The sequence below is a fragment of the Pseudomonas vancouverensis genome (assembly GCF_004348895.1).
GTDB classification, from domain to species: Bacteria; Pseudomonadota; Gammaproteobacteria; order Pseudomonadales; family Pseudomonadaceae; genus Aquipseudomonas; species Aquipseudomonas vancouverensis.
This window is the reverse complement of the sequence record NZ_RRZK01000007.1, coordinates 229,840-342,150: the sequence shown is the minus strand read 5'-3', so window position 1 is coordinate 342,150 and position 112,311 is coordinate 229,840. Positions and strand designations below refer to the sequence as shown.

Annotated in this window: 106 protein-coding genes and 1 pseudogene (1 of these 107 only partly in view); 57 read left to right on the top strand and 50 right to left on the bottom strand. The window is 60.2% G+C overall.

From position 1 onward, the window contains the following. The first annotated feature begins 115 nt into the window (after positions 1-115). Both argE and argA read left to right on the top strand, forming a co-directional pair. Entirely contained in the window at positions 116-1,285 is a 1,170-nt protein-coding gene (argE, locus tag EIY72_RS05975) for an acetylornithine deacetylase (RefSeq protein ID WP_093228858.1), read from the top strand. Between the two features lie 266 nt (positions 1,286-1,551). Then, positions 1,552-2,850, top strand: a complete 1,299-nt coding sequence (gene argA / locus EIY72_RS05970; protein ID WP_093228862.1) for an amino-acid N-acetyltransferase — start codon at positions 1,552-1,554, stop codon at positions 2,848-2,850. Positions 2,851-2,949: 99 nt separating this feature from the next. On the opposite strand, the gene tauA is transcribed toward argA, so the two are convergent. After that, a complete protein-coding gene (tauA, locus tag EIY72_RS05965; protein WP_093228865.1) occupies positions 2,950-3,939 on the bottom strand; it encodes a taurine ABC transporter substrate-binding protein in 990 nt (329 codons plus the stop codon). Between the two features lie 365 nt (positions 3,940-4,304). On the opposite strand from tauA, the gene EIY72_RS05960 reads away from it, so the two are divergent. The 9 genes from EIY72_RS05960 (at position 4,305) to EIY72_RS05920 (ending at position 13,337) form a co-directional block, all read left to right on the top strand. Then, positions 4,305-5,636: an OprD family porin gene (locus tag EIY72_RS05960; protein ID WP_093228868.1), complete on the top strand. Its 1,332-nt coding sequence runs from the start codon at positions 4,305-4,307 to the stop codon at positions 5,634-5,636. A gap of 411 nt (positions 5,637-6,047) precedes the next feature. Then, complete coding sequence (locus EIY72_RS05955; protein ID WP_093228871.1) at positions 6,048-7,409, top strand: OprD family porin; 1,362 nt, start codon at positions 6,048-6,050, stop codon at positions 7,407-7,409. A 287-nt stretch (positions 7,410-7,696) separates the two neighbouring features. Continuing rightward, the gene (locus EIY72_RS05950; protein ID WP_093228874.1) at positions 7,697-8,335 is read left to right on the top strand and encodes a peroxiredoxin; all 639 of its coding nucleotides are present in this window, start codon (positions 7,697-7,699) and stop codon (positions 8,333-8,335) included. A gap of 333 nt (positions 8,336-8,668) precedes the next feature. Next, positions 8,669-9,262: an NADPH-dependent FMN reductase gene (gene ssuE / locus EIY72_RS05945; protein ID WP_093228877.1), complete on the top strand. Its 594-nt coding sequence runs from the start codon at positions 8,669-8,671 to the stop codon at positions 9,260-9,262. Positions 9,263-9,353: 91 nt separating this feature from the next. After that, on the top strand, positions 9,354-10,319 hold the full coding sequence (locus EIY72_RS05940) for a sulfonate ABC transporter substrate-binding protein (RefSeq protein ID WP_093228880.1): 966 nt from the start codon (positions 9,354-9,356) through the stop codon (positions 10,317-10,319). Positions 10,320-10,344: 25 nt separating this feature from the next. Next, complete coding sequence (ssuD, locus tag EIY72_RS05935; protein WP_093228883.1) at positions 10,345-11,493, top strand: FMNH2-dependent alkanesulfonate monooxygenase; 1,149 nt, start codon at positions 10,345-10,347, stop codon at positions 11,491-11,493. A gap of 9 nt (positions 11,494-11,502) precedes the next feature. Then, positions 11,503-12,285, top strand: coding sequence for an aliphatic sulfonate ABC transporter permease SsuC (ssuC, locus tag EIY72_RS05930; protein ID WP_093228886.1), 783 nt, complete (start codon positions 11,503-11,505; stop codon positions 12,283-12,285). Next, positions 12,282-13,088, top strand: coding sequence for an aliphatic sulfonates ABC transporter ATP-binding protein (gene ssuB / locus EIY72_RS05925; protein ID WP_093228889.1), 807 nt, complete (start codon positions 12,282-12,284; stop codon positions 13,086-13,088). Before ssuC ends, ssuB begins: the two co-directional genes overlap by 4 nt. Before the next feature lie 33 nt (positions 13,089-13,121). Further along, positions 13,122-13,337, top strand: a complete 216-nt coding sequence (locus EIY72_RS05920) for a TOBE domain-containing protein (RefSeq protein WP_007967989.1) — start codon at positions 13,122-13,124, stop codon at positions 13,335-13,337. Positions 13,338-13,456: 119 nt separating this feature from the next. Here EIY72_RS05920 and EIY72_RS05915 read toward each other — a convergent pair whose 3' ends face one another. Together EIY72_RS05915 and EIY72_RS05910 are read right to left on the bottom strand one after the other, a co-directional pair. Continuing rightward, positions 13,457-14,095 carry a TetR/AcrR family transcriptional regulator gene (locus EIY72_RS05915; RefSeq protein ID WP_093228892.1) on the bottom strand — a complete coding sequence of 213 codons (639 nt, stop codon included), beginning with the start codon at positions 14,093-14,095 and terminating at the stop codon, positions 13,457-13,459. A 263-nt stretch (positions 14,096-14,358) separates the two neighbouring features. Further along, positions 14,359-15,735, bottom strand: a complete 1,377-nt coding sequence (locus EIY72_RS05910; RefSeq protein ID WP_093228895.1) for a glutamine synthetase family protein — start codon at positions 15,733-15,735, stop codon at positions 14,359-14,361. Positions 15,736-16,403: 668 nt separating this feature from the next. Here EIY72_RS05910 and EIY72_RS05900 point away from each other — a divergent pair. From EIY72_RS05900 to EIY72_RS05870, 7 genes are all read left to right on the top strand, one after another. Next, a complete protein-coding gene (locus EIY72_RS05900) occupies positions 16,404-17,762 on the top strand; it encodes a glutamine synthetase family protein (RefSeq protein WP_093228898.1) in 1,359 nt (452 codons plus the stop codon). A 59-nt stretch (positions 17,763-17,821) separates the two neighbouring features. Beyond that, positions 17,822-19,186 (top strand): aspartate aminotransferase family protein, encoded by a 1,365-nt coding sequence (locus EIY72_RS05895; protein ID WP_093228901.1) that lies wholly within the window; start codon positions 17,822-17,824, stop codon positions 19,184-19,186. A 187-nt stretch (positions 19,187-19,373) separates the two neighbouring features. Beyond that, positions 19,374-20,486 carry a polyamine ABC transporter substrate-binding protein gene (locus tag EIY72_RS05890; protein ID WP_093228904.1) on the top strand — a complete coding sequence of 371 codons (1,113 nt, stop codon included), beginning with the start codon at positions 19,374-19,376 and terminating at the stop codon, positions 20,484-20,486. 186 nt (positions 20,487-20,672) lie between these two features. Next, a complete protein-coding gene (locus EIY72_RS05885; RefSeq protein WP_093228907.1) occupies positions 20,673-21,770 on the top strand; it encodes a polyamine ABC transporter substrate-binding protein in 1,098 nt (365 codons plus the stop codon). A 76-nt stretch (positions 21,771-21,846) separates the two neighbouring features. Then, on the top strand, positions 21,847-22,989 hold the full coding sequence (locus EIY72_RS05880) for an ABC transporter ATP-binding protein (RefSeq protein WP_093228910.1): 1,143 nt from the start codon (positions 21,847-21,849) through the stop codon (positions 22,987-22,989). A gap of 35 nt (positions 22,990-23,024) precedes the next feature. Continuing rightward, positions 23,025-23,906 carry an ABC transporter permease subunit gene (locus EIY72_RS05875; protein ID WP_231985616.1) on the top strand — a complete coding sequence of 294 codons (882 nt, stop codon included), beginning with the start codon at positions 23,025-23,027 and terminating at the stop codon, positions 23,904-23,906. Continuing rightward, the gene (locus EIY72_RS05870) at positions 23,903-24,793 is read left to right on the top strand and encodes an ABC transporter permease subunit (protein ID WP_093228916.1); all 891 of its coding nucleotides are present in this window, start codon (positions 23,903-23,905) and stop codon (positions 24,791-24,793) included. Before EIY72_RS05875 ends, EIY72_RS05870 begins: the two co-directional genes overlap by 4 nt. A gap of 163 nt (positions 24,794-24,956) precedes the next feature. On the opposite strand, the gene EIY72_RS05865 is transcribed toward EIY72_RS05870, so the two are convergent. Next, entirely contained in the window at positions 24,957-25,598 is a 642-nt protein-coding gene (locus tag EIY72_RS05865) for an HD domain-containing protein (protein ID WP_093228919.1), read from the bottom strand. A 334-nt stretch (positions 25,599-25,932) separates the two neighbouring features. On the opposite strand from EIY72_RS05865, the gene EIY72_RS05855 reads away from it, so the two are divergent. Continuing rightward, positions 25,933-26,898 (top strand): GlxA family transcriptional regulator, encoded by a 966-nt coding sequence (locus EIY72_RS05855; RefSeq protein WP_093228923.1) that lies wholly within the window; start codon positions 25,933-25,935, stop codon positions 26,896-26,898. A gap of 73 nt (positions 26,899-26,971) precedes the next feature. Here EIY72_RS05855 and EIY72_RS05850 read toward each other — a convergent pair whose 3' ends face one another. After that, positions 26,972-29,383 carry a penicillin acylase family protein gene (locus EIY72_RS05850; protein ID WP_093228926.1) on the bottom strand — a complete coding sequence of 804 codons (2,412 nt, stop codon included), beginning with the start codon at positions 29,381-29,383 and terminating at the stop codon, positions 26,972-26,974. A gap of 106 nt (positions 29,384-29,489) precedes the next feature. Continuing rightward, the gene (locus EIY72_RS05845; RefSeq protein WP_093228929.1) at positions 29,490-30,071 is read right to left on the bottom strand and encodes a DUF6436 domain-containing protein; all 582 of its coding nucleotides are present in this window, start codon (positions 30,069-30,071) and stop codon (positions 29,490-29,492) included. Between the two features lie 97 nt (positions 30,072-30,168). Between EIY72_RS05845 and bipL the strand changes: the two genes are divergently transcribed. Then, positions 30,169-31,116 (top strand): phospholipase BipL, encoded by a 948-nt coding sequence (bipL, locus tag EIY72_RS05840; RefSeq protein WP_093228932.1) that lies wholly within the window; start codon positions 30,169-30,171, stop codon positions 31,114-31,116. Between the two features lie 130 nt (positions 31,117-31,246). On the opposite strand, the gene EIY72_RS05835 is transcribed toward bipL, so the two are convergent. Further along, a complete protein-coding gene (locus EIY72_RS05835; RefSeq protein ID WP_093228935.1) occupies positions 31,247-31,999 on the bottom strand; it encodes a DUF2059 domain-containing protein in 753 nt (250 codons plus the stop codon). A 108-nt stretch (positions 32,000-32,107) separates the two neighbouring features. Between EIY72_RS05835 and EIY72_RS05830 the strand changes: the two genes are divergently transcribed. Next, positions 32,108-32,740: a 2OG-Fe(II) oxygenase gene (locus EIY72_RS05830; protein ID WP_093228938.1), complete on the top strand. Its 633-nt coding sequence runs from the start codon at positions 32,108-32,110 to the stop codon at positions 32,738-32,740. Positions 32,741-32,742: 2 nt separating this feature from the next. Further along, positions 32,743-33,228 carry a 2-thiouracil desulfurase family protein gene (locus EIY72_RS05825; RefSeq protein WP_093228941.1) on the top strand — a complete coding sequence of 162 codons (486 nt, stop codon included), beginning with the start codon at positions 32,743-32,745 and terminating at the stop codon, positions 33,226-33,228. Positions 33,229-33,395: 167 nt separating this feature from the next. On the opposite strand, the gene EIY72_RS05820 is transcribed toward EIY72_RS05825, so the two are convergent. Next, on the bottom strand, positions 33,396-33,995 hold the full coding sequence (locus tag EIY72_RS05820; protein ID WP_093228943.1) for a transporter substrate-binding domain-containing protein: 600 nt from the start codon (positions 33,993-33,995) through the stop codon (positions 33,396-33,398). Positions 33,996-34,130: 135 nt separating this feature from the next. Between EIY72_RS05820 and EIY72_RS05815 the strand changes: the two genes are divergently transcribed. After that, a complete protein-coding gene (locus tag EIY72_RS05815) occupies positions 34,131-34,556 on the top strand; it encodes a DUF4399 domain-containing protein (RefSeq protein WP_093228946.1) in 426 nt (141 codons plus the stop codon). 62 nt (positions 34,557-34,618) lie between these two features. Here the strand turns inward: EIY72_RS05815 and serA are convergent, their stop codons facing one another. Then, positions 34,619-35,848: a phosphoglycerate dehydrogenase gene (serA, locus tag EIY72_RS05810; RefSeq protein WP_093228949.1), complete on the bottom strand. Its 1,230-nt coding sequence runs from the start codon at positions 35,846-35,848 to the stop codon at positions 34,619-34,621. Positions 35,849-36,054: 206 nt separating this feature from the next. On the opposite strand from serA, the gene EIY72_RS05800 reads away from it, so the two are divergent. The 4 genes from EIY72_RS05800 (at position 36,055) to EIY72_RS05785 (ending at position 40,300) form a co-directional block, all read left to right on the top strand. Further along, complete coding sequence (locus tag EIY72_RS05800) at positions 36,055-37,449, top strand: FAD-binding oxidoreductase (protein ID WP_093228951.1); 1,395 nt, start codon at positions 36,055-36,057, stop codon at positions 37,447-37,449. Positions 37,450-37,488: 39 nt separating this feature from the next. Continuing rightward, complete coding sequence (locus EIY72_RS05795) at positions 37,489-38,154, top strand: fumarylacetoacetate hydrolase family protein (protein WP_093228954.1); 666 nt, start codon at positions 37,489-37,491, stop codon at positions 38,152-38,154. 188 nt (positions 38,155-38,342) lie between these two features. Further along, positions 38,343-39,266, top strand: coding sequence for an SdiA-regulated domain-containing protein (locus tag EIY72_RS05790; RefSeq protein WP_093228957.1), 924 nt, complete (start codon positions 38,343-38,345; stop codon positions 39,264-39,266). A gap of 116 nt (positions 39,267-39,382) precedes the next feature. After that, a complete protein-coding gene (locus EIY72_RS05785; RefSeq protein ID WP_093228960.1) occupies positions 39,383-40,300 on the top strand; it encodes an SdiA-regulated domain-containing protein in 918 nt (305 codons plus the stop codon). Between the two features lie 82 nt (positions 40,301-40,382). On the opposite strand, the gene rpiA is transcribed toward EIY72_RS05785, so the two are convergent. Beyond that, the gene (rpiA, locus tag EIY72_RS05780; protein ID WP_093228963.1) at positions 40,383-41,057 is read right to left on the bottom strand and encodes a ribose-5-phosphate isomerase RpiA; all 675 of its coding nucleotides are present in this window, start codon (positions 41,055-41,057) and stop codon (positions 40,383-40,385) included. A 319-nt stretch (positions 41,058-41,376) separates the two neighbouring features. Here rpiA and ilvA point away from each other — a divergent pair, with 319 nt between their 5' ends. Together ilvA and EIY72_RS05770 are read left to right on the top strand one after the other, a co-directional pair. Beyond that, a complete protein-coding gene (ilvA, locus tag EIY72_RS05775) occupies positions 41,377-42,891 on the top strand; it encodes a threonine ammonia-lyase, biosynthetic (RefSeq protein WP_093228966.1) in 1,515 nt (504 codons plus the stop codon). 39 nt (positions 42,892-42,930) lie between these two features. Further along, positions 42,931-43,356: a DUF2269 domain-containing protein gene (locus EIY72_RS05770; protein ID WP_093228969.1), complete on the top strand. Its 426-nt coding sequence runs from the start codon at positions 42,931-42,933 to the stop codon at positions 43,354-43,356. A 102-nt stretch (positions 43,357-43,458) separates the two neighbouring features. On the opposite strand, the gene EIY72_RS05765 is transcribed toward EIY72_RS05770, so the two are convergent. After that, positions 43,459-44,115, bottom strand: coding sequence for a histidinol-phosphatase (locus tag EIY72_RS05765; RefSeq protein WP_093228972.1), 657 nt, complete (start codon positions 44,113-44,115; stop codon positions 43,459-43,461). Between the two features lie 143 nt (positions 44,116-44,258). Between EIY72_RS05765 and EIY72_RS05760 the strand changes: the two genes are divergently transcribed. After that, entirely contained in the window at positions 44,259-44,738 is a 480-nt protein-coding gene (locus EIY72_RS05760) for an RNA pyrophosphohydrolase (RefSeq protein ID WP_003229203.1), read from the top strand. A 22-nt stretch (positions 44,739-44,760) separates the two neighbouring features. Next, a complete protein-coding gene (gene ptsP / locus EIY72_RS05755) occupies positions 44,761-47,040 on the top strand; it encodes a phosphoenolpyruvate--protein phosphotransferase (RefSeq protein ID WP_093228975.1) in 2,280 nt (759 codons plus the stop codon). 113 nt (positions 47,041-47,153) lie between these two features. Here the strand turns inward: ptsP and EIY72_RS05750 are convergent, their stop codons facing one another. Beyond that, entirely contained in the window at positions 47,154-47,900 is a 747-nt protein-coding gene (locus tag EIY72_RS05750) for an NRDE family protein (RefSeq protein WP_093228978.1), read from the bottom strand. Between the two features lie 120 nt (positions 47,901-48,020). Between EIY72_RS05750 and EIY72_RS05745 the strand changes: the two genes are divergently transcribed. From EIY72_RS05745 to EIY72_RS05735, 3 genes are all read left to right on the top strand, one after another. Further along, positions 48,021-48,803, top strand: a complete 783-nt coding sequence (locus EIY72_RS05745) for a sulfite exporter TauE/SafE family protein (protein ID WP_093228981.1) — start codon at positions 48,021-48,023, stop codon at positions 48,801-48,803. A gap of 97 nt (positions 48,804-48,900) precedes the next feature. Then, on the top strand, positions 48,901-49,713 hold the full coding sequence (gene lgt, locus EIY72_RS05740) for a prolipoprotein diacylglyceryl transferase (protein ID WP_093228984.1): 813 nt from the start codon (positions 48,901-48,903) through the stop codon (positions 49,711-49,713). 58 nt (positions 49,714-49,771) lie between these two features. Continuing rightward, positions 49,772-50,743 (top strand): thymidylate synthase, encoded by a 972-nt coding sequence (locus tag EIY72_RS05735; protein WP_093228987.1) that lies wholly within the window; start codon positions 49,772-49,774, stop codon positions 50,741-50,743. Between the two features lie 125 nt (positions 50,744-50,868). Here EIY72_RS05735 and cadR read toward each other — a convergent pair whose 3' ends face one another. Further along, on the bottom strand, positions 50,869-51,318 hold the full coding sequence (cadR, locus tag EIY72_RS05730) for a Cd(II)/Pb(II)-responsive transcriptional regulator (protein ID WP_093228990.1): 450 nt from the start codon (positions 51,316-51,318) through the stop codon (positions 50,869-50,871). An 84-nt stretch (positions 51,319-51,402) separates the two neighbouring features. On the opposite strand from cadR, the gene EIY72_RS05725 reads away from it, so the two are divergent. The 7 genes from EIY72_RS05725 (at position 51,403) to EIY72_RS05695 (ending at position 60,499) form a co-directional block, all read left to right on the top strand. After that, positions 51,403-53,664, top strand: a complete 2,262-nt coding sequence (locus tag EIY72_RS05725; protein WP_093228993.1) for a heavy metal translocating P-type ATPase — start codon at positions 51,403-51,405, stop codon at positions 53,662-53,664. 16 nt (positions 53,665-53,680) lie between these two features. After that, the gene (locus EIY72_RS05720; protein ID WP_093228996.1) at positions 53,681-54,544 is read left to right on the top strand and encodes a LysR family transcriptional regulator; all 864 of its coding nucleotides are present in this window, start codon (positions 53,681-53,683) and stop codon (positions 54,542-54,544) included. Between the two features lie 224 nt (positions 54,545-54,768). Further along, positions 54,769-55,845 carry a putative 2-aminoethylphosphonate ABC transporter ATP-binding protein gene (locus EIY72_RS05715; protein WP_093228999.1) on the top strand — a complete coding sequence of 359 codons (1,077 nt, stop codon included), beginning with the start codon at positions 54,769-54,771 and terminating at the stop codon, positions 55,843-55,845. Further along, a complete protein-coding gene (locus EIY72_RS05710; protein WP_093229002.1) occupies positions 55,845-57,569 on the top strand; it encodes a putative 2-aminoethylphosphonate ABC transporter permease subunit in 1,725 nt (574 codons plus the stop codon). Before EIY72_RS05715 ends, EIY72_RS05710 begins: the two co-directional genes overlap by 1 nt. A gap of 47 nt (positions 57,570-57,616) precedes the next feature. Then, the gene (locus tag EIY72_RS05705; protein WP_093229005.1) at positions 57,617-58,642 is read left to right on the top strand and encodes a putative 2-aminoethylphosphonate ABC transporter substrate-binding protein; all 1,026 of its coding nucleotides are present in this window, start codon (positions 57,617-57,619) and stop codon (positions 58,640-58,642) included. A 166-nt stretch (positions 58,643-58,808) separates the two neighbouring features. Then, a complete protein-coding gene (locus tag EIY72_RS05700) occupies positions 58,809-59,942 on the top strand; it encodes a TIGR03364 family FAD-dependent oxidoreductase (protein ID WP_093229008.1) in 1,134 nt (377 codons plus the stop codon). Then, on the top strand, positions 59,942-60,499 hold the full coding sequence (locus EIY72_RS05695) for a phosphonate degradation HD-domain oxygenase (protein ID WP_093229011.1): 558 nt from the start codon (positions 59,942-59,944) through the stop codon (positions 60,497-60,499). The genes EIY72_RS05700 and EIY72_RS05695 overlap by 1 nt, the downstream gene beginning before the upstream one ends. A gap of 120 nt (positions 60,500-60,619) precedes the next feature. On the opposite strand, the gene EIY72_RS05690 is transcribed toward EIY72_RS05695, so the two are convergent. Together EIY72_RS05690 and EIY72_RS05685 are read right to left on the bottom strand one after the other, a co-directional pair. Further along, a complete protein-coding gene (locus EIY72_RS05690) occupies positions 60,620-61,996 on the bottom strand; it encodes a GTPase/DUF3482 domain-containing protein (RefSeq protein WP_093229014.1) in 1,377 nt (458 codons plus the stop codon). Continuing rightward, a complete protein-coding gene (locus tag EIY72_RS05685; protein WP_093229017.1) occupies positions 61,989-63,353 on the bottom strand; it encodes a DUF2868 domain-containing protein in 1,365 nt (454 codons plus the stop codon). Before EIY72_RS05685 ends, EIY72_RS05690 begins: the two co-directional genes overlap by 8 nt. Before the next feature lie 85 nt (positions 63,354-63,438). Between EIY72_RS05685 and EIY72_RS05680 the strand changes: the two genes are divergently transcribed. After that, the gene (locus EIY72_RS05680) at positions 63,439-63,951 is read left to right on the top strand and encodes a dihydrofolate reductase (RefSeq protein WP_093229021.1); all 513 of its coding nucleotides are present in this window, start codon (positions 63,439-63,441) and stop codon (positions 63,949-63,951) included. 150 nt (positions 63,952-64,101) lie between these two features. Here the strand turns inward: EIY72_RS05680 and EIY72_RS05675 are convergent, their stop codons facing one another. Next, the gene (locus tag EIY72_RS05675; RefSeq protein ID WP_093229024.1) at positions 64,102-65,493 is read right to left on the bottom strand and encodes an L-cystine transporter; all 1,392 of its coding nucleotides are present in this window, start codon (positions 65,491-65,493) and stop codon (positions 64,102-64,104) included. Between the two features lie 240 nt (positions 65,494-65,733). On the opposite strand from EIY72_RS05675, the gene EIY72_RS05670 reads away from it, so the two are divergent. Continuing rightward, on the top strand, positions 65,734-66,789 hold the full coding sequence (locus tag EIY72_RS05670; RefSeq protein ID WP_093229027.1) for an HAD family hydrolase: 1,056 nt from the start codon (positions 65,734-65,736) through the stop codon (positions 66,787-66,789). Positions 66,790-66,986: 197 nt separating this feature from the next. Here EIY72_RS05670 and ilvD read toward each other — a convergent pair whose 3' ends face one another. The 5 genes and pseudogenes from ilvD to EIY72_RS05645 form a co-directional block, all read right to left on the bottom strand. Continuing rightward, positions 66,987-68,828 carry a dihydroxy-acid dehydratase gene (gene ilvD, locus EIY72_RS05665; protein ID WP_093229029.1) on the bottom strand — a complete coding sequence of 614 codons (1,842 nt, stop codon included), beginning with the start codon at positions 68,826-68,828 and terminating at the stop codon, positions 66,987-66,989. Positions 68,829-69,119: 291 nt separating this feature from the next. Next, positions 69,120-70,343 carry a multidrug effflux MFS transporter gene (locus tag EIY72_RS05660; protein WP_093229032.1) on the bottom strand — a complete coding sequence of 408 codons (1,224 nt, stop codon included), beginning with the start codon at positions 70,341-70,343 and terminating at the stop codon, positions 69,120-69,122. After that, positions 70,333-71,313, bottom strand: coding sequence for a diiron oxygenase (locus EIY72_RS05655; protein WP_093229034.1), 981 nt, complete (start codon positions 71,311-71,313; stop codon positions 70,333-70,335). Before EIY72_RS05655 ends, EIY72_RS05660 begins: the two co-directional genes overlap by 11 nt. A gap of 5 nt (positions 71,314-71,318) precedes the next feature. Then, a pseudogene (locus tag EIY72_RS05650) lies at positions 71,319-72,390 on the bottom strand (SagB family peptide dehydrogenase). Between the two features lie 414 nt (positions 72,391-72,804). Further along, complete coding sequence (locus EIY72_RS05645) at positions 72,805-74,001, bottom strand: class I SAM-dependent rRNA methyltransferase (protein WP_093229038.1); 1,197 nt, start codon at positions 73,999-74,001, stop codon at positions 72,805-72,807. A gap of 175 nt (positions 74,002-74,176) precedes the next feature. Between EIY72_RS05645 and EIY72_RS05640 the strand changes: the two genes are divergently transcribed. Beyond that, positions 74,177-75,046 (top strand): HDOD domain-containing protein, encoded by an 870-nt coding sequence (locus EIY72_RS05640; protein WP_093229040.1) that lies wholly within the window; start codon positions 74,177-74,179, stop codon positions 75,044-75,046. A gap of 42 nt (positions 75,047-75,088) precedes the next feature. Further along, entirely contained in the window at positions 75,089-75,901 is an 813-nt protein-coding gene (gene mutM / locus EIY72_RS05635) for a bifunctional DNA-formamidopyrimidine glycosylase/DNA-(apurinic or apyrimidinic site) lyase (RefSeq protein ID WP_093229043.1), read from the top strand. A 128-nt stretch (positions 75,902-76,029) separates the two neighbouring features. On the opposite strand, the gene EIY72_RS05630 is transcribed toward mutM, so the two are convergent. From EIY72_RS05630 to EIY72_RS05610, 5 genes are all read right to left on the bottom strand, one after another. Next, the gene (locus tag EIY72_RS05630; protein WP_003195146.1) at positions 76,030-76,281 is read right to left on the bottom strand and encodes a YfhL family 4Fe-4S dicluster ferredoxin; all 252 of its coding nucleotides are present in this window, start codon (positions 76,279-76,281) and stop codon (positions 76,030-76,032) included. Between the two features lie 178 nt (positions 76,282-76,459). Further along, positions 76,460-76,939: a pantetheine-phosphate adenylyltransferase gene (gene coaD, locus EIY72_RS05625; protein ID WP_007975368.1), complete on the bottom strand. Its 480-nt coding sequence runs from the start codon at positions 76,937-76,939 to the stop codon at positions 76,460-76,462. A gap of 115 nt (positions 76,940-77,054) precedes the next feature. Next, on the bottom strand, positions 77,055-78,650 hold the full coding sequence (locus tag EIY72_RS05620; protein WP_093229045.1) for a GMC family oxidoreductase: 1,596 nt from the start codon (positions 78,648-78,650) through the stop codon (positions 77,055-77,057). Between the two features lie 151 nt (positions 78,651-78,801). Then, the gene (locus tag EIY72_RS05615) at positions 78,802-79,347 is read right to left on the bottom strand and encodes a twin-arginine translocation pathway signal protein (RefSeq protein ID WP_093229048.1); all 546 of its coding nucleotides are present in this window, start codon (positions 79,345-79,347) and stop codon (positions 78,802-78,804) included. Positions 79,348-79,375: 28 nt separating this feature from the next. Next, the gene (locus EIY72_RS05610; RefSeq protein ID WP_093229051.1) at positions 79,376-80,806 is read right to left on the bottom strand and encodes a coniferyl aldehyde dehydrogenase; all 1,431 of its coding nucleotides are present in this window, start codon (positions 80,804-80,806) and stop codon (positions 79,376-79,378) included. A gap of 145 nt (positions 80,807-80,951) precedes the next feature. On the opposite strand from EIY72_RS05610, the gene EIY72_RS05605 reads away from it, so the two are divergent. Together EIY72_RS05605 and EIY72_RS05600 are read left to right on the top strand one after the other, a co-directional pair. After that, a complete protein-coding gene (locus EIY72_RS05605; protein ID WP_093229054.1) occupies positions 80,952-81,620 on the top strand; it encodes a TetR/AcrR family transcriptional regulator in 669 nt (222 codons plus the stop codon). A 50-nt stretch (positions 81,621-81,670) separates the two neighbouring features. Next, a complete protein-coding gene (locus EIY72_RS05600) occupies positions 81,671-82,525 on the top strand; it encodes a sulfurtransferase (protein ID WP_093229057.1) in 855 nt (284 codons plus the stop codon). A gap of 119 nt (positions 82,526-82,644) precedes the next feature. Here the strand turns inward: EIY72_RS05600 and EIY72_RS05590 are convergent, their stop codons facing one another. The 6 genes from EIY72_RS05590 to EIY72_RS05565 form a co-directional block, all read right to left on the bottom strand. Continuing rightward, a complete protein-coding gene (locus EIY72_RS05590; protein ID WP_093229060.1) occupies positions 82,645-83,484 on the bottom strand; it encodes an AraC family transcriptional regulator in 840 nt (279 codons plus the stop codon). Positions 83,485-83,487: 3 nt separating this feature from the next. Further along, on the bottom strand, positions 83,488-84,486 hold the full coding sequence (locus EIY72_RS05585) for a hydrolase (protein ID WP_093229063.1): 999 nt from the start codon (positions 84,484-84,486) through the stop codon (positions 83,488-83,490). 153 nt (positions 84,487-84,639) lie between these two features. Further along, complete coding sequence (locus tag EIY72_RS05580) at positions 84,640-85,926, bottom strand: M16 family metallopeptidase (protein WP_093229066.1); 1,287 nt, start codon at positions 85,924-85,926, stop codon at positions 84,640-84,642. Between the two features lie 142 nt (positions 85,927-86,068). Next, positions 86,069-86,677 carry a 16S rRNA (guanine(966)-N(2))-methyltransferase RsmD gene (gene rsmD / locus EIY72_RS05575; protein WP_093229069.1) on the bottom strand — a complete coding sequence of 203 codons (609 nt, stop codon included), beginning with the start codon at positions 86,675-86,677 and terminating at the stop codon, positions 86,069-86,071. After that, positions 86,677-88,164: a M16 family metallopeptidase gene (locus EIY72_RS05570; protein WP_093229072.1), complete on the bottom strand. Its 1,488-nt coding sequence runs from the start codon at positions 88,162-88,164 to the stop codon at positions 86,677-86,679. The genes rsmD and EIY72_RS05570 overlap by 1 nt, the downstream gene beginning before the upstream one ends. Beyond that, positions 88,157-89,512 carry a M16 family metallopeptidase gene (locus EIY72_RS05565; RefSeq protein ID WP_093229075.1) on the bottom strand — a complete coding sequence of 452 codons (1,356 nt, stop codon included), beginning with the start codon at positions 89,510-89,512 and terminating at the stop codon, positions 88,157-88,159. Before EIY72_RS05565 ends, EIY72_RS05570 begins: the two co-directional genes overlap by 8 nt. A 344-nt stretch (positions 89,513-89,856) precedes the next feature. On the opposite strand from EIY72_RS05565, the gene ftsY reads away from it, so the two are divergent. From ftsY to rpoH, 4 genes are all read left to right on the top strand, one after another. Then, positions 89,857-91,329: a signal recognition particle-docking protein FtsY gene (gene ftsY, locus EIY72_RS05555; protein ID WP_093229078.1), complete on the top strand. Its 1,473-nt coding sequence runs from the start codon at positions 89,857-89,859 to the stop codon at positions 91,327-91,329. Next, positions 91,326-91,997, top strand: coding sequence for a cell division ATP-binding protein FtsE (ftsE, locus tag EIY72_RS05550; protein WP_003229148.1), 672 nt, complete (start codon positions 91,326-91,328; stop codon positions 91,995-91,997). Before ftsY ends, ftsE begins: the two co-directional genes overlap by 4 nt. Then, complete coding sequence (gene ftsX / locus EIY72_RS05545; RefSeq protein ID WP_093229081.1) at positions 91,994-93,016, top strand: permease-like cell division protein FtsX; 1,023 nt, start codon at positions 91,994-91,996, stop codon at positions 93,014-93,016. Before ftsE ends, ftsX begins: the two co-directional genes overlap by 4 nt. 120 nt (positions 93,017-93,136) lie before the next feature. Beyond that, the gene (rpoH, locus tag EIY72_RS05540) at positions 93,137-93,991 is read left to right on the top strand and encodes an RNA polymerase sigma factor RpoH (protein ID WP_007975386.1); all 855 of its coding nucleotides are present in this window, start codon (positions 93,137-93,139) and stop codon (positions 93,989-93,991) included. Positions 93,992-94,102: 111 nt separating this feature from the next. Here rpoH and mtgA read toward each other — a convergent pair whose 3' ends face one another. Beyond that, the gene (gene mtgA, locus EIY72_RS05535) at positions 94,103-94,825 is read right to left on the bottom strand and encodes a monofunctional biosynthetic peptidoglycan transglycosylase (protein WP_093229084.1); all 723 of its coding nucleotides are present in this window, start codon (positions 94,823-94,825) and stop codon (positions 94,103-94,105) included. 74 nt (positions 94,826-94,899) lie between these two features. Here mtgA and EIY72_RS05530 point away from each other — a divergent pair, with 74 nt between their 5' ends. The 4 genes from EIY72_RS05530 (at position 94,900) to trmB (ending at position 97,142) form a co-directional block, all read left to right on the top strand. Next, positions 94,900-95,280 carry a DUF423 domain-containing protein gene (locus tag EIY72_RS05530; protein WP_093229087.1) on the top strand — a complete coding sequence of 127 codons (381 nt, stop codon included), beginning with the start codon at positions 94,900-94,902 and terminating at the stop codon, positions 95,278-95,280. A gap of 71 nt (positions 95,281-95,351) precedes the next feature. After that, the gene (thiS, locus tag EIY72_RS05525) at positions 95,352-95,552 is read left to right on the top strand and encodes a sulfur carrier protein ThiS (protein ID WP_007953386.1); all 201 of its coding nucleotides are present in this window, start codon (positions 95,352-95,354) and stop codon (positions 95,550-95,552) included. Positions 95,553-95,612: 60 nt separating this feature from the next. Continuing rightward, the gene (locus tag EIY72_RS05520) at positions 95,613-96,407 is read left to right on the top strand and encodes a thiazole synthase (RefSeq protein ID WP_093229090.1); all 795 of its coding nucleotides are present in this window, start codon (positions 95,613-95,615) and stop codon (positions 96,405-96,407) included. Positions 96,408-96,416: 9 nt separating this feature from the next. After that, on the top strand, positions 96,417-97,142 hold the full coding sequence (trmB, locus tag EIY72_RS05515; RefSeq protein ID WP_093229094.1) for a tRNA (guanosine(46)-N7)-methyltransferase TrmB: 726 nt from the start codon (positions 96,417-96,419) through the stop codon (positions 97,140-97,142). Positions 97,143-97,259: 117 nt separating this feature from the next. Here the strand turns inward: trmB and EIY72_RS05510 are convergent, their stop codons facing one another. The 9 genes from EIY72_RS05510 to EIY72_RS05470 all read right to left on the bottom strand — a co-directional run bounded on the left by EIY72_RS05510 (position 97,260) and on the right by EIY72_RS05470 (position 103,953). Further along, entirely contained in the window at positions 97,260-97,583 is a 324-nt protein-coding gene (locus EIY72_RS05510) for a DUF3392 domain-containing protein (protein ID WP_007975393.1), read from the bottom strand. Between the two features lie 9 nt (positions 97,584-97,592). After that, entirely contained in the window at positions 97,593-98,798 is a 1,206-nt protein-coding gene (gene hemW, locus EIY72_RS05505) for a radical SAM family heme chaperone HemW (RefSeq protein ID WP_093229096.1), read from the bottom strand. Continuing rightward, positions 98,795-99,391, bottom strand: a complete 597-nt coding sequence (gene rdgB, locus EIY72_RS05500) for an RdgB/HAM1 family non-canonical purine NTP pyrophosphatase (protein WP_093229099.1) — start codon at positions 99,389-99,391, stop codon at positions 98,795-98,797. Before rdgB ends, hemW begins: the two co-directional genes overlap by 4 nt. Then, positions 99,388-99,822, bottom strand: a complete 435-nt coding sequence (locus EIY72_RS05495) for a DUF4426 domain-containing protein (RefSeq protein ID WP_093229101.1) — start codon at positions 99,820-99,822, stop codon at positions 99,388-99,390. Before EIY72_RS05495 ends, rdgB begins: the two co-directional genes overlap by 4 nt. A 25-nt stretch (positions 99,823-99,847) precedes the next feature. Continuing rightward, positions 99,848-100,468 (bottom strand): methionine biosynthesis protein MetW, encoded by a 621-nt coding sequence (gene metW, locus EIY72_RS05490; protein ID WP_093229104.1) that lies wholly within the window; start codon positions 100,466-100,468, stop codon positions 99,848-99,850. A 7-nt stretch (positions 100,469-100,475) separates the two neighbouring features. Further along, positions 100,476-101,615 carry a homoserine O-succinyltransferase MetX gene (gene metX / locus EIY72_RS05485; protein ID WP_093229107.1) on the bottom strand — a complete coding sequence of 380 codons (1,140 nt, stop codon included), beginning with the start codon at positions 101,613-101,615 and terminating at the stop codon, positions 100,476-100,478. 196 nt (positions 101,616-101,811) lie between these two features. Next, entirely contained in the window at positions 101,812-102,402 is a 591-nt protein-coding gene (locus tag EIY72_RS05480; RefSeq protein WP_093229110.1) for a YggT family protein, read from the bottom strand. A 10-nt stretch (positions 102,403-102,412) separates the two neighbouring features. Beyond that, positions 102,413-103,231: a pyrroline-5-carboxylate reductase gene (gene proC / locus EIY72_RS05475; RefSeq protein ID WP_093229113.1), complete on the bottom strand. Its 819-nt coding sequence runs from the start codon at positions 103,229-103,231 to the stop codon at positions 102,413-102,415. 35 nt (positions 103,232-103,266) lie between these two features. After that, positions 103,267-103,953, bottom strand: coding sequence for a YggS family pyridoxal phosphate-dependent enzyme (locus EIY72_RS05470; protein ID WP_093229117.1), 687 nt, complete (start codon positions 103,951-103,953; stop codon positions 103,267-103,269). Between the two features lie 56 nt (positions 103,954-104,009). Between EIY72_RS05470 and EIY72_RS05465 the strand changes: the two genes are divergently transcribed. Then, positions 104,010-105,044: a type IV pilus twitching motility protein PilT gene (locus tag EIY72_RS05465; protein WP_093229120.1), complete on the top strand. Its 1,035-nt coding sequence runs from the start codon at positions 104,010-104,012 to the stop codon at positions 105,042-105,044. A 52-nt stretch (positions 105,045-105,096) separates the two neighbouring features. Here the strand turns inward: EIY72_RS05465 and EIY72_RS05460 are convergent, their stop codons facing one another. Continuing rightward, positions 105,097-105,717, bottom strand: a complete 621-nt coding sequence (locus EIY72_RS05460; protein WP_093229123.1) for a C40 family peptidase — start codon at positions 105,715-105,717, stop codon at positions 105,097-105,099. Positions 105,718-105,968: 251 nt separating this feature from the next. Between EIY72_RS05460 and EIY72_RS05455 the strand changes: the two genes are divergently transcribed. Then, the gene (locus EIY72_RS05455) at positions 105,969-106,400 is read left to right on the top strand and encodes an NINE protein (protein WP_093229126.1); all 432 of its coding nucleotides are present in this window, start codon (positions 105,969-105,971) and stop codon (positions 106,398-106,400) included. 96 nt (positions 106,401-106,496) lie between these two features. Here EIY72_RS05455 and EIY72_RS05450 read toward each other — a convergent pair whose 3' ends face one another. The 7 genes from EIY72_RS05450 to gshB form a co-directional block, all read right to left on the bottom strand. Next, positions 106,497-107,768 carry a dihydroorotase gene (locus tag EIY72_RS05450; protein ID WP_093229129.1) on the bottom strand — a complete coding sequence of 424 codons (1,272 nt, stop codon included), beginning with the start codon at positions 107,766-107,768 and terminating at the stop codon, positions 106,497-106,499. Then, positions 107,765-108,769, bottom strand: coding sequence for an aspartate carbamoyltransferase catalytic subunit (locus EIY72_RS05445; RefSeq protein WP_093229132.1), 1,005 nt, complete (start codon positions 108,767-108,769; stop codon positions 107,765-107,767). Before EIY72_RS05445 ends, EIY72_RS05450 begins: the two co-directional genes overlap by 4 nt. A gap of 28 nt (positions 108,770-108,797) precedes the next feature. Continuing rightward, complete coding sequence (pyrR, locus tag EIY72_RS05440; protein WP_093229135.1) at positions 108,798-109,301, bottom strand: bifunctional pyr operon transcriptional regulator/uracil phosphoribosyltransferase PyrR; 504 nt, start codon at positions 109,299-109,301, stop codon at positions 108,798-108,800. Between the two features lie 107 nt (positions 109,302-109,408). Further along, positions 109,409-109,846 carry a Holliday junction resolvase RuvX gene (gene ruvX, locus EIY72_RS05435; protein ID WP_093229138.1) on the bottom strand — a complete coding sequence of 146 codons (438 nt, stop codon included), beginning with the start codon at positions 109,844-109,846 and terminating at the stop codon, positions 109,409-109,411. After that, positions 109,846-110,418 (bottom strand): YqgE/AlgH family protein, encoded by a 573-nt coding sequence (locus EIY72_RS05430; protein WP_093229141.1) that lies wholly within the window; start codon positions 110,416-110,418, stop codon positions 109,846-109,848. The genes ruvX and EIY72_RS05430 overlap by 1 nt, the downstream gene beginning before the upstream one ends. 216 nt (positions 110,419-110,634) lie before the next feature. Next, positions 110,635-111,534 carry an energy transducer TonB gene (locus EIY72_RS05425; RefSeq protein WP_093229143.1) on the bottom strand — a complete coding sequence of 300 codons (900 nt, stop codon included), beginning with the start codon at positions 111,532-111,534 and terminating at the stop codon, positions 110,635-110,637. A gap of 77 nt (positions 111,535-111,611) precedes the next feature. Continuing rightward, positions 111,612-112,311, bottom strand: partial view of a glutathione synthase gene (gshB, locus tag EIY72_RS05420; RefSeq protein ID WP_093229146.1) — the 3' portion only. Its footprint extends 254 nt past the window's final position; the window shows 700 of its 954 coding nt (coding positions 255-954); its start codon lies beyond the right edge, outside the window; it ends in the stop codon at positions 111,612-111,614.

Here is a 112,311-nt window from a genome sequence, read left to right as displayed (position 1 = left end):
TGGCTGCCAAGGTCGTGCAGTGTACAGCACTGGCCAAACCTACGCGCCGCAACGGTTTATTCCTGTCACTGGATGGCTCTATGATGGACCTCAATCCGGGAGTTGGGAGTCAGCGATGCCATTGCCGTCCATGAAAGAACAATTCGCCGCGCTGATTGCTGCACCGTCCGTCAGTTGTACCCAGGCCAGCCTCGATCAGACCAACCGCCCGGTGATCGACCTGTTGGCCACCTGGCTCGGTGAGCTGGGTTTTGCCTGTGATATTCAGCAAGTCAGCCCCGGCAAGTTCAATTTGCTCGCCAGCTTCGGCTCCGGTCCCGGTGGCCTGGTGCTGGCCGGGCACAGCGACACCGTGCCCTTCGATGGCGCGTTGTGGCAGACCGACCCGCTGAAACTGACCGAGGTCGATGGCCGTTGGGTTGGCCTGGGCAGTTGCGACATGAAGGGCTTTTTCGCCCTGGCCATCGAAGCGCTCAAGCCACTGCTCGATCAACCGTTCAAACAGCCCTTGCTGATCCTTGCCACCTGCGATGAAGAAAGCTCAATGTCCGGTGCCCGGGCATTGGCCGAAGCGGGGCGGCCGTTGGGGCGTGCAGCAGTGATCGGCGAGCCGACCGGGCTCAAGCCGATCCGCATGCACAAAGGCATCATGATGGAACGCATCGACATCCTCGGGCAGAGCGGCCACTCCTCGGATCCGCGCCTGGGCCACAGCGCACTGGAAGCCATGCACGATGCCATCGGTGAACTGCGTGGCCTGCGCCTGTTGTGGCAGCGCGAGTTTCGCAACCCGCAATTCGGCGTGCCGACGCCGACGATGAACTTCGGTTGCATCCATGGCGGCGACAACCCCAACCGGATCTGCGGGCAGTGCTCGCTGGAGTTCGATTTGCGACCCTTGCCGGGCATGGACCCGCAAGCGCTGCGCGAGGCGATCCTGCAGAAGCTCAACCCGATTGCCGAACGGCATCAAGTGAAGATCGACTACGCGCCGTTGTTTCCCGCCGTGCCGCCTTTTGAGCAGGCCGAGGACGCGGAGCTGGTGCGGATCGCTGAAAAGCTCACCGGGCATAGCGCCGAAGCAGTGGCGTTCGGCACCGAAGCGCCTTATCTTCAACGCCTTGGCTGTGAAACACTGGTGCTCGGCCCGGGTGATATCGCCTGTGCCCATCAACCGGGGGAATACCTCGAAATGTCACGTTTGCAGCCTACGGTGCATCTATTAAGGCAACTGATCGAACACTATTGCCTGAAACCGGCCCAATCCTCGGGGTCATTGGCTTGAACACGGTCAATGTGGGAGCGAGCTTGCTCGCGATAGCGGTCGACCAGCCGCCCTTGATGCCGACTGCAATGTCCTCATCGCGAACAAGCTTGCTCCCACAGGATCTGTGTTTTGGCCGATTAACCGTATAAATTGCCGATATCCCAACCCGTATTCATGAGGAGAGCGCGCGTGTCGCCAAGCCTGTTCCGACGATAACCATCAGCCCGCTGTGCGTTTTCCGCTTCGCCCATTTTTTGGCTGCTATTTATTACAGGCCCAGGTTCATGCCCGAATACGTTAACTGGCTTCGTCACGCTTCGCCCTACATCAACGCCCACCGCGATTGCACCTTTGTCGTCATGCTGCCCGGCGACGGCGTTGAGCATCCCAACTTCGGCAATATCGTCCACGACCTGGTGCTGCTGCACAGCCTCGGCGTGCGTCTGGTACTGGTCCACGGCTCCCGTCCGCAGATCGAAGCACGCCTTGCGGCGCGCGGCCTGACCCCGCATTACCACCACGGCATGCGCATCACCGATGCGGCGACCCTGGAGTGTGTAATCGATGCGGTCGGCCAGCTGCGCATCGCCATCGAAGCGCGCCTGTCCATGGACATGGCGTCTTCGCCGATGCAGGGCTCGCGCCTGCGAGTAGCCAGCGGCAACCTGGTGACAGCGCGGCCGATCGGCGTGCTCGAAGGTGTCGACTATCACCACACCGGCGAAGTGCGCCGGGTCGATCGCAAGGGCATCAACCGTCTGCTGGACGAGCGCTCCATCGTGCTGTTGTCGCCGCTGGGGTATTCGCCGACCGGCGAGATTTTCAACCTGGCCTGTGAAGACGTCGCCACCCGCGCCGCCATCGATCTGGGTGCGGACAAGCTGTTGCTGTTCGGCGCCGACCTGGGCTTGATCGACGCGAACGGGCATCTGGTGCGCGAGCTGCGTCCACAGCAAGTGCCGGCGCATTTGCAGCGCCTGGGCAGCAACTATCAGGCCGAGCTGCTCGATGCCGCGGCCGAAGCTTGTCGGGGCGGAGTAGCCCGCAGCCATATCGTCAGCTACGCCGAAGACGGCGCGCTGCTGACCGAGCTGTTCACCCGTGACGGTGGCGGTACGCTGGTGGCCCAGGAGCAATTCGAAGTGGTGCGCGAAGCGGCCATTGAAGACGTCGGTGGTTTGCTCGACTTGATCAGCCCGCTGGAGGAGCAGGGGATTCTGGTGCGGCGTTCCCGCGAAGTGCTGGAGCGTGAGATCGAGCAGTTCAGCGTGGTTGAGCGCGAGGGGATGATCATTGCCTGTGCGGCGCTGTATCAGATTGCCGATTCGGACGCCGGCGAGCTGGCGTGTCTGGCGGTGAACCCTGAGTACCGCCATGGCGGCCGTGGCGATGAGTTGCTGGAGCGCATCGAGACTCGTGCCCGGGCGCAGGGTTTGAAAACCTTGTTCGTCCTCACCACCCGCACCGCTCACTGGTTCCGTGAGCGGGGCTTCGAACCGAGCAGCGTCGAACGCCTGCCATCGGCGCGCGCCTCGCTGTACAACTATCAGCGTAATTCGAAGATTTTCGAAAAGACCCTGTAACCGTGTCGCCAGGCTCACTCCCACATTGATCTGTGTCCTGCACAAGTCCCTGTGGGAGCGAGCTTGCTCGCGATGGGCAGCGAAGCAGCCCCAGCCTTTTTACTCCGCAACAAACTTCGCGCTGACATACGGCGAATAATCCGCCAGCACCGTCTCCACTTTCCCCTGTTCTTTCAGAAACTTCGCCGTCTCGCCAATCGCCTTGGCTGTGCCGCCTTCCAGCAGCGCTGTGGACTGTTGCGCTTTGGCGTCCGGGAAGGCTGAACCTGCCAGCAATTCCGGCACATCGGCCGCGTTGGCACCAGTCAGTTTGGCGATTTTCTGCACCGGCACGGAATCAGCAGTCCAGGCGTTTTTATGTGCCGCATAGTCGGCAAATGAGTCCAGCGTGACCTTGGCGAATTTCGCAATCACCTCTGGATGTTTCTCTGCGTAATCCTTGCGCGCCACCCACACCTCAAAGGTCGGTGCACCCCATTGGCCGACTTCTGCGGCGTCGGTCAAGGTCTTGCCACTCTTACGAATTTCCCCCAGGGCCGGCGACCAGACAAATGCGCCGTCGATGTCGCCGCGTTTCCAGGCGGCGGCGATTTCCGCTGGCTGCAGGTTGACCACTTTGACTTTCGAGGCGTCCAGCCCCCAGTGCTTGAGCGCCCCCAGCAGGCTGTAGTGAGAGGTCGAAACGAAGGGCGTCGCGATGGTCTTGCCGATCAGATCTTGCGGTTTTTCGATGCCGCTGCCGTTGCGCACCACCAGCGCTTCGGCGGCGTTGATCTGGGCCGAGACGATGAACGCGACGATCGGCAGATTGCGCGAAGCCGCCGCTGCCAACGGGGACGAGCCGAGGTTGCCGATCTGCACGTCGCCAGACGCGATGGCCGTCACCACTTCCGGGCCGCTGTTGAAGCGTCGCCAGTCGATCGGCTGACCGATGGTTTTTTCATAAAGGCCATCGGCCTGGGGGACTTTGCTGGGGTCGATTCCGGTTTGATAACCGACGGTAAGACCGGCCGCATGAGCGCTAAAAGAAATTGCTAGCGATACACAAACTGTAACAATTGGTCCGGATAGTGCGCGTTTGATCGTCATGCGGTCGCCTCTTTTAGAAGATTTTGTTTCTGAATTACGTCAAAAACTAAACGATCTAAAAAAGTGACAATAAATACCATTTAGGAATTAGCTTATGAGCCACACCGCCTATTCTGGGGGTGGCTGGGGAATGGGGAGCTAAATTCCTAAACGGTATTAGAAAGGAACCAGTCAGTTCTTTTCAGGTTTATGACGAACTCATGACCTTGCATGGACCAAAAAACCTGTGATTAGACGATAGTCGTAGACACACAAAGTTACGATTGACTTGTGAGTCACGGTCTGGCGCTAATCGCGCATCTTAGGATTCCGGGCAGCGATTCGGGACCAGGAACACAAGAATTAGAATCCAGAGGAGCTTCACAATGAACAAGTCCACCTTGGCTTTGGCCGTGGCCGTAGGGGTTTTGGCGCAGCAGGCAGGCGCCGCCGGTTTTCTGGAAGACAGCAAGGCGTCCGTCAGCTCTCGCACCATGTATTACAACCAGGACAACCGTGAAGGTGGAGCGGACCAGAAAGAAACCGCCGAAGGTCTGAAATTCGATTACATCTCCGGTTTCACCCAAGGCACTGTCGGCTTCGGTATCGATGCCCAGGCGCTGGTCGGTATCCACCTCGATGGCGGCAAGGGGCACCACCCGGATTCCAACACATTCTTCCCTAGCGACAGCGACGGTTCGGCTGTGGACGAGTGGAGCCGCGCAGCGGCCAACGTGAAGGCGCGTTTCTCGAAGACTGAGGCTCACCTCGGTGGTGCTCTGGCTCCTCAGCTGCCGATCCTCCTGTCGAACGACAGCCGTCTGCTGCCTCAGACCTTCGACGGTGGCACCATCACCTCGAAGGAAATCGACAACGTGACCATCAACGCCGGTCAGCTCGAGCACTCGGCAGGTCGTGCCTCGTCCAACTCCACCGGCCTGGCCGTGGCTGGCGGTACCCAGGACAGCAACAAGTTCCTCTACGGTGGTGCTGATTGGAAGGTCACCAAAGACCTGACCCTGCAGTACTACTACGCGAACCTGGAAGACTACTACAAGCAGAACTTCCTCGGCCTGGTGCACGTGTTCCAGATCGCCCCGAATCAATCCTTCAAGACTGACATCCGCTATTTCGACAGCAGCTCCGACGGCAAGAACGGCGACGTGGGCTACCGCTTCAACAACAACAACGGTTTCGCCAAGAACCCGGGCGAGGTCGACAACAAGACCTGGAGCGCCATGTTCACCTACACCCTGGGTGGCAACGCATTCCTGCTCGGCCATCAGCGTGTCAACGATGACGGTGGTTTCGTCATGTTGAACCAAGGCAACGTGGTTGACAGCCGTGGCCGTCCGGAAGGGAACGGTGGTACCAGCTTCTACCTGTTCACCGACTCCATGATCAACAGCTTCATCCGTGCCGGTGAGAACACCACCTTCGGTCAGTACAGCTACGACTTCGCCGGCCTGGGTGTACCTGGTCTGAAAGCATCGATTGCCTACCTGCATGGCGATGACATCAAGGCGACGACTGGCAACGGTCCTGATTCGTCCGAGTGGGAACGCGACATGCGTATCGACTACACCATTCAGCAGGGCACCCTCAAAGGCCTGGGCGTAACGCTGCGTAATGGTGTTTACCGTGGTAGTGAAGTCAGCAACAGCCCTGACATTGACCAGACTCGTCTGATCTTCAACTACACCTACAGCTTCCTGTAACAGCGACAAGAAAAAGCCCCGGCTATTGTCGGGGCTTTTTTTGCGTTGTTTTTTTATATTCCATTAATAAAGTTAGTCATGTTTTTTTATTCTTTTTGGTTTTGAGTTGGTCCCTCTAAAGTAGCCCTCCGACCTTGATGGGGAGTGTCGGGCTCTATCGCGGTCATCCCTCGATATAACGGTGAGGTTCAGGAATCGGCCTTCGCGCCGATACCTCGGGTCTGGCGTGTGAAGATATATTCCATAGCGATATGAAAAATCGTATCGCCATTCTTTTTGGCTTTATGAACAGGTATTCTGCGGCCCCGCCGAAAGACCGGGTCAGACGGTATGCAGCGAATTAGCGTTTGGGATCCCGGGCGAACGATCCAGGACCGGAAACACAAGAATTAGAAAAGAGAGGAGCGATACATGAACAAGTCCACCTTGGCCATGGCTGTGGCCGTTGGGGTATTGGCGCAGCAGGCAGGCGCCGCAGGTTTTGTCGAAGACAGCAAGGCTACTTTGGGTCTGCGTAACTTCTACATCAACACCGATAACCGTGATGGTGCCGGTGCAAACAAAAACGAAGAATGGGGCCAAGGCTTCGATCTGCGTTTCACGTCGGGTTACACCCAAGGCACCGTTGGTTTCGGTGTCGACGCAATCGGTCTGCTGGGTGTGAAGCTGGACTCCACCAAGGCTAAATCCGGCAACGCAACTGGCGTATCCGACGGCGGTACTGTTTTCCCTACGGATGGCAATGACGGTGCGGCGGATTCGTTCGGCAGCATCGGTCTGACTGCCAAGGCCAAGATCTCCCAGACTGAGTTGAAGCTGGGTACGCTGCAGCCAAAACTGCCGGTCATCGTGACCAACGACGGTCGTCTGCTGCCGCAAACCTGGCAGGGTGGCCAGATCAGCTCCAGCGACATCAAGGACCTGACCCTGATTGGCGGTCAGATCGAGCAGGCCAAGGGTCGTAACTCCAGCAACAACGAAAACCTGTCGATCAACGGTTCCAATGGCAGCGGTAACAGCAACGCCACTGGTAACAATGCTCGCAGCAACAAGTTTTACTACGCCGGTGGTGACTACAAGCTCACCAAGGACCTGACGGCTCAGTACTACTACGGCAACCTGGAAGACTTCTACAAGCAACACTTCCTGGGCCTGGTACACAACTGGGCTATCGGTCCGGGCGTGTTGAAGTCGGACTTCCGTTACTTCAACAGCTCCGATGACGGCGCCAATGGTCACGACCCTGCCTATTTCAGCAGTGGCAACTACAGCGGTTCGGCCAGCGGACGCGGTAAGGTCGACAACAACCTGTACAGCGGCCTGTTCCTGTACACCGTGGCGGGTCACACCTTCGGTGGTGGTTATCAGGTCAGCAACGGCGACAGCGACTTCCCTTGGCTGAACCAGGGTGACGGTTCGTCGAACTACACCATCACTGACATGCAGATCCAGAAGTTCGGCCGTGCCGGCGAGCGCACCTGGCAGGCACGATACGCCTATGACTTCGCCAAGGTTGGCGTACCTGGCCTGACCGCTGGCCTGGTGTACTTGCACGGCGACAACATTGACACCGTCAACGCCAAAGGTGGCGAAGCTGCCAATGGCGCTTCCGAGTGGGAGCGTGACCTGAGCGTGGCCTATGTTGTGCAGGAAGGCCCATTGAAGAACCTGGGTCTGGCGTGGAAAAACGCTACCTGGCGCACCGACCTGCCGAACACCCGTTCGCAGGACGAAAACCGCGTCATCCTCAGCTACTCGATCCCGCTGCTGTAACAGCGCTCGCGTAACTGCATAAAAAAAGCCCCGCTCGGCGTCGCGCCGAGCGGGGCTTTTGCATTCAAGGTGGACTCACCCCCGTAACTCCACCTTGATTCCCTCTTTACAGCATCTCAAGGCCTTCTCGAACCTCGAGGTCGATCTTCGGCGCGTTGAACGGGGGCGTCCAGTGAACAGATCTTTAATATTTCTTAATGATCTAAATAAATCGATATTTATTCTTTTTAATAGATAAAAAACACAGGCACAGTTGAGCTCATCAAGCACTCACAAGGAGCAGCACCATGAGCCTCAGACTTGGCGATATCGCCCCCGACTTCGAACAGAACTCCAGCGCTGGCACCATTCGTTTTCATCAGTGGCTGGGCGATAGCTGGGGCGTGCTGTTTTCCCATCCGGCAGACTTCACGCCGGTGTGCACCACCGAGCTGGGCCTGACCGCCAGGCTCAAGGATGAGTTTGCCCAGCGCGGGGTCAAGGCCATTGCGTTGTCTGTCGACCCGGTTGAATCGCACCATCGCTGGATCGAGGACATCAACGAAACCCAGAACACCCAGGTCAACTTTCCCATTATCGATGACGCCGACCGCAAGGTTTCCGACCTTTACGACCTGATCCATCCCAACGCCAACGACACCCTGACCGTGCGTTCGCTGTTCGTGATCGACCCGAACAAGAAGGTTCGTTTGACCATCACCTACCCGGCGAGCACCGGGCGCAATTTCAACGAGATCCTGCGGGTGATCGACTCGCTGCAACTGACCGACAACTACAAGGTCGCCACCCCGGCCAACTGGCAGGACGGTGACGAGGTGGTGATCGTGCCGTCGCTCAAGGATGAAGAGGAAATCAAACAGCGTTTTCCCAAGGGCTATCGCGCGGTGAAGCCTTATCTGCGCCTGACACCGCAGCCGAACAGGTAAATCTTCAGCATTGTTGGCGCAATTGATGCCGCCATCGCGAGCAAGCTCGCTCCCACAGGGTACGCATTCAACAGTGGGAGCGAGCCTGGCCGGGCGGCGTTCCGACGATGGCGGCGCCCCGGTCAGCACGGCATTCAGAACCACGATGCAGGGAATTTCAGGCCGTTTCGACGGCCTTTTTTTTCGTCTGGAATAAACGGATCTGCATATCTCTTAAACGCATAACCAAATGAATAAATATGATTTATGGATATATGAATCAGCTGTTAAGGTCTCTCCATCGAAGCGAGATCGCACACTGCGAATCGCCCTGACGTGAAAGGAATCGTCCGAATGTTGGTCGTCTCACTCGGTGGCAGCCCCAGCCAACGCTCCCGTTCCGGGGTGTTGCTGGATCGCTCCCGACGCTGGTTACAAGAGCAGGGCGTGGAGGTGGTGAGTTACCAGGTACGGGACTTCCCGGCCGAAGACTTGCTGCACGCACGCTTCGACAGCCCGAAGGTGATCGACCTGCTGCAACAGATTGAAAACGCCGACGGCTTGCTGATTGCCACCCCGGTGTACAAGGCGTCGATCGCCGGCGCGCTGAAAGTGATTTTGGACCTGCTGCCTGAGCGCGCGCTGAACCACAAAGTGGTTCTGCCGATGGCCACCGGCGGCAGCATCGCCCACATGCTGGTGGTCGATTACGCCCTCAAACCGGTGCTGTCGGCGTTGAAGGCCCAGGAGATGCTGCAAGGGATTTTCGCTGTCGACAGCCAGATCGCCTACGGCGAAGGCAGTGCCCAGGCGCAATTGGCGCCGGAGCTGGAGCAACGTTTGCAGGAGGCGCTGGAGCAATTTCACAGCGCCATGGCGCGACGGCCCAAGCCGCTCGACCCACAGCTGTTGAATGATCGTTTGTTGAGTGCTCGCTGGAGCATTTAAGCCCCACCCACACTTTTGAAGTACTGGCCTTACTCGCCCGCCAACGGGCAAGCAGGTGCAGCCACAACCCCACTGCAAAAAGGAGAGCGCCATGCGCCCTGTCATTTTGCGTCGCGGTCTGGTCGCTCTGTTTGCTGCGGCTGTCACCTTCGGCGCCATTACTCAAGCTCAGGCCGAGACACTACGAATCGGCTATCAGAAATACGGCACCCTGGTGCTGCTCAAAGCCAAAGGCACCCTGGAAAAACGCCTCGCTGCCCAAGGCGTGGATGTGCAATGGACTGAATTCCCCGGTGGCCCGCAACTGCTCGAAGGCCTGAACGTCGGCTCCATCGATTTTGGCGTCACCGGCGAAACCCCGCCAGTGTTTGCCCAGGCCGCCGGTGCCGACCTGCTCTATGTGGCCTATGAGCCGCCTGCACCCAACAGCGAAGCGATCCTGGTGCCGAAGGATTCGGCGATCAAATCGGTAGCGGATCTCAAAGGCAAGAAAGTCGTCCTGAACAAAGGCTCCAACGTGCACTACCTGCTGGTGCGTGCGCTGGAAGATGCCGGCCTCAAGTACAGCGATATCCAGACCGTGTTCCTGCCACCCGCCGATGCCCGCGCCGCGTTCGAGCGTGGCAGCGTTGACGCCTGGGTGATCTGGGACCCGTACCAGGCAGCCGCCGAGCAGCAGTTGCAGGCACGTACCCTGCGCGATGGCCGGGGCATCGTCGACAACCATCAGTTCTACCTGGCGACCAAGCCCTACGCACAGAAGAACCCCGAGGTGATCAAGACCCTGGTGGAAGAAGTGCGCGCTGTGGGTGAGTGGTCCAAGGCCAACCCGCAGGAGGTGACGGCGCAGGTTTCCCCGCTGCTCGGCCTGCCGGCGGACATCACCCTGACTTCGGTGAAACGCCAGGGCTACGGTGCGCTGTTCCTCACGCCTGAAGTAGTCGCCGCGCAACAGAAAATCGCCGACACCTTCTACCAGCTCAAGCTGATTCCCAAGCCACTCAGTATCAAAGACGTGATCTGGACGCCACCGGCAGCTGTTGCCACGGCCCAATAACCTGATTCCCCAAGGAGACCACTCCATGAGCCTCAATATCTTCTGGTTCCTGCCTACCCACGGCGACGGCCATTACCTTGGCACCGCTGAAGGCGCTCGCGCCGTTGACCACGGTTACCTGCAACAAGTCGCGCAAGCGGCCGATCGCCTGGGCTTTGGCGGGGTGCTGATTCCCACCGGGCGTTCCTGCGAAGACTCGTGGCTGGTGGCAGCCTCGCTGATTCCGGTGACCCAGCGCTTGAAGTTTCTGGTCGCCCTGCGCCCCGGGATCATTTCCCCGACGGTGGCCGCACGTCAGGCTGCGACCCTCGATCGCCTGTCCGGCGGTCGTGCGCTGTTCAATCTGGTCACCGGTGGCGATCCGGAAGAGTTGGCCGGCGACGGTCTGTTCCTCAGTCACGAAGAACGTTATCAGGCGTCGGTTGAGTTCACGCGCATCTGGCGTCGGGTGCTGGAAGGCGAAACCGTTGACTACGACGGCCAGCACATCAGCGTCAAAGGCGCCAAGCTGCTCTATCCGCCGATCCAGCAACCGCGTCCGCCGCTGTACTTCGGTGGCTCGTCGGAAGCGGCACAGGACCTGGCAGCCGAGCAGGTGGAAATGGTCCTGACCTGGGGTGAGCCACCGGCCGCCGTCGCCGAGAAAATCGAGCAGGTGCGCGCCAAAGCCGCCAAGCTCGGGCGTACCGTGCGCTTCGGCATCCGTCTGCACGTGATCGTGCGCGAAACCAACGATGAGGCCTGGAAGGCCGCCGATCGCCTGATTTCGCATCTGGACGACGACACCATCGCCCGAGCCCAGGCTTCGCTGGCACGTTTCGATTCGGTGGGTCAGCAACGCATGGCCGCGCTGCATGGCGGTAACCGTGACAACCTCGAAGTCAGCCCGAACCTGTGGGCCGGTGTCGGCCTGGTGCGCGGTGGTGCCGGTACCGCACTGGTCGGCGATGGTCCGACCGTGGCTGCCCGCGTGAAGGAGTACGCGGACCTGGGCATCGACACCTTCATCTTCTCCGGGTACCCGCATCTGGAAGAATCGTACCGGGTCGCCGAACTGCTGTTCCCGCACCTGGATATCGAGCGTCCGGAATTGCCGAAAAGCGCCGGTTACGTCAGCCCGTTCGGGGAGATGGTCGCCAACGACATCCTGCCCAAAGCCGCGTCCCAGAGCTGAGGCGCGGCCATGAAGAAAATCATCCACAGCCTCGCGCCCTGGGCGTTGCCGGTGTTGTTGCTGGCGGTGTGGCAGTTGTCGGTGTCGGCGGGCTGGTTGTCGACACGGATCCTGCCGGCACCCGTCGCCGTCGTTGAGGCCGGCGTCAGTCTGGTGCGCAGCGGCGAAATCTGGACGCACCTGGCAATCAGCGGCTGGCGTGCTGCGCTGGGCTTCACCATCGGTGGCAGCATCGGCCTGGCACTGGGATTCATCACCGGCCTGTCGAAATGGGGCGAGCGCCTGCTCGACAGTTCGGTGCAGATGATCCGCAACGTGCCGCACCTGGCGCTGATTCCGCTGGTGATCCTCTGGTTCGGCATCGATGAGTCGGCGAAGATTTTCCTGGTGGCGCTGGGCACCCTGTTCCCGATCTACCTCAACACCTACCACGGCATTCGCAACGTCGATCCGGCGCTGGTGGAGATGTCGCGCAGTTATGGCTTGTCCGGTTTCAGCCTGTTCTGGCAGGTGATCCTGCCCGGGGCACTGCCTTCGATTCTGGTTGGTGTGCGTTTCGCCCTGGGCTTCATGTGGTTGACGCTGATAGTGGCGGAAACCATTTCCGCCAGCTCGGGCATCGGCTACCTGGCGATGAATGCCCGGGAGTTCCTGCAGACTGACGTGGTGGTGCTGGCGATTCTGCTCTACGCGGTACTCGGCAAACTGGCCGATCTCGCCGCCCGTGGGTTGGAGCGTGTGTGGTTGCGCTGGCACCCGGCCTATCAGGTTGCCAAGGGAGGTGCGGCATGATCGCTGAACAACCTCCACGCCTGCTGCGCGGCATTCCGCTGGCAGTGCGCAAGCTGCAAAAGACCTTCGGTGTGCGGCAGGTGCTGCGCGAGATCGACCTGCACATCCCGGCAGGCCAGTTTGTCGCTGTGGTCGGTCGCAGTGGCTGCGGCAAAAGCACCTTGCTGCGCTTGCTCGCCGGTCTCGATCAACCCACCGGCGGCGAGTTGCTCGCCGGTGCCGCGCCGCTCAGTGACGCGCGGGAAGACACGCGGTTGATGTTCCAGGAAGCGCGTTTGCTGCCATGGAAAAAGATCATCGACAACGTCGGCCTGGGTCTCAAGGGCAACTGGCGGCCGCAAGCGCTGCAGGCGTTGGAAGCCGTAGGTCTGGCGGATCGCGCCAACGAGTGGCCGGCGGCCTTGTCCGGTGGGCAGAAGCAGCGTGTGGCGCTGGCCCGAGCGTTGATCCATCAACCGCGTCTGCTGTTGCTCGATGAGCCCCTGGGCGCGCTGGATGCCCTGACCCGCATTGAGATGCAGCAACTGATCGAACGGCTCTGGCAGCAGCATGGTTTTACCGTGTTGCTGGTGACCCACGACGTCAGCGAAGCGGTGGCGATTGCCGATCGGGTGATCCTGATCGAAGACGGCGAAGTCGGCCTCGACCTGCACGTGGAACTGCCGCGCCCTCGGGTGCGTGGTTCGCATCGACTGGCGGCACTGGAAACCGAAGTCCTCAATCGCGTGCTGGCGCTGCCCGGGCAGCCGCCGGAACCGGAACCTGTTTCACCCTTGCCCACGCAATTGCGCTGGGCTCAATAACTCAAGTCTTATCCCACGACAGGAATCAACATCATGACTATCAAGGCCATCAACGTACGCAACCAGTTCAAGGGCTCCATCAAGGAAATCGTGCTCGGTGACGTACTCTCGGAAATCGACGTGCAGACCGCGTCCGGCATCGTCACTTCAGTGATCACCACCCGCTCGGTGAAAGAGCTGGAACTGGCGGTGGGCAGCGAAGTGATCGCCTTTGTGAAATCCACCGAGGTGTCGATCGCCAAGTTGTAAGGCGCATGCGTCAACAACAACCCCGAAGGGTTTGAGCCCTTCGGGGTTTTTAATGTGTGTGAATCAGCGAGATTGGCGGTGCGGCCTGCTCGCGAAGAGGCCCGTGAAGCCCTGGAGAATCAGGCAGGGACAGCGCGCTTGGGCAAATACGGCGGCAAATACAGCCCTACATAAGCATCAAACACCCGCATGCCTTCCTCGGCCATGCGCGGGGTGATCTGCCCATGCTGCTGCACCGAGCGCGCATAGACACGATCGCCGAGTTCCATGGCCAGGGCGAACACATCGACATCGCCGGGTAGCGTCGGCAGTTCGAAATGATGGTCAAACAGCTTGTGCATCAGGTCCCCCAGCTCGATGTCGTGCTGGCGGTCGGCTTGGGTCACTTCGGTCAAACCGTGCTGGGCCAGAATCAGCTGGCGCGCGGCGGCATCTGCGCTGTAGATGTCGAGCATGCGTTGCTCGACCAGGCGCGACAGGTCACGCCAGCTGTTGAGGGCCGCGTGGTCAATCGGCGCTTGCAGGCAGGCGCGAAAGGCCGAGTGAATGTCGGCGGTCAGGGCTTCGAGCAGAGCCGGGACGCTGGCGAAGAAGTGATAGACGGAGGAGGGCGGGATCTGCGCGCGCTCGGCGACGCTGTAGATCGACAGGCTGGCCACGCCCTCGGTCGCCAGCAGCGTGCGGGCGGCATCGAGAATCGAGTCGATCCGGGCCTGGCTGCGTGCGCGGGGTTTGCGGGGGGTGGCTGCGCGTGTCATCGAAGTCTCCTGCGGGGCAGCGGGCATTGTACGCAGAGCCGGCAGATGATCCATATACCCTGTGGCGAGCGAGCTTGCTCGCGCTGGGTCGCGAAGCGGCCCCAAAACCGGTCAATGCGCTGCCTGACAGAACCACTTTGCAGAATAAGGGGAGTCCTTCGGACTCCAGCGGGAGCAAGCTCCCTCGCCTCAGGGTTTTATGCTGGCCATAAAAAACGCCGCAGGCTTTGAGGCCGGCGGCGTTGTTTTTTAACTACAACCGCTTACACGGTATGCAGGTACCAGTTGTACTCGAGGTCGGAGATGGAGTGTTCGAACTCCTCCAGCTCGCTCTCTTTACAGGCCACGAAGATATCGATGTATTTCGGATCGATGTACTTGGCCATGATTTCGCTGTCGTCCAGCTCGCGCAGTGCATCACGCAGGTTGTTCGGCAGGCTTTGCTCGTTCTGCTCGTAGCTGTTGCCTTCCACCGGGGCGCCTGGCTCGACCTTGTTGGTCAGGCCATGGTGAATACCGGCCAGGACCGAAGCCATCAGCAGGTACGGGTTGGCGTCGGCACCGGCGACACGGTGCTCGATACGCACGGCGTCCGCGGCACCGGTTGGTACGCGTACGGCTACGGTGCGGTTGTCCAGGCCCCAGCTCGGCGAGTTCGGCACGTAGAACTGTGCGCCGAAACGACGGTAGGAGTTGACGTTCGGGCAGAGGAAAGCCATTTGCGCAGGCAGGGTCTCGAGCACACCGCCGATCGCGTGACGCAGTGCGGCGTTCTGCTCGGGATCCTCGCTGGCGAAGATGTTGTTGCCTTGCTTGTCGAGAATCGAAATGTGTACGTGCAGACCGTTACCTGCCTGGCCTGGGTAAGGCTTGGCCATGAAGGTGGTGTCCATCTCATGGTCGTAGGCAATGTTCTTGATCAGGCGCTTGAGCAGGACCGCGTAATCGCAGGCCTTGATCGCGTCGTTGACGTGGTGCAGGTTCACTTCGAACTGAGCAGGGGCACTTTCCTTGACGATGGCGTCAGCCGGGATGCCTTGCTCTTTGGCACCTTCCAGAATGTCCTGGAGGCAGTCGACGTATTCGTCGAGGTCGTCGATCAGGTAGACCTGGGTCGACATCGGACGTTTGCCCGACACTGGCGAACGTGGCGGTTGCGGACGGCCGTTCACGTTTTCCTGGTCGATCAGGTAGAACTCCAGTTCGAACGCGGCGCAGATGGTCAGGCCCATTTCATCGAACTTGGTCACGACCTGGCGCAGCACTTCGCGCGGGTCGGCGAAGAACGGTTCACCTTCGAGTTCGTGCATGGTCATCAACAGTTGCGCGGTGGGGCGCTTCTGCCATGGCTCGTTGCACAGGGTATCGGGGATTGGATAGCAGATTCGATCGGCGTCGCCGATGTCCAGGCCCAGGCCAGTGCTTTCCACCGTAGAGCCGTTGATATCCAGAGCAAATAGAGAGGCCGGCAGGTTGATGCCTTTCTCGTAAACCTTGTGGAGGCTGGTGCGTTCGATGCGCTTGCCGCGCACCACACCATTCATATCCGCAATCAGAAGGTCGACGTACAGAACCTCAGGATGTTCCTTAAGGAACGCGTTCGCTTCGTTAAGCTGAACGGCACGCGGGGGTACCGACATGATGCAACACCTTTGTTGTTAAAAATATCAATCATTGATCTTTTCTGGTTTCAGTCAACCCGAACGGCATGCCGAAGTCAAGCGAGGCCTTTTTTGCCCTAAAAAAGCGCTCGTGTGGCTTTTTTGAGGCACTTTGGGGCGTTTTTGTTTCCCGGAACGCGTTGGCTACCGCGGGCTTGAGCGGGCCGTGTTGTATTTTTTACGGGGGTGTTGTGTAAAAAAATGAACAAGGCTAAGCTCGAATCAAACCCATAACAGCAATAATACCGGGGTGCTTCATGTCTCGCCTGCCGATAATCGGCATCATCGACTGCTCAAGACAGGTCGGTCGGCATGTTTATCACATCTGTGATGACAGCTCCGTCCGCGCCGTGGGCCCAGCGGTTTCGGTGATCCTCCCGTCCATGACGGTTCAACCGTCCCCGTCCGTTATTCTGGACGGTCGCGATGGCACCCCCATTACGGTTACTCCAATCAATATAGAACCGATTCACAATAGCGGCCTGACCATTGTTCAGGGTACCGCTCGCGATTCTGCACGCCCGGCCTCTGCAGCTGTGTTCGCAAACACGCTAACCTGCTGCTGAAAACGCTCTACAACGCGACGCCGATGCGTCAAATATCGCCTGGCCTGGCAAGGGCCGGACAACTCAAGCCTAGAGGCATTTATGAGTAACAACCTCGACCAGCTCACCGATTGGTTGAAAAACCACAAGATCACAGAAGTCGAATGCATGATCGCAGACTTGACCGGGATTACCCGGGGCAAGATCTCGCCGACCAACAAATTCATCGCCGAAAAAGGCATGCGCCTGCCGGAAAGCGTGCTGCTGCAGACCGTGACCGGCGACTACGTCGAAGACGACATCTATTACGAACTGCTCGACCCGGCCGACATCGACATGATCTGCCGTCCCGACCAGAGCGCGGTGTACATGGTGCCGTGGGCCATCGAGCCGACCGCCATCGTGATTCACGACACCTACGACAAGCAGGGCAACCCGATCGAGCTGTCACCGCGCAACGTGCTCAAGAAAGTCCTGAAGCTCTATGCCGACAAGGGCTGGCAGCCGATTGTGGCGCCGGAGATGGAGTTTTACCTGACCAAGCGCAGTGACGACCCGGATTACCCGTTGCAGCCGCCTATCGGCCGCTCAGGGCGTCCTGAGATCGGTCGCCAGTCGTTCTCCATCGAAGCGGCGAACGAATTCGACCCGCTGTTCGAAGACGTCTACGACTGGTGCGAACTGCAGGAGCTGGACCTCGACACGCTGATCCACGAGGACGGCACGGCGCAGATGGAAATCAACTTCCGTCACGGCGACGCCCTGTCCCTGGCCGACCAGATCCTGGTGTTCAAGCGCACCATGCGCGAAGCCGCGCTCAAGCACGACGTGGCCGCGACCTTCATGGCCAAGCCGATGACCGGCGAGCCGGGCAGTGCCATGCACTTGCACCAGAGCATCATCGACATCGAAACCGGCAAGAACATCTTCTCCAATGAAGACGGGACCATGAGCCAGTTGTTCCTGCACCACATCGGTGGCCTGCAGAAACTCATCCCCGAGCTGTTGCCGCTGTTCGCACCCAACGTCAACTCGTTCCGCCGCTTCCTGCCGGACACCTCGGCACCGGTGAACGTGGAGTGGGGCGAAGAGAACCGTACCGTGGGCCTGCGCGTTCCGGATGCCGGGCCGCAGAACCGTCGGGTGGAAAACCGCCTGCCGGGCGCCGACGCCAACCCGTACCTGGCGATTGCCGCGAGCCTGCTCTGCGGTTACATCGGCATGGTCGAAGGCCTGAACCCGAGTGCGCCAGTCGTCGGCCGTGGCTATGAACGCCGCAACCTGCGCCTGCCACTGACCATCGAGGACGCGCTGGAACGCATGGAAAACAGCGCGACCATCGAGCGTTACCTGGGCAAAAATTTCATCACTGGCTACGTCGCGGTCAAGCGGGCCGAGCATGAAAACTTCAAGCGCGTGATCAGTTCGTGGGAAAGGGAATTCCTGCTCTTTGCCGTCTGATACGCCGGGCGCCGTCGCTGTCGGGCGGCGCTTTCACCTGATTTTTCTAGGAGATTCGTATGACCAGCAACAATCCACAAACCCGTGAATGGCAAGCGCTGAGCAATGATCACCACCTGGCGCCGTTCAGCGACTTCAAGCAGCTGAAAGAGAAAGGCCCACGGATCATCACCAATGCCAAGGGCGTTTACCTGTGGGACAGCGAAGGCAACCAGATCCTCGACGGCATGGCCGGTCTGTGGTGCGTTGCGATTGGCTACGGTCGTGACGAATTGGCCGACGCCGCCAGCAAGCAGATGCGCGAGCTGCCTTACTACAACCTGTTCTTCCAGACCGCTCACCCGCCGGTGCTGGAGCTGGCCAAATCCATTGCCGACATCGCGCCGCAAGGCATGAACCACGTGTTCTTCACCGGTTCCGGTTCCGAAGGCAACGACACCATGCTGCGCATGGTTCGCCACTACTGGGCGATCAAGGGCCAGCCGAACAAGAAAGTCATCATCAGCCGCAAGAACGGCTATCACGGTTCCACCGTGGCCGGCGCGAGCCTGGGCGGCATGACTTACATGCACGAACAAGGCGACTTGCCGATCCCGGGCATCGTGCACATTGCCCAGCCTTACTGGTTCTCCGAAGGCGGCGACATGACCCCGGAAGAGTTCGGTATCTGGGCAGCCAATCAGCTGGAAGAGAAGATTCTGGAAGTCGGCGTCGACAACGTCGGTGCCTTCATTGCCGAGCCGATCCAGGGCGCCGGCGGCGTGATCATTCCGCCAGACAGCTACTGGCCGCGCATCAAGGAAATCCTCGCCAAGTACGACATCCTGTTCGTCGCGGACGAAGTGATCTGCGGTTTCGGTCGCACCGGTGAGTGGTTCGGTACCGATTTCTACGATCTCAAGCCGGACATGATGACCATCGCCAAGGGCCTGACCTCCGGCTACATCCCGATGGGTGGCCTGATCGTACGTGACGAAGTGGTCGCGGTGCTCAACGAAGGCGGCGACTTCAACCACGGTTTCACCTATTCCGGTCACCCGGTGGCGGCTGCCGTGGGCCTGGAAAACATCCGCATCCTGCGCGACGAGAAAATTGTCGAGCGCGTGAAGGCGGAAACGGCACCGTATTTGCAGAAACGTCTGCGTGAACTGAATGATCACCCGCTGGTGGGCGAAGTTCGTGGTGTTGGCCTGTTGGGGGCGATCGAGCTGGTGCAGGACAAGGCCACCCGCAAGCGTTACGAAGGTAAGGGCGTGGGCATGATCTGCCGGCAGTTCTGCTTCGATAACGGCCTGATCATGCGTGCGGTGGGTGACACCATGATCATTGCTCCACCCCTGGTGATCAGCAAAGAGGAAATCGATGAGCTGGTGACCAAGGCACGCAAGTGCCTTGACCTGACCCTGAGTGCATTGCAGGGCTAAGTGCTAGGCTCTGAGCGGAAGTTTCAGCGTTTGTATCAAGACTGCTACTTTCGCTCAGAGGCGTCATAAAGCCTGGGCTTTCCTTGAAAGACCGGTGCGGATATTGCCAGACTAGCCGCGGTTCCAGTTGCCCGGGTTCGGCCGCGGAACACAGTGGTTCAAAAAAGAAAAATTTGGAGCATTACGCATGAAGGCACTAGGTAAAAAGCTTGCTGGCAAGACTCTGCTTGCCATGTCCCTGGCGGGGTTGATGGCAGGCGCGGTTCAGGCCGATGACAAAGTTCTGCACGTATACAACTGGTCCGACTACATCGCTCCGGACACCATTGCCAACTTCGAAAAAGAGTCGGGCATCAAAGTGGTGTATGACGTTTTCGACAGTAACGAAACGCTGGAAGCCAAGTTGCTGGCAGGCAAGTCCGGCTACGACATCGTTGTGCCGTCGAACAACTTCCTGGCCAAGCAGATCAAGGCCGGCGTTTACCAGAAGCTGGACAAGTCCAAGCTGCCTAACTGGAAGAACCTGAACCCGGACCTGCTCAAGGCCGTATCGGTGAGCGACCCGGGTAACGAACACGCCTTCCCGTACATGTGGGGCTCGATCGGCATCGGCTTCAACGCCGAGAAGGTCAAGGCTGCACTGGGTGCCGACGCCCCGGTCAACTCCTGGGACCTGATCTTCAAGCCGGAAAATGCTGAAAAGCTCAAGGCTTGCGGCATCAGCCTGCTGGATTCGCCGACCGAGATGATTCCGGTGGCACTGCATTACCTGGGCCTGCCAACCGACAGCCAGAAGAAAGAAGACATCGACAAGGCTGAAGCCCTGCTGCTGAAAGTCCGTCCTTCGATCGCCTACTTCCACTCCTCCAAGTACATCTCCGACCTCGCCAACGGCAACATCTGCGTGGCCGTGGGTTACTCGGGTGACGTGTACCAGGCCAAGTCCCGCGCTGCTGAAGCCGGCGACAAGGTCAAGGTCAGCTACAACATTCCGAAAGAAGGTGCTGGCAGCTTCTACGACATGGTCGCTATCCCTAAAGATGCCGAAAACGTCGAAGGCGCCTACAAGTTCATGACCTACCTGCAGAAGCCGGAAGTCATGGCAGCCATCACCAACGCCGTGCGCTTCCCGAACGGTAACGCCGCTGCAACCCCGCTGGTTGATAAAGACATCACCAGCGACCCGGGTGTTTACCCACCGGCTGACGTCCTGGCCAAGCTGTACGCGATTGCCGACTTGCCGGCCGCGACCCAGCGGATCATGACCCGCAGCTGGACCAAGATCAAATCCGGTAAGTAAGCCGATTTGATGGAATAACCTGTTGCCGTCATCCCCGCGATGGCGGCATCAGGAAATTAAATGACAGAAAGTTTTGCTGGAACGGTTTTTCGAGGGTAAGTTGCGCGCCGGTTTTGTTGCTGGGCAACCACGGTTGTCATGTAACGCGGGGCAACTTGGGCCCAACTAATTTTAGAGGACCTCCACTTGCCTATTTTTTCTTTGTTACGCAATGCCACGCTGGTTGGCGCCGGACTGATGCTGGCTGCCAGCGTCCAGGCTGCTGGCACCGTGCATATTTATAACTGGTCGGACTACATCGGCGAGACCACCCTGGCCGACTTCCAGAAAGAGACCGGGATCAAGCCGGTCTACGACGTCTTCGATTCCAACGAAACCCTGGAAGGCAAGCTGCTGGCCGGTCGTACCGGTTACGACGTGGTCGTGCCGTCCAACCACTTCCTCGGCAAGCAGATCAAGGCCGGGGCTTTCCAGAAGCTCGACCGCTCGCTGCTGACCAACTACGCCAACCTCGACCCGGTGCTGCTCAAGCGCCTGGAACAGAACGATCCGGGCAATCAGTACGCGGTGCCGTACCTGTGGGGCACCAACGGCATCGGCTATAACGTCGACAAGATCAAGGCGGTGCTGGGCGTCGACAAGATCGATTCCTGGGGCGTGTTGTTCGAGCCGGAAAACATCAAGAAACTCCACAGCTGCGGCGTGGCGTTCCTCGATTCCGCCGATGAGATGATGCCGACGGTCCTCAACTACATGGGCCTGAACGCCAACAGTACCAACCCGGAAGACTACAAGAAGGCCACGGCCAAGCTGCTTTCCGTGCGCCCGTACGTGACCTACTTCCACTCCTCCAAATACATTGCGGATCTGGCCAACGGCGATATCTGCGTGGCGATCGGTTTCTCCGGCGACATCTTCCAGGCCAAGCACCGTGCCGAAGAAGCCAAGAAGGGCGTGAATATCGCCTACTCGATCCCGAAAGAGGGCGGCGCGCTCTGGTTCGACATGCTGGCGATTCCAAAGGACTCGACCAACGTCAAGCAAGCGCACGCCTTCATCAACTATTTGCTGAAGCCTGAGGTGATTGCCCAGGTCAGTAATTACGTCGGCTACGCCAACCCTAACCCGGGGTCGGACAAACTGATGGAGCAGTCCATTCGCACCGACGAAGCGGTTTATCCACCGCAAGAGGTGCTCGACAAGACTTACGTGTCGGTCGAGTTACCGCCCAATATTCAACGTTTGATGACCCGCAGCTGGACCACGGTCAAGACGGGTAAATAACAGCTTCAAGGCTCTAACTATCCAAGGTTGGCTCACCTTGAGCGAACTGCACTCTTTTGTTTTGGGAGTTTCGTAAATGGCAGTTGCCTCCGGCGCCTATAAGAAAGCCCTCGAGGGCGACCAGTCACCTAAACAGGTGTTGGTCAAAATCGACCGGGTCACGAAGAAGTTCGACGAGACGATTGCCGTGGACGATGTGTCCCTGGAAATCAAGAAAGGCGAGATTTTCGCCCTGCTCGGCGGTTCGGGATCGGGCAAATCCACTTTGCTGCGCATGCTCGCAGGTTTCGAACGGCCCACGGAGGGGCGGATCTTCCTCGATGGCGTGGACATCACCGACATGCCGCCGTACGAGCGGCCGATCAACATGATGTTCCAGTCCTACGCCCTGTTCCCGCACATGACCGTGGCGCAGAACATCGCCTTCGGCCTCAAGCAGGACAAGATCCCCAACGCTGAAATCGATGCCCGCGTGACCGAGATGCTCAAGCTGGTACAGATGAGCCAGTACGCCAAGCGCAAGCCCCATCAACTGTCCGGTGGTCAGCGCCAGCGTGTGGCCCTGGCTCGTTCCCTGGCCAAGCGTCCGAAGCTGCTGCTGCTCGACGAGCCGATGGGCGCACTGGACAAGAAATTGCGTTCGCAGATGCAGCTTGAACTGGTCGAGATCATCGAGCGCGTCGGCGTGACCTGCGTCATGGTGACCCACGACCAGGAAGAGGCCATGACCATGGCCGAGCGCATCGCGATCATGCACCTGGGCTGGATTGCCCAGATCGGCAGCCCGATCGATATCTACGAAACCCCGACCAGCCGTCTGGTCTGCGAATTCATCGGCAACGTGAACATCTTCGAAGGCGAAGTGATCGACGACGCCGAAGGTCACGCGATCATTACCTGCAAAGACATGGATCACCAGATCTACGTGGGTCACGGCATCAGCACTTCCGTCCAGGACAAGTCGGTCACCTACGCGATCCGTCCGGAAAAGCTGCTGGTCACCGCGGACAAGCCGACCTGCGAATACAACTGGTCGACCGGCAAGGTCCACGACATCGCCTACCTGGGCGGTCATTCGGTGTTCTACGTCGAGTTGCCAAGCGGCAAGATCGTCCAGTCGTTCGTGGCCAACGCCGAACGCCGTGGGGCACGTCCGACCTGGGGTGATCAGGTCTACGTGTGGTGGGAAGACGACAGCGGCGTGGTACTTCGCTCATGAACATGCGCAAACTCAAACGCCGGCTCAATCGAATAATCCCCGGTGGCCGTCAAGTGGTCATCGGGATCCCGTTCATCTGGCTGTTCCTGTTCTTCATGTTGCCGTTCTTCATCGTTCTGAAGATCAGCTTCGCCGAAGCCGACGTGGCCATTCCGCCGTACACCGAGATCTACACCTACGCCGAGCAGAAGTTGCAACTGCTGCTGAACCTGGGCAACTACGCCATGCTCGGCGGCGACGAGCTGTACATCGCCGCTTACCTCGGCTCGTTGAAGATGGCGTTTTTCAGCACCATCCTCTGCCTGCTGATCGGCTACCCGATGGCCTACGGCATCTCCGTGGCGCGCAAGGAAGTGCAGACGGTGCTGGTGCTGCTGATCATGATGCCGACCTGGACCGCGATCCTGATCCGCGTCTACGCGTGGATGGGCATCCTCAGCAACAACGGTCTGCTCAACGGTTTCCTGATGAGCATGGGCTGGATCAACGAACCGCTGCAGATCCTCAACACCAACCTGGCGGTGTACATCGGCGTCGTTTATTCGTACCTGCCGTTCATGATCCTGCCGCTGTACGCCAACCTGGTGAAGCACGATCACAGCTTGCTGGAAGCCGCGTCGGACCTCGGTTCGAGCACCTTCAACAGCTTCTGGAAGATCACCGTGCCGCTGTCGAAAAACGGCATCATCGCCGGCTGCATGCTGGTGTTCATCCCGGTGGTGGGCGAGTTCGTGATCCCGGAACTGCTTGGCGGTCCGGAAACCCTGATGATCGGTAAAGTGCTCTGGCAAGAGTTCTTCAACAACCGTGACTGGCCGGTGGCGTCTGCCCTGGCGGTGGTGATGCTGGCGATCCTGATTGTGCCGATCATCCTGTTCAACCGCAGTCAGGCCAAAGAAATGGAGGGTAAAGAATGAAGCGCTTCCGTTTCTCCAGCCTGATGCTGGTCCTGGGTCTGTTGTTCATCTACCTGCCGATGCTGATCCTGGTGATCTACTCGTTCAACGCCTCCAAACTGGTGACGGTGTGGGGCGGCTGGTCGATCAAGTGGTATGTCGGTCTGCTCGACAACACCCAACTGATGGGCTCTGTGGTGCGCTCGCTGGAAATCGCCTGCTACACGGCGGTGGCGGCGGTAGCCTTGGGTACGCTGGCGGCCTTCGTGCTGACCCGCGTCACCCGCTTCAAGGGCCGTACACTGTTCGGTGGCCTGGTCACCGCGCCGCTGGTAATGCCTGAGGTGATCACCGGTCTGTCGCTGTTGCTGCTGTTCGTGGCCATGGCGCAGTTGATCGGCTGGCCACAGGAGCGTGGCATCGTCACCATCTGGATCGCCCACACGACGTTCTGTGCGGCCTATGTGGCGGTCGTGGTGTCGGCGCGCTTGCGTGAGCTGGACCTGTCCATCGAAGAGGCGGCCATGGACCTCGGTGCCAAGCCGTGGAAGGTGTTCTTCCTGATCACCATCCCGATGATCGCGCCGTCGCTGGCAGCGGGCGGCATGATGTCCTTCGCCCTGTCGCTGGACGACCTGGTGTTGGCAAGCTTCGTCTCCGGTCCGGGTTCGACGACCCTGCCGATGGAAGTGTTCTCGGCGGTACGTCTGGGCGTGAAGCCGGAGATCAACGCCGTGGCCAGCCTGATCCTGTTGGCGGTATCGATCGTGACCTTCATGGTCTGGTTCTTCAGCCGTCGCGCCGAAGAAAGCCGCAAGCGTGCAATCCAGCAAGCCATCGAAGAAGCCGCCGCTGATTCGTGGAAGCAACCGGACGTGCGCCGCGCACAGGCGCCGGAAGCGGCTTGAGCTTGAAGTCGGGTTGACCACATTTCTGTGGCCAACCCAAAACCTTGTGGGAGCGAGCTTGCTCGCGATAGCGGAGTGTCATTCAACGTCGATGTTGGATACGGCGCCGTCATCGTCGGAACGCCGCTCGGAGCAAGCTCGCTCCCACAGGTTCTTCTGGTGTTCAGGAAATCCAGGGCGATTTACGGATGACTTCCACGAAGTTCATCGGTTTGAACCCCGGCTCCTGATCCACCAACACATCGGTCTTCACGTTGCCGAACGTGGTCTGCGGACGATGGCGCAAGCCGTCGGCAAAGGCGCAGATGATGCACTCCTTGAACCCTTCGCCCCGTGGATGCGCATGCACCACCGCTTCGCGCTGCACAGTGGAAAATGCCGCGTAGTCCATGCCCAGCACGTCCATCTCGACCCCCGCGGTCACCAGCGCCACCGTCGGCCGCAAGTGTTGCGGTACACCCGGTGTGGTGTGCAGGGCGATCGACAGCCAGACCTGCTCGATATCGTCATCGCTCAGCCCGTATGGCTTGAGAAAGGCTGCCGCCGCGTTGGCGCCGTCGACTTCGAAGCGCTCGTTGTCGCTGCGATGACCTTCCACCAGACCGAGGTCGTGGAACATCGCGCCGACGTACAGCAGCTCCGGGTTGTAGGCCAGTTGCTTGCGCTCGCCGCTCAGGGCGCCGAACAGGAACACCCGGCGTGAATGGTGATAGAGCAGGTCGGATTCGATGTCGCGGATGTATTCGGTGGTGGCTTTGGCCAGGGCGCTGTCAGGGATCTTGATGCCGGCGATGGTGGTGCTCATGGAGATTTCCTCGGAGTGATTGCCGTGGTGTTTCTGAGGGTTTCAGTCTGTTCCGGCCCCCAAAAGCGGACAATCGATCCATGGCTGCGATCCCGGCCAATGTGCGTGCATATCGCGCCAGCCTCGCTTGTTGACGATGGATTGGCTAAGTTTGCTGCCGCTGAACACCCCTTTTTGTGGCGAGGGAGCTTGCTCCCGTTCGACTGCGCAGCAGTTGTAAACCGTTGGATGCGGCACGTCTGACAAAACTCGCTTTCAAGTTGTGGGGCTGCTTCGCAGCCCAGCGGGAGCAAGCTCCCTCGCCACAGCTTGGTTTGATGAAGGCTATTGGAGCATGAGTAAAACCATTGCCATCGTGGTATTCACCGGCGTCCAGTCGCTGGACGTCACCGGTCCCATGGATGTGTTTTCCGAGGCCAATCGTTTCCTGGCGCCGCAGGATCACTATCGCCTGGAGGTGATCGGCGTCGAACACGGGGCGATGCCTTGCTCCAATGGTTTGTCCCTCAGTGCCCACCGACATTTCAGCGAGGCACTGGAGCCCTACGATCTGTTACTGGTGGCCGGTGGGCCGCAGTTGCCCTTTATCAGTTTCGGCGCAACCTTCGATGCGTGGCTGCGTGATGCCTGCGCGCGGGCGCAGCGCTTTGGTTCGATCTGCAACGGCGCGTTCATGCTCGCCCGGGCCGGTTTGCTGGAAGGGCGCACGGTCACTACCCATTGGAGCGATGCCGATGCATTGGCGGCGCTGTGTCCCTCCACCCAAGTGGAAGCCGATCGCCTGTACGCCGAGGACGGCGCATTGTTTACCTCGGCGGGGGTCACGGCGGGGATCGATCTTTCACTGTATCTGCTGGGGCGCGATCATGGGCCGGAAGTCGCACTGAGCGTGGCCAAGCGCCTGGTGGTCTTCACCCAGCGCTCGGGCGGGCAATCACAGTTCAGCCCGTTCCTGACGCCCCACGCCGAAGCTGATTCCGCCGTAGCGATGGTCCAGCACTACGTATTGGCCAACCTGACAGGCGACCTGACCATTGCCGACCTGGCCAACGCGGCCAACATGAGCGCACGCAATTTTTCCCGGGTGTTTGCCCGGGAGGCCAAGGTCACCCCGGCCGAATTCGTCGAGCGCGCACGGGTCGATGCCGCTCGGGTGATGCTGGAAAGCACCCGCGCGCCGCTCAAGACCGTGGCCTATCAATGTGGTTTTCGCGATGCGCAACACATGCGCAGTGTGTTCAATCGCCGACTGGGAGTGACGCCGCAGCAGTTCCGGCTGAATTTCGCGGCGATGGTTTGAGCTGGTTTTGATGCTGTTAGTCATGGCCCCATCGCGAGCGTGCTCGCGATGGGGCCGTCCAGTCAGCAAAAAACTACTGCGTAGCGCGCGCCGGCATCAGCTTCAACGTACTGCGCGTATTGGCCGTCACCTCTTCATCGTTAAGGTGCGCCTGGAAATACATCCCCTCCACATACGCCTCGGCCTGATCGTCATAGTGACTGTCGAGCAGCACACCACTCTGACCCACCGGGTTGATCGTCAGGCTGTGGGCTGGGTCGGCGAAGTCGATCAGGCGTCGGGTTGATGGCCCGTAGGTGACCGGCCAGGGTGCCGGACCGATTTTCGCCGACAGGTTGTTCGGCACTTCATGACTGCCCGGCGCGGCGAACGGGCCGACGTTGAAAATCCGGTCCAACGGCTTTTGCTGGCCCAGCGGATGGCCATGGGTCAGGGTATGCGCCTTGCCCCACTGCCACTGAGTGAAATCGCTGCCGAGGGTTGTCTTGAGGTGCGCAATGCTCGCCTGCCACGCGGCCTTTACCGTGTCGGCGCGGGTTTCCTTGCCAAGGGTGTTGCGATTGTCCCACCACGGCGAGTCAGGGCTGGCAGCCAGGCGAGGCAATGCGGCATCGATGACTCGTGTCGACAGCAGCGTTTCGAAGAAGTCATTGCCCAATTCGTCGCGCATGGCCGAATCGGCCAGGTTGTACAGGAACTGGTTGAACAGGGTGGCACTGGTGGAATCGAGCGGATAGTCGCCTTTCCATTGAGCCAGTTGTTCCACCAGCTTGAGCTCGGCAGGATCACTGACCACTGCACGCAATACCGGCAGTAGCGGCTCCAACAGGCGCGGGCCATAGTCGGTGGTGGTGCCCAGTTGCAGCTTCTGGCTGGTTTCCAGGTCCCATTTGACCGCTTTGTCGCCGAGCTGGCGATTGAGCTGCTGCCCACGGTCGGCGAGGTTGTAGTAACCGGGGATCTCCATGCCGGTCGGCGAGACAGGCTGGAAGTTGGCCGAGACGATGTAGCCGCGCGCCGGGTTTTCTTCCTGCGGGTTGGCGCTGAACGGGTAGAAACCGTCCTTGTCGGCTTCGCTTGTACTGCCGTCGAGAATGAACTCCGGACGCACACCCGCCGGACGTTTCGGCAGCTGCGCGGCGGCCCACCAGGCAATGTCGCCCTTGGCGTTGGCCCAGACCACGTTCAAACCCGGTGCCTGGATCTTTGCCGCGGCAGTGCGGGCCTTGGCCAGGGTGTCTGCGCGGTTGAGCTGGTAGAAGCCTTCCAGAATCGGGTTCTCGCTTTCGAGGAAGGCCCACCACATGGCAATGGGCGTTTTGCCGACGCCGCTGCCCAATGCATCGTTGACGATCGGCCCGTGGGGCGACTGGCGCAGGACCAGCGTCACCGGCGCCTGGCCTTTCACCGCGATCTGCTGCTCGCTGGTGACCATGTCGACCCACTTGCCGCGATACAGGACCTGATTGGGGTTCTCCGGGTTGACCTTCTCGGCGATCAGGTCGAGGTCGTCGTTCTGGAACATGGTGATGCTCCAGCCGAAGTCGCGGTTCATGCCCAGGGACGCGAACGGCATCAACGCCTGATAGTGACCATAGAGTTCGAAGCCCGGTGCCGAAAGATGCGCTTCGTACCACACCGATGGCGCGGAGAAGCGGATATGCGGATCACCCGCCAACAGTGGCTTGCCGCTCTTGGTGCGGCTGCCGGAGACCACCCAGGCGTTGCTGCCTTCGAACTGCGGCAGGCCGTTGTCGGCCAGGGCCTGTTCGCTCAGGCGGGCGAGGGCGTTGAGGTCTTTCCAGTCGGCGCTGGCCAGGGACGGCGCGGCGCCGCTGCGGTGATTGGCCAGCACGCCTTTGGGCTGCCAGTCGAGATCGAAGATGCTCAGGTACTCCGGCCCCAACTGATCGCGTACGTAGGTCAGCAGCGGTTCGGTACGAAACGCGGCGGCAAAGCTGTAGGCCATGTAACCGGCGATGCTGATGGTGTCTTCAGCGGTAAACGGTCGCTTGGGAATGCCCAGTACATCGAACTCCACGGGTCTGGCGTGGCTGTCCTGATACTGGTTGATGCCATCCAGGTAGGCTTGCATGGCGATGAAGGTGGGCGATTGCTTGTCGAGATTGGCCAGGTAGGTGTCAGCCCGTTCACGAATGCGCAGGCTGCGCATTAGTTTGTCGGTATCGAGCAGTTTCGGCCCGAGGACTTCGGCCAGCTCGCCACGGGCGAGGCGGCGCAGCACTTCCATCTGGAACAGGCGATCCTGGGCGTGGACATAGCCGAGGGCGCGGTACAGGTCGGGTTCGTTTTCGGCGCGGATGTGCGGCACGCCGCGCTCGTCGTAGCGCACGGTGACCGAACCTTGCAGGTGTTGCAGTTCCACCATGCCCTGGCGTGACGGCTGCTTGCTGTAGAGGTAGCCACCGGCGGCGACGGCCAGCACGACGATCAACAGAGCGAGAGCGGTCAAGCTGCGTTTCATGGCGACTCCTTGTTTTGTTGTTGTTTTTATCCTGGGGCCACTGTTTAACACGGAGCGTTGGTCTGACGCATCGCCCGTAGGAGGGATTCGTGCGATCAGATCATTCCTACTGTGTCGCGTCGACCCGCCACGGGCAGTAACACCCGACCGCCAGTGTGTGGGTGGCACTCACCGGGCGGCCTTCGTCCAGCGCTTGCAGGATCGGCTCGATAAAGCTGTTGCTCGAATTGCAGGTCAGGCCCTCGCTGTAAGGGCCGAAGTACGCCAGATTGCCGCTGCGATCCCAGATCGCCACGGCGGGGCTGGCGGGAAGCTGTTCGGCGCCGGGGAAGTTGTCGAGGGGCTTGAGGCTGCTCAAGGTGCTCGGCAACTGGCCGTGGCTGCCGGGCCTTTGCACGGCGTAGAACTCCACGCCATGGGGCACGTAGCGCTGAACCAGTTCGGTCAGGTGCTGCTGATTGCCGACGTTGCACGGGCAGGCCGGGTCCCAGAAATGCACCAGGCGGATCGCACCGGGGCCGGCAAGGTCTTCGGGAAGGCGCAGCGGGTCGCCGGAAAACAGCGCCGTGTGTTCGCTGAACGCCCGCAGATAGCGCCCCTGAAACCAGTCATAGGCTGCCCACAATGCGCCAGCACACACGACGGCGAGCAGGCTGGCGAACAGTGTGATGCGCAGGGGCGATCGCATGGCTTCAATCCTCAAGGGGCGGCTAGCTTGCCATGCTTGCCGCGACAGAAGAATATCGCAGGCCTGAATAGTCCGTTTTCGCGCTTTGGAATCGCCCATGCCTGCTCCTTTCGACCCTGAACTTTTACGTGCGAGCCTGTTGCCGCTGGCGGCAGCTCAGCCGTTGTCGGCGCAGGTGCAGGCCTATCAGCAGTTCTACGGGCTGGATTTTGCGCAACGCTCGTTGCGCAGAGGCGTGGGGCGATTTCAGGTCGATGGCTATGAACTGGTCAGCCAGTACTGGTGGCCGGAGCGAGCGAAGGCAACGCTGTTTGTCTTTCACGGTTTCTACGATCACACGGGGCTGTACCGACATGTGATCGAATGGGCGCTGGACCAGGGTTTTGCCGTGATCGCCTGCGACTTGCCGGGACACGGCCTGTCCAGTGGCGAGCGGGCGAGCATCCGGGATTTCGCCGAGTACCAGGACACCCTGCAAGGCTTGTTCAGCGAAGCGCTGTCGCTCGACCTGCCACAGCCATGGCACCTGTGCGGGCAAAGCACCGGTGGGGCGATCGTGATCGATCACGTGCTCAATGCCGGCGTGAGCAGCCCGGCCCAGGGCCAGGTGATCCTGTTGTCGCCACTGGTGCGACCACGGGCGTGGGGCTGGTCGCAGTTGAGTTATTACCTGCTCAGGCCTTTTGTCAAAGCCATCGCCCGACGTTTCAGCGAGAACTCCAACGACCCGGCATTCCTGCCCTTTTTGCAGGCCGACCCGTTGCAACCTTTGCGGCTGCCAACCGCCTGGGTCGGTGCGCTGTCACGCTGGATCAAGCGTATTGAAGCGGCGCCCATGAGCAGCCGGCGGCCATTGATTGTGCAGGGGCAAGCAGACATGACCGTGGATTGGCAGCACAACCTGAAGGTGCTGCAGGGCAAGTTCGATCGGCCGCAGGTGTTGATGTTGCCTGAGGCGCGGCATCACCTGGCGAATGAAACGCTGGTGATGCGTACGGAGTATTTCGGGTTTTTGACCAAGCGGATCAAAGGCCGCAATCCTTAGCGCCTGTCGGGGCCTCATCGCTGGCAGGCCAGCTCCCACAGGTTCTCTGTTGATCAGATAATCAGAGGACGACTCCCAGCCTCTGTGGGAGCTAGCCTGCTAGCGATGGCTATCCATCAGGCACCGAGGATTATTGGGCCAGGCTCGACGAACTCTGTCCCACTGCCAACCCCGCTCGAATCGCCGCCAACGCCGCCTGATAGTAAGCCTGACCTTCAGCCGATTCGGCAAAGGTCGCAAACTCTTCCAGTTCGTTATCCGACAGGTCGCGGTAGACGTAAAGCAGCGTGTTGTTCAGGTCGCTGCCGATCTGGTCCATCAAGCGCTGACGCTGCCCGTTGAGCATGCCTTGGGCCTGACCGGCGCCAAGCAGGCCGGGGATCATCGAACTCAAGCTGTCAGCCGCGACGCCGGCAATCGCCAGGCTGACTTCCGCGCCGGCCTCGCGAGCGGGCAGGGCCTGGGCCAGATGGCCAATGATCAGCATGCGGCTGTCGCTGGCTTCCATTTTCGGCAAGCCGTGGGCGTTCTTCGCCAATTGGTCGCGACGGGTCGCCAGCAGTTCGGCGGCGACGATCTTTTTGCCCAGAGGTGACTGGAAGAAGGTCAGTGCCGGTTTCGGATCGGCGAGGTTCTTGCGCAACTGCGCTTCAGCGCGCTGGTCCACGGCTTGCGCGGCAAAGCGCTGGTTGCTGTTGTTGACCAGCGCCTGAAACACCGCTGGCGGCAGACTGCCTTGATAGCGTTGTTGTGCAGCCGAGAGGGCGTCGTTGAAGTGCGCGCGTTGTTCCGGCCAACCGGCGATCTTGTACAACTGATCGTGGCTGTCTGCCCAGGCGGGCAAAGCGCAGAACATCAACAGTGAGAAAAGCAAACGGCGCATAGGGACTCCTGTCAGCAGGCGACTATTCTCCGTGCGGCATCAGGTCTTGTCGAGAATTCGTATCAACCCGCTGCGTGGCTCTGTCGGATTTCCGGGCACAGGAATACTATGCGCGCCATGCAAATATCCTCTGATCACCCGCTGCTGTTACGAATTGTCGACGACCTGGCCGAATACGGCTGGTCGCAGCAGAATATTTTCCTGCCTCAGGAACTGACCCGAGCGCTGGCGGCCGAGTGCCGTAAACGTGCGGCGGAGGGTGAATTGGCCCCGGCAGCGGTCGGGCGTGGGCCGACGTCGGAGATTCGCGAGGGGATTCGCGGTGACCATATCCAGTGGATCGATCCAGGCCAGGCCGAGGCTTGCGACAGCTACCTGAGCTTGATGGGCAGCCTGCGCGAAGCGATCAATCGTGGTCTGTTTCTCGGTCTTGAAGATTTCGAAAGCCACTTCGCGATGTACCCGCCCGGCGCGTTTTACCTCCGGCACCTCGACCGTTTCCGTGATGACGATCGACGCATGGTATCGGCGGTCGTCTACCTCAATGACGGCTGGTTGCCCGAAGATGGCGGCCAGTTGCGCATGTACCTCGACAATGACCGTGTTCACGACGTGCAGCCTACTGGTGGCTGCCTGGTGGTGTTTCTTTCCGGCGAAGTCCCTCATGAAGTCCTGCCCGCCGCGCGCGATCGCCTGTCGCTGACCGGCTGGTTCCGCCGTCGCGGCAACGAGCCGTTCTGATCATGCAGAAAATTCTCGTCAGTCGCTGCCTGTTGGGCCACCGCGTCCGTTACGACGGTGGCGCGAGCGGGCCTTTCGATCAGTTGCAGCAGTGGCTGGATGAAGGGCGGGTGGTGCCGTTGTGCCCGGAAGTCGCCGGTGGTCTGCCGACGCCTCGGGCAGCGGCGGAAATCCCGGGCGGGCAGGGCACGCACGTGCTGGATGGGCAGGCATCGGTGATCACCACCGAGGGCGAGGATGTCAGTGCGCAGTTTCTGTCGGGGGCGTATCAGGCGCTGGAGTTGGTGCGCAAGCATGGCATTCAGATTGCCGTGCTCAAGGCCAACAGTCCGTCCTGCGGGAATTTGCTGACCTATGACGGCACCTTCAGTGGCGTGAAGGTCAGCGGCGAGGGCGTGACGGCCGCTCTTCTCACGCGCAATGGCGTGCAGGTGTTCAGTGAATTGGAGTTGGCTGAGGCGCTGGTGGCCTTGAGGGCTTTGACCTGATTCAAAAACCAGCCCTCACCCTGGCCCTCTCCCGGAGGGAGAGGGGAGCGACCGAGTTGTTTGTCGATTTGCTGACCAGCTGATAACGGGGTCGAATTCAGGTTTTGAAAAGCACCCAGTCAGTCCTCTCTCCCTCCAGGAAAGGGTTAGAGTGAGGGGCATTTGAATTACTGCACCGAAGGCTTGGTGGCTTCTCCGGCCTCGGCCCCAGCCGTAAACCACTTCTTCTCCAGCGCCGCCATGCGCCCGTCTTCCTTGATCCGCTTCAACGCATTCTCCAGGCTGGCATGAAACGCCGGATTTCCTTTCTGAAACGGGATCGCCAGGTTCACCGGCGGATTCGCTTTCGGCTTCTGCTCCGTCAACGATTGCACCAGCAGCATCGATTGCGGTTCTTCTTTCTGCGCGATCAGTTGGGCACTGGTTTTGATGTAAGGCTCGCTGAAGTCGAAACGATCCTGCAGATCCGGGGTCTGTGCTATGTGGTTGATGGCAACGTCGTACTTGCCGCTCTCGACGCCGCTCAGCATGTCGGTGCCGTCGGTGATGACAAAGTCGGCCCGCACATCGAGTTCGCTGGCCAGCATTTGCCCCAGCTCGACTTCGAAACCGGTGAGTTTGTCGTCTTCCTTGAAGTTGAAGGGCGGTGTATTGGCCTCAACGGCGATACGCAGTTCGCCCCGGTCGTTGACGTCATCAATCAGTTCGGCATGAGCCAAGGGGCTCAAAAGGGGTAGCAGGCAGATCAGGCCAGGCAGAAAGCGCATGGTCACTCCTTTGAATTTTTTATCGCGGCCCTCTCATTCAGGCTCGCTTTGCTATGGTTGTCGAGTGCCTTCGACAACGAATGGTCATGAAGTTGTCATGACCACGCGGATTTTACGAAAAAACTGGAGAAGAAAATGAAAAGCTTGATGTCACGTGCAGCCTTGGCTGGCCTGTTGATGGGCGTTTCAGTGTTGGCCAGTGCAGCGACGCCGGCCCCGCAGGGCGCCGCAGTGAATATCGGTTCGCCTTCCAGCGGCGAAACGGTGGGCAAGACGTTCAAGGTCAAGTTTGAAGTAAAAGGCATCGCCCTGGCACCGGCGGGAGACGCCACCGCCAATACCGGTCACCACCACCTGCTGATCGATGCCAAGGAAATCATCCCGGCCGGCTCGGTCATCCCGGTAGACGCCAATCATGTGCACTTCGGCAAGGCCCAGACCGAAACCGAGGTGACCTTGCCGCCTGGCCAGCACACCCTGCAGCTGGAGCTGGGTGACAAGAACCACATGGCATTCGATCCGCCCATCGTTTCGGAAAAGATCACCGTAACGGTGAAATGATTTTTCCGAGGGTATGAAAAAGGGAGCCCGAAGGCTCCCTTTTTTTGTCGCTCAAGCCGCTATCAGAACAACACGCGGCAACGGATGGTGCCGTTGACGTGTTGCAGCTTCTCTTGCGCCAGGTCCGAGTACTCGGCGTCGACGTCGATGACCACGTAGCCGACTTTCTCGTTGGTCTGCAGGAACTGACCGGAGATGTTGATGCCGTTTTCGGCGAAGACCTTGTTGATCTCGCTGAGCACGCCCGGAATGTTTTCGTGGATGTGCAGCAGGCGGTGCTTGCCAGGGTGAGCCGGCAGGGCCACTTCCGGGAAGTTCACCGACGATACCGAAGTACCGTTGTCGCTGTACTTGACCAGTTTTTCCGCCACTTCCAGACCGATGTTGGCCTGGGCTTCGGCGGTGGAACCACCGATGTGCGGGGTCAGGATCACGTTGTCCAGGCCACGCAGCGGGCTTTCGAACTCTTCGTCGTTGGAGCGTGGCTCCACCGGGAATACGTCGATGGCCGCGCCGATCAGGTGCTTGTCCTTGATGGCCGCTGCCAGGTGGTCCAGTTCGACCACGGTGCCGCGTGCGGCGTTGATCAGGATGCCGCCTTTCTTGATCGCGCGGATTTCCTTCTCGCCCATCATCCACTGGGTCGCAGCGGTTTCCGGAACGTGCAGGGAAACGATGTCGGACATCGCCAGCAGTTCGTGCAGGTTGCCGACCTGAGTGGCGTTGCCCAGTGGCAGCTTGGTGATGGTGTCGTAGAAGTACACCTGCATGCCCAGGCCTTCCGCCAGGACCGACAGTTGCGTACCGATCGAGCCGTAACCGACGATACCCAGCTTCTTGCCGCGGATTTCGAAGGAGTTGGCCGCGCTCTTGATCCAGCCGCCACGGTGGCAGGAAGCGTTCTTCTCAGGGATACCGCGCAGCAACAGGATCGCTTCGGCCAGTACCAGTTCGGCTACGGAACGAGTGTTGGAGTACGGCGCGTTGAACACGGCGATACCGCGCTCGCGGGCAGCGTCCAGGTCAACCTGGTTGGTGCCGATGCAGAAACAGCCGACAGCGACGAGTTTCTTCGCGTGATCGAAGATCTCTTCGGTCAGTTGAGTGCGGGAGCGAATGCCGATGAAGTGAGCATCGGCGATCTTTTCCTTCAGCTGGGCTTCCGGCAGAGAACCTGTGAGGTACTCGATGTTGGAGTAGCCCGCCGTCTTGAGGACGTCGACAGCCGATTGGTGGACGCCTTCGAGAAGAAGGAACTTGATCTTGCTCTTATCGAGAGAAGTCTTGCTCATCTGCGTAAACCTGTATCCCGGAGAAAATTGGCAGGGAAGGGAGCAGCCTGGAGCTGACCCGGACGGCAGGAAAGCCGTCGCCGCAGAACACCCGTTGGGCACTATCCTGCGGGGTCGGTATGCTAGCATATGCGCCCCGCTAAACACTCATTCCTGCGACGTGAAGCGTTCTCAGGATGACCATGAATTGTTCGAGAGTTCTGTCGATGACCAATCCTGCCCTGATTGATGAGCTGAAGACCCTGGTTGAGCCTGGCAAGGTGCTGACCGATGCCGACTCCCTGAATGCTTACGGAAAGGATTGGACCAAGCATTTCGCCCCGGCCCCGACCGCCATCGTGTTCCCCAAGACCACCGAGCAGGTCCAGGCCATCGTCCTGTGGGCCAATAAGCACAAGGTGGCGCTGGTGCCGTCCGGTGGTCGTACCGGCCTGTCCGCTGCTGCCGTAGCGGCCAACGGCGAAGTCGTGGTGTCGTTCGACTACATGAACCAGATTCTCGATGTGAACCTCACCGACCGCACCGCCGTGTGCCAGCCGGGCGTGGTCACCGAGCATCTGCAGAACGTCGCCGAAGAAAAAGGCCTGTACTACCCGGTGGACTTCGCTTCGGCAGGTTCGAGCCAGATTGGCGGCAATATCGGCACCAATGCCGGCGGAATCAAGGTGATTCGCTACGGCATGACCCGTAACTGGGTAGCCGGCATGAAAGTCGTCACCGGCAAGGGTGACGTGCTGGAGCTGAACCGCGACCTGATCAAGAACGCCACCGGCTACGACATGCGTCAACTGTTCATCGGCGCTGAAGGCACCCTGGGTTTTGTGGTTGAAGCGACCATGCGTCTGGATCGCGCGCCGAAAAACCTGACCGCCATGGTCCTCGGCACCAGCGATTTCGACGCGATCATGCCGGTATTGCACGCGTTCCAGAGCAAACTCGACCTGACTGCGTTCGAATTCTTCTCCGACAAGGCGCTGGCCAAGGTCATGGCCCGTGGTGATGTGCCAGCGCCATTCGAAACCGATTGCCCGTTCTACGCGCTGCTGGAGTTCGAAGCGACCACTGAAGAAGTGGCCAACCATGCCCTGGAAACCTTCGAGCACTGCGTCGAGCAGGGCTGGGTGCTGGACGGCGTGATGAGCCAGAGCGAAACCCAGCTGCAAAATCTGTGGAAGTTGCGCGAATACATCTCCGAAACCATTTCCCACTGGACGCCGTACAAGAACGATATTTCGGTCACTGTGTCGAAAGTCCCGGCTTTCCTGAAGGAAATTGACGCGATCGTCGGCGAACACTACCCGGATTTCGAAATCGTCTGGTTCGGCCACATCGGCGACGGCAACCTGCACCTGAACATCCTCAAGCCGGATAACCTGAGCAAGGATGATTTCTTTGCCAAGTGCGCGACCGTGAACAAGTGGGTGTTCGAAACCGTTGAGAAGTACAACGGTTCGATTTCCGCCGAACATGGCGTGGGCATGACCAAGCGCGATTACTTGACCTACAGCCGTTCTCCGGTTGAGATCGAATACATGAAGGCCGTCAAGGCAGTGTTCGACCCGAATGGCATCATGAACCCGGGCAAAATCTTCGCGGTGTGATCGCACGTCCCAAGAATCAATGAAGGCAGGAGTCGGTAAATGAGCTATCAGCACCAGTATGTCGACGGTACGCGTATTCACTTTCCGATCGGGAAAGTGGTGTGCATCGGCCGTAACTACGCCGAACACGCCAAGGAACTGGACAACCCGGTTCCGACCGAGCCACTGCTGTTCATCAAACCAGGCAGTTGCGTGGTGCCACTGGAAGGTGGTTTCAGCATCCCGACCGAGCGCGGCTCCGTGCATTACGAGGCGGAAATCGCGGTCTTGATCGGCAAGCCGTTATCGACCAAACCGAGCCGCGAAGAAGTGCTGGATGCCATTTCCGGTTTCGCCCCGGCCCTGGACCTGACCCTGCGTGACAAGCAGGCCGAGCTGAAATCCAAGGGCTTGCCGTGGGAAATCGCCAAGTCCTTCGATGGTGCTGCGGTGATTGCTCCGTTTGTGTCCGGCAGTACCTTTGCCGACCTGACCGACATTGGTATCCGCCTGACCATCAACGGCCAGGTGCGCCAGGACGGTAACAGCAGCGTGATGCTCAACCCGATCGTGCCGATGATCCAGCACATGGCCGGTTGCTTCTCGTTGCAGGCCGGGGACGTGATCCTCACTGGCACACCGGTGGGCGTTGGTCCGTTGAATGTCGGTGACGAGATCGTGCTGGAACTGCCTGGCGCCAGCCGTTTCACCAGCAGCGTCCGCTAGTCCAGACACGGCAAATCCCTGTGGGAGCGAGCTCGCTCCCATATAGGTTTTAGGGTGGTTTTAAATGACTCACCCTGTCATTTCCCGTTTTTTTCACAGGCTCTGCGGATAATTCTTCAGCGGTCGGCGCCTCTGTCGGCGCATTTGTGCTATTACCCCTAGCCTGAATTTCTGGAACCCATTCTCCGATGGCCACAGCACCGAATTCCTCGCTCAACCCTGCCCGTCGCCCCCGTTTTGGCTTGCGCTGGTACATCTGGCTGTTGCTGGTGGTCGTCGCCTACGGCGTGGCGTTTGCCATGCACTGGGATTCCCGGGGCGTGCTCTGGGTGAAAGAGCAGTTCAAGAGCCCGGCCGAGCGCCAGGCGAGTATCTGGTTGCCGGACTACCGGGCGGTAATCGATGCCAAGCTGCTGCCGGGCATGGAAAAGGACGAGGCGTCGGACCTGGCGTACGACCCTCAGACCAAGACCCTGTTTTCGGTGATGGGCAAGAATCCGTTCCTGGTCGAGTTGACGTTGCAGGGCGACGTGTTGCGCAAGATGCCGCTGGTGGGCTGGAGCAACCCTGAAGGCGTCACCGTGCTGGGTAACGGCCTGCTGGCCATCGTCGATGAGCGTCAGCACCTGATCACCATCGTCAAGGTCGATGCCAATACCCGCGAGCTGAACATCGCCGACTTCCCGAAATACGATCTCGGACCTTCGAAAGACCAGAACAAGGCCTTCGAAGGCGTGACCTGGGATGCCCGCAATCAGCGGATGATGCTGGGTGAGGAGCGGCCGCCGGCGCTATTTGTCTGGAATGGCGATGGCAAGACCCTGACCGGCGACAAGGTCAAACTGGCCAGCCACGCGCTGGACATGCGCAACCTGTCGGCCCTGGCTATCGATCCGCGCACCGGGCACATGCTGGTGTTGTCCGCTGACTCGCACCTGCTGCTGGAGTTGGACAAGAAGGGCGAACAGGTCAGTTTCATCACCCTCCTGCGTGGCTTCAACGGCCTGAAAAACACCATTCCGCGGGCCGAAGGCGTGACCATGGACGAGGAGGGCAATCTGTACATGGTCAGTGAGCCGAACCTGTTCTATCGCTTCGAAAAGCAGCGTTGAACCAACACCTGTAGGAATTTCAGCGTTCGATTGTAGGATCAGGCCGCAGGCCATTAAGCTTCAGTTCAGACAGGCGTGATATTTCATCCGCCTGTTTTGACCCTGAGCCCGTTTGCATGCGTCGATTGACCCGCCCCAAACCCCTGATGCTGATCGTGCTGGCGATCTTGCTGATCGTCTTGATTACGATCGGTCAGTACCTGCGCCTGTTCGAGCGCGGCTGGTTCAATCTGCGCGCGTTGTGGCAGCCGCAGAGCACTCAATCCATCGGCCTGGACCAATACCAGGCAGTCACCCAGGGGCAAGTCATCGAAGGCCTGGCCGATGATGTCTCGGCATTGACCTTCGACCCGGTGCACAAAAGCCTGTTTACCGTCACCAACAAGAATGCCGAGCTGATCGAGTTGTCCCTCGACGGCAGGATCTTGCGTCGTGTGGCGCTGATCGGGTTTGGCGACCCGGAGGCGGTGGAGTTCATCAGTGCCGACACCTACGTGATCACCGACGAGAGCGAGCAGCGCCTGATCAAGATTCATCTGGAAGCGGACACGACTTACCTCGACGCTGCCGATGCCGAGCAGATGACCCTTGGTGTACACATGAGTGGCAACAAAGGTTTTGAAGGACTGGCCTACGACTCGGTGGGCAAGCGCCTGTTTGTCGCCAAGGAACGCGACCCGATGCTGATCTATGAAGTGCACGGCTTTCCCCACTTCAACCCGGAAAAGTCCTACGCCATACACGTGATCAACAACCCCAAGCGGGATGCCGGGATGTTCGTGCGCGACCTGTCGAGCCTGCAGTACGACGAACGCAGCGGGCACTTGCTGGCGTTGTCGGATGAGTCACGGCTGATTCTGGAGCTGGATGTGGGCGGGCGGCCGATCAGCACGCTGTCGCTGAGCAAGGGTCGGCAAGGCTTGAGCAAGACCGTGCCGCAAGCGGAAGGCATCGCCATGGACGACGACGGAGCGTTGTACCTGGTGAGTGAGCCGAACCTGTTTTATGTCTTCAAGAAGCCTGAGCAGCCCTAAGCATCACCACAAAACATTGTGGGAGCTGGCTTGCCAGCTCCCACAGGTTTTTCATCTGCCATGAAGTTTGGGCAGTCCGGGCTTACTCAGCCTTCAGGGTTTTCACGCCTTCACTGGTACCCAACAGCAGCAAGTCAGCCGGGCGCGCTGCGAACAGACCATTGGTGACCACGCCGACGATCGCGTTGATCTGTGTCTCCAGCTCCACCGGGTTGGTGATCTGCATGTTGAACACGTCGAGGATGATGTTGCCGTTATCGGTTAGTACGCCTTCACGGTAGACCGGGTCGCCGCCGAGCTTCACCAGCTCGCGAGCCACGTGGCTGCGGGCCATCGGGATCACTTCGACTGGCAGCGGGAAGGTGCCCAGTACCGGCACCAGTTTGCTGGCGTCGGCGATGCAGATGAAGGTCTTGGCCACGGCCGCAACGATCTTCTCACGGGTCAGGGCCGCGCCGCCGCCCTTGATCAGGTTCAGGTGCTCGTCGCTTTCATCGGCGCCGTCGATGTAGAACTCCAGGTCGCTGACAGTGTTCAGCTCATACACCGGAATGCCGTGGCCTTTGAGGCGCGCGGCGGTGGCTTCGGAACTGGCCACCGCGCCGTCGAATGCGCCCTTGTGCTGGGCCAGTGCATCGATGAAGCAGTTGGCGGTGGAGCCGGTGCCGACCCCGACGATGCTCTTGTCGTCGAGTTTCGGAAGGATGAAGTCGACGGCGGCCTGAGCCACTGCCTGTTTGAGTTGATCCTGGGTCATGCGGGCTCCGAGGTGCCGAAGAGGGGGGAACGAATGGCCGGCATTATAGGCCTGGAGGCGGGGAAGGTCATTGCCAGTGTGTCGAATGGTTTCCCGTGGCGAGGGAGCTTGCTCCCGTTGGAGTGCGAAGCGCTCCCCTGCGATCCTTCAGGCAGGCTGCGCAAGATGGTTTTGCGACTGCTCCGCAGTCGAGCGGGAGCAAGCTCCCTCGCCACAGAGGATGTGCGTCACTGTGAAACCACCGGTTTAGTGTGGTCGTGCGGACGAAAGCCGGGTTAGACTCCTTGGTCCTGCCCAACCCGCTCAGTGATGCTTTCCGATGCTTGAACAGTACGTCAAAAAGATCCTCACCTCGCGCGTTTATGACGTTGCCGTAGAAACCCCATTGCAGACTGCCCGCCAGCTTTCCGAGCGACTGGGCAACAGCATCTGGCTCAAGCGTGAAGACTTGCAGCCGGTGTTCTCGTTCAAGATTCGCGGCGCCTACAACAAGCTGACCCAGCTGACGGACGAAGAGCGGGCGCGTGGCGTGGTCACCGCATCGGCGGGCAACCACGCACAAGGCCTGGCCCTGGCAGCCAAGGTGTTGGGTGTGAAGGCGACCATCGTCATGCCCAAGACCACCCCTGAGATCAAGGTCGAAGGTGTACGCTCGCGCGGCGGTAAAGTGGTGCTGCACGGCGATTCGTTCCCGGAGGCCCTGGCTTACTCGCTGAAGCTGGTCGACGAAAAGGGCTATGTCTACATTCACCCCTACGATGATCCGCACACCATTGCCGGGCAGGGCACGGTGGCGATGGAAATCCTGCGCCAGCACCCACAGCCGCTGGATGCGATTTTCGTCCCTGTCGGTGGCGGCGGCCTGATCGCCGGGATCGCGGCGTACGTGAAATATCTGCGCCCAGACATCAAGGTCATCGGCGTCGAGCCGGACGATTCCAACTGCCTGCAAGCCGCGATGGCGGCGGGTGAGCGCGTGGTATTGCCGACCGTGGGCATCTTTGCCGATGGTGTGGCAGTGGCCCAGATCGGTCAGCACACCTTCGACATCTGCAAGGACTACGTCGATGAAGTGATCACCGTCAGCACCGACGAAATCTGCGCGGCGATCAAGGATATCTACGACGATACCCGCTCGATCACCGAACCTGCCGGCGCGCTGGGCGTGGCCGGGATCAAGAAGTACGTCGAGCAGCGCGGCGTCAGTGGCCAGACCTTTGTCGCCATCGATTCTGGCGCCAACGTCAACTTCGACCGCCTGCGCCATGTTGCCGAGCGGGCAGAACTTGGCGAAGGCCGCGAAGCGATCATCGCCGTGACCATTCCCGAGAAACCGGGCAGCTTCAAGGCGTTCTGCGAAGCCATCGGCAAGCGCCAGATCACCGAATTCAATTACCGCTACAACACCGGCAGCGAAGCTCACATATTCGTCGGCGTGCAGACCCATCCGGAAAACGACCCGCGCAGCAAGCTGATCGCCAGCCTCGGCGAGCAGGGGTTCCCGGTTCTCGACCTGACTGACAACGAACTGGCCAAGCTGCACATCCGCCACATGGTCGGTGGCCGAGCGGCGCACGTGGTCGATGAAGTGATCCTGCGATTCGAGTTCCCGGAGCGTCCGGGGGCGCTGTTCAACTTCCTCAACAAGCTCGGCGGGCGCTGGAACATTTCGATGTTCCATTACCGCAACCACGGTGCGGCCGACGGTCGAGTGGTCGCAGGCCTGCAAGTACCCCATGACGAGCGCCATCTGGTGCCGGCCGCCCTGGAAGAAATCGGCTACCCGTACTGGGACGAAAGCGACAACCCGGCCTATCAGCTGTTTCTGGGCTGAGCGGCTACGCTCAAGGGCAGGTCATAAGGAAGTCGAACAATGGAAACGTTATCTGCCCTGAAAATGGCGCACATGATCGCGACAGTTGTCCTGCTGGGATGCGCGCTGGGGTTGGGCGTCTGGGTGTTTCTGGCGCGGCGCAAGGGCGATGCCACGGCGGGCAGCCGCACGCTGCAACGGCCGCGGGTGTTCGTCTGGCTGTTGATGGGCCTGGCGTTGCTGAGCATGCCGTTCACCGGCTGGGGGATGGTGCATCTGGTGGGCTGGCCGTTGGGGCAGACCTGGTTGCTGGCCTCCAGTGTGCTGTACACCGTAGCGGCGCTGGCCTGGTTCTGGTTGCTGGTGCGGCTGAACAAGTTGCGCAAGGCGCCGGGTAGCGTAGGTAAGTTTACCTTTGCCCTGGCGTTGTTCAGTTTTGTCTGTTTTATCGCGATTGCCGGGTTGATGGGCGCCAAGCCGGTTTAACCCTTCACCGAGTCGACTTCATCGCGAGCAGGCTCGCTCCCACAGGGGATCTGTGTCGTTCACACATCCAATGTGGGAGCGAGCTTGCTCGCGATAGGGTTTTCAGCCGCGCAGACTGATCACCGGCCAACCACGTTTCTCGGCTTCGGCACGCAGATTCGGATCTGGATCGACCGCCACGGCATTCGTTACCTGCTCCAGCAGCGGCAGATCATTCATCGAATCGCTGTAGAAGTAGCTGTCTTCCAGCGAATGCCCGGTTTCTTCCAGCCAGCGATTCAGGCGTGTCACCTTGCCTTCGCGGAAGCACGGCACGTCGGTGCTGCGTCCGGTGTAGCGGCCATCAACCATTTCGCACTCGGTGGCGATCAGGGTTTCAACGCCCAAGCGCACGGCAATAGGCGCGGTCACGAAGCGGTTGGTGGCGGTGATGATCACCAGTTTGTCGCCGGCGTCGCGGTGTTTCTTCAGCAGTTCGACGGCCTTGGGCAGCATGAGCGGTTCGATGCAGTCACGCATGAAGTCGCTGTGCCATTGAGCGAGGGTGGCCATCTCGGTACGGCCCAGCACTTCCAGGCAGAAGTTCAGGTAGGCGGCGTTGTCCAGCTTGCCGGCCAGGTAGTCCTGATAGAACGCATCGTTGCGCGTCTTGTAGGCCACGGCGTCGAGGAAGCCACGCTCGCAGAGGTAATCACCCCAGGCGTGATCGCTGTCGCCGCCCAGGAGGGTGTTGTCCAAATCGAATAAAGCCAGGCGCATTGCAGTTACCCGCTGAAAAGTCTGTAAAAAGGCGACAAGAATACGGTCTTTTCACAAGAGTGCACATAAGGTAGGAAGCTTCGTTGCCGCCCTCCCAACCTTTGTGGAACAATGCGGCGACATGCGTTTGCGAGGTTGTTGCCGTGATCGACCCCGATGGTTTTCGCCCCAATGTCGGGATCATTCTGACGAATGACGCCGGCCAGGTGCTATGGGCTCGCCGAATCAATCAAGATGCCTGGCAGTTTCCCCAGGGTGGAATCAACCCCGAAGAGACGCCGGAAGACGCCTTGTACCGCGAGCTGAACGAAGAAGTAGGCCTTGAGCGTGAAGATGTTGAAATTCTCGCCTGCACCCGGGGCTGGTTGCGCTATCGTTTGCCGCAACGTCTGGTGCGTACGCACAGCCAACCGCTGTGCATCGGCCAGAAACAGAAATGGTTTCTCCTGCGCCTGATCTCCAATGAGCAGCGGGTGCGGATGGATTTGACCGGTAAACCGGAATTCGATGGCTGGCGCTGGGTCAGCTATTGGTATCCGTTGGGCCAGGTGGTGACATTCAAGCGCGAGGTGTATCGACGCGCCCTCAAAGAGCTTGCCCCGCGCCTGTTAGCGCGCGACTGACGACGGAGTTCGACCCCGAGCCATGCTCAATACGCTGCGCAAGATCGTCCAGGAAGTTAACTCCGCCAAGGATCTCAAGGCGGCGTTGGGGATTATTGTGTTGCGCGTCAAAGAGGCCATGGGCAGCCAGGTCTGCTCGGTCTACCTGCTTGATCCGGAGACCAACCGTTTCGTGCTGATGGCTACCGAGGGCTTGAACAAGCGCTCGATCGGCAAGGTCAGCATGGCGCCCAATGAGGGTCTGGTCGGCCTGGTCGGTACGCGTGAAGAACCCCTGAACCTCGAAAACGCTGCGGACCACCCGCGCTACCGTTACTTCGCCGAGACCGGAGAAGAGCGCTACGCCTCCTTCCTCGGGGCACCGATCATTCACCACCGCCGGGTTGTCGGTGTGCTGGTCATTCAGCAAAAAGAGCGCCGCCAGTTCGATGAGGGTGAAGAAGCCTTCCTCGTGACCATGAGCGCGCAACTGGCCGGTGTGATCGCCCATGCCGAGGCCACCGGTTCGATCCGTGGCCTGGGCCGTCAGGGCAAGGGGATTCAGGAAGCCAAGTTCGTCGGCGTGCCGGGTTCACCCGGCGCGGCAGTCGGTACCGCCGTGGTCATGCTGCCACCGGCTGATCTGGACGTGGTGCCGGACAAGACCATCACCGACATCGACGCCGAACTGGCGTTGTTCAAGACCGCCATCGAAGGCGTGCGCGCCGATATGCGCGCCCTGTCCGCCAAGCTCGCGACCCAATTGCGTCCGGAAGAGCGAGCCTTGTTCGACGTCTACCTGATGATGCTCGACGATGCCGCGCTGGGCAGCGAAGTCACCACCGTGATCAAGACCGGCCAGTGGGCCCAGGGCGCTTTGCGTCAGGTGGTCAGTGATCACGTCAATCGTTTCGAGTTGATGGACGATGAATACCTGCGCGAGCGGGCGTCGGACGTCAAGGACCTCGGTCGCCGTCTGCTCGCCTACCTCCAGGAAGAGCGTCAGCAGAATCTGGTCTACCCGGAAAAAACCATTCTGGTCAGTGAAGAGCTGACGCCGGCCATGCTCGGCGAGGTGCCGGAAGGTACGCTGGTCGGTCTGGTTTCGGTGCTGGGTTCCGGTAACTCCCACGTGGCGATCCTGGCGCGTGCCATGGGTATTCCGACGGTCATGGGCCTGGTCGACCTGCCGTACGCCAAGGTCGACGGTATCGAGCTGATCGTCGACGGTAACCGTGGCGAGGTGTACACCAACCCCGGCGAAGTATTGCGCAAGCAGTTCGCCGAAGTGGTGGAAGAAGAGAAGCAGCTGGCCCTGGGCCTTGATTCCCTGCGCGATCTGCCCTGCGTGACCACCGACGGCCATCGCATGCCGCTGTGGGTCAATACCGGCCTGCTGGCAGACGTGGCCCGTGCGCAGAAGCGCGGCGCCGAAGGCGTCGGTCTATATCGCACCGAAGTGCCGTTCATGATCAACCAGCGCTTCCCGAGCGAGAAGGAGCAACTGGCGATCTACCGCGAGCAGCTCTCCGCTTTCCACCCGCAACCGGTGACCATGCGTACCCTGGACATCGGCGGTGACAAGTCGCTGTCGTACTTCCCGATCAAGGAAGACAACCCGTTCCTCGGCTGGCGTGGCATTCGCGTGACCCTCGACCACCCGGAAATCTTCCTGGTGCAGACCCGCGCCATGCTCAAGGCCAGCGAAGGCCTGAACAACCTGCGCATTCTGCTGCCGATGATTTCCGGCACCCATGAATTGGAAGAAGCCCTGCACCTGATCCATCGGGCCTGGGGTGAGGTGCGCGACGAAGGCTGCGATGTGCCGATGCCGCCCATTGGCGTGATGATCGAGATTCCTGCAGCGGTGTATCAGACCAAGGAGCTGGCGCGGCAGGTCGACTTTCTTTCGGTCGGTTCCAACGACCTGACCCAGTACCTGCTGGCCGTGGACCGTAACAACCCGCGGGTGGCCGACCTCTACGACTACCTGCACCCGGCGGTGCTCCAGGCATTGCAGACCGTGGTGCGTGATGCCCATGCCGAAGGCAAGCCGGTGAGTATCTGTGGCGAGATGGCGGGTGATCCGGCAGCGGCGGTGTTGTTGATGGCGATGGGCTTCGACAGCCTGTCGATGAACGCCACCAACTTGCCGAAGGTGAAGTGGATGCTGCGTCAGATCAACCTGGACATGGCCAGGGAGTTGCTGGCCGAGTTGATGACGATCGACAATCCGCAAGTTATCCACAGCTCGCTGCAACTGGCGCTGAAGAATCTCGGGCTGGCGCGGATGATCAATCCGGTTTCGGTCAAGGCTCTCTAAACCTGCATCAGCCTTATCGCGAGCAGGCTCGCTCCCACACTGGATTTGTAAACGACGCGAATCCCCTGTGGGAGCGAGCTTGCTCGCGATGAGGTCAGTCCAGACAATGCAGACTAAAGCCTGATCTCCACTTCCCCAAGATGCCCGCCATACGGCCCGAAACTCCGTTCGAGCAGATGCCGCGTCCCATCCGCCTGCACAATCAACGCCGTACTCGCCCGCGTGCCATAACTCTGACTGGCGATAAACACACTCGACAGCAATGTCTCGGTGGCCAGGCCAACGCCGGTATCCGGCAGCTCGGCAAACGGCGCCACCTGGGCATCTCCCAGTAGTGCCAGCAACGCTTGCGGCTGTGGATCTTCCAGCACCTCGGTCAAGGCTGCCTTGGCCTTGAGCAATTTCGGCCAGGGTGTATCCAAGCCCGCGTTCGACACGCCGTAGACTCCCGGTGGCAGCATCGTCGCCTCACTTTCCCGGGCATTGAAGTGCCAGAGCTCGTGGGTGTTGCCGATCAACAGGTTGAACCCGCCATACTCCGGCGAACGTGCAACAACGTCGGCCAAATAGTCGTCAATCGGCATCTCGCCGCTGAGAAAGCGCGCGACCAGTTCGCCTCGGGAACGACGGCCGGGTGGCTGGTGCGGATCGCGGATATTGGTCAGCGCGGCAAAACGACCGTTGGCCCCCAAGCCAAGCCAGGTGCCACCGGCTTCCAGGTCGCGCCCGGCGTACACCTGTGGGAAGTCGGACCATTGCGCCAGCGGCAGGCTGGGGCGGGCGTAGAATTCATCGCGGTTGGCCGCAACGATCAGTGGCTGGGCGTGACCCGGGCGCCAGGCAAAAACAATCAGGCACATAAGGTGGTCCTTGTGTGTTTTCTGCCCACTCTACGCAGACATCGCCTGCACTTCCATCGCCTCCAGTGGAGCGCGATGCCCTGCATCCGTTACCATGCGGCACTTATTGGGGGACGGGCCATGGAATTTCTGCTCTATCTGGCGCTGGGCGCCTGCGCAGGCGTGCTTGCTGGCCTGTTCGGTGTCGGCGGCGGGATCATCATCGTGCCGGTGCTGGTGTTCAGTTTCACCTTGCAGGGCTTCGATCAGTCGATCCTGACCCATCTCGCCGTGGGAACTTCGCTGGCGACGATCATCTTCACTTCTGTCAACGCGGTGCGCGAGCATCACCGTCGGGGTGCCGTGCGCTGGCCGATTTTCATGTGGATGACCGTGGGCATCCTGATCGGTGCCGGCTTTGGCGCGCTGACCGCCGAAGCGATTTCCGGGCCGAACCTGCAAAAGATCATCGGTGTGTTTGCCTTGGTGATTGCCGCGCAGCTGATGCTGGACGCGAAACCCAAGGCCAGTCGAACCGTGCCGGGTAAACTGGGTCTGACCTTGGCCGGCAGTGTGATCGGCTGGGCCTCGGCGATCTTCGGGATCGGCGGCGGTTCGCTGACCGTGCCCTTCCTGACCTGGCGCAGCGTGCCGATGCAGCAAGCCGTGGCGACCTCTTCGGCCTGCGGCCTGCCGATCGCTCTGGCAAGTGCATTAAGTTTCATGATTCTGGGCTGGCACGATCCGCTGCTTCCGGCCCATAGTCTCGGTTTTGTCTATTTGCCGGCGCTGCTGGGCATCGCCCTGACCAGCATGGTGTTCGCCAGAATCGGTGCGCGGCTGGCCCACAGGCTGTCGCCCAAGTTGCTGAAAAGACTGTTTGCCGCTTTGCTGTTCTGCGTGGGCTTGAGCTTTCTACTATGAAGCGCTTGCTCTGACGCACCGCGCAATCCTGGCTTAATCCTGGCGTGACAGCGTCGCCCGGGAATTTTTGAGATTTGAACGCTAACGAGGAGTCGCAATGCTGCCTTACCCGCAGATCGATCCGGTGGCCCTGGCCATCGGTCCGCTGAAAATCCACTGGTACGGTCTGATGTACCTGATCGGCATCGGCGGCGCCTGGCTGCTGGCCTCCCGTCGCCTGAACCGCTTCGACCCGACCTGGACCAAGGAGAAGCTCTCCGACATGGTGTTCTGGATGTCGATGGGGGTAATCGTCGGCGGGCGTCTGGGGTATGTGCTGTTCTACGATTTGAGCGCCTACCTGGCCAACCCGACGCTGATTTTCGAAGTGTGGAAGGGCGGCATGTCGTTCCACGGCGGATTCATCGGGGTGATGTTGGCCGCGTTGTGGTTCGGCAAGAAGAACAACAAGTCGTTCTTCCAGCTGATGGACTTCGTTGCACCGATGGTGCCGATTGGCCTGGGTGCCGGGCGCATCGGCAACTTCATCAACGCCGAACTGTGGGGCAAGCCGACCGACGTACCGTGGGCGATGATCTTCCCGCCGTTCAGCGATCCGGCGCAGTTGCCGCGTCACCCGTCGCAGCTCTACCAGTTCGCCCTGGAAGGTGTCGCGCTGTTCCTGATCCTCTGGTTGTTCTCGCGCAAGCCGCGGCCGACCATGGCGGTATCCGGCATGTTCGCGCTGTTCTATGGCATCTTCCGTTTCATCGTCGAGTTCGTCCGCGTGCCGGACGCGCAACTGGGCTATCTGGCCTGGAACTGGCTGACCATGGGCCAGGTGCTGTGCGTGCCGATGATCGTCGGCGGTCTGCTGCTGATCTGGCTGGCCTATCGACGCGCCCCGGCCGCTCCCGCTGCGGCAGTCTGAGCAACGACGCTAATTCGAGCCCGAGGCCGCGCCCCGGGTTCAAGGAAACAGGTAACTCATGAAGCAATATCTCGAACTGGTCGCCCACGTCATCAAGAACGGCACCAAACAGGCCAACCGTACCGGCGTGAACACCATCAGCTTTCCCGGTGCGATGCTGCGCTATGACCTGCAGGAAGGTTTTCCGGCGATCACCACGCGCAAAATGGCCTTTAAATCGGCCATCGGTGAGATGTGTGGTTTTTTGCGTGGCGTGAACAACGCCGCTGAATTCCGTGCACTGGGCTGCAAGGTCTGGGACCAGAACGCCAACGAAAACGCCCAGTGGCTGGCCAACCCGTTCCGTCAGGGCGAAGACGACCTCGGCGAAATCTACGGCGTGCAATGGCGCAAATGGCCGGCGTACAAGCAGATCCCGCTGAGCAATCCGGCCGCCATCGAGCAGACCCTGAACCAGGGCTACAAGCAGATCGCCCAGGGTGAAGAAGACGGCCAGGCCTACGTGGTGCTGTACAAGGCCATCGATCAGGTGCGCCAGTGCGTCGACACCATCATCAATGACCCGGGCAGCCGCCGCATTCTGTTCCACGGCTGGAACTGCGCCCAGCTGGATGAAATGGCCTTGCCGCCATGCCACTTGCTCTATCAGTTCCACCCGAATGTCGAGACCAAGGAGATTTCCCTGACGCTCTACATCCGTTCCAACGACCTGGGCCTGGGCACGCCGTTCAACCTGACTGAAGGCGCCGCGCTGCTCAGCCTGATCGGTCGCCTGACCGGCTACACCCCGCGCTGGTTCACCTATTTCATCGGCGATGCCCACGTCTACGAAAACCATCTGGACATGCTCAACGAACAGCTCAAGCGCGAGCCGTTCCCGATGCCGAAACTGAAGATCTCCGACCGCGTGCCGGAGTTTGCCAAGACCGGTGTGTATCAGCCGGAGTGGCTGGAGCTGGTCGAGCCGAGTGATTTCTCGCTGGAAGGCTACGAGCACCACGCGCCGATGACTGCGCCGATGGCGGTGTAGAGGTTTCACGCAACACCCCTGTGGGAGCTAGCTTGCTGGCGATAGGGCCGTCAGATTCAACAGAGATGTTGACTCAGAGGCCGCTATCGCCAGCAAGCTAGCTCCCACAGTGTTTTGTCGTGCGCTCAGTGGCCGTGACTTCGGCCCACATGGGAATGCCCGACCTCCGTCGCCACAACCCCGCCACTGACTTCCAGTCGCTGCAAAATCCCACATTGATCGATATCCGGCCCGTCGCCACAGCGTTGGCGCAGGTCGAGCAGTTGCGTCTGCAAGGCCAGCAGGCCGTCGATCCGTGCCTTCACATGGTGTATATGTTCGTCGATCAACGCGTTGACGCTCTCGCACTGATCCTGCGGGCTGTCGCGAAACGCCAGCAGGCTGCGTATTTCTTCGAGCGTCATGTCAAGCGTGCGGCAATTGCGGATAAACGTCAGGCGCTCGGCGTGAGCCTGGGTGTAGACGCGGTAGTTGCCGTCGCTCCGGGCAGGCTCCGGCAACAGGTTTTCGCGCTCGTAGTAGCGGATGGTTTCCACGGCGCAGTCGGTGAGCTTCGCCAGTTCTCCAATCTTCATGAAGACAAACTCCAAATACGTGCTTGACCCTATAGTGGCTACAGGGTCTTTACTTGGCAACAGGCACTCTTATGGACGCAACCAATGAGCGATTCTCAGCATACCCACAAACCTGTGGCCGAACATGAAAACGGCGTTAAGCTGCGGCCCCTGCCCAAGCATGACCACGCAGGTCACGGCGACGCCTGCTGCTCCTCGAAAATGGCAGCACCGGCGCGGGTTACGCTGAGCGAATCGCCGACGGCTGGCGCTCGTCTGAGCAGCTTTCGCATCGAAGCGATGGACTGCCCGACCGAGCAGACGCTGATCCAGAACAAGCTAAGCAAGCTGACCGGCGTGCAGCAGTTGGAGTTCAATCTGATTAACCGAGTGTTGGGCGTTACCCACGACCTACCGGGCACCGAACCAATCGTCGAGGCGATCAAGTCCCTGGGTATGCACGCCGAACCGTTGGACCTGGGGGTTGAAACGCCCGCAGTCCAGGCGCCGAAAAAACACTGGTGGCCGCTGGCAGTGTCCGGCGTCGGCGCATTGCTCGCCGAAGTTATCCACTTCACTGCTGCCGCGCCGACCTGGGTGGTGGCGATGATCGCGCTGGTGTCGATCCTCAGCGGCGGTCTTGGCACCTATAAGAAGGGCTGGATTGCCCTGAAGAACCTCAACCTGAACATCAATGCGCTGATGAGCATCGCCGTGACCGGCGCGATCCTGATCGGCCAATGGCCGGAAGCGGCGATGGTGATGTTCCTGTTCACCGTGGCCGAGCTGATCGAGGCGCGCTCGCTGGATCGTGCGCGCAACGCCATCGGCGGGCTGATGCAGATGGCGCCGGAGCAGGCGACGGTGTTGCAGGCAGACGGCAACTGGGTCGAACAGGATGTGAAAATCATCGAAATGGGGGCGCGTGTACGAGTTCGTCCCGGTGAGCGCATCGGCCTCGATGGCGAGGTGGTATCCGGTCGTTCAACCATCGATCAGGCGCCAATTACCGGCGAAAGCCTGCCGGTAGAAAAAACCGTCGGCGACAAAGTGTTTGCCGGCACCATCAATCAGGCCGGTTCCCTTGAATACAGGGTCACGGCAGCGGCGGGGCAATCGACCCTCGCACGCATCATTCACGCCGTTGAGCAGGCGCAGGGCGCGCGGGCGCCGACCCAGCGCTTCGTCGATCAATTCTCGAAGATCTACACCCCGGCGGTATTTGCCCTGGCGCTGCTGGTCGCCGTCATTCCACCGCTGTTCATGGGCGAGTTGTGGTTCGACTGGATCTACCGGGCGCTGGTCCTGCTGGTGGTGGCGTGCCCCTGTGCGCTGGTCATTTCCACCCCGGTGACCATTGTCAGCGGCCTGGCGGCAGCGGCGCGCAAAGGCATTCTGATCAAGGGTGGCGTGTACCTGGAAGGCGGTCACAAGCTCGACTACCTGGCGCTGGACAAGACCGGCACTATCACCCACGGCAAGCCGGTTCAGACCGATTACCTGTCACTCGACCCGACCGCAGAGGCGTCGGCACCGGCCATTGCAGCGGCATTGGCCGGGCGTTCGGATCACCCGGTATCGCTGGCTATCGCCAATGCGGCTGTGGATAAGCAGTTTCCGGCGCTGGCTGTGGATAACTTCGAAGCGCTGGGCGGGCGAGGTGTGCGCGGCGAGGTCAATGGCCAGCTCTACCACTTGGGCAACCATCGCCTGGTGGAAGACCTTGGCCTGTGCTCGCCAGCGCTGGAAGAGAAGCTGTTCGCCCTGGAAAAACAGGGCAAGTCGGTGGTGTTGTTGCTCGACACGTCCGGTCCATTGGCGCTGTTTGCCGTGGCCGATACGGTGAAGGATTCCAGTCGCGAAGCCATCGAGCAGTTGCATGAGCTGGGCATCAAGACCCTGATGCTCACCGGCGACAACGTACACACCGCACAAGCCATCGGCGCCCAGGTTGGCATCGATGAAGCCAAGGGCGATTTGTTGCCAGAGAACAAACTGCAGGCAATCGAAAGCCTTTATGCCCAGGGCCATCGGGTCGGCATGGTCGGCGACGGCATCAACGACGCCCCGGCGCTGGCACGTTCCGAGATCGGCTTCGCCATGGCCGCCGCCGGTACCGATACCGCCATCGAGACCGCGGATGTCGCCCTGATGGACGACGATCTGCGCAAAATTCCAACCTTTATTCGCCTGTCGCGTCAGACCTCGACCATCCTCAAGCAGAACATCGCCCTGGCGCTGGTAATCAAAGCGATCTTTCTTGGGGTAACCTTTGCCGGGGTCGCTACCATGTGGATGGCAGTGTTCGCCGACATGGGCGTGAGCCTGCTGGTGGTGTTCAACGGTTTGCGCCTGCTGCGCAAGTAAACGGAGAGGGAAGGGTGTGCTGAGTGCCGAGCTGAAGGCGTTTTACATGGTGGCCCGTCTGGGCAGCATTACCCTGGCGGCGAAAAAGCTCGGCTTGAGCCAACCGACGGTAACGACGCAGATCCGTAACCTCGAAAGTCAGTACTCGGTTGAGTTGTTCTATCGTGGTGGCCGCCGCCTCAGTGTCAGTGAAGAAGGCGCGCGGCTGCTGCCAATGGTCAAGGTGCTGATGCAGCAGGAAGCTGACATCGAGTTTTTCCTGCGCAATTGCGGCCAGGTTCAAGGCACCTTACGCATCGCGGCCACGGCGCCGTATTACATCCTCGACCTGGTGAAGACCTTCCGCGAACGCCTGCCGCAGGTGGAGGTGTCGATGGAAATTGGTAACTCGCAGCAAGTGCTCGAAGCGCTGGAGGATTACCGGGTCGATGTCGCGGCATCGTCGCAGTTGCTCGAAGATGCACGGCTGGTTCGTCGGGTACTGGGCAGTGATCCGCTGGTATTGGCTGTGCACCGCAATCATCCGCTGGCGGTTCACGAGCACGTGTCGCTAAGCGCCTTGGCCGGGCATACCTTGCTGATGCGCGAGCCGGGTTCGACCACCCGTCGATTGACCGAAGAACTGCTCGCCAGTGCCGGGGTGTGTTTCGGCCCGTTGCTGGAAATCGGCAGCCGCGAATCGATCCGCGAGGCGGTACTGCGCAATATCGGCATCAGCATCATCGCCCGTCAGGAAGTGCCTCACGATCCGCAGCTGCGGGTGCTGACCATCGAGAATGCGCCGCAGATTCCTGAATACCTGTATTGCCTCAAAGAGAGGAAGGGCGCGCGGCTGCCGGCGGCATTTCTCGGGTTGGCGCAAGAAATGGCGCCCGTTTAAACCGTTGTGGCGAGGGAGCTTGCTCCCGTTGGGCTGCGAAGCGGCCCCAAAATAGGACCTCTGCGCGCTCCAACGGGAGCAAGCTCCTTCGTCACAGGTTATTTATTGCTCAATTGAGCCAACCAAAAATCCCCAATACCACTATCGGCAGTTTTTGCCTTACTGCCACATGACGGACTCATTACAACTCTAGGATGGCCCCATCTGCTAGATGAGGTCCGTCCATGAACAACTCGATCGCAACTGCCCTGACCAACCCCGGCGCCCCGATGAAGGTGCGCGGCGTCCAGAAACGCTTTGGCGCGTTCACCGCGCTGGACAACGTTTCCCTCGATGTCGCGGCCGGTGAACTGGTGTGCCTGTTGGGCCCGTCGGGCTGCGGTAAGACCACCTTGCTGCGTTGCATCGCCGGTCTGGAAAAGCAGGACAGCGGCGAGTTGTACCTGGGCGATCGCGATGTGTCCCACCTGGCACCCCAGGCGCGGGACTACGGCATTCTGTTCCAGTCCTACGCACTGTTTCCCAATCTGACCGTCGAAGCGAACATTGCCTACGGCCTGGCCGGCAACGGTCGCGATGAAATTCGCCGTCGCGTCGGGCAGATGCTGGAACTGGTCGGCCTGAGCGGCAGCGAGAAAAAGTACCCGGGCCAGTTATCCGGTGGTCAGCAACAGCGTGTGGCATTGGCCCGCGCCTTGGCGCCGGCGCCTTCGCTGTTGCTGCTCGACGAACCGATGTCTGCCCTCGACGCCCGGGTGCGTGAGCATCTGTGCACCGAACTGCGCCAGTTGCAACGCAATCTCGGCATCACCACCTTGATGGTTACCCACAACCAGGACGAGGCCATGCTGATGGCCGATCGCATTGCCGTGATGAACAACGGCAAGGTCGAGCAGTACGCCACGCCTCAGGAAATCTACAACCGCCCGGCGACGCCTTTTGTGGCGGAGTTCGTCGGTCAGGGCAACTGGCTGCCGTTCCACAGCAGCAGCGACAGCCACGCCAAAGTCGGCGGCTTGAACATGCGCCTGACCGATGGCAGCGCGAAGTCTTCGTCAGGCCGGCTGTTCTGCCGTCCGGAAGCGATCAACGTCAACCCGATCGTGCACGAGGAAAACCTGTTCCCGGCCAAGGTGCGCGAAATCACCTTCCTCGGCAATCGCTGCCGCATGAGCTTCGAACTCGACCAGTTGCCGGGTCACCCCTTGCTGGCTGAACTGGCACCGGAAGCCATGCCGCGTCTCGGTGCCCAGCAAATCATGGTGGCCCTGCCGCCACGCAGCCTGCAGGTGTTCGCCTGATGAGCGCGAATATGGCCCTGCCGATACCGCACAAGCAGGTTCGGCAGACCTCCCGCGCCGAGATCGGCGATCGGGTGTTCGTGGTCGGTGGCAAGGTATTGCTGCTGGTGTTGCTCGGCATCGCCGTATTGATGCCATTGCTGGCGATCTTCTGGCGTGGATTCAGCGCCGAAGCCGGGCAGGGCGGCGGTTGGCTGGCGGCCAAAGAGTTGGTGACCAGCGAAAATTTCCATTGGTTGCTCGGTAACAGCTTGAAGGTTTCCCTCAGCGTGGCGGCCATTGTCGTACCGCTGGCTTACCTGTTTGCCTACGCCCTGCAACGCACGTTGATTCCGGGCAAAGGCGTCTGGCGCGGCATCTCGCTGTTGCCCTTGATGGCACCGTCCATGCTGCCGGGGATTGCCCTGGTCTATCTGTTCGGCAACCAGGGCATGTTGCGTGGACTGCTCTCGGACAACATCTATGGTTTCTGGGGGATCGTGCTGGGCGAGGTCATCTACACCTTCCCCCATGCCTTGATGATTCTGCTGTCGGCCCTGTCCCTGGCGGATGCGCGCCTGTTCGATGCCGCCTCCAGTATGGGTGCCAGTCCGGCGAAAGCCTTCCGCAGCATCACCTGGCCGGCGACCCGTCAGGCCGTGTTCGCCGCGTTCTGTCTGGTCTTCACCCTGACCATCACCGATTTCGGGGTGCCTGTAGTGGTTGGTGGCGACTATCAAGTGCTGGCGCTGGAAGCCTACAAGGCGGTGGTCGGTCAGCAACAGTTCGGTCGCGGTGCGTTGATCGGCATGGTGTTGCTGTTGCCGGCCCTGTTCAGTTTCGGCGTCGATGCCTGGTTGCGCCGTCGTCATGGCGATTCCATGAGCGGTCGCGCCCAGGTGTTCAAACCGGCACCGTCGAAGCTGCGCGATGCCTGCTACCTGGCCATTGTCCTGTTGATCAGCGCCGCGTTGCTGCTGGTCTTCGGCATGGCGGTGTTCTCGTCCCTGGTGAAGTTCTGGCCTTACAACCTGTCGTTGTCGCTCAATCACTACCAGTTCAACGAAACCGCCGGTGGTGGCTGGCTGGCCTACGGCAACAGTTTGAAAATGGCCGTGGGCACGGCGCTGATCGGCAGCGTGTTGATTTTCACCGGCGCCTACCTGATGGAGAAAACCAAGGGCCAGCGCGGCCTGAACCTGACCTTGCGCATGCTCAGCTTCGTGCCGATGGCGGTGCCGGGTCTGGTGCTGGGCCTGGGTTACGTCTTCTTCTTCAACCTCACCGGCAACCCGCTGCACGTGCTCTACGGGACCATGACCCTGCTGATCGTGTGCACCATTGCGCACTATCTGACCACCGCGCAGATGACCGCGACCACGGCACTGCGCCAGCTAGACGCCGAGTTCGAAGCGGCCGCGCTGTCGCTCAAGGCACCGCTGTACCGCCACTACCTGCGCGTCACCGTGCCGATCTGCCTGCCGGCGTTGCTGGACATCGTGCGCTACCTGTTCGTCTCGGCCATGACCACCGTCTCGGCGGCGATCTTCCTCTACAGCCCCGACACCATCCTCGCGGCGGTGGCGGTATTGAACATGGATGACGCTGGCAACGTCGGCGGCGCGGCAGCGATGTCGACCCTGATTCTGTTCACCTCGGCGGGAGTGTCCCTGCTCCTGGCCTGGGCGTCGCGCGGCTTGCTGCGTCGCTCCCAGGCCTGGCGGCAGACCGCGCCTAGCCATTGATTCACCACCCTCAACTCAACTGCGCGTAAACAAAAAGGTAAAACGACATGTTCAAGCCCCTGGCCCTGGCCGCTGCTGTTCTCTCCGCTTTCAGCCTGAACGCCTTTGCGGCGAAAACCGAGTTGACGGTATACACCGCCCTCGAAGCCGAGCAGCTGACCGCTTACAAGGCGGCGTTCGAAAAGGCCAACCCGGACGTTGAAATCAAGTGGGTACGTGATTCCACCGGCATCATCACCGCCAAGCTGCTGGCCGAAAAAGCCCGCCCGCAGGCTGATGCTGTCTGGGGCCTGGCTGCTTCCAGCCTGGCGATTCTCGATCAGCAAGGTATGCTGCAAAGCTACGCGCCGAAGGACCTGGGCAAGATCGGCGCGAACTACCGTGACGCCGCCAATCCGCCAGCCTGGGTCGGCATGGACGTTTGGGCCGCGACCATCTGCTTCAACACCGTCGAAGCGGAAAAACAGGGCCTGACCAAGCCGGTGAGCTGGCAAGACCTGACCAAGCCTGAGTACAAGGGCAAGATCGTGATGCCGAACCCGGCCTCGTCCGGCACCGGTTTCCTCGACGTCAGCGCCTGGCTGCAAACCTTCGGCGAGAAGCAGGGCTGGGCTTACATGGATGGCCTGCACCAGAACATCGGCCAGTACGTTCACTCCGGTTCCAAGCCGTGCAAACTGGCCGCCGCCGGCGAGTTCCCGATTGGTATTTCCTTTGAGTACCCGGCTGTTCAGTTGAAACGCCAGGGCGCACCTCTGGACATCATCCTGCCGAAGGAAGGCCTGGGCTGGGAAATCGAAGCGACCGCCGTGATCAAGGGCACTGCCCATGAAGAAGCCGCGAAGAAACTGGCTGACTTCTCTGCCAGCCCCGAGGCGATGGACCTGTACAAAGAAAACTTCGCCGTACTCGCCCAGCCTGGCATCGCCAAGCCACAAACCGAGCTGCCGGCCGACTACGAGCAGCGCTTGATCAAGAACGACTTCGCCTGGGCTTCGAAGAACCGCGACGAGATCCTGACCGAATGGCGCAAACGCTATGACGGCAAGTCCGAGAAAGTGGTCGCCAAGTAACTGACTAAAAACTTGTGGCGAGGGAGCTTGCTCCCGTTCGGCTGCGCAGCAGTCGCAATTTAAGCGTACCGGGTCGGTCTGTTGACTCCACGCCTTCATTGCGGGGACTGCTTCACACTCCAACGGGAGCAAGCTCCCTCGCCACAAAGAGCGGGACATCATCCAGATGACACAACACAACGACATGCTGATCGTCGGCGCCGGCATCCTGGGCTTGTCCCATGCCTATGCGGCAGCCAAGCGCGGTCTCAAGGTCACCGTTTTCGAACGCAGCGAAACCCCGGTCGGCGCTTCGGTGCGTAACTTCGGCCAGGCGCTGGTCACCGGCCAGCCGCCGGGACCTATGCTGGAACTGGCCCGCGCCAGTCGCGAGATCTGGGGCGACTGGACGCAACTGGCAGGCCTGCAACTCAAGCGCAATGGCTCGTATCTGTTTGCCCGCACCGAGTCGGAAGAACAGTTGCTGGAAGCCTTCTGCGCCGGTCGCGCGGTCGAGCACGAATACCGCGTCAACCTTCTGCGCGGTGCCGCATTGAGGGATTTGTACGGCGGCCAGTTCCGCCACCACCGTGCTGCGTTGCACGGCATGGACGACCAACAACTGTATTCGCGCGAAGCGATTCCGGCACTGATCGACTTCCTGCGTCGCGACCTGGGCGTCACCTTCCATTTTTCCACCCTGGTGCGCGACATCGAGCCGGGTCGCCTGCACAGCACCGCCGGCAGTTTCAGCGCCGAGCAGATCATCGTCTGCTCAGGTCATGACTACCAGACCCTGCTGGCCGAACAGATCGCCGAGCTCGAGCCGCAAATCTGCCGCCTGCAAATGCTCCGCGCCCGCCCGCAGGTCAACCTGAACCTGCAACATGCCTTGCTCACCGGTTTGAGCTGCGTGCACTACGGCGCTTTCGCCGATCTGCCGGAAGCGGCAGCGGTGCAGGCTGAAATTCTGCGTTACGCGCCGCACCTGCATGAAAACGGCATTCACCTGCTGATCAGCCCGACGCCTTATGGCGAGCTGATCATCGGTGATTCCCACCACTATGGCCGCGATCCATCGCCATTCAACGCCGAACAGGTGGATGACTGGATGATCGAGCTGGCCGAGCAAACCTTGGGCTGCAAGGTGCAGGTGCTCGAACGTTGGCAGGGCGTCTATGGTTCACGGGGGCCTGGACCGTTTTCGTTCCTGCGCCCGGCCAAGGGTGTGAGTGCGGCATTGATGCACACGGGCGTCGGCATGAGCGTCGGCCCGGCAATGGCCGAACGTAACATCGCCACGGTATTGGGAGAAATCTGATGCAGCGCAATGAGCAGGTGATCGCTGAAGTCTTCGGTTTGTACGAGCGCTTTGGCGACAGCGATTACATCGGCGAGCCGGTGTCGCAGATCGAGCACATGTCCCAGGCGGCCGAACTGGCCATGGCCGAAGGCTACGATGACGAAGTGATTCTGGCGGCGTTTTTCCATGACATCGGGCACATCTGTGGCGAAAGCGCAGAGAATATGGGTGGTTTTGGCGTGGTCAGCCATGAGCGTCTTGGCGCTGACTACCTGCGTCGCGCCGGTTTCAGCGAGCGCATGGCGCGGCTGGTTGAATACCACGTGCAGGCCAAGCGTTATCTGACCCTCAAGGAGCCGGGGTACTACGAGCGCTTGAGTGAAGCCAGCCGCCGGACGCTGGAATATCAGGGTGGAGTGATGACGGCTGAAGAGGCCGAGGCGTTTGAGCAGGACCCGTTGTGTGAGGTGAGCTTGCGCATGCGCCAGTGGGACGAGTTGGCGAAAGAGATGCACGTGCCGGTGATTGATCTGGCGGTGTTGAAGGACAAGGCGGTGCGGCTGTTGGCTGCATAGAGCCTCTGCACTGAGGCGCGCCTATCGCGAGCAAGCTCGCTCCCACAGAGGACTTATGTCGGTCATACCATTCATGTGGGAACAATGGGGTCAGTACCGACAGCCCAAAAGATCCGGGTTTCAAAGCTGCTGCGCCAAAGCCTCAATCTGCTCCTGTCGCTCAGCCTGATTCAACTTCGGGTGCGGGTTGAGCGACGACCACTGCGGATGCGCCCGTGCCTTGTTCAACGCCTCTGGCAATTTTCCCTCGCGCCAGCTCTTGTCCTGAGGTGTCTCCACCTGAATGCTGTCCATGGCCGCGTGCCCGCGGGCATTGAGCGCTTGTAGAAGTTGCCGCTGGCGCAGTGCCAACAGTCGCAACACATTGTCATCGACGGTCAGCTCGCGCTGGCCTTTGATCTTGCCCATCAAGCGGCTGCCATAACTGCGCGCCGTTTGCAGTGCACCACCGGCAATCGCCCCGGCCAGCGCGGCGGCGCCGAGCGTGATGCCACCCACCAGCAGATCCACACCGGCACCCGCGGCCGCCCCGGCAGCGATCCCGCCCCCTACGCGCACGCCCAATTGCTTGAGGGTTTCCGGGTTGAACAGGTCATCGCCCCAGCGGCCATCGAGCAGCGGCAAGTCACTGGCCGCGGCATCCTGTGGACGGAAGGCAAACAGCTTGAGCAAGGCCTCGACACAACGCTGTTCACGCTGGCGCACCGCTTTGCGCAATTCGCTGATCGCGTGCTGCTCCTGTTCGGCATTGCTGACCACGCTACGACGGCAGGCCGCACAGTCGATCAATAATTCAGCAATCAATTGCGCTGCACTTTGCTGACGGGCCAGGCGTTGCGCCTGTTGATCGGCGATCAGGCGTTCCAATTGTGGCCGAGCGGTTTCCAGCAGCAAGGCGAGGCTCTCATAAAGCCTTCGTTCGCCATCTTCCGGCGGCGCAACGCTGTCGAAACGCACCAGCGCATGCAGGCCCAAACGCGCCAGGGCTTCACGCCAGGCGGGCTCGCGGTGGTTGTCGCTACTGACGAAATTCAGCACCGGCAGCAGCGGCTTGCCGCAACTGGCCAGCACTTCCAGCTCATCGCGGTATTTGGCCAGCACCGGCTCGCGGGCGTCGATCACATAGAGACCGGCGTCCGAGGCGAGCAGTTGCCGAAGGACTTTGGCTTCCTGTTCGAAGCGCTGCCGGGCTTCGCTGCCCTCAAGAAAGCGCGCCAGCCGCGCCGGCCCATCCAGTCGTTCGCCAGGACGCTCAAGACGTTCGAGATAGTCGAGCAAAGCGATCGCGTCTTCCAGACCTGGAGTGTCGTAAAGATCGAGCAACGGCTCACCGTCCACCGACAGCCGTGCCCCCTCGACATGCCGCGTGGTGCTGGGGCGATGGGACACTTCACCAAAACCGACATCCCGGGTGAGGGTGCGCAGCAACGAGGTCTTGCCGACATTGGTATGGCCGACCACGGCGAGTTTCAGCGGCTGTTGCCAGGCATCAGTCATGACCCTTCTCCAACCAGTTCAGCGGCATGCAATCGGCGAACGGCAACTCCAGCTGTTGCAGGGCGACATGCCAGTCACCCAGGCGTTCGGCATCCAGCGCCTCGCCGGGTGGCGCTTGCAGCAACCAGACGCGGGTAGCACCGGCGCTGCGGGCCAGCTCGGCGATCAAGGCCAGGCTGCCGCGGTCCGGCGAGCGCCGCGGATCGCAAGCGATGGCCAGGCGCGCGGGCGGAAAGCGGCTAAGTTGTTCAAGGAGTTTTTGCCGGGATTCGCGGCTGTCGAGAATACCGGCGTTGCTGACGTTTTTTGGCAAATTCGGCGGCCACGGGCGGTCGTCGTCCAGTTCGATGCCCACCAGCAAGGCGCCATCGGTTTGCTGCTCACTGACCCCGCTTTCTACGCGATGCAGTTGCGTCGGTGCGGCGTCGCTCACACCCAGGCGTTCGCTGGAGGGCATCAGCCGTTCACGCAATTGCGCGTAACCGGGCAGGTTCAGGTCGAGTTTGAGTGCAGCCTGTCCGGCTTTCCAGCGCCACAGACAAAACCCGGCGAGCAACAACCGCGGCAGCACGCCGTATACGAGCAATACGCCTACCAGCCAGGTGGCCCAGGCCTGCCGGGCGCTTTCGATGTTCAGCGCGCTGTCACCACTGGCGCGGATCATGTCCACGGTGGGCACGTTGAAGCCGAGCAGGGCGGGCAAGGCGCCGAGCGCCTGGGTCACGGTGATGAAGGTATCGGCACTGAGAATGGTGGTTTCCCAGACAAAACCGTAGCGCCGGGTGGCCATCAGCATCAGCAGGATCACCAGGGCACTGACCATCGCCAGCAACCACAGACTGTTGACCAGCACGCCGATGGCCCAGCGATTGAGTTTCTGCCGCTGCAACAGCAGGAGCAAGGCAGGCGCCAGTTGTGCGGCCTTGGCGTCCCGGGCGAGTTTTTCGCTGAGCCACAGCCACAAACGCCCAAGGCTGGCGCCGTGCTCGCCAGCGAAGATCAGCCCCAGGGCCCAGCTCAGCAGCAGGATCAGGTTGAGTCCGAGCAGGCTGCCCAACGCCCAGAACACGTTCACCGGCGCTTGGCCCAGTGCGGCAAATGCCAGGCCCGCGCCGCTGATCACGGCCAGGATGGCGAGCACGATCAGTGCCAGCCGCGCACCTTGCAGCCAGTGTTTCAGAGCCGTCGCCAAGCCATCGCGTTCAGCCAGCCACAGGGCGCGACGCTTGATGCGCGACGGCAAGTCGCCGCCGGCGGCGCGGGCCAATCGGTTGGCTTCCAGATCGTCCAGGGGACCGGCGTGCTCTTCGCGCAGGCGGATGGTTTCTGTCAGCCAGAGGTTATTCAGTTCAGTCACGCGGCATCCCGTCGCTCAATTGAGCTGTGAGCATAACCGCTGTGGCGCTTATCGGCGAAAGCGCGGCTCTGGTATCCTCACCAACATGACTAAATCACTCCCTCTAAGCCTGATCGCAGCCCTCGGTGAAAACCGTGTGATCGGCGTCGACAACAGCATGCCCTGGCACCTGCCAGGGGATTTCAAATACTTCAAGGCCACTACCCTGGGCAAGCCGATCATCATGGGTCGCAAGACCTGGGATTCCCTCGGTCGTCCACTTCCGGGTCGCTTGAATATCGTCGTCAGCCGTCAGACCGATCTACTGCTGGAAGGCGCGGAGGTGTATCCGTCGCTGGAAGCCGCCGTGGTGCGCGCCGAGCAATGGGCGAAAGAGCAGGGCGTCGACGAACTGATGCTGATTGGCGGTGCGCAGCTGTATGCGCAGGGGCTGGCTCAGGCCGATCGCCTGTACCTGACCCGCGTGGCGCTGAGCCCGGAAGGCGATGCGTGGTTTCCGGAGTTTGATTTGAACCAGTGGAAACTGGTGTCGGATGTGCCGAATCCGGCCGAAGGCGACAAGCCGGCGTACAACTTCGAAGTCTGGGAAAAAGCCTGACCTTGTGGCGAGGGAGCTTGCTCCCGCTGGGCTGCGCAGCAGACCCAAAAAGCCGGCATCGCATTCTTACTGGAAGATTGCATCGGCCAGTTTGGGGTCGCTTCGCGACCCAGCGGGAGCAAGCTCCCTCGCCACAAGGTGGTTCAACCGTTAAGCCTGCGCCAACTCTGCAAGCTCATCGGCATCCAGCAGTGCCTTGTCAGTCTGTTGCATGATCTGGCTGGTGATCGCACCGGCCGTCATCGATCCGCTCACGTTCAACGCCGTACGACCCATATCAATCAGCGGCTCGACCGAAATCAGCAACGCCACCAGTGACACTGGCAAGCCCATCGCTGGCAGCACGATCAGTGCGGCAAAGGTTGCGCCGCCACCGACACCGGCCACACCGGCCGAGCTCAGCGTCACAATCGCCACCAGCGTTGCGATCCACAGCGGATCCAGCGGGTTGATGCCTACGGTTGGCGCAACCATCACCGCCAACATCGCCGGGTACAGACCGGCACAGCCGTTCTGGCCGATGGTCGCACCGAACGAGGCGGCGAAACTGGCGATGGACGACGGGATGCCCAGGCGGCGGGTTTGCGCTTCGATGCTCAACGGGATAGTCGCCGCGCTGGAACGGCTGGTGAAGGCGAACGTCAGCACCGGCCAGACCTTGCGGAAGAAGCGCAGCGGGTTGATCCCGGCGGCCGACACCAGCAGGCCATGCACGACAAACATCAGGCCCAGGCCTATGTAGGACACCACCACGAAACTGCCGAGCTTGATGATGTCTTGCAGGTTGGAGCCGGCGACCACTTTGGTCATCAGCGCCAGTACACCGTAGGGGGTCAGCTTCATCACCAGGCGCACCAGGCGCATCACCCAGGCTTGCAGGGTGTCGATGGCGTTGATCACTTTCTGACCTTTTTCCGCGTCATCCTTGAGCAGTTGCAGTGCGGCAACGCCCATGAACGCGGCAAAGATCACCACGCTGATGATCGACGTCGGCTTGGCCCGCGCCAGATCGGCGAACGGGTTCTGCGGAATGAACGACAGCAGCAACTGCGGCACATTCAGGTCGGCGACCTTGCCGGCGTAGTCGCTCTGGATGGTTTGCAGGCGCGCCATTTCCTGGGTGCCGGCCACCAGACCTTCGGCGGTCAGGCCGAACAGGTTGGTCAGGCCGATGCCGATCAGCGCCGCGATGGCGGTGGTGAACAGCAGCGTGCCGATGGTCAGGAAGCTGATCTTGCCCAGGGACGAGGCGTTGTGCAGACGGGCCACGGCGCTAAGGATCGAGGCAAACACCAGCGGGATCACGATCATTTGCAGCAATTGCACGTAGCCGTTGCCGACCAGATCGAACCAGCCGATCGAGGCTTTCAGTACCGGGTTGCCGGCACCGTAAATTGTGTGCAACGCCACACCGAACAGCACGCCCAGCGCCAACGCGAGCAGGACTTTTTTCGCCAGGCTCCAGGTCGTGTGGCGGGTTTGCGCCAGACCGAAGAGCAGGGCTAGGAATACCAGCAGATTGAGGATCAGCGGCAGATTCATGAACACTCCGAAAAAGACTTTGCCAACTGCCTTCCCGGGCAGCTGCGAACCGGCAAGCCTAACAGCTTGAATTCCAATCATTTAATATCAAAAACAGAGGGTGACTGTCGTTTTTGGAATAAGCGAATGTCGCTGAGGGAAATGCAACTGACGCGAAAGGGACGCGCACGGTCGCTGACAGACGAGGACTGTCACACTTATTTGTTAGCGTCGATGTCTTTCTATCAGGGAGATATTTCGATGAAGTTCGCACCGAAACTGCTGGCAGCAGCACTGTGCCTCGGCCTCGCCGGACAGGTCATGGCAACGGATCTGAAACACTGGCCGGCTGACCAGGCCAAGGCGCTGGACGCCATGATCGCCGCCAACGCCAACAAGGGTAACTACGCGGTGTTCGACATGGACAACACCAGTTACCGCTACGACCTCGAAGAGTCGTTGCTGCCGTACATGGAAAACAAGGGCCTGATCACCCGCGAGAAGCTTGATCCCTCGCTGAAACTGATGCCGTTCAAGGACACCGCCGACCACAAGGAAAGCCTGTTCAGCTACTACTATCGCCTCTGCGAAGTGGATGACATGGTCTGCTACCCGTGGGTCGCCCAGGTGTTCTCCGGCTTCACGCTGAAGGAACTCAAGGGCTATGTCGACGAGATGATGGCGTCCGGCAAACCGGTTCCGGCCACTTATTACGAAGGCGATGTGGTCAAGAAGCTCGACGTCAATCCGCCGAAACTCTTCACCGGCCAGCAAGAGCTCTACAACAAGCTGATGGAGAACGGCATCGAAGTCTACGTGATGACCGCCGCCTCCGAAGAGCTGGTGCGCATGGTCGCGGCCGATCCGAAATACGGCTACAACGTCAAACCGGAAAACGTGATCGGCGTGTCGATGCTGCTCAAGGACCCGAAAACCGGCGAACTGACCACCGCGCGCAAGCAGATCACCGCCGGCAAGTATGACGAGAAGACCAACCTCGGCCTCGAACTGACCCCGTACCTGTGGACCCCGGCGACCTGGATGGCTGGCAAACACGCGGCGATCCTGACCTACATCGACGAATGGAAAAAGCCGGTTCTGGTCGGCGGCGATACCCCGACCAGCGACGGCTACATGCTGTTCCACGGCGTCGACGTGGCCAAGGGCGGCATTCACCTGTGGGTCAATCGCAAGGACAAGTACATGACCCAGCTCAACGGCATGATGGCCAAGAACGCCGCGGCCCAGGCCAAGGAAGGGCTGCCGGTGACGGCGGACAAGAACTGGGTGATCGTCAAGCCTGAAGAGATCCAGTAACCGATCCATCCCTGTAGGAGCGAGCATGCTCGCGATGGTCGTCAACGATGACGCTGGCTGCCTGATACCTGGAGGTGCTCTGTCATCCATCGTCGGAACGCCGCCCGGAGCAAGCTCGCTCCTACAGGTGAAAGGTGATTGGCAGAAACAAAAATGCCCCGCACTTGGCGGGGCATTTTCTGTTCAACGCTTGAGCCTTACAGCCCGTCAAGCATCGCCTTGTTACGCACCGCACCCTTGTCGGCGCTGGTCGCCAGCAGGGCGTAGGCTTTCAGGGCGGTGGTCACTTTACGTGGACGCACTTCCACCGGTTTCCAGCCCTTCTTGTCTTGCTCGACACGGCGGGCCGCCAGTTCTTCGTCGCTGACCAACAGGTTGATCGAGCGGTTCGGAATGTCGATCAACACCTTGTCGCCGTCCTGCACCAGGCCGATGGCGCCACCCGCGGCGGCTTCCGGCGAAGCGTGGCCGATGGACAGGCCCGAGGTGCCGCCAGAGAAACGGCCGTCGGTGAGCAGGGCGCAGGCTTTGCCCAGGCCTTTGGATTTCAGGTACGAAGTCGGGTAGAGCATTTCCTGCATGCCCGGGCCGCCTTTCGGGCCTTCGTAACGGATGATGACGATGTCGCCTTCCTTCACTTCGTCAGCGAGGATGCCGCGCACGGCGCTGTCCTGGCTTTCGAAGATCTTGGCGTTGCCTTCGAAGACGTGGATCGACTCGTCGACACCGGCGGTTTTCACCACGCAGCCGTCGAGGGCGATGTTGCCGTAGAGAACGGCCAGGCCGCCTTCTTTCGAGTAGGCGTGTTCGAAGCTGCGGATGCAGCCGTTTTCACGGTCGTCGTCGAGGGTTTCCCAGCGGGTCGACTGGCTGAACGCGGTTTGCGTCGGGATGCCGGCCGGGCCTGCCTTGAAGAAGTGGTGCACGGCTTCGTCGTCGGTCTGGGTGATGTCCCACTTGGCGATGGCTTCTTCCATGCTGCGGCTGTGCACGGTCGGCAGGTCGGTGTGCAGCAAGCCACCACGGGCCAGCGAACCGAGGATGCTGAAGATGCCGCCGGCACGGTGCACGTCTTCCATGTGGTACTTCTGGATGTTCGGCGCGACTTTGCACAGTTGCGGCACACTGCGCGAGAGACGGTCGATGTCGCGCAGGTCGAAATCGATCTCGGCTTCCTGGGCGGCAGCCAGCAGGTGCAGGATGGTGTTGGTCGAACCGCCCATGGCGATGTCGAGCATCATGGCGTTTTCGAACGCCTTGAAGTTGGCGATGTTGCGCGGCAACACCGACTCGTCGTTCTCGCCGTAGTAGCGCTTGCACAGTTCGACGATGGTGCGGCCGGCCTGCAGGAACAGCTGCTCGCGGTCGCTGTGGGTGGCCAGGGTCGAACCGTTGCCCGGCAGGGCCAGGCCCAGGGCTTCGGTCAGGCAGTTCATCGAGTTGGCGGTGAACATGCCGGAGCACGAACCGCAGGTCGGGCAGGCGCTGCGCTCGTACTCGGCGACCTTCTCGTCAGAAGCGCTGGAGTCGGCGGCGATCACCATGGCGTCGACCAAGTCGAGGCCGTGGGAAGCGAGTTTGGTCTTGCCGGCTTCCATCGGGCCGCCGGAAACGAAGATCACCGGGATGTTCAGGCGCAGGGCGGCCATCAGCATGCCGGGGGTGATCTTGTCGCAGTTGGAGATACAGACGATGGCGTCGGCGCAGTGGGCGTTGACCATGTACTCCACGGAGTCGGCAATGATCTCGCGGCTCGGCAGCGAATAGAGCATGCCGTCGTGGCCCATGGCGATGCCGTCATCGACCGCGATGGTGTTGAATTCCTTGGCCACGCCGCCAGCGCGTTCAATTTCGCGGGCAACCAGTTGGCCCAGGTCTTTGAGGTGCACGTGGCCCGGTACGAACTGGGTGAAGGAGTTGGCAATGGCGATGATCGGCTTTTTGAAGTCGTCATCTTTCATCCCCGTGGCGCGCCAGAGGGCGCGGGCGCCGGCCATGTTGCGGCCGTGGGTGGATGTTTTCGAGCGGTAATCAGGCATGAAGCACTCCGGGCGGCTAATCAGGTATCAAAAGGGAAGTGAGCTTCTATTGACGTCTGGAACACCCGGAAATGGCCGTGTGTCTGGAAGTTGCCGATAACTTTGCGGGATCGCCGCGCGCTTCAGCTTGAGCTCATAAACCCGCCGGGGGATGACTGGCGATGAATGTTCGCGATTCTACACGGCTGGCGGCTGGAGGGAATGGTTGTGCGCTTGCACAAGACGCACGGACCATCTCCTGTAGGAGCGAGCATGCTCGCGATGGACTCAAGGGGTGTCAGGCAACCAGCTTTATCGTTGACGACGATCGCGAGCGAGCTCGCTTCTACAAGGGCGGCGGTTGACCTGCGCGTTCAGACCTAGAGCAGTGGTGCTTAACAGCAGGAATGCCAGTGCCAAGGTCGATTGAAGATCACTTGCGCTCAAGTTGATGAGGGCACTGATCAGACCGCCAAAGATAAACACCAACGTATTGCCCGCCGAGGCGCTAGTGCCTGCGTTATTGGGGAACACATCCATTGCTTTGGACGTGGCGATAGGGCGGGCGATGGTCGTGCCGACGGTACATATAATCATAGGGACTAATACTGTCAGGGCTGAAAGCCCCAGCGATATTGAGAGTAAAAGCATCAGCAGCCCTGAGAGGAAAATCAGGCTTAGGCCGACAACGATTTGCGTGTTGGGCGCTATCCGATTGGCAAGAACTTGGGCGGCGATCCCGCCGATTATGTAAGCCGCACCGTAGATCAACAAAGTCAGGGAGAACTCAAAGGTCGACATTTGCAACTGATCCATGAAGATCAGCGGTGAGACTACGATGAAGGAAAAATGGCAGGTGAAAGCGATGGCCGCGATGAGCCAATAGCCCATGAAACTCAAGTCAGCACACACACGTCGGTACGAATGAATGATGTTCTGGCGTGAGGCCCCGGCGGGACGCTGATCCTCCAGAAAGAAATACGCCTTGAGAAATACGGTCACAGCCAATGCAATGAACAGGTAAAAACTACCCGGCCAATCCAGCGCCTGCTGCAGCACGCTTCCCATAAATGGCGAAACGGAAATGAAAATTCCGCTGGCCGTGACCATCAGAATTCGCAGTCGATCTCGCTCTGGGCCTCCGAACAAATCCTGAACCAGCGCCTGTGACAGCACGAAGCAGCCGCAACCGACTGCCTGGACTACCCGGAACATCAAAAACCAGGTGTATTCGGTCGACAGGACACATCCTGTTGAGCCAATGATTGAGACCGCCATTCCCGCAAGGAGTAGACCCTTGCGCCCAATTGCATCCGAAAGTGGTCCGATCAGCAGTTGAGATACGGAGATACCTATAGCAAACAAGCTGATTGAAAATGCAATGTCGGCAGGTGAGGTTTGGAAGTGATTGGCCAAGGCCGGGACTGATGGTAGCAAGACATCGAGAGGAAAGACTCCGAGCAGCACCATCGTCATTAAGAGAACGACCGCTGACCGACGTTTTTTTGCAGATATGGCATATTTTTCATTGCTCATCGAAAAGTCCTGCCTTGGAGAAAATTTGCCGATTGGCAGGCAGATCGAAGAGTCCGGCTTTTTTCAATGCTTGCAGAGTCGCACCTGCACCTGACTGTACACGGAGAAGATGAGCGTTTTCACTCGTCATATCGGTCAGTATTTCCGCGACAGTTGCTTCTTCCAGGCATGCACTGCGAAGGCTTTCGCCAAGCCAGCGTTCATCAATTTCAAAGAAAATATGCAGTATTTCCAAGAGCAACTTGGCGACAAAAGTACTCTGTTCGCAGCTCAGGTGCACCCATAGATAATGGAACACCTCGCTAAAGTAACGACTGTGCAGCGCCTCATCCGCGAGATGGTCTCTGAGCATTTCTTGAACGCTGCACACTAACGTGTGGCGGCATACGTCCAGCAGTTCCTTGGCGATAATCGTCTCCGACACAAAGCCAACAAGAAACCATGCCAGTGTTTTGTGCCTGTCCGGTGTGCCGTCGATCAGGGCGTTCAGTCTTATTATTCGCTGGGGCATTACTGGCCGATCAGTCATGCCATAAAAGTCAGCAATTTGCTCGGCGAGATTATTGGAGAATAGGGCGTGATAACCTTCATCGGTATAGAGCTGCAGCGCGGCTGTTTTCATTCGTTTAGGAATGGAGATACCGAGGTCGCTGTGGACAATGGTTTCGACTGATCGATTGACAATGCGGTGTTCAAGCAGTGTTGTGTAATCAAGAAAATGCACCAAATGATTTGCGGATAGGCGATGAACGACAGCTCTACCTGCTGTTTTTATCGACGAGTGATTCAGGTAAGGGAGGAATGCCGGGGGAAACCAGTATCGAGTTTCTAGTTGTTTTTCTATGTCCGTTGCTAGTAGATAGCAGTACTCGCTACTTCGTACCGACGCTCGGGTGTTCCATTCGCCTAGGGTGAAGCGCTGGGGCCACAAAGCGGAATCGGAGGACGGGTCTATAAGTGGTGAAGTCATTACTTTTACTCCCTGCCGCTTAGCAATAATGTCATTTCCTCGCACATCACTTGCCCATTGCTCTTACCGCAACCAACAAAGAACAATGGTTGCTCTGGGCTGTCCGCAAGCCTCAACAGCGTCTCGACCTGATCGTCCGTCAATGCACCGGTCAACCAAGTTTTCAATCCCAGCGAAGTAGCTACCAATTGGAAGGTCTGGGAAATGTGACCTGCTTCGATATAGGCCATTCGGTAGGCTCGCGAATGCTCATATTTCCACCATAGTTTGTCGAATCGACTGGTGATAAATAGTCCGACCGGCAAGTTATTAATGAAATGTTGCCCGCATAGTAGGTGCCCCAAAGGTTCAAAAGGTAAGCGATTGACGAAACTCAGCGCGTGTTCTGTGGGGTGGTAGGCGTAGAGACCGGGTTTCAAACCGGCAACGTTTTGAACCTGAAGAAAACCTTCACAAGCATTTAGTCCGCCGCCGGATGGGCTACTTCGCCGAGCTTGGAGGCCTTCGGCAATACTTTCGTCGATGTCGTTCGTGCGTTCATGTAAATAGCCGAGTGACAGGTAAAGCAGCGTACTGACTGTTTCCAGAGAAATGGCTTCTCCGGTAAAGGTACGGCAAGTTTTTCGGTTGATCAGGACGTTTGTCAGGGAGGTTTCCGGCAGGCAGGAAGGCTTTGGAAGGACAATCAGTTCGCGAGCCGTGAATTCCGAGAGTCTGCTTTGAGGGGCGGGAGTGTTGAGTACTGCTGTACAATGTTCGAGATATTGTCTTGACCATTCATGAACATCTTGGGGGGCGTGATCGCAGGGGATGTTTTTAGTGCCAATGTGGAATATTTTTGAGAGTTCATCCCAACCCCCATTCAATATTTTTTATATTGGAATTAGTAAGAATTCCAACGCTTAGAAGATGAGCGTCGATGGTGTTAGAAACGTTAAATGTTTTTGGGTTATCAATTATTTCTGAAAGTCGGGTTGAATATTCAAGATTAAGCTCAAACTGTTTGTGGTTTTTGTAATCCAAAACAATCTGGCAAGGTGGCCGCGGAATTATGAATAAGTGAGGATTTATTTGCATTTTTGGAGTTCTCTGGAAAGGATCTCAGAGAACGCGGGGTAGCCGGCACTCCCCAGCGCCTCACTTACTTAGCGGGCTTTTGAGGAAACCAAAAAAGCCAGGTTGGCGATGGTGGAAGCTTCCAGAGTAATTGCTTTCATGGTTGGAACTTCTTTTTTGTTTTTAAGTGATGCCACTTCGTAGTGATAACTTGATCATAGGTATTAATTTGTTTTTTTCAATGAAATGTTATGTAAGGATTTTCCGGTAATTTTGTCGGAGTGATCTTACATTTATGCCTTCTTCTAAATTAGCTTCGAAAAATTGCACAGGAATGTAGAGACGGGGTCTGGCGAGGGGGGATGTATTTGGAGAGTTGAGGGAAGCTAAAAAACAGAAGGGAGCCGATTGGCTCCCCTTTTCAAGCGGAATAAATCAGCTATTCGGCAACAACCGGCAGGTAATGCTCTTGATGTAACGCGTCTCGGCAATCGCCGGATGCACCGGATGATCCGGGCCCTGGCCGCCGCGCTCGAGCATCTGGATATTGCGGTCCAGGTGGCGGGCGCTGGTCAGCAGGATGTTTTGCAGGTCGTCTTCCGGCAGGTGCATCGAGCACGAAGCGCTGACGAGGATGCCGTCCTTGGTGAGCAGGCGCATGGCTTGCTCGTTCAGGCGACGGTAGGCGCCTTCGCCGTTTTTCATGTCTTTCTTGCGTTTGATGAACGCCGGCGGGTCGGCCACGATCACGTCAAAACGTTCTTCGCTGGCTTTCAGCTCCTTGAGCACTTCGAACACGTCGCCTTCGATGCAGGTCATCTTGTCGGCGAAGCCGTTCAGCGCGGCGTTACGCTCGACGCCATCGAGGGCGAAGCCCGACGCATCGACGCAGAATACTTCACTGGCGCCGAAGGCTGCCGCTTGAACGCCCCAGCCGCCGATGTAGCTGTACAGGTCGAGAACGCGCTTGCCCTTGGCATAAGGTGCCAGGCGCGCGCGGTTCATGCGGTGGTCGTAGAACCAGCCGGTTTTCTGGCCTTGAATGACCGGTGCTTCGAATTTCACGCCGTTCTCTTCCAGGGCGACCCACTCCGGCACCAGGCCGAACACGGTTTCGACGTAGCGGGTGAGGCCTTCGGCGTCACGGGCGGCGGAGTCGTTCTTGAACAGGATGCCGCTTGGCTTGAGCACTTGGGTCAGGGCAGCGATGACGTCGTCCTTGTGGGCTTCCATGGTCGCCGAGGCGATCTGTACCACGAGGATGTCGCCGAAACGGTCGACCACCAGGCCTGGCAGCAGGTCGGAGTCGCCGTAGACCAGGCGGTAGAACGGCTTGTCGAACAGGCGGTCGCGGATCGACAGGGCCACGTTCAGGCGGTGCACCAGCAGCGACTTGTCCAGCGGCAGCTTGATGTCGCGGGACAGCACGCGAGCGCAGATCAGGTTGTTCGGGCTCATGGCGACGATGCCCAGCGGCTTGCCGCCGGCGGCTTCGAGGATCGCCTGGTCGCCGGCCTTGAAACCATGCAGAGGCGTCGCGGCGACGTCGATTTCGTTGCTGTAGACCCACAAATGACCGTTGCGCAGACGACGGTCGGCGTTGGCTTTGAGGCGCAGGCTAGGCAGGGACATGTCGTCGCTCCGGAAAAAAGAGCGGGAGTATAGCCTGTTGAGGCCGCCGATAGGCTGGCAAGTGGATGTATGGAGCGCTGGATTGGCCGTTGCTTACAAAGTTGTCACAAGATTTGGTATGTCGGATCCAATATCATAAAGGTTAGAATCGCCGCCTGACCCAGAGTGTGCACTTATGTCCCAAGAGTTGACTTCCGAACAGATCCAACAAGCCCTGCAGGGCATCAGCGTACCGGCCCAGCCGCAAATCATGGTGGATTTGCAGATGGAGCAGTACATGCCCGACCCGGATCTGGAAGTCATCGCCAAGCTGATTTCCCAGGACCCGGGCCTTTCCGGTTCCTTGCTGAAGATCGTCAACTCGCCGTATTACGGCCTGAGCCACAAGATTGCCTCGATCCAGCGTGCGGTGAACCTGCTGGGCAGCCGCTCGATCATCAACCTGATCAATGCGCAGTCGATCAAGGGCGAGATGAACGACGAAACCATCGTCACTTTGAACCGGTTCTGGGACACCGCTCAGGACGTGGCGATGACCTGCCTGACTCTGGCCAAGCGCATCGGCGTGGAAAACGGTGACGAGGCTTACGCACTGGGCCTTTTCCACGACTGCGGCGTGCCGCTGATGCTCCAGCGCTTCCCCGATTACATGGGCGTGCTGGAACAGGCCTACGCCAACGCCAGCGCCGATTGCCGCGTTGTGGACACGGAAAACCAGGTGTTCAATACCAACCACTCGGTGGTCGGTTATTACACCGCCAAGTCCTGGCGCCTGCCGGAGCACGTGAGCGCGGCGATTGCCAATCATCACAACGCCCTGGCGATCTTCAGCGATGAGTCCTCGCGCAACACCCCGCTGAAAAACCTGCTGGCGATCCTGAAGATGGCCGAGCATATCTGCGCGTCCTACCGGGTGCTGGGCAACCAGGCCGAAGATCACGAGTGGAATAGCATCGCGCACCTGGTGCTCGATTATGTCGGTCTCTCGGACTATGACTTCGAGACGTTGAAGCAGACCATCCGGGATCTCGGTACCCATCGCTGAGTGCGGTACTCTTAGGGCTCGCAAGCCTGATTCGAGAGCACCATGCCTGAATTACCCGAAGTCGAAACCACCCGTCGCGGCATCGCGCCGCATCTGGAAGGCCAGAAGGTCAGCCGGGTCATCGTGCGTGACCGCCGTCTGCGCTGGCCGATCCCGGAAGACCTCGATGTGCGCCTGTCCGGGCAGCGCATCGTATTGGTGGAGCGGCGTGCCAAGTACCTGTTGATCAACGCCGAGGTCGGCACCTTGATCAGCCATTTGGGCATGTCGGGTAATTTGCGCCTGGTCGAGGCCGGTCTTCCGGCCGCCAAGCACGAGCATGTGGACATCGAACTGGAGTCGGGCCTGGCCCTGCGTTACACCGACCCGCGACGTTTTGGCGCGATGCTCTGGAGCCTCGATCCGCTCAATCACGAACTGCTGATTCGCCTGGGGCCGGAGCCGCTGACCGACCTGTTCGACGGTGAGCGCCTGTTCCAGCTGTCCCGTGGGCGGTCGATGGCGGTCAAACCCTTCATCATGGACAACGCCGTGGTCGTAGGCGTCGGCAATATCTATGCGACTGAAGCGCTGTTCGCCGCCGGGATCGACCCGCGCCGCGAAGCCGGGAGCATTTCCCGGGCGCGCTATTTGAAGCTGGCCATTGAAATCAAACGCATCCTGGCCGCCGCCATCGAGCGCGGCGGTACCACGTTGCGCGATTTCATTGGCGGTGACGGTCAGCCGGGGTATTTCCAGCAGGAGCTGTTTGTGTACGGCCGGGGTGGCGAACACTGCAAGGTCTGCGGGACTGAATTGCGGGAAGTGAAGCTGGGGCAGCGTGCGAGCGTGTTTTGCCCACGTTGTCAGCGCTGATACGCCCGACCATGTTAGAGGCCTGGAACGGCTGATGGACCTCGCTCCCGCAGCGGATTTGTAAGCGACACAAATCAACTGTGGGAGCGAGCTTGCTCGCGATGGCGGCCTAAAGTACGCCGAATGACTCAAGCCTTACCGGTAATCTTCCGGTACTTCTCCATCAACTGCTCTTCAGTCTCCGGATGGGCTTCGTCCAGCGGAATGCAATCGACCGGGCAAACCTGCTGGCACTGCGGTTCGTCGTAGTGGCCGACGCACTGGGTGCACAGGTTCGGGTCGATCACGTAGATCTCTTCGCCTTGAGAAATGGCGGCGTTCGGGCACTCGGGTTCGCAGACGTCGCAGTTGATGCAATCGTCGGTGATGATCAGGGACATGCTAACTCCAGCCGGGGCGGCGGGCCCGGGCGCAATAAATCAATGCGCGTAATTGTGCCGCATTGGCGCTGTGGGAGCGAGCCTGCTCGCGAAAAACCTGAGAACGCCGCAGGGCATCAGGCTTCCAGCGTCATCGTTGACGCCCATCGCGAGCAGGCTTGCTCCTACAGATTGCAGATTACTTCTTGAAGCGCTCGGTCAGGGCGTCCGCCACCGCAGGGTGCACGAACTTGGTGATATCGCCGCCCAGGGCTGCGATTTCACGGACCAGCGTCGAGGAAATAAACGAATAACGCTCGGACGGGGTGAGGAACAGGCTTTCCACGTCCGGTGCCAGTTGGCGGTTCATGTTGGCCAGCTGGAATTCGTATTCGAAGTCCGAAACCGCACGCAAGCCACGCAGGAACACATTGGCGTTCTGCTCTTTGGCGAAATGCGCCAGCAGCGTCGAGAAGCCGACGACTTCAACGTTGGGCAGATGTTTGGTGACCTCGCGGGCCAGCTCAACGCGCTGTTCCAGGGGAAACAGCGGGTTTTTCTTCGGGCTGGCGGCGACGGCAATGATCACGTGGTCGAACAGGCGCGAGGCGCGTTCGACCAGATCGCCATGGCCCTTGGTAATAGGGTCGAAGGTACCTGGGTACAACACTCGGTTCATCGCGTCGTCCTGGCGGGAATCCGTTGGGGAGTCGGATGGTATCGCAGCCTTCCCGGTCGGCCAAGTCGCCTGTGGGGTAAGAAAGCACTATAGACGAGGGGAATAATCGTCCTTTTCATGGGTTTTTCAAACGTTCGGCCAGGGAAGTCGCCAATTGTGCGGTCAGCCCGTACACCGACAATTGCGGGTTGGCACCAATGCTGGTGGGGAACAACGAGCCGTCATGGATCGACAGATTGGCCAGCTGATGATGGCGGCCGAGGCTGTCGGCCACGGCGTTTTTCGGGTCTTCGCCCATGGCGCAGCCACCCATCACATGGGCGCTGCCCAGGCGTGTGCGGTACAACTCGAGGCTCAAACCGTCGATCATGGTGCGGGCTTCGGCCAGGGTTTTGACGTAGCGGGCATCCGCGTGCATCGGCATCACGGCCCGGGCACCGCCGGCGAACTGGATTTCGGCCATGGTGTGGAAGGCCCGACGCAATCCGTCCCAGGCGTAGGGCGACATCGAGTAGTCGAGTACTGGCGTGTTGTCGCCGCGTAACTCGACGTTGCCGCCGGGGCTGTCCGGGTGAAACCCGTCCCGCAGCAATGCCAGCATGGCGTGGGTGTGCGGCAGGTTGGCCATGTGCTGCGAGTTGTCCTGACCGAAGCCGCCGAGCAGTGTGGTCGCCAGCGCCGGATGCAGGGGCGGAACTTCCAGTTTGAAGGACATCTTGCCCGTGGCACCGTCCTGCCACTGGAAGTGGTCGGAGTAGATCGACTGCGGCGCACCGTAGAACGGGTTGACGACGTCGTCGAACAGGGCCGCAGACATGTTCACCGGATGGATGAAGGTGCGTTTGCCCAGGCGCTTGTGCGGGTCAGGCGCATCGGAGCGCATCAACAGCGCCGGGCTGTTGATGCCGCCGCCGGCCAGCACGAAATGCCGCGCCTTGACGGTGATGGTGCGCCCGGTCGGCGCGACGCAGCGTGCATCCATGGCCGAGCAGGTGAGGCCAGTGACCTTGTCGCCGTTGAGAGTGAATTTTTCCGCTCGGGCGAGATAAAGCAGCTCGCCGCCCTTTTCCAGGGTGGCCGGAATGGTGGTGACCATCATCGATTGCTTGGCATTGGTCGGGCAGCCCATGCCGCAGTAGCCGAGGTTCCAGCAGCCGCGCACGTTACGCGGGATCACATGCCAGCTGTAGTTCAACGCTTCGCAGCCTTTGCGGATCACATCGTTGTTGGCATTGGGCGGCACCATCCAGGGTGCGACACCCAGACGCTGTTCCATTTTTTCGAACCACGGCGCCATCTCCTCAGGGCTGTGGCCCTTTACGTCATGCTCTTTGGCCCAGTGTTCGAGGGTCGGCTGCGGGGTGCGGAAGCTCGAGGTCCAGTTGACCAGCGTAGTGCCGCCCACGGCGCGCCCTTGCAGGATGGTAATGGCGCCGTCCTTGCTCATGCGGCCGATGCCTTCCTGGTAGAGGCTGCTGTAGGCCTGGTCTTCGAGCATCTTGAAATCGCTGCTGGTCTTGAGCGGGCCTTCTTCGATCAGCAGCACTTTATAGCCGGCGGCGCTGAGGATCTCGGCGGTGGTGCCGCCACCGGCACCGCTGCCGATGATGGCTACGTCCGCTTCCAGGGTGAGGTCCTCGGTCAGTTGCGAGCCGTCATAGGTTTTCCAGCCTCGGGCCATGCCTTCGCGAAACGGATCGGGTACGGGCATCTCAGGTTCTCTTCTTATTGTTGGAGTTGGGGTTGAAGCGACCGACGCTATCGCGGGCAAGCCCGCTGCCACAGGATCAAGTCGTTCGTAAAAGCTGCGGCCACTTCATATCTGTGGGAGCGAGTTTGCTCGCGATGGACGCGACACGGTTTCAGACCGTGGGCGGCCCGGGATACCCGCAATGTGCCCAGGATTCCTTGCGCCCGTACCAGGCCATCATTACCAGCTGCAGCAACGAGCTGTGGCCCATGCGCAGCAAACTCAACGAACTGTTTTGCCAGCGATTGAGGAAGCGGCGGATGTCGTCGGCGCTGGCGTTTTCCCAACTGCCCCAGATCCCGGTCAGAGGGCCGCGAGTGACGGCCATGCCCAGCACGTCGAACAATTGCCGGGTGAGCTTGAGCATTTCCGGGGACAGGTGATCAAGATTGAAATCCAGGCTTTTGAGGGTGCCCTCAACGGCATCCGGCATCTGTTCGGCCGTCACGGCGGACTTGAGCATCACCGGAATCAGCGCTCGCAGAAACGGCAGTTCACCGCTGCGCAGGGCCTTGAAACCGTTGGCCGGAACACTGGATGAGCAACCGCTCAGGCTGGCGCCAAGACCCGCGGTGGCGAGAAAGGCGCTGGCGCCAAGGCTGAATTTGAGCAGACCGCGCCGGGACAGCGCGGGAGTATCGGACAGGCATGGGCTCATTATTGTTATTACCCGACGGTGGTGGTCGTTAGCGGATGAACAGTTTCTGGATCAGCTTCTGGATGGACTTGCCATAGGGCGGATAAATCAGCTTCGCCGCATTCAGTCGTTGCTTGATCAGCACGCCCTTGGCCTTGCTGAAGGTCAGGAAACCTTCGTGACCATGGTAGTGGCCCATGCCTGAAGCGCCGATGCCGCCGAAAGGCATGTCGTCCTGGGCAACGTGCAGCAGGGTGTCGTTCAGGCACACGCCACCGGAGTGGGTTTCGTGCAATACGCGATGCTGCTCACGTTTGTCGTAGCCGAAGTAATACAGCGCCAGTGGCCGCGGGCGCTGGTTGATGTAGGCGAAAGCCTGATCGAGATCCTTGTAGGGCACGATCGGCAGCAGCGGGCCGAAGATTTCATCCTGCATCACGGTCATGTCGTCAGTGACATTGAGCAGCAGGCTGTGCCCCATGCGCCGACCCTGGTCCTGCTCGAACAGCGGGATCAGCAGCGCGCCCTTGCTGGTGGCGTCGCTCACGTAGCTGTTGAGCCGCGCCAGTTGTCGCTCGTTGATGATGGCGGTGTAGTCCGGGTTGTCAGCCAGTGTCGGATAAAACCCTTGCACGGTCGCGCGATAGGCCTCGACAAAGGCGCCGACACGCTCTTCCGGAACCAGCACGTAGTCGGGGGCCACGCAGGTTTGTCCGGCATTCAGGGTTTTACCGAAGGCGATGCGTTCAGCGGCATCCTTGAGCGGCACGTCGTGGGACACGATGGCAGGGGATTTGCCACCCAACTCAAGGGTGACCGGCGTGAGGTTTTCCGCGGCGGCCCGCATCACGTGCTTGCCGATGCTGGTGGCCCCGGTGAACAGCAGGTGATCGAACGGCAAGCGCGAGAACGCAACGCCCATATCTGCTTCCCCCAGTACCACGCAGACCAGGTCCTCGGGGAATATCTGTGCGAAGAGTTTTTTCATCAACAAACCGGTGGCCGGCGTCGACTCGCTGAGCTTGAGCATCACCCGGTTACCCGCCGACAACGCACCCGCCAGCGGGCCGATGGCCAGGTACAACGGGTAGTTCCACGGCACAATCACGCCGACCACGCCCAGTGGCTGGTAAACGACTTTGGCCGAGGCTGGCTGGAACGCTGCGCCGACCTTGCGCCGCGACGGTTTCATCCAGCTTTTGAGGTGTTTGCTGGCGTAATGGATGCCGTGCAGGCTTGGCATCAGTTCGGCCAGCAAGGTTTCATCGGCGCTGCGATGACTGAAATCCTGGCTGATCGCATCGATCAAGGCCTGACGCTCGCTATTCAATAAATCCTTCAACGCCTTGAGCCATTGTTGGCGCTGTGCGGCAGGCGGCATCGGGTTGGCGGCATAGGCGCGACGCTGGGCGTCGAACAATGCCTGAAGATCTTCCAGCGGCTGCTGCAGGTTTTGTATGTAGGAAATATCAGCAGTCATTGTCGGCTCCGGATTTATTGTAATGAGGGACTTTTTAGAGTCTATACTCTAGAAAGTCAAATGACATCCTGAACGGCTTTGTTTTATCCGCTGACAGTTAGGTCGTAAGATGCCCCTCAACGCACTCTGAATTAAAGCTCAAGCCATGGCCCCACGGATCAAAACCAGCGAGCGCATCGTGCAGAACAGCCTGGAGCTGTTCAACCAGCAGGGCGAGCGCAGCATCAGCACCAACCACATCGCAGCCCACATGGAAATCTCCCCGGGCAACCTGTACTACCACTTCCCTAACAAGCAGGCGATTATCGCCGTGCTGTTCAGTGAGTACGAAAGCCTAGTGGACAGCTTCTTGCGTCCGCCGCAGGGTCGTGTTGCCACGGTGGAAGACAAGCGCTTCTATCTCAAAGAGCTGCTGGCGGCGATGTGGCGCTACCGGTTCCTGCACCGCGACCTGGAGCATCTGCTCGACAGCGACCCGGTTCTGGCCGACCGCTATCGGCGTTTTTCCCAGCGCAGCCTGATCCACGGCGCGGCCATCTATGAAGGCTTCGTTGCTGCCGGCATCTTGCAGATGGACAAGGTGCAGATCGAGTCCCTGACGCTCAACGCCTGGATCATCCTCACGTCCTGGGTGCGTTTCCTGTGCACCACGCGGGAAAACTCAAGCCACCTGAGCGAACAGGCGATCAAGCGCGGCGTGTATCAGGTGCTGGTGCTGGAGACAGGCTTCGTCACCGAGCAGGCGCGTGCCGAAGTGGATGCCCTGTTCGAAGAGTTTTACGTACCGTTGGCGCAGGCGCTGGAAGAGTTGTAAACCGGCACGTGCAGCAGAATCGAGATTCGACGACATCACAGGAGCCCGTTATGCCCATTGCGCAATTGATCAGCCCGCAAGCACTGGACCAGAAGAAGGACCGGCCGGGGTTGGTGATTCTGGATTGCCGGTTTGCCCTTGAAGACCCGGACTATGGGCAGCGCAGCTATGCCGAAGGCCACATCGTCGGTGCGAGTTACGCCGATCTTGAGCGCGACCTCAGTGGCAAGGTCGTCAAGGGGGTAACCGGGCGTCATCCACTGCCCGAACCGGCTGCGCTGATTGAACGCCTGCAAGCCTGGGGCATCAATGCCGACAGCGATGTGGTTCTGTACGACGACGGCCCTGGTGCCTACGCGGCGCGAGCCTGGTGGTTGCTGGCGTGGCTGGGCAAACGCAACGGCGTGTTTATCCTCGATGGCGGGCTCAAGGCCTGGCACGCAGCAGGGTTGCCGCTGAGCCTCGATGCGCCGTCGACTGTTCGTGGCACCTTCACGGGCAGCCCTGATATGTCGTTGTTGCTCAGTGCCGAGCAGCTGCAAAAACGCCTCGCCCGACCTGAGCTGACGTTGCTCGACGCTCGTGCACTGCCGCGTTTCAAGGGTGAAGTGGAGCCGATCGACCCGATTGCCGGTCACATTCCCGGCGCCCAATGTGCAGCGTTTACCGACAACCTGGGGAGTGACGGGCGCTTCCTGTCGGCGGATCAGCTCAAGCAGCGCTTTGCGGCGAATCTGGGTGGTCGCTCCCCGAATGATCTGGTGGCGTACTGCGGTTCCGGTGTGACAGCGTGCCACAACCTGTTTGCGCTGTGTCTGGCCGGGTATCCGTTGGGCAGTTTATATGCCGGGTCGTGGAGCGAATGGATCAATGAGCCTGCGCGGGGCGTCGCCACGGGCGAATAAGCGCCGCAAGTCCTTGTGGGAGCGAGCTTGCTCGCGAAGGCGGCGTCCCTGTCAACATCGTTGTTGACTGTGATGACCCAATTGCGAGCAGGCTCGCTCCCACAGGATCCATTGTCACTTCAAGATTCGGGCGGTTGCCGAGCACTGCGATACGCCCCCGGCCCTACGCCATATACCTGCTTGAACTGCCGACTGAGGTGACTCTGGTCGGCAAATCCCAATTGCATCGCCACTTCCAGCGGTAAACAACCATTTTGCAAAAGCGCCCGGGCCCGGGCGATGCGTTGTTGCATCAGCCAGGTGTGCGGCGGCATGCCGGTGGCTTGGCGGAAAACCCGGGCGAAATGGAACGGCGACAGGTTGACCGCTGCCGCCAGCTCTTCCAGCGAAGGTGGCGCGGCCAGTTGGGTGTGCAACAGATCTTTGGCCAGGGTCACGGCCCGGTGCTCCTTGCCAGGCTTGCCGGCAGTGGGTACCGCCGCATGACGCTGCAACAGCGACAGCACCAGCTCGCGCCAGACCGTTTGTTGCTGCAACGCGGTGGCGGGGCTTTCCAGCAAGCGGTGGAGCTGGCAAAACCCGTTCACCAGGTCCTGATCACGATACAGCGTGGCACCGAAGGCGGGCAGGTGATGGGTGGGCAGTTCGAGTTCGGCCAGCAGTGAGGTGATCTGGCCACTGTCCGGATAGAACGCCCGATACAACCAGCCGTCCTCGGTGCCTTTGTGGCCGGTGTGCAGTTCGTCGGGGTTGATCAGGACCAGTGTGCCGCAACCCGCCAGGTGCTCGGCGCCGCGGTAGCGATAACGCTGGGCGCCGGCCATGATCATGCCGATCACATAGCCGTCGTGCACGTGCGGAGCGAAACGCTGATCGATGTAGCGCGCGGACAGCAGCTCGACCCCGGCCAATGGCGGGGTTTGCCAGAAATGGATCGATTCGCCCTGATCTGCCTGCATGAGCTATTCGCGACCCACAGCGGCCAGCCACTGGGGAATGCGGCGCTCAAGGTAATAGCCGGGTTGCCTGAACGTGCCGTCGACGAAACCGACATGCCCGCCCTTGGCTTGCAGTTCGAACTGCGTGCAAGCGGACAGTTCTTCGCTTTGCGGCAGGCTGTGGGGAAACACAAAGGGGTCGTCAGCGGCCTGAATCATCAAGGTCGGCGTGCGAATCTCACCGAGGAAGTAACGGCTCGAGGCTCGGCGGTAGTAATCCTCGGCATCGACGAAACCGTTAAGCGGTGCGGTGACCCGGCCATCGAAATCCCAGAAGGTGCGCATGTTCTCCAGCGAACCGAGGGCCGCCAGTGCCGCCAGTCCTTCCTCGCGTCCATCGTGTTGAAACTGGCGCTGCTTGTTCTTGATGTAGGCCAGCATTTCGCGCATGAAGTGCGCCTGGTACACCTTGGAGAACCCCTGGCCGATGCGGTCGGCGCACTGGTCCAGGCGAAACGGCACCGACACCGCCACAGCGCCTGTTATGCCACTGCCGCTGCCGGTCTCGCCCAAATGTTTGAGCAGGACATTGCCGCCGAGCGAATAACCCACGGCATAGAGCGGGGCGAGTGGGCGTTTGGCCCGCAAGTGCCGGATTGCTTCGGCGAGGTCTTCACTGGCGCCGGAGTGGTAACTGCGCGGTAAAAGATTGGGCTCGCCCGAGCAACCGCGCCAGTTCAGTGCGACGCTGGCCCAACCCCGGTCGCCCAGGGTTTTTTGAATGCCGGCGACATAAGGCGAGTTCGACGAGCCGGTAAGGCCGTGCAACACCAGCACCAAGGGTGCATCGGCGCTGTGCGGGCCGTGCCAGTCGAGGTCGAGAAAGTCACCGTCCTCGAGCCACAGGCGTTCGCGTTCTCGCTCGAGGTGCACGGTTTTACGCCATAGCGGGCCCCACAAGGTTTGCAGGTGCGGGTTGCCGAGGCCGAAGGCGGGAGTGAAGCGTTCTGACAAAGCGGGCACGATGGTTCTCGATGCAGCGCGACGCGCTTGCAGGGAAGCGCGCCGCTTGTTCAGGCCGGTGGGTCAGCCGGCGATCTCTGTCATACGTTGCCACAACATGACTTGCAAGTGTCCGGATTTCTCATGGTGGCCGGCAACAGATGAATTTGAAGGCTACGTGACGGAGTCGGTAGCAGAGTCAGAAATGCTCGACGCTTTCATGGGAAACATATGCCCCACGCTGGCACGCTCTCGTTTTAGCAGCATTTGAGCGGCCTGCTGGATATCGCTCGCCGTTATGTCCTGCAACTGTTCCACTTTAGCTTCCCAGGTATCGATGGACGTACCTTGAGCGACTGCCCAGCCAAGGTCCATGGATTGCGCCTGAAGCGTGTCGTAGGCGACCAGTTCATTCTTGCAAAGGGTCTCGACGGCTCGCCCTATTTCCTCGTCGGAGAATAGGGTGTATTTGACATGATCCAGCAGTCTCCAGAAACCGGCTTCCGCTTCAATCGCATCGCCTTCGAATTCATATGCAAAACTGATTCGAGTATTACTACGACTATCCAAAGGAAAGCTGCAGAAAATCGTGTCTGGCAGCTTGCTGGTTGATCTCAGGCTCTCCGGGGCGCAATGAGACAATAGCGCACTTAACACCTCCAAGGCCCTGACAGAGCGCACATCGGTGGTCGTCGCCAGGCTAGGCGTATTGAAGATGATTTGCATGAGGGGACGTTCGATATTCATTTGCTGGGTGATCTGTCGATAGCCAGGCTCTTGCTGTCCCCGGACAATCGGACGGTCAGGCACGTTACCCCGCTCTATGCCACCGAAATACGCCTCAGCCAGTTGTTTGACCTTGTCGGCGGTGACGTCGCCGGCAACGACCAAGAGCGCATTATTCGGTCCAAACCATCTCTGGTGCCAGACGCGGATTTTCTCCAGGCTCAACTGCTCCAGTTGCTCAATAAAACCCACCGCCGGTTTATAAGTGCTGGAGCCGGTTTCAATGAGGGCTTCAAGTTCCGGGCTAAATGAAATGGCTGAAACGAAGCGCGCGTTCTTTTTACGGCGCAAGATAAGATTCTCAATGCTTTCGCGCATTTTGCTATCTGTCAAAGTGTGTGTCATTAACCTTGCATGGGCTTCAAATGCAACTTGCAAGTTTGCTGATGGAAGCGTGATGGCGTTGATGGCTACCGGACCATTCAGGTTTTGGATTTGGCCCCCGAGGCCTTCCAATATTTTCTTCTGTTCTGCAGAGTTCTGCAGCATCGACCAGAATGCGAGGGTACTCAGACCTCGATCTTCACAGTTTTCGTGGCTATCTCCGACAGCGTAGATAACGGTCGAAAAAACCTGAGGTCGGCGATGATCTTCGCGAACAATGATTTTTAATCCATTGCCAAGCGTAAATGTGTGAGTTGATAAGTGGGTTTGCGTGTTTGTTGATTTATCCATTTGTAAATAGTCTCATGCGTCCGTGCGAGTAAGTTCGCAAGTTCACAATGAACTAAATGTTAAGGCTGCATCTATGTTGTATTTGTTGCATATTGATTAGGCTGGAAGTGTCGGGCAGATATTTAATCTGCCCGAATAGCCTTCAGGAAAGAGTGATGGTGATTCGTTGCCACAACGAGTAGTACACCCGCCCGGATTTTTGCTCCCGGTGCAGACGCCAGTTTTCCGGCAAGCCCAGGGTCGAAGGCGCGGATTCGCTTTCGGTGTAGACCCAGGCGTCTTCGGCCAGCCATTGGCGCTCTTCGAGCAACTTGCACACGGCGGGCAACAGGTTCTGGTTGAACGGCGGGTCGAGGAATACCAGATCGTAGGCCGTGGCGGTCTGGGTTTCCAGATAGCGCAGGGCGTCGGCGGTCTGCACCTGGCCGTTGCTGCAACGCAGCGTGCCCAGGTGTTCTTTCAGGCTGGACACCGCGATGCTGCTGGCGTCCAGCGCCTGACCCATGGCAGCGCCACGGGACAGGGCTTCGAGAAAGAGCGCGCCGCTGCCGGTGAACGGATCGAGCACCTTGGCGCCCGGTACGTAAGGCGCGAGCCAGTTGAACAGGGTTTCACGCACGCGGTCCGGCGTCGGGCGCAGGCCCGGGGCGTCGGGAAAGCTCAGTTTCCGGCTGCGCCACTCACCGCCGATGATGCGCAGTTGGTTGACGCCGTTATGGACGTTTTTTGCAGGTTTTTTTGGGCTGGCCATTAATGCTCCGGAACCCCGAGCGGTTGCTCGGAAGGTTTATCTGTTGGGGCCGGTAACGGCTTTTGCGGCACGGTCGGGCCAGCGCTGACGATGACCATTTTGTCCGTGCTCAGGTGTTTGTTCATGGCGGCCTTGACCTGTTCAACGGTCAGCGCCTGGGATTGCTGCATGAAATCTTCCAGGTGACTCAGCGGCAAGTCATAGAAGCCGATGGCACCCAGTTGGCCGACGATGTCGGCGTTGCTGGCGGTGGACAGCGGGAAGCTGCCGGCCAGTTCGCGCTTGGCGTCGTCGAGTTCTTTTTCGGTCGGGCCGTTTTTCAGGTAATCGGCCAGTACATCCTGAACCAGCTTCAACGTGCCTTCGCTCATCTCGGCGCGGGTTTGCAGGTTGATCATGAACGGGCCACGCACCTGCATCGGCGTAAAGCCGGAGTATACGCCATAGGTCAGGCCGCGTTTCTCGCGGACCTCGCTCATCAGACGGGTACCGAAACCGCCACCGCCGAGGATCTGGTTGCCCATGGACAGGGCGGCGTAATCCGGGTCGTCGCGGTCGATGCCCAGTTGCGCGAGCATCAGGTTGGTTTGCTTGGACGGGAACTCGATGTGCGTGACGCTGGCCTTCGGCTCGCTCGGTTGAGCAATTTTTGCCAGGGCCGGGCCTTTTGGCAGGGCGCCAGACACCTGTGCGGCAATAGCCTCGGCTTCCGCGCGGGACAGGTCGCCGACCAGGGCGATCACCACGTTGCCTGCTGCGTAGGCCTTTTCGTGGAAAGCACGTAGTTGCGCCAAGGTGATCGCCGGGACGGTTTTCGCCGTACCGTCGCTGGAGTGCGCATACGGATGATCACCGTACAGGCGGTTCATCAGTTCGAGACTGGCCAGCTTGCCGGGATTCTGTTTCTGGTATTCGAAACCGGCGAGCATCTGGTTCTTGATGCGGGCCAGTGAATCGGCAGGGAAGGTCGGCTTGCCGATGACCTCGGCGAACAGCTTCAGGGCCGGCTCGCGTTTGTCCTTGGCACTGAGGCTGCGCAACGACGCGATGGCCATGTCTTTGTAAGCACCATTACCGAAATCGGCACCCAGGCCTTCGAAGCCCTGGGCAATGGCGCCGACGTCCTTGCCGGCGACGCCTTCGTTGAGCATGGCGTTGGTCAGCAGTGCCAGGCCCGGTGTATTGCCGTCCTGGCTGCTGCCGGCGGCGAAGATCAGGCGCATGTCGAACATCGGCAGCTCATGGGCTTCGACAAACAGCACCTTGGTGCCCTCGGCGGTACTCCAGGTCTGCACGTCCAGCTTGCGATGGTCGGGTGCCTTGCCGTTGAGTTCGGCCAGCGATTGCAGTTTCTGACTCGACTTGGCCTTGTCCAGTGCTTCGCTGGCGTTGGTTTCACCGGAGCGCGAGAGGTAAAGCGTGGCGGAACCAATCAGTGCGACGGCGAGCAGGCCGGTCAGGACGAGACGGGATTGACGCTTACTCATGAGTCGTCTCCAGAGGCAGTACATGGGCGACGCTGAGACGTTCGCGAGTGAAATACAGTTTGGCGGCGGCCTGGATGTCTTGCGGGGTCACGCTTTCCAGATCGGCCAGTTCAGTGTCCATCAGCTTCCAAGACAGGCCGACGGTTTCCAGTTGGCCAATGGCCGAAGCCTGGCTGGTGATCGAGTCTCGCTCGTACACCAGGCCGGCGATGACCTGTGCCCGCATGCGCTCCAGTTCTTCGGTGGTGGGTGCGGTGGTTTTCAGTTGATCGAGCAGCTTCCACAACCCGGCTTCGGCCTGGGCGATGGTTTTGTGTTTCTGGGTGTTCGGTGTGGCCGACAAGGTGAACAGGCTGTCGCCGCGGGTGTAGGCGTCGTAGCTTGCCGAACCGCCGGACACCAGCTCTTCGCCGCGCTCCAGCTGTGTCGGAATGCGTCCACTGTAGCCGCCATCAAGCAGTGCCGAGATCAGGCGCAGGGCATTGACCATGCGTTTGTCTTCAGCTGTAGCAATGCTTGGCACGTTGAAAGCCAGCATCAGGCTCGGCAGTTGGGTCTGCACGTGCAGGGTGATCTGGCGCTCGCCCGGTTCAGCCAGTTCCAGCGGTTTTTTCGCTGGCGGCACATCGCGTTTCGCGATCGGGCCGAAGTAGCGTTGGGCAAGGGCTTTCACTTCGTCCGGGGTGACGTCGCCGACCACCACTAGCGTGGCGTTGTTCGGTACGTACCAGGATTTGTACCAGTGACGCAGCTCTTCGACATTCATGCGGTCAAGGTCGGCCATCCAGCCGATGGTCGGCGTGTGGTAGCCGCTGGCCGGGTAGGCCATCGCCTTGAAGCGCTCGTAGGCCTTGGACATCGGCTTGTCGTCGGTGCGCAGGCGGCGCTCTTCCTTGATGACTTCGATTTCCTTGGCGAACTCGTCGGCCGGCAGGCGCAGATTGGCCATGCGGTCGGCTTCCAGTTCGAAGGCCACGCCCAGGCGATCACGGGCCAGCACCTGGTAGTAGGCGGTGAAATCGTCGCTGGTGAAGGCGTTCTCTTCGGCACCGAGGTCGCGCAGGATCAACGAAGCCTCGCCAGGCCCGACCTTCTCGCTGCCCTTGAACATCATGTGTTCCAGCGCATGGGACAGGCCGGTCTGGCCAGGGGTCTCATAACTGGAGCCGACCTTATACCAGACCTGGGATACCACTACGGGCGCGCGATGGTCTTCGCGCACGATCACCTTCAGACCGTTGTCCAGGGTGAATTCGTGAGTGGGTTGCGGGTCGGCAGCCAGGGCCGAAAGGGGGAGGCAAACTGTGCTGAGCAGCAGGCCGGCAGCGCGGCGGGCTAGAGCATTCATTCGTTTTTAAACCTGTTGGGCTGCCCGCTTGGTCTTAGCCTAGGCGGGCGAGGAGGTGCTAGGATACTGATCCGTTTTACTGGCGGCCACGCCTATCAGGCCTTTGATCGGCCGGAAGGTTGTATGGGTTACCGGCATTAGCTTTGAGTTTGTCAGCTAAACTCTGCGTTTTCGCCGACGATGCCGTTCCAGTCCATCGTATTAGTCGACCTTTGAGGCGTCTTTGGGCTCCTCGACAAAATGTTGCGCGTGAACAAGCTGGAGCAATTGCAGTCTGTTCTGCATCGAATTTTTATTTGCCGGGGCGCCATTGGCGCGTCGCTACCGTGAGATAGCCGTCCCCCATGTTTGGTTCCAACGACGACAAGAAGACCCCAGCTGCGGCTGGCGAGAAAAAAAGCCTGTTCGGATGGCTGCGCAAAAAGCCGCAGGAACCCGTTGTCGAACAGCCACAACCGATTGCCGAGCCCGCGCCGGCACCTGCTCCTGCTATAGAAGAAACGCCCGCGCCAGTTGTCCTGCCGATTGCCGAGCCAGTTCTGCAGCCTGCCGTCGAGGCTGTAGCCGAGCCAGCTGCTGAGGTGGTGGTCGAAACCCCGCAGGAGGCCCCCGCTGCCAAGCCATGGCTGACCTTGCCGGTGGCAGAAGAGCCGGTAGCGCTGGTCGAAGATGATCTGGCGCCCCATGTGACGCCGCCGATTCCGGCGGTGACGCCCGTTCAGGCGGCGGTGGTCGAGCCGGTTGTTGAGCCCGCACCCGTGATCGAGCAGCCTGTTGCTCCTGTGGTCGTGGCTCCCGTGGCACCCATCGTTCAAGCGCCTGCCCCCGTCCCCGTCGTCACGCCTGTTGACGCGCCCGTCGAACCCGTCCGTATCGAAGAAACCAAAGCTGGTTTCTTCGCCCGCCTCAAGCAGGGCCTGTCCAAGACCAGTGCCAGCATTGGCGAAGGCATGGCCAGCCTGTTCCTGGGCAAGAAGGCCATCGACGACGAGTTGCTCGAAGACCTCGAAACCCGTTTGCTGACCGCAGACGTCGGCGTCGAGGCGACCTCGGTGATCATCCAGCGCCTGACCCAGAAGGTTGCGCGCAAAGAGCTGGCTGACGCTGATGCGCTGTATAAGTCCCTGCAAGCCGAACTGGCGGCGATGCTCAAACCGGTCGAGCAGCCGCTGAAAATCACTTCGCAGAACAAGCCGTTCGTGATTTTGGTGGTTGGCGTCAACGGTGCCGGTAAAACCACCACCATCGGCAAGCTGGCGAAGAAGCTGCAGCTGGAAGGCAAGAAGGTCATGCTGGCTGCGGGTGACACTTTCCGCGCCGCCGCGGTGGAGCAACTGCAGGTCTGGGGCGAGCGCAACAAGATCCCGGTCATCGCCCAGCACACCGGCGCCGACTCGGCCTCGGTGATCTTCGATGCCGTTCAGGCCGCCAAGGCGCGTGGCATCGACGTGTTGATCGCCGACACCGCCGGTCGCCTGCACACCAAAGACAACCTGATGGAAGAGCTGAAAAAGGTGCGCCGGGTTATCGGCAAGCTTGATGCCGACGCGCCGCACGAAGTACTGCTGGTGCTCGACGCGGGCACTGGTCAGAACGCCATCAACCAGGCCAAGCAATTCAACCAGACTGTCGAACTGACGGGCCTGGCATTGACCAAACTCGACGGCACCGCAAAGGGTGGGGTGATTTTCGCCCTGGCCAAGCAGTTCGGCTTGCCGATTCGCTACATCGGTGTCGGCGAGGGCATCGATGATTTGCGTACCTTTGAAGCAGAACCCTTTGTCCAGGCATTGTTTGCCGAGCGGGAGCGTTCATGATTCGTTTCGAACAGGTCGGTAAACGCTACCCGAACGGTCACGTCGGCTTGCATGAGCTGAGCTTTCGAGTCCGTCGTGGCGAGTTTCTGTTTGTCACCGGCCATTCCGGCGCCGGTAAAAGCACATTGTTGCGGTTGCTACTGGCGATGGAGCGCCCGACCAGCGGCAAATTGCTGCTGGCCGGGCAAGACCTGAGCACCATCAGCAACGCGCAGATTCCGTTCCTGCGCCGGCAAATCGGCGTGGTGTTCCAGAATCACCAGTTGCTGTTCGATCGCACGGTGTTCAACAACGTCGCGCTGCCGTTGCAGATCCTCGGCCTGTCCAAGGCCGAGATCGCCAAGCGCGTCGACTCGGCCCTGGAGCGCGTGGCGCTCTCGGACAAGACCGACCTGTACCCGGGTGACCTGTCCACCGGTCAGCAACAGCGCGTCGGCATCGCCCGGGCCATCGTCCATCGTCCGGCCTTGCTGCTGGCGGACGAGCCGACCGGTAACCTCGACCCGCGTCTGGCGGCCGAGATCATGGGTGTGTTCGAAGACATCAACCGCCTGGGTACCAGCGTGCTGATTGCCAGTCACGACCTGGCCCTGATCGCGCGCATGCGCCACCGCATGTTGACCCTGCAACGTGGTCGATTGATCGGCGACGGGGAGGCCGGCGTATGAGTGCTACCCGCAGTCCGAAGGTTTCCGAGCGCGTGGCGCCGAAAGCCGCCGATCCGCAGCCACAGAAGAAAAAACACGACGATGACGACGGGCCGGACTTTGCCACGTTGTTCCGTGCCTGGATCGAAAGTCATCGCGCCAGCCTGGTGGACAGCCTGCGCCGTCTGGGCAAGCAGCCGATCGGCAGTTTTTTCACCTGCATGGTGATGGCGGTCGCATTGAGTTTGCCCATGGGGCTGTCACTTTTGCTAAGTAACGTCGAGCGCCTGGGTGGTTCCTGGCAGCGTGCGGCGCAGATTTCCCTGTACCTGGATCTTGAAGCCAAGCCGGTTGAAGGCGAAGCCTTGCGCGAACAGATCAAGAAGATGCCGGGTGTTGCCGATGCCGAATATGTCGGTCGCGAACAGGCGCTGGAAGAGTTCCAGCAGCAGTCCGGGCTGGGCGAGGCGCTCAAGGAATTGCCGGAGAACCCCTTGCCGGGCGTGGTTCTGGTGACGCCGAACGAAGTCGACAAGCCGGCGCTTGAAGCATTAAGACAAAAACTATCCGAGCTGCCCAAGGTACAACAGGCGCAACTTGATCTAGTCTGGGTCGAGCGTCTGGCAGCCATCCTCAAGCTGGGTGACCGCTTTGTCTTCGGTCTGACCGTGCTTCTGGTTTCTGCATTACTTTTGGTGATAGGCAATACCATTCGTCTTCATATTGAAAACCGCCGCACAGAGATAGAAGTGATTAAACTGGTCGGCGGCACGGACAGCTATGTACGCAGGCCCTTCCTGTATATGGGCGCGTTGTATGGCTTCGGTGCGGGGATTCTGTCTTGGGGCGTGCTCGCGTTTGGCCTGAACTGGCTGAACGACGCCGTGGTAGGGCTGGCAGGTTTGTACGGTAGCGATTTTGCCCTGGCGGGCGTGCCGGTTGCCGACGGTCTGTCTCTCTTGCTTGGCGCGGTGCTGTTGGGGTATATCGGTGCATGGATTGCAGTCGCTCGCCACCTGAGGGAGCTTGCGCCTAAGTAGTATCATTTTGCTCGTATTGACCTTTCAGCAGTTATGGGTTTTAGGGAACTTGTTCTTCGGTTTCCGGTCAATTTTCGCAGTGCTGAACTGCACGAGTTTGTAAGTCGGAGGTTTTTTCGTATGACCAATTCTTTGCAACCTGCATATGCTCTGGTCCCGGGTGCGAACCTGGAGGCCTATGTGCACACCGTCAACAGCATTCCATTGCTGTCGCCGGAGCAGGAGCGTGAACTGGCCGAGAGTCTCTATTATGAGCAGGATCTGGGGGCGGCTCGGCAGATGGTGCTCGCCCACCTGCGTTTTGTCGTACATATCGCCCGTAGCTATTCCGGCTACGGTCTGGCTCAGGCTGACCTGATCCAGGAAGGCAACGTTGGCCTGATGAAGGCCGTGAAACGCTTCAACCCGGAAATGGGTGTGCGCCTGGTCTCTTTTGCCGTGCACTGGATCAAGGCGGAAATCCACGAATTCATCCTGCGCAACTGGCGCATCGTGAAAGTGGCGACCACCAAGGCCCAGCGCAAGCTGTTCTTCAACCTGCGCAGTCAGAAGAAACGCCTGGCCTGGTTGAACAACGAGGAAGTCCATCGCGTGGCGGAAAGCCTGGGCGTTGAGCCGCGGGAAGTGCGCGAGATGGAAAGCCGCCTGACTGGCCATGACATGGCGTTCGATCCGGCTGCCGAAGCGGACGACGACAGTGCATTCCAGTCGCCAGCCAATTACCTGGAAGACCACCGGTATGACCCGGCGCGTCAACTGGAAGATGCCGACTGGAGCGACAACTCCAACCACAACCTGCACGAAGCGCTGGAAGTGCTGGACGACCGCAGTCGTGACATCCTCTACCAGCGCTGGCTGGCAGAAGAAAAAGCCACGCTGCATGACCTGGCGCAGAAGTACAACGTGTCGGCCGAGCGTATTCGCCAGCTTGAGAAAAGCGCGATGAACAAGCTCAAGTTGTCGATCGCTGCATAACCGCACGACAGGCAATAAAAAAACGCCCCGATCATTGATCGGGGCGTTTTTGTTTCTGGTCTCCCACAAAATCAAAGTGGGATTTGTGGTGTCTGGAAGTCTGTGGATTGGCTATTGGGCCCAAGGCGCCCGGCGTGAATCATTGAGTCCCACCAGATAACTGTCACCGCCCAACTGGCTCATCTGCTGGCGAATCCAGCCGGCGCGTCGTGCCACGTAGGAAGTCGGGTGGCTGGCACTCCACACCCGCGGGTTGGGCAGCACAGCCGCCAACAGGCTCGACTGCTGGCGGCTGAGGTTCTTCGCGCTGACGCCAAAGTGATGCCTGGCTGCTGCTTCGGCACCAAACACGCCTTCGTCCCACTCGACGCTATTGAGGTACACCTCAAGGATCCGCTGCTTGGGCCAGAACACTTCGATCAGCCCGGTAAACCAGGCTTCGAGACCTTTGCGCAGATAGCTGCGGCCGGACCACAGGAACAGGTTCTTCGACACTTGCTGGCTCAAGGTGCTGGCGCCCCGAATCGAGCCGCCGCGTTCGTTATGGGCAAACGCCGCCTGGATGGCGCCGAAATCGAAACCCCAATGCTCAGAGAATTTCTGGTCTTCACCGGCAATGACCGCGACTTTCAAATCGTCGGAGATTTCATCCCAGGGCTTCCAGGTGCGCTGCAGGTCAATCGGTTCGCCGTCGACCCAGGATTCGATCTTGCGCTCGACCATCAGCGCCGTACCCGGTGGCGGCACGACGCGAAACAGCAGGACCAGCAATACGCTGGCACCCATGAACCAGAGCACGGCCTTGGTGAATCGACGGAAAAATAAACGCAGCATAGAGATGGCTTGGCCGAACCCGTTGAGCGGGCCATTATACAGACCCTGTTGATCGAGTCTGACTGGAGTTCTTCATGCTGCGTGGCTTTCTGATGCTGGCCGCTTTTTTCGGCTTCACCGGTGTTGGTCTCGGGGCCTTTGCTGCCCACGGCCTAAAAAACCGCCTGACACCTGAATACCTGGCGATTTTTCACACCGGCGTCACCTACCAACTGGTGCACACCCTGGCGTTGCTGGGTGTTGCGCTGCTGGCCACGCAGATTCCCGGGCGTCTGGTGACCTGGGCTGGAGCATCCTTTGCTATCGGCATCCTGCTGTTCTCCGGCAGCCTGTATGTGCTGACCCTGACCGGTATCAGCAAGCTCGGCATCATCACCCCGTTCGGTGGCCTGGCCTTCCTTGCGGGCTGGCTTTGCCTGGGCCTTGCCGCCTGGCGCTTGCCGCTGACCGCCTAACGCTTATTGCTGACCTTTAGGTCACGATCGGGCTAGAATGCCAGCCCCTAAAAATGATGGCGGCATCCGGCATGCGCATTCAGTTGAACGGCGAATCCTTTGAACTGCCCGACGGTGAAACCGTTGCGGCCCTGTTGACCCGTCTGGACCTGACCGGACGCCGGGTCGCGGTCGAACTCAATCTGGATATCGTCCCGCGCAGTCAGCATGCCGATACCACCCTGAACGACGGCGACAATGTCGAAGTGGTGCACGCCATCGGCGGCGGCTAGTCATCGCGATTGTCCTGCCACAGAATTCTGCAAGACCCTCACTCCTACAGAGGATTTCCCATGAGCATCGTTCGTAGCGACAAGCCTTTCGTCCTGGCCGGTCGTACTTACCAGTCGCGTTTGCTGGTCGGCACCGGCAAGTACCGTGACATGGCAGAAACCCGTTCGGCCATCGAAGCCTCGGGTGCCGAGATTGTCACGTTCGCCGTGCGCCGCACCAACCTCGGCCAGATCGAGGGCGAGCCGAACCTGCTCGAAGTCCTGTCGCCGGATCGCTACACCTTCCTGCCGAACACCGCCGGTTGCTACGACGCCATCGAAGCCGTGCGCACCTGCCGCCTGGCCCGTGAGCTGCTCGATGGACACAACCTGGTGAAGCTGGAAGTGCTGGCCGACCAGAAAACCCTGTTCCCCAACGTGATCGAAACCCTCAAGGCTGCGGAAACCCTGGTCAAGGAAGGCTTCGACGTGATGGTCTACACCAGCGATGACCCGATCGTTGCGCGGCAACTGGCGGAAATCGGCTGCATCGCGGTCATGCCGCTGGCCGGTCTGATCGGTTCCGGCCTGGGGATTTGCAACCCGTACAACCTGCAGATCATCCTCGAAGAAGCGAAAATTCCAGTGCTGGTGGATGCCGGTGTCGGTACTGCATCCGATGCCACCATCGCCATGGAGCTGGGTTGCGATGCAGTGCTGATGAACTCGGCCATTGCCCATGCCCAGCAGCCGGTGATGATGGCTGAAGCCATGAAACATGCGATCGTCGCAGGCCGCCTGGCCTACCTCGCCGGCCGCATGCCGAAGAAACTCTATGCCAGCGCCTCTTCGCCGCTGGATGGTCTGATCAAGTAAGAGTTATTGATGACTGAATCGAACGACACGCCTATCCAGACGGAAGAAGGCGACGAGCGCCAACACCGCCGCATCAAGAGTTTCGTGATGCGTGCCGGGCGCATGACCGAAGGCCAGCAGAAAGGTCTGGAGCAGGGCACGCCGCTGTTCGTGCTGCCGCTGGCCGACGCGCCGGTGGACTACGATCAAGTGTTCGGCCGTTCGGCCCCACGCTCGCTGGAAATCGGTTTCGGCATGGGCCATTCGCTGCTGGAAATGGCCGCGGCTGCGCCGGAGCAGGATTTCATTGGTGTCGAAGTTCACCGTCCGGGTGTCGGCGCGCTGCTCAATGGCGTGCTGACCCAGGGTTTGACCAACCTGCGTGTCTACGATTGCGACGCCATCGAAGTGCTCAACCGCTGCGTGGCCGACAACAGCCTCGATCGCCTGATGCTGTTTTTCCCGGATCCATGGCACAAGAGCCGTCATCACAAGCGTCGCATCGTGCAGGCATCGTTCGCCGAACTGGTACGCAGCAAGCTGAAGGTGGGCGGCATTCTGCACATGGCCACCGACTGGGAACCCTATGCCGAGTACATGCTGGAAGTGATGAACGTTGCGCCGGGTTACCGCAACCTCGCTGAAGACGGCAAGTGCGTGCCGCGTCCGGTCGAGCGCCCGATCACCAAGTTCGAACGCCGTGGCGAACGTCTTGGGCATGGCGTGTGGGATTTGAAGTTCGAAAAACTGGCGTAAAAACTGTGGGAGCGAGCCTGCTCGCGATGGCGGCATGACAGACAACAGAGATGTTGAATGTGATGGCCTCATCGCGAGCAAGCTCGCTCCCACAGTTGTTTTAAGGTGTTGCTGAAATCAGCGGCGATCGGCGACCACGCCAATCAATACCAGCACCACCAACAACACCGGCGCCAGGCTGTAGTTGTTGAATTGGCTCAAGCCGCGCACCACCCAAGGCGTCGCGTAGATCAGCGCAGCGCCGCTGCCGATCATGCACAGCAGGGCCATCAACGGCACGCGCAAGGCGCCGGCGATGCTGCCCAGGCGTTGTTCGACCCAGCCTTTGAAATCCGCCCCGAACAACACCAGCAGGCACCCCACCAGGGCTAGGGCGATTTCCGAGAGGTTGCTGCGGCTCCAGCGGGACACCGTGGCGAGCAGGTCGAGTACCAAATCCATTCGATTTCCTTATGTCAAAAATGTCTGCAGCAAGTCGTTGAGAAACAGTTGTCCGCGCTCGGTGGCCGCCAGACGTGACGGTTCGACCTGCAACAAGCCGCTTTGTTCGGCCTCGTGGCGACCTTCAGCCAGGCTTTCCAGGCTCATCCCGGTACGCTCCGGATACAGGCGCGACTCAACCCCCTCGGTCAGCCGCAAGGCGTTCATCAGGAACTCAAACGGCATCTCGTCATTGCTCAACGCTTTCTCGCCGGCCTTGAAGCTTTTCGCCGGGTTGAGGTAATCCTTTGGCAGGCGCGTCTTCCAGGTGCGGACAATGCGACCGTCCGGATGGCTGAGCTTGCCATGGGCGCCGGCACCGATACCGATGAAGTCGCCGAAACTCCAGTAATTGAGGTTATGCCGTGCCGGGCGACCCGGTTGTGCATAAGCCGAGACTTCGTACTGGGCGTAACCATGCTCGGCCAACAATGCTTGCCCGGCCTCCTGAATGTCCCACAGGGTGTCGTCTTCCGGCAGCGTCGGCGGCTGGTTCCAGAATACCGTGTTCGGCTCCAGCGTCAGCTGATACCACGAGATGTGTGTCGGTTTCAGGGCAATGGCCTGGCGCAGGTCGCTCAAGGCGTCGTCCAGGGACTGATTGGGCAGGCCGTGCATCAGGTCCAGGTTGAAGTTGTCGAACCCGGCCTGGCGAGCCATGCCGGCAGCACGCACGGCTTCATCGCCGTTGTGAATTCGACCCAGTGCCTCAAGTTTTTCCTGCTGAAAGCTCTGGATGCCGATCGACAGCCGATTGATGCCCAGCGCCCGGTAGGCAATGAACTTCTCCTGCTCGAACGTGCCGGGGTTGGCTTCCAGGGTAATTTCGATGTCGGAGGCAAACGGGATGCGCTGTTGCACCCCTTCAAGCAAGCGGCCCAAGGCCTGAGCGCTGAACAGGCTCGGCGTGCCGCCACCGAAGAAAATCGAGCTCAACTCCCGGCCATGCACCGCGTGCAGGTCCTGGTCGAGATCGGCGAGCAAGGCGTCGACGTACTCTTCTTCAGGCAGCACGGGGCTGGCGGTGTGGGAGTTGAAGTCGCAATAGGGGCATTTGCGCACACACCACGGAATGTGGATGTACAGCGCCAGGGGCGGCAAGACAGGCAGCACCGCCCGAGGCGATTGTGCGCCACCGCCGACAATCAGCGGCGACGCGGAGGCGTCATGGGTCATTTCAAACCCAGACGCAGGCGCAGCAGATCCATTGCACGGGCGCGGTGGCTGATCTGGTTTTTGTCCGCTGGCGACAGCTCGGCGCTGGAGCAATCGCGCTCCGGTACCCAGAACAGCGGATCGTAGCCGAAACCGTGTTCACCGCTGGCCGCGGTCAGGATGCGCCCGTGCCACAGGCCTTCGCAGAGGATCGGCAGTGGATCGTCGGCGTGACGCACCAGTGCCAGGACGCAGACAAACTGCGCGCCGCGCTCTGCTTCAGGCACGTCCTTGAGGGCGTCGAGCAATTTGGCGTTGTTCGCCGCATCGCCCTTGCCGTCGGCATAACGCGCCGAGTAGATGCCCGGCGCGCCGCCGAGGAAATCAACGGCCAGACCGGAATCGTCGGCCAGCGCCGGCAGGCCGGAAATGCGCGCGGCATTACGGGCCTTGAGAATGGCGTTTTCGACGAACGACAGGCCGGTTTCTTCAGGCTCGACGCTGCTGAACTCACCGATCGAGCGCAATTGCACCGATTGGCCGAGCATGGCCTGGAGTTCCTTGAGTTTGCCGGCGTTATGGCTGGCCAGTACGAGTTGGTTGAAGTTCATCATTCGCCGGGGAAAAGCTCTTGGTTGAAATTGATGGTGTTGATCTTGTCACCGTTCTGCACCTTGATCTCGAAGGTACGGGTTTCCTGCTGCTCCACCGGGTACTGGGCGATGTAGTAAACCGCGCCCTGCTCGGTGATCTGACGGAAATTCAGCGCCACGCTCTGGCTGGTCAGGTCCTTGACGGTGCCGGTGACATTGGCGATCAACGGCTTGCCGTCCTTGATCACCGAGACATTGATCACGCCCTGGTTTTTGCTGCGGATCAGTTCGGCGGACTTGGCAATGTCCGGTGTCAGGTAGGTGGAGTTGAAGGTGTTGTAGTGCACCGTTACGTCGCCGAAGCTTTCCTGGCGTTCGCCCTTGATGGCGTCAGCGGCCATGGCCGTGACGCTCAGGCAGGCAGTGAGTAAAAACAGTGCTAGACGACCCATGATCGTTCTCCTCGCAATTGGTGTTTCAGATCGCAACCTTGTGATCTGTCAGGCCCGGGCTGCTGACCCGGTAAATGCCGATCTCACCTAACAGATTAGGCCAAAGCTTACTGGCCCACCCGTGTCGGTGCTGTTGATCCACGGCCAGCCGATCAATGACCTTCGCCTCACGTTCGCGACACAAGGCCTCAAAGTCGGCGAAGGTGCAGAAGTGAATGTTCGGCGTGTTGTACCAGGTGTACGGCAGGAACTCGGAAACCGGCATCCGGCCCTTGCTCGCCAGGTACCAGCGGCAGCGCCAGTGACCGAAATTGGGGAAAGTGATGATGCACTGGCGACCGACCCGCAGCATTTCATCGAGGATCTTGTCCGGGTAGTGCACTGCTTGCAGGGCCTGGGTCATGACCACGATGTCGAAGCTATTGCTGGCAAAGTTGCCCAGGCCCTTGTCCAGGTCCTGCTCGATGACGTTGATGCCCTTGGCCACGCACTCGGCAATGTTGTCGGCGTCGTTTTCCAGGCCGTAGCCGGTGACTTGCTTGTTGTCGCGCAGCCAGGTCAGCAGCTCGCCATCACCGCAGCCGAGGTCGAGCACGCGGCTGCCGGCGGGGATCCATTCCTGGATGATTTCCAGATCAGCTCTCATGGCTTTCTCACAACGTAATGCGGTTCATGTAGTTGCCGAACGCCTGCAGGTAACGCGGGATCGGGATCAGGAAGGCGTCGTGGCCTTGCGGCGCATCGATCTCCAGGTAGCAGACGTCCTTGCGGGCTGCCATCAAGGCGTCCACCAGCTCACGTGAGCGGGCAGGGGAGAAGCGCCAGTCGGTGGTGAACGACATCACGCAGAACCTGGCTTGCGCACCTTCGAAGGTTTTCGCCAGGTTATCGTCGAAGTTCGCCGCCGGATCGAAGTAGTCCAGCGCCTTGGTCATCAACAGGTAGGTGTTGGCATCGAAGCGCCCGGAGAACTCTTCGCCCTGATAACGCAGGTAGCTTTCGACCTGGAACTCGACGCTGTGGAAGTCGTAGTTGAGCTTCTCGCTCTTGAGGCCGCGGCCGAATTTCTCACCCATGGAATCGTCGGACAGGTAGGTGATGTGCCCGACCATCCGCGCCAGCATCAACCCGCGCTTGGGGATCACGCCTTGTTCCTGGAAGGAACCGCCGTGGAATTCCGGGTCGGTGAGGATCGCCTGGCGCGCCACTTCGTTGAAGGCAATGTTCTGCGCCGACAGTTTCGGCGCGGAGGCGATGGCCACACAGTGACGGATGCGCTCAGGGTAGGTGATGCTCCATTGCATCGCCTGCATGCCGCCGAGGCTGCCACCGATCACGGCGGCAAACTGGCGGATACCGAGCAGGTCAGCCAGGCGCGCCTGACTGTGCACCCAGTCTTCCACGGTCAACACCGGGAAGTCGGCGCCGAATGGTTTGCCGGTGTCCGGATTGATGCTGCTCGGACCTGTGGAACCGTTGCAGCCGCCGAGGTTGTTCAGGCTGACCACGAAGAACTTGTTGGTATCGATGGGTTTGCCGGGGCCGATACAGCTGTCCCACCAACCGGGTTTGCGGTCGTCGGGGCTGTGGTAGCCGGCAGCATGGTGGTGACCGGACAAGGCATGGCAGATCAGCACGGCGTTGCTCGCCGTGGCATTGAGCGTGCCGTAGGTTTCGTAGATCAGGTCATAGGCCGGGAGCGAGCGTCCACAGGCCAGGGCCAGGGGTTCGCTGAAGTGCGCCACCTGCGGCGTCACCAGACCAACAGAATCGGGGGGAAAGGCAGCTGGCATCGACCCTGCTCTCGTTGAAATGAGGCGTAAGTCTAAAGACCGGTGGGGTTAGCGGCAAGCAAAGGCCGGGCTTGATTTCATTCCTTTAAAACCAGGTGTTGCATTCGCGAGCGGGCTGCTCCCACAAGGTACGCACAACCTTGTGGGAGCGAGCTTGCTCGCGAAGAACGATAACGCGATCAGCCTGCCAGCCGAATCAGATCAGCGTACGCAGAATCTCCGGCATCAGGGTCATGGCGGCCAGGTTGTTGATCACCAGCATGTCGATCAGCTTGAGCACCATGAACGCCAGGATCGGCGAGATGTCCAGGCCACCCAGGTTCGGCAGGATCTTGCGGAACGGCGCCAGGGCCGGTTCGCAGATGTCGTTGACCAGTTCCGCGCCCGGGTTGTGGCTGCCCGGTGCAACCCAGGACAGGATCACGCTGATGATCAGGGCGAAGAAGAAGATCTTCAGGAACAGCGCGGTCACGCCGATGATCGACCAGATCAGCAGTTGCAGGAAGTTGCCGGTGGTGCCGTAGGTCAGCATCAGGGTCAGGGCCATCAGCGCCAGTTGCACGAGGATCGCCAGCACCAGCGAAGACATGTCCAGGCCGAACATGCTCGGGATGATCCGGCGCAGCGGCTTGAGCAGTGGCTGAGTGGCCTTCACGGCGAACTGGCAGAGCGGGTTGTAGAAGTTCGCCCGCACCAGTTGCAACACGAAGCGCAGCAGCACGATCAGCAGGTACAGGCTGCCGAGGGTTTGCAGCACGTAAACCGCTGCGGTGTTCAATCCAATCATGAAGAGCTCCTTATTGACCCAGTTGTTCGGCCATTTCGGCCGAGCGATGCGCCGCAGCGCCGAGTGCTTTTTCGACCAGGGCTTCGAAGCCGTTGGCCTGGAACGACTTGATGGCCGCTTCCGTCGTGCCCGCAGGCGAAGTCACACGGCGACGCAGTTCAGCGGCGTCGACATCGCTGGACACAGCCATATGTGCGGCCCCCAGCGCGGTTTGCAAGGTCAGTTGTGCGGCAATGTCCGCCGGCAGGCCGAGTTTGACGCCGGCGGCGGTCATGGCTTCGATCAGCAGGAAGAAGTACGCCGGGCCGCTACCGGAAACGGCAGTCACGGCGTCCAGTTGCTGCTCTTCATTCAGCCACAGAGCGAGACCGACAGCAGACAGCAGCTCCTGGGCTTGCTGGCGTTGCTCGGCGGTAACCTGCGCGGTGGCGAACAGGCCGCTGACACCCTGACGCAACAGCGCCGGGGTGTTGGGCATGCAGCGCACGATGGGCTGAGCGCCGAGCCAGTTGTTCATGCTGGCACAGGTGATGCCCGCTGCAATCGACACCACCAGCTGGTTCGGTTTGAGGCTCGGGCGAATGGCTTCGCACACGGCTTTCATTGCCTGGGGTTTGACCGCCAGCACGACCACGTCGGCGCCGTCGATGGCCTGGGCGTTGTCGGCGAAGGTCTCGATGCCGTGTTCGGCACTCACGCGGGCGCGGGTTTCGTCACCCGGATCGCTGGCGCGGATCTGTGCAGCTTCCAGACCCTTGGCCCGCAGGCCACCGATCAGGCTGGCGGCCATGTTGCCGGCACCGATAAAGGCAATACGCGTCTTGCTCATGTCAGGTCCTTATAGGGAAGTGTGTAAGCCCTGGTTCAAGGCTGTGAATAGTCGCGGGCGCCAAACAGGGCCGTACCAATGCGGACCCAAGTGGCGCCTTGGGCGATGGCGGACTCGAGGTCGTGGCTCATGCCCATGGAAAGTGTGTCGAGCGGCAGGTCGAGGCTGGCTTGAAGGCGCTGCACGGCAGCAAAGGCGGCGTCCTGGGCAGCGCGGTCTTCGGTTGGCTCAGGAATGGCCATCAGCCCGCGCAACTTCAGGTTGGGCAGAGTGCTGATGGCATTGGCCAGGGCTGGCAGGTCGGCCGGGGTGCAGCCGGATTTGCTGGCTTCGCCACTGACGTTGACCTGAATGCAGATGTTCAACGGCGACAGGTCGGCAGGGCGCTGCTCGGACAGGCGTTGAGCGATTTTCAGGCGATCCACGGAATGCACCCAGTCGAAATGCTCGGCGATGGCGCGAGTCTTGTTCGATTGAATGGGGCCGATGAAGTGCCAGGTCAAGGGCAGGTCGGCGAGTTCAAGCTGCTTGCCCAAGGCTTCCTGCAGGTAGTTTTCGCCAAAGTCACGCAGGCCGGCGGCATAGGCTTCACGCAGGGCTTGTGCGGGTTTGGTCTTGCTCACGGCCAGCAGGTTCACGCTGTTTTCGGCGCGGTTGGCGGCAAGTGTTGCGGCATGTATGCGCGAACTAACCTGGGCAATGTTGTCTGCTAAGTTGGACATCAAGGGTCGCCAGCGGTCTGAAGGTTCGCGGCATTCTACTGGAATTGAGAGGCGCTATGGATATCACTGAACTGCTGACCTTCAGCGTCCGCCAAGGCGCGTCGGACCTGCACCTGTCGGCAGGTATGCCACCGATGATCCGGATGGATGGCGAAATGCAACGCACCGAATGGCCTGCTCTGGATCATGCGCAGGTGCAGGCATTGATCCACGAGACCATGAATGACACCGAGCGTGCGGACTTCGAGAAACACCTGGAAACCGATTTTTCCTTTGAGGTTTCCGGGGTCGCGCGTTTTCGGGTCAATGCGTTCAATCACAACCGCGGGGCCGGGGCGGTGTTTCGGACCATTCCCTCGATTGTGCCGGGCATGGACGAACTGGGCATGGGCGAGGTGTTCCGCAAAATCACCGAGGCGCCGCGGGGGCTGGTGCTGGTAACCGGACCCACCGGTTGCGGCAAGTCCACCACATTGGCGGCGATGATCGACCATCTCAATACCCACCGTTCACAGCACATCCTCACCATCGAGGACCCGATCGAGTTCGTCCACGAATCACGCCAATGCCTGATCAATCAACGTGAAGTTCATCGCGATAGCCGCAGTTTCGCCTCGGCCCTGCGTTCGGCGCTGCGCGAAGATCCGGACGTGATCCTGGTCGGTGAACTGCGGGATCTGGAAACCATTCGCCTGGCCCTGACGGCTGCTGAAACCGGCCACCTGGTGTTTGGCACGCTGCACACTACGTCGGCAGCGAAGACCATCGACCGCGTGGTGGATGTATTCCCGGGGGACGAGAAGTCGATGGTGCGCTCGATGCTCTCCGAATCACTGCTCGCGGTGGTGTCGCAGACGTTGGTCAAGAAGCTTGGCGGCGGACGGGTTGCCGCCCATGAAATCATGCTGGGGACGCCGGCGATCCGTAATCTGATCCGCGAGGACAAGGTGGCGCAGATGTACTCGGCGATTCAAACGGGCGGGGCGCTGGGGATGCAGACGCTGGACATGAGCTTGAAGGGGTTGGTGAACAGGGGGCTGGTCAGTCGGGAGCATGCGCGGGAGAAGGCGCGATCGCCGGAGGGGATTTGAAGGCGGGCGTTACTTACAAAGCAAAATCCCGGGAAAACCCGGGATTTCAAAATCAGCGCTGAACCACTCGCATCTGATGCGGCTCTTTCGGCAGAACCCGCTTGGCAACCACGTAGTGGCTTTCCCAGTACGGTTTCTTCAAGGTGTCGATGGTCACCGACTTGCCACGGCGAGGTGCGTGGATAAAGCGGTCGTTGCCCAGGTAGATGGCAACATGGTTGACCCGGCGGCTCTTGATGTTGAAGAAAATCAGGTCGCCCGGCTTCAGGTCGCCGCGGTCTACTTTCTGTCCATGGCCGCTGGCCATTTCGTTGGACGTACGTGGCAAGTCGAAAGTGGCGTCGTTGAACGCGTATTTCACCAGACCGCTGCAATCGAAGCCTTTACTTGGGCTGCTGCCGCCCCAACGATAAGGTGTACCGAGCACATTCACGGCACGGCTCAGCACATTGCTGCTTTCCTTGCTCGCCATTGGCGGTACCAAGCCGCTTTTATTGCTGGCCAGGGTTGGAGCGTGTTTGGCGTTTTTCTTGTTTTTGCTCGAAGGAGCAGAAACATGGGATTTTGGGGTGTAACCATTAACGTTAGGAAGACGTTGCTCACGATTGGTGGCGTGGGCGGCCAGTGGCATCAAAAGGCAAATGGTTAGCCATGTCTTGAAAAATGAACGCATTAGGCAAGGCTCTTAATGGGATAGCGCGCAACTTTATAACAGCTTTTTTGTCCCTTCCGAGGCCGTTGGTCGATTCAACCTGGGGCCCAACGGCGGCAAAGAAGCGGCAATTTGGCGCAATTGTCGGACAGAAGTCAGGTGCTATAAGGGTTTGACGGGAGTGAAGGTAGCATTTGCCATACGTCGGCTGCCTGTAAAAAAGTCACAAAGAATTCAAGAATATTTATCTATCGTGTGAAACGAGGCTATCAATGAACCCCTATCAACAACCTGTCCCACATCAAGACACCCACAGTAAAGTGATCGGTTATCTGCTGTGGATTTTCGGTTTTACCGGGGCTCACCGCTTCTATTACGGCAAGCCGGTGACCGGGACGATCTGGTTTTTCACCTTCGGTTTGCTGGGAATTGGCTGGTTGATCGACCTGTTCCTGATCCCGGCGATGGATCGCGAGGCCGACTATCGATTTGCCGCAGGGCCTATCGAATACAACGTGGCGTGGATTCTGCTGACCTTTCTCGGCGTGTTCGGAGTGCACCGGATGTATCAGGGGAAATGGATCAGCGGCTTGCTGTACCTGCTGACCGGCGGGCTGTTCTTTATTGGTGTGCTGTACGACTTTTGGACCCTGAATGACCAAGTGTCGCTGCGCAACTCGCAGAATCGCGGGACCTTTCAATAAATTGTGGCGAGGGAGCTTGCTCCCGCTGGATCGCGAAGCGATCCCAAAACAGGTCTGCTGCGCAGCCCAGCGGGAGCAAGCTCGCTCGCCACAGTCTTAAGCCTGGTGACTGATCCGCCCATCCACCAGGGTGTAACGCACCACACCTGGCAAGCTGTGGCCAATGAACGGGCAGTTCTCGCCCTTGGACAGCCAGGTTTCACCGGCGACAGTCGAAGCGGCCGGGTCGAACAGCACGATGTCTGCAGCACCACCCACCGCCAGTTTCCCCGCCGGCAGGCGCAGGGCCTCGGCCGGGCCCGTGCCCAAACGGGCCAGCAGCGTCGGCAGATCCAGCAGTCCATCTTCCACCAGCGTCATCGCCAATGGCAGCAACAGCTCAACACTGCTGATGCCCGGCTCGGTCGCGCCGAAGGGGGCCAGTTTGGCGTCGCGCTCGTGCGGCTGGTGATGGCTGGAAATCGCCGAGATAACCCCCGACTTCACCGCAGCCCGCAGGCCTTCACGATCGGCGCTGGTGCGCAGCGGTGGCTGGACGTGGTACAGGCTGCTGAAGCCGATCAGGGCTTCGTCGGTCAGGATCAACTGATACAGGGCGACATCGGCAGTGACCTTCAAGCCTCGGGCCTGGGCCTGGGCGATCAATTCCACGCCGCGTGCGCTGGTGAGCTGGCTGAAGTGCGCGCGCACGCCGCTTTGCTCGACCAGCAGCAGATCCCGGGCCAGGGCCACGGTCTCGGCGGACTCAGGGATGCCCGGCAAGCCGAGGAAGCTCGCGGTCGCGCCTTCGTGGGCGAGGCCACCTTCGGCGAGGTCGTGATCCTGGGAGTTGAACACCACGGTCAGATCGAAGGTCGCCGCGTATTCCAGCGCCCGGCACAGGGTGCGGGTGTTGCGGAAACTGTCCAGGCCGTTGCCGAAGGCCACGCAACCGGCATCGCGCAGGGCAACCAGCTCTGCCAGTTGTTCGCCGTCCAGGCCTTTGCTCAGGGCGCCAATCGGGAAAACCTTGGTGTTGCCGGCCTCACGGGCGCGGTCGAGGATCAGTTCGGCGACCGCCGAGGTGTCCAGCACCGGTTTGGTCTTCGGTGGGCAGCACAGGCTAGTGACGCCGCCTGCTGCTGCGGCGCGGGTTTCGCTGACAATCGAACCTTTGCGGCTGTAGCCCGGTTCGCGCAGGGCAACGTTCAGGTCGACCAGGCCCGGTGCGGCCACCAGGCCCTTGGCGTCGATGCTGTCTGCGGCAACGAAGCCGGCAGGGGCTGCACCGAACGCGACGATCTTGCAGGCTTCAATGTGGATATCGGTGACTTGATCCAGGCCACTGCTTGGATCGATGACGCGTGCGCCGAGAATGCTGAGCTTCACTGCACGTTCTCCTGCTCGAATTGACGCTGCGCGGTCTGCCCGCTCATGGCCATGGACAGCACGGCCATACGAATGGCGATCCCGTAGGTCACCTGATTGAGAATGACCGAGTGCGGGCCATCGGCCACCGCCGATTCGATCTCCACGCCACGGTTGATCGGCCCCGGGTGCATGACGATGCAGTCCGGCTTGGCCCCGGCCAGGCGCGCGGTGGTCAGGCCGAACAGGCGGTAGAACTCACCTTCGCTCGGCAACAGGCCGCCGGTCATGCGCTCACGTTGCAGGCGCAGCATGATCACCACGTCGACGTCCTTCAGGCCTTCGGCCATGTCGGTGTAAACCTTCACGCCGTACTGCTCGATGCCGATCGGCAGCAGGGTTTTCGGCGCGATCACGCGGATGTCCGGGCAGCCGAGGGTTTTCAGCGCGAGCATGTTCGAGCGTGCGACCCGCGAATGCAGGATGTCGCCGACGATGGCCACCGAGAGGTTTTCGAAGCCGCCCTTGTGCCGGCGAATGGTCAGCATGTCGAGCATGCCCTGGGTCGGGTGCGCGTGACGGCCGTCACCACCGTTGATGATCGCCACTTGCGGGCACACGTGTTCGGCGATGAAGTGCGCCGCACCGGAGTCGCCGTGGCGCACGACGAACATGTCGGCGGCCATCGCTTCCAGATTGCGCAGGGTGTCGAGCAGGGTTTCGCCCTTGCTTGCCGAGGAGGTCGACACGTTGAGGGTGATCACGTCCGCCGACAGCCGCTGGGCGGCCAGTTCGAAGGTGGTGCGGGTGCGGGTCGAGTTCTCGAAGAACACGTTGCACACGGTCTTGCCGCGCAGCAACGGGACCTTCTTCACTGCCCGGGCGCCGACTTCAAGGAAGGAGTCGGCGGTGTCGAGGATTTCCGTCAGCAACTCGCGGCGCAGGCCGTCGAGCGAGAGGAAGTGGCGCAGCTGACCCTGATCATTGAGCTGCAGCGGGCGCTTGGTGTCTGGAGGCGTCATCGCAAGGGGGACTCTCAATAGGGCGAAATTAAAGGGCGAGGTCTTGCAGTTCGAGCTCGAGCTCGGGGCCGGACAGCTTCACGCGTTCGTGAGCCGCCAGCGACAGGGTGGCGCCGACCACGTTGGGGCGGATCGGCAGTTCGCCGGCGTCCAGGTCCAGCATGCACACCAGTGTCACGCTGGCCGGGCGGCCGTAGTCGAACAGTTCGTTCATGGCGGCACGGATGGTGCGGCCACTCATCAGCACGTCGTCGATCAGCACCAGGTGCTGGCCTTCGATCTCGAATGGCAGCGCCGAGGGGCGCACTTGCGGGTGCAGGCCGTTCTGGCTGAAATCATCGCGGTAGAAGGACACGTCCAGGGTGCCGAGAGGCTCTTCGCTGCCCAGTTCCTTGAGCAGGGCCTGGGCGACCCAGACGCCGCCGGTACGGATGCCGATGTAACGTGGGTCGGTGATACCACGGTGTTGCAGATGGGCCTTCAGGCGCGTGGCCATCTGGCTGATCAGTTCGGCAGGATTGGGCAGGCTCATGGTTGCTCCTTCTTGGGCCCGAGCCGGGTTGCAGGGCAGCTCGGGTTGTAGCTAAGAGAGACGCTTGGCGGCTCTTCAGGATCAGGTGCTGTCAGGATCAGGGGCAGTCAGGACTCGAACAGGGCGCTGTTTTCGTCGAGCCAGCCTTGTAGCAGCAGGGCGGCGGCAATGGCATCGACCGGGTTGTCGCGGTAACTGCCTTTCTGGCCGCCCCGGGCCAGGCGTTCACCTTTGGCCTCGAAGGTGGTCAGACGTTCGTCGTGGGTATAAAAGGGCAGGTTGAAGCGACCGTTCAGGCGTCGGGCAAATTTTTCCGCGCGGGCGCACATGTCGCTGGGGGTGCCGTCCATGTTCAGCGGCAACCCGACCACCACTGCGTCGGGCTTCCATTCCTTGATGAGGGCTTCGACCTGGTCCCAGTCGGGAATGCCGTTCTGTGCTTTCAGGGTGCACAGCTCGCGCGCCTGGCCGGTGATCACCTGGCCGACAGCGACGCCGATCTGTTTGGTGCCGTAGTCGAATCCGAGAATCAGGCGCAGGGCCATCAGGCGTGCCCCGCCTGGCTGGTGAGCAGACTGAGGTTGACGCCCAGGTGCTTGGCTGCCGCTTCAAGGCGTAGCTCGCTGCTGGTGTTGAACAGAATGTCGGCGTCGTACGGGCAGGTCAGCCAGGCGTTGTCTGCCAGTTCGGCTTCCAGTTGCCCGGCTTCCCAGCCGGCGTAGCCGAGGGCGATCAGGCTTTTTGCCGGGCCGAGGCCGTCGGCAATGGCGAACAGTACGTCCTGGGAGGTCGACAGCGACAGGTCGCCTTCCAGATCAACGGTCGCCTGAAATTTTTGCCCCGACGGGTGCAGGACGAAGCCGCGATCGGTCTGCACCGGGCCGCCGATGAAAATCGGTACGTGCTGGCAGAGCGCTGGCGGTTCGATTTCCGGGCGCAGTTGTTCGAGGATATCGGCCAGATTCAACTCTTGCGGGCGGTTGACTACCAGCCCCATGGCCCCATTGGCCGTGTGCTCGACGATGTAGGTCAAGGTGTGCGCAAAGTTCGGGTCGGCCATGTGTGGCATGGCGATCAGGAATTGATGCTTGAGGTAGCTGGGGCTGACGTTTTTCATGTGCGCTAGTGTGGCGTTCGAGGGGCGAACTGACAAGCTGGGGATGCCGCAATTTGGCAGTCGACACCGCTTAAATGTGGGAGCGAGCCTGTTGTGGCGAGGGAGCTTGCTCCCGTTCGAGTGCGCAGCGCTCGCATATTTTGGGGCTGCTTCGCAGCCCAGCGGGAGCAAGCTCCCTCGCCACAGGTTTTCCGCCATCCTGGGGACTTGTGTCGATCAGTTGCTGGAGAGCCTGTCGCCGCGGGCAAACTTCCAGGTACGAATGATTTCCAGCCGGTCGATATCCGACAGATCCCCGGTGAACGGTGCAAATGGCGCAGCCAGCCGGACGATGCGCTGCGCGGCCTGATCCAGCAACGGCTGACCGGAAGACTCCAGCACCAGCACTTCATACAGCGAGCCGTCGCGGTTGATCGACACCATCAGGCGCAGATTGCCGTAGATCTGCTTGCGCCTGGCTTCGTCGGGGTAGTTGAGGTTACCGATACGCTCGACCTTCTTGCGCCACTCATCCTTATACCAGGCACCTTTGTCGCGCATGGTCGAGGCCGCGCTCAGGCGGTGGATGCGCGGACGTTTGGCGTACAGCTGTTGTTCGTTGGCCAGCTCGGCTTCCAGACTGGCGATGTCGCTGGACAGCTGTTCGCTGTCGAAGGTCGGCGCCTGAACCGCGGGCTTGGCTTCGGTCTTGGGTTCTTCGGTCTTGGCCGGGGCTTTTTTCGGCTTGGGCGCAACGGTGGTCACGGCAGCCTTGGGCGGCGCTTCCTGCACTTCAGGCTTGGCGGCCGGTGGCGGTGTGACTTTCTGCACCTTGTTGTCCTGGAATGGCGCGACCTCGGTGGTCTTGGGAATCGCCTTTTTATCCAGGGTGCCGCTGCCTTGCTGGTTTTCCTGAGCGAGGAAGTCAGCCTTTTCCGGCTTTTTCTCGCTTTTGAAAGTGGCGAGGGTGATTTCCAGGGTCTTGCTGATTTGCTTGGGTTCGACCACTGCAAATCCTACGCCCAGCAGCAACGCCAGGTGGATCAGTGCCGCCAGGAACAGGGTAAAACCGAGACGATCGGCCGGGCGCACGCCGCGGTGGGCGAGTTCAGCTGGCAGATCGGACGGGAGGGTCATGACAAGAAAACCAACATCGCGTTTTTCACAGGCCGCGCATGATAACGCAATGTTGGTATTTCCTAGGCTGTTCTATATCAACGAGCTTTGAGCTTCTGATCAATGGCGTCCATGAGCAGGCCGCCAATGTCAGTGCCGAACGCGTTATCGATTTCGCGAATGCAGGTCGGGCTGGTGACGTTGATCTCGGTCAGGTGCTCACCGATCACGTCCAGACCGACGAACAACAGGCCTTTTTCACGCAGGGTCGGGCCGACTTGTGCGGCGATCCAACGATCCTTGTCGGTCAACGGGCGGGCTTCGCCACGGCCGCCGGCGGCGAGGTTGCCACGGGTTTCGCCCTGGGCCGGGATGCGTGCCAGGCAGTAATCCACCGGTTCGCCATCGATCATCAGGATGCGTTTGTCGCCGTCCTTGATCGCCGGCAGGTACGCCTGGCCCATGATCTGCTGGGTGCCGAGGGCAGTCAGGGTTTCCAGGATCACCGACAGGTTCGGGTCACCCGCGCGGTGGCGGAAGATCGAGGTGCCGCCCATGCCGTCCAGCGGTTTGAGGATCACGTCGCCGTGTTTGGCGGCGAATTCGCGCAGCACGTCGGCGCGGCGGCTGACCACGGTCGGCGGCGTGCACTGCGGGAACAGCGTGGCGAACAGTTTCTCGTTGCAGTCGCGCAGGCTTTGCGGCTTGTTGACCACCAGCACGCCAGCGCGCTCGGCCTGTTCCAGCAAGTAGGTGGAGTAGACGAACTCCATGTCGAACGGCGGATCCTTGCGCATC

Excerpts from the sequence above, each read along its gene's own strand:
- argE (WP_093228858.1), top strand. The coding sequence starts at position 116 with ATGCCATTGCCGTCCATGAAAGAACAATTCGCCGCGCTGATTGCTGCA.
- argA (WP_093228862.1), top strand. The coding sequence starts at position 1,552 with ATGCCCGAATACGTTAACTGGCTTCGTCACGCTTCGCCCTACATCAAC.
- tauA (WP_093228865.1), bottom strand. The coding sequence starts at position 3,939 with ATGACGATCAAACGCGCACTATCCGGACCAATTGTTACAGTTTGTGTA.
- EIY72_RS05960 (WP_093228868.1), top strand. The coding sequence starts at position 4,305 with ATGAACAAGTCCACCTTGGCTTTGGCCGTGGCCGTAGGGGTTTTGGCG.
- EIY72_RS05955 (WP_093228871.1), top strand. The coding sequence starts at position 6,048 with ATGAACAAGTCCACCTTGGCCATGGCTGTGGCCGTTGGGGTATTGGCG.
- EIY72_RS05950 (WP_093228874.1), top strand. The coding sequence starts at position 7,697 with ATGAGCCTCAGACTTGGCGATATCGCCCCCGACTTCGAACAGAACTCC.
- ssuE (WP_093228877.1), top strand. The coding sequence starts at position 8,669 with ATGTTGGTCGTCTCACTCGGTGGCAGCCCCAGCCAACGCTCCCGTTCC.
- EIY72_RS05940 (WP_093228880.1), top strand. The coding sequence starts at position 9,354 with ATGCGCCCTGTCATTTTGCGTCGCGGTCTGGTCGCTCTGTTTGCTGCG.
- ssuD (WP_093228883.1), top strand. The coding sequence starts at position 10,345 with ATGAGCCTCAATATCTTCTGGTTCCTGCCTACCCACGGCGACGGCCAT.
- ssuC (WP_093228886.1), top strand. The coding sequence starts at position 11,503 with ATGAAGAAAATCATCCACAGCCTCGCGCCCTGGGCGTTGCCGGTGTTG.
- ssuB (WP_093228889.1), top strand. The coding sequence starts at position 12,282 with ATGATCGCTGAACAACCTCCACGCCTGCTGCGCGGCATTCCGCTGGCA.
- EIY72_RS05920 (WP_007967989.1), top strand. The coding sequence starts at position 13,122 with ATGACTATCAAGGCCATCAACGTACGCAACCAGTTCAAGGGCTCCATC.
- EIY72_RS05915 (WP_093228892.1), bottom strand. The coding sequence starts at position 14,095 with ATGACACGCGCAGCCACCCCCCGCAAACCCCGCGCACGCAGCCAGGCC.
- EIY72_RS05910 (WP_093228895.1), bottom strand. The coding sequence starts at position 15,735 with ATGTCGGTACCCCCGCGTGCCGTTCAGCTTAACGAAGCGAACGCGTTC.
- EIY72_RS05900 (WP_093228898.1), top strand. The coding sequence starts at position 16,404 with ATGAGTAACAACCTCGACCAGCTCACCGATTGGTTGAAAAACCACAAG.
- EIY72_RS05895 (WP_093228901.1), top strand. The coding sequence starts at position 17,822 with ATGACCAGCAACAATCCACAAACCCGTGAATGGCAAGCGCTGAGCAAT.
- EIY72_RS05890 (WP_093228904.1), top strand. The coding sequence starts at position 19,374 with ATGAAGGCACTAGGTAAAAAGCTTGCTGGCAAGACTCTGCTTGCCATG.
- EIY72_RS05880 (WP_093228910.1), top strand. The coding sequence starts at position 21,847 with ATGGCAGTTGCCTCCGGCGCCTATAAGAAAGCCCTCGAGGGCGACCAG.
- EIY72_RS05870 (WP_093228916.1), top strand. The coding sequence starts at position 23,903 with ATGAAGCGCTTCCGTTTCTCCAGCCTGATGCTGGTCCTGGGTCTGTTG.
- EIY72_RS05865 (WP_093228919.1), bottom strand. The coding sequence starts at position 25,598 with ATGAGCACCACCATCGCCGGCATCAAGATCCCTGACAGCGCCCTGGCC.
- EIY72_RS05855 (WP_093228923.1), top strand. The coding sequence starts at position 25,933 with ATGAGTAAAACCATTGCCATCGTGGTATTCACCGGCGTCCAGTCGCTG.
- EIY72_RS05850 (WP_093228926.1), bottom strand. The coding sequence starts at position 29,383 with ATGAAACGCAGCTTGACCGCTCTCGCTCTGTTGATCGTCGTGCTGGCC.
- EIY72_RS05845 (WP_093228929.1), bottom strand. The coding sequence starts at position 30,071 with ATGCGATCGCCCCTGCGCATCACACTGTTCGCCAGCCTGCTCGCCGTC.
- bipL (WP_093228932.1), top strand. The coding sequence starts at position 30,169 with ATGCCTGCTCCTTTCGACCCTGAACTTTTACGTGCGAGCCTGTTGCCG.
- EIY72_RS05835 (WP_093228935.1), bottom strand. The coding sequence starts at position 31,999 with ATGCGCCGTTTGCTTTTCTCACTGTTGATGTTCTGCGCTTTGCCCGCC.
- EIY72_RS05830 (WP_093228938.1), top strand. The coding sequence starts at position 32,108 with ATGCGCGCCATGCAAATATCCTCTGATCACCCGCTGCTGTTACGAATT.
- EIY72_RS05825 (WP_093228941.1), top strand. The coding sequence starts at position 32,743 with ATGCAGAAAATTCTCGTCAGTCGCTGCCTGTTGGGCCACCGCGTCCGT.
- EIY72_RS05820 (WP_093228943.1), bottom strand. The coding sequence starts at position 33,995 with ATGCGCTTTCTGCCTGGCCTGATCTGCCTGCTACCCCTTTTGAGCCCC.
- EIY72_RS05815 (WP_093228946.1), top strand. The coding sequence starts at position 34,131 with ATGAAAAGCTTGATGTCACGTGCAGCCTTGGCTGGCCTGTTGATGGGC.
- serA (WP_093228949.1), bottom strand. The coding sequence starts at position 35,848 with ATGAGCAAGACTTCTCTCGATAAGAGCAAGATCAAGTTCCTTCTTCTC.
- EIY72_RS05800 (WP_093228951.1), top strand. The coding sequence starts at position 36,055 with ATGACCAATCCTGCCCTGATTGATGAGCTGAAGACCCTGGTTGAGCCT.
- EIY72_RS05795 (WP_093228954.1), top strand. The coding sequence starts at position 37,489 with ATGAGCTATCAGCACCAGTATGTCGACGGTACGCGTATTCACTTTCCG.
- EIY72_RS05790 (WP_093228957.1), top strand. The coding sequence starts at position 38,343 with ATGGCCACAGCACCGAATTCCTCGCTCAACCCTGCCCGTCGCCCCCGT.
- EIY72_RS05785 (WP_093228960.1), top strand. The coding sequence starts at position 39,383 with ATGCGTCGATTGACCCGCCCCAAACCCCTGATGCTGATCGTGCTGGCG.
- rpiA (WP_093228963.1), bottom strand. The coding sequence starts at position 41,057 with ATGACCCAGGATCAACTCAAACAGGCAGTGGCTCAGGCCGCCGTCGAC.
- ilvA (WP_093228966.1), top strand. The coding sequence starts at position 41,377 with ATGCTTGAACAGTACGTCAAAAAGATCCTCACCTCGCGCGTTTATGAC.
- EIY72_RS05770 (WP_093228969.1), top strand. The coding sequence starts at position 42,931 with ATGGAAACGTTATCTGCCCTGAAAATGGCGCACATGATCGCGACAGTT.
- EIY72_RS05765 (WP_093228972.1), bottom strand. The coding sequence starts at position 44,115 with ATGCGCCTGGCTTTATTCGATTTGGACAACACCCTCCTGGGCGGCGAC.
- ptsP (WP_093228975.1), top strand. The coding sequence starts at position 44,761 with ATGCTCAATACGCTGCGCAAGATCGTCCAGGAAGTTAACTCCGCCAAG.
- EIY72_RS05750 (WP_093228978.1), bottom strand. The coding sequence starts at position 47,900 with ATGTGCCTGATTGTTTTTGCCTGGCGCCCGGGTCACGCCCAGCCACTG.
- EIY72_RS05745 (WP_093228981.1), top strand. The coding sequence starts at position 48,021 with ATGGAATTTCTGCTCTATCTGGCGCTGGGCGCCTGCGCAGGCGTGCTT.
- lgt (WP_093228984.1), top strand. The coding sequence starts at position 48,901 with ATGCTGCCTTACCCGCAGATCGATCCGGTGGCCCTGGCCATCGGTCCG.
- EIY72_RS05735 (WP_093228987.1), top strand. The coding sequence starts at position 49,772 with ATGAAGCAATATCTCGAACTGGTCGCCCACGTCATCAAGAACGGCACC.
- cadR (WP_093228990.1), bottom strand. The coding sequence starts at position 51,318 with ATGAAGATTGGAGAACTGGCGAAGCTCACCGACTGCGCCGTGGAAACC.
- EIY72_RS05725 (WP_093228993.1), top strand. The coding sequence starts at position 51,403 with ATGAGCGATTCTCAGCATACCCACAAACCTGTGGCCGAACATGAAAAC.
- EIY72_RS05715 (WP_093228999.1), top strand. The coding sequence starts at position 54,769 with ATGAACAACTCGATCGCAACTGCCCTGACCAACCCCGGCGCCCCGATG.
- EIY72_RS05710 (WP_093229002.1), top strand. The coding sequence starts at position 55,845 with ATGAGCGCGAATATGGCCCTGCCGATACCGCACAAGCAGGTTCGGCAG.
- EIY72_RS05705 (WP_093229005.1), top strand. The coding sequence starts at position 57,617 with ATGTTCAAGCCCCTGGCCCTGGCCGCTGCTGTTCTCTCCGCTTTCAGC.
- EIY72_RS05700 (WP_093229008.1), top strand. The coding sequence starts at position 58,809 with ATGACACAACACAACGACATGCTGATCGTCGGCGCCGGCATCCTGGGC.
- EIY72_RS05695 (WP_093229011.1), top strand. The coding sequence starts at position 59,942 with ATGCAGCGCAATGAGCAGGTGATCGCTGAAGTCTTCGGTTTGTACGAG.
- EIY72_RS05690 (WP_093229014.1), bottom strand. The coding sequence starts at position 61,996 with ATGACTGATGCCTGGCAACAGCCGCTGAAACTCGCCGTGGTCGGCCAT.
- EIY72_RS05680 (WP_093229021.1), top strand. The coding sequence starts at position 63,439 with ATGACTAAATCACTCCCTCTAAGCCTGATCGCAGCCCTCGGTGAAAAC.
- EIY72_RS05675 (WP_093229024.1), bottom strand. The coding sequence starts at position 65,493 with ATGAATCTGCCGCTGATCCTCAATCTGCTGGTATTCCTAGCCCTGCTC.
- EIY72_RS05670 (WP_093229027.1), top strand. The coding sequence starts at position 65,734 with ATGAAGTTCGCACCGAAACTGCTGGCAGCAGCACTGTGCCTCGGCCTC.
- ilvD (WP_093229029.1), bottom strand. The coding sequence starts at position 68,828 with ATGCCTGATTACCGCTCGAAAACATCCACCCACGGCCGCAACATGGCC.
- EIY72_RS05660 (WP_093229032.1), bottom strand. The coding sequence starts at position 70,343 with ATGAGCAATGAAAAATATGCCATATCTGCAAAAAAACGTCGGTCAGCG.
- EIY72_RS05655 (WP_093229034.1), bottom strand. The coding sequence starts at position 71,313 with ATGACTTCACCACTTATAGACCCGTCCTCCGATTCCGCTTTGTGGCCC.
- EIY72_RS05645 (WP_093229038.1), bottom strand. The coding sequence starts at position 74,001 with ATGTCCCTGCCTAGCCTGCGCCTCAAAGCCAACGCCGACCGTCGTCTG.
- EIY72_RS05640 (WP_093229040.1), top strand. The coding sequence starts at position 74,177 with ATGTCCCAAGAGTTGACTTCCGAACAGATCCAACAAGCCCTGCAGGGC.
- mutM (WP_093229043.1), top strand. The coding sequence starts at position 75,089 with ATGCCTGAATTACCCGAAGTCGAAACCACCCGTCGCGGCATCGCGCCG.
- EIY72_RS05630 (WP_003195146.1), bottom strand. The coding sequence starts at position 76,281 with ATGTCCCTGATCATCACCGACGATTGCATCAACTGCGACGTCTGCGAA.
- coaD (WP_007975368.1), bottom strand. The coding sequence starts at position 76,939 with ATGAACCGAGTGTTGTACCCAGGTACCTTCGACCCTATTACCAAGGGC.
- EIY72_RS05620 (WP_093229045.1), bottom strand. The coding sequence starts at position 78,650 with ATGCCCGTACCCGATCCGTTTCGCGAAGGCATGGCCCGAGGCTGGAAA.
- EIY72_RS05615 (WP_093229048.1), bottom strand. The coding sequence starts at position 79,347 with ATGAGCCCATGCCTGTCCGATACTCCCGCGCTGTCCCGGCGCGGTCTG.
- EIY72_RS05610 (WP_093229051.1), bottom strand. The coding sequence starts at position 80,806 with ATGACTGCTGATATTTCCTACATACAAAACCTGCAGCAGCCGCTGGAA.
- EIY72_RS05605 (WP_093229054.1), top strand. The coding sequence starts at position 80,952 with ATGGCCCCACGGATCAAAACCAGCGAGCGCATCGTGCAGAACAGCCTG.
- EIY72_RS05600 (WP_093229057.1), top strand. The coding sequence starts at position 81,671 with ATGCCCATTGCGCAATTGATCAGCCCGCAAGCACTGGACCAGAAGAAG.
- EIY72_RS05590 (WP_093229060.1), bottom strand. The coding sequence starts at position 83,484 with ATGCAGGCAGATCAGGGCGAATCGATCCATTTCTGGCAAACCCCGCCA.
- EIY72_RS05580 (WP_093229066.1), bottom strand. The coding sequence starts at position 85,926 with ATGGATAAATCAACAAACACGCAAACCCACTTATCAACTCACACATTT.
- rsmD (WP_093229069.1), bottom strand. The coding sequence starts at position 86,677 with ATGGCCAGCCCAAAAAAACCTGCAAAAAACGTCCATAACGGCGTCAAC.
- EIY72_RS05570 (WP_093229072.1), bottom strand. The coding sequence starts at position 88,164 with ATGAGTAAGCGTCAATCCCGTCTCGTCCTGACCGGCCTGCTCGCCGTC.
- EIY72_RS05565 (WP_093229075.1), bottom strand. The coding sequence starts at position 89,512 with ATGAATGCTCTAGCCCGCCGCGCTGCCGGCCTGCTGCTCAGCACAGTT.
- ftsY (WP_093229078.1), top strand. The coding sequence starts at position 89,857 with ATGTTTGGTTCCAACGACGACAAGAAGACCCCAGCTGCGGCTGGCGAG.
- ftsE (WP_003229148.1), top strand. The coding sequence starts at position 91,326 with ATGATTCGTTTCGAACAGGTCGGTAAACGCTACCCGAACGGTCACGTC.
- ftsX (WP_093229081.1), top strand. The coding sequence starts at position 91,994 with ATGAGTGCTACCCGCAGTCCGAAGGTTTCCGAGCGCGTGGCGCCGAAA.
- rpoH (WP_007975386.1), top strand. The coding sequence starts at position 93,137 with ATGACCAATTCTTTGCAACCTGCATATGCTCTGGTCCCGGGTGCGAAC.
- mtgA (WP_093229084.1), bottom strand. The coding sequence starts at position 94,825 with ATGCTGCGTTTATTTTTCCGTCGATTCACCAAGGCCGTGCTCTGGTTC.
- EIY72_RS05530 (WP_093229087.1), top strand. The coding sequence starts at position 94,900 with ATGCTGCGTGGCTTTCTGATGCTGGCCGCTTTTTTCGGCTTCACCGGT.
- thiS (WP_007953386.1), top strand. The coding sequence starts at position 95,352 with ATGCGCATTCAGTTGAACGGCGAATCCTTTGAACTGCCCGACGGTGAA.
- EIY72_RS05520 (WP_093229090.1), top strand. The coding sequence starts at position 95,613 with ATGAGCATCGTTCGTAGCGACAAGCCTTTCGTCCTGGCCGGTCGTACT.
- trmB (WP_093229094.1), top strand. The coding sequence starts at position 96,417 with ATGACTGAATCGAACGACACGCCTATCCAGACGGAAGAAGGCGACGAG.
- EIY72_RS05510 (WP_007975393.1), bottom strand. The coding sequence starts at position 97,583 with ATGGATTTGGTACTCGACCTGCTCGCCACGGTGTCCCGCTGGAGCCGC.
- hemW (WP_093229096.1), bottom strand. The coding sequence starts at position 98,798 with ATGACCCATGACGCCTCCGCGTCGCCGCTGATTGTCGGCGGTGGCGCA.
- rdgB (WP_093229099.1), bottom strand. The coding sequence starts at position 99,391 with ATGATGAACTTCAACCAACTCGTACTGGCCAGCCATAACGCCGGCAAA.
- EIY72_RS05495 (WP_093229101.1), bottom strand. The coding sequence starts at position 99,822 with ATGGGTCGTCTAGCACTGTTTTTACTCACTGCCTGCCTGAGCGTCACG.
- metW (WP_093229104.1), bottom strand. The coding sequence starts at position 100,468 with ATGAGAGCTGATCTGGAAATCATCCAGGAATGGATCCCCGCCGGCAGC.
- metX (WP_093229107.1), bottom strand. The coding sequence starts at position 101,615 with ATGCCAGCTGCCTTTCCCCCCGATTCTGTTGGTCTGGTGACGCCGCAG.
- EIY72_RS05480 (WP_093229110.1), bottom strand. The coding sequence starts at position 102,402 with ATGATTGGATTGAACACCGCAGCGGTTTACGTGCTGCAAACCCTCGGC.
- proC (WP_093229113.1), bottom strand. The coding sequence starts at position 103,231 with ATGAGCAAGACGCGTATTGCCTTTATCGGTGCCGGCAACATGGCCGCC.
- EIY72_RS05470 (WP_093229117.1), bottom strand. The coding sequence starts at position 103,953 with ATGTCCAACTTAGCAGACAACATTGCCCAGGTTAGTTCGCGCATACAT.
- EIY72_RS05465 (WP_093229120.1), top strand. The coding sequence starts at position 104,010 with ATGGATATCACTGAACTGCTGACCTTCAGCGTCCGCCAAGGCGCGTCG.
- EIY72_RS05460 (WP_093229123.1), bottom strand. The coding sequence starts at position 105,717 with ATGCGTTCATTTTTCAAGACATGGCTAACCATTTGCCTTTTGATGCCA.
- EIY72_RS05455 (WP_093229126.1), top strand. The coding sequence starts at position 105,969 with ATGAACCCCTATCAACAACCTGTCCCACATCAAGACACCCACAGTAAA.
- EIY72_RS05445 (WP_093229132.1), bottom strand. The coding sequence starts at position 108,769 with ATGACGCCTCCAGACACCAAGCGCCCGCTGCAGCTCAATGATCAGGGT.
- pyrR (WP_093229135.1), bottom strand. The coding sequence starts at position 109,301 with ATGAGCCTGCCCAATCCTGCCGAACTGATCAGCCAGATGGCCACGCGC.
- ruvX (WP_093229138.1), bottom strand. The coding sequence starts at position 109,846 with ATGGCCCTGCGCCTGATTCTCGGATTCGACTACGGCACCAAACAGATC.
- EIY72_RS05430 (WP_093229141.1), bottom strand. The coding sequence starts at position 110,418 with ATGAAAAACGTCAGCCCCAGCTACCTCAAGCATCAATTCCTGATCGCC.
- EIY72_RS05425 (WP_093229143.1), bottom strand. The coding sequence starts at position 111,534 with ATGACCCTCCCGTCCGATCTGCCAGCTGAACTCGCCCACCGCGGCGTG.